Raw genomic sequence first — 115,343 nt, 5'->3', positions numbered from 1 at the left:
GCTCTGCCAGGAGGCCGCCGACGCGGCCGCCGAGGAGGGCAAGTCCCTGGAGGTCCTGGACCTGCGGTCCGTCTCCCCGCTGGACTTCGACTCGGTCCAGGCCTCGGTCGAGAAGACCCGCCGCCTGGTCGTGGTCCACGAGGCACCGGTGTTCTTCGGTTCGGGCGCGGAGATCGCCGCCCGCATCACCGAGCGCTGCTTCTACCACCTGGAGGCCCCGGTCCTCAGGGTCGGCGGCTACCACGCCCCCTACCCGCCGGCCCGCCTGGAGGAGGAGTACCTTCCGGGCCTGGACCGGGTGCTCGACGCCGTCGACCGTGCCCTGGCGTACTGAGGAGAGGGTCGTGACGACGATGACGGAAGCGTCCGTACGCGAGTTCAAGATGCCGGACGTGGGCGAGGGGCTCACCGAGGCGGAGATCCTCAAGTGGTACGTCCAGCCCGGCGACACGGTCACCGACGGCCAGGTGGTGTGCGAGGTCGAGACCGCGAAGGCGGCCGTCGAACTCCCCATCCCCTACGACGGCGTGGTCCGCGAGCTGCGCTTCGCCGAGGGCACCACGGTGGACGTGGGCACCGCGATCATCGCGGTGGACGTGTCCGGCGGAGCGCCGGCCGACGAGCCCGCCGCGGCCCCGGCCCCGGCTCCGGAGCCCGAGGAGAAGCCGGAGGGCCGCCAGCCGGTCCTCGTCGGCTACGGCGTGGCGGCCTCCTCCACCAAGCGCCGCCCGCGCAAGGGCCCGGAGACCACCGCCGCCGAGGCGGCGGTCCAGGCCGCCGTCCAGCAGGAACTGAACGGCCACGGCCCTGCTCCCGCCCCGGCCCCCGTCGAGGAACGCCCCCGTCCGCTGGCCAAGCCGCCGGTGCGCAAGCTGGCGAAGGACCTGGGCGTCGACCTGGCCACGGTGGTCCCGTCCGGCCCGGACGGCATCATCACGCGTGACGACGTGCACGCGGCGGTGGCGGCGCCGGAGCCGGTGGTGGCGACCGCCCCGGTGACCCCTGCCGCTCCCGCGGCCCCTGCCGCCTCGTACGACACGGTCCGCGAGACCCGGATCCCCATCAAGGGCGTCCGCAGGGCGACCGCGGCGGCGATGGTGGGCTCGGCGTTCACGGCCCCGCACGTCACGGAGTTCGTGACGGTGGACGTGACCCGCACGATGAGGCTGGTGGAGGAGCTGAAGCAGGACAAGGACCTGCAGGGCCTCCGGGTCAACCCCCTCCTCCTCATCGCGAAGGCGCTGCTGGTCGCCATCAGGCGCAACCCGGACATCAACGCGTCCTGGGACGAGGCGAACCAGGAGATCGTGCTCAAGCACTACGTCAACCTGGGCATCGCCGCGGCCACCCCGCGCGGCCTGATCGTGCCGAACATCAAGGACGCCCAGGACAAGACGCTCCCGCAACTGGCGGAGGCGCTCGGTGAGCTGGTCGGGACGGCCAGGGACGGCAAGACGTCACCCGCCGCGATGCAGGGCGGCACGGTGACCATCACCAACGTCGGCGTCTTCGGCATCGACACGGGCACGCCGATCCTGAATCCGGGCGAGGCGGCGATCCTCGCCGTCGGCGCGATCAAGCTCCAGCCGTGGGTCCACAAGGGCAAGGTGAAGCCGCGCCAGGTCACCACGCTGGCACTGAGCTTCGACCACCGCCTGGTCGACGGCGAGCTGGGCTCCAAGGTCCTGGCGGACATCGCGGCGATCCTGGAGCAGCCGAAGCGGTTGATCACCTGGGGCTGAGAGCCGACGAGAAGCGGGAGAAGGGCGTGACCGTGACTTCCAGTCATGGTCTCGCCCTTCTTTGACCTGCGTAAACGCTGAGAGCGTAAGTTCTGCTCACGGTCTCGGCACACTCTCAACCTGAGCGGCATAAGCTGAGAGCGGGCGGCCGCAAGTTCGGATTGCAACCGCCCACTCTCGTTCCTTCACCTCTCTCAGGGCTGGTTGAGCACGTAGACCGGTGCCCCGTCCTCCGTCCCACCCCGCGAGTGGATACAGGTGTGCTTGCGCAGCAGACGGAGACACTCCCCCAGTTCCTTGCACACGTCCACCGCCGGAAACCAGTGCCTCCCGTCCGGCATGGTCAGCCGTCGTACTCGCGCTCCGGTCGCCGCGTACACGAAGTCGCTGATGTCGATGGCCTCGTGGCGGCCGGCGGGCTTCGCCTTCTTGTCGGGTTCGTTCATGTGAACCACCTCCGCTGCGGAACCCAGGGCAGAGAAAATCAAATATGCCAGGCAAATACCTCGATGTTCATGAATGCGAGGGAAGAGCGCGAGTTCTGCTGCGCGAGGTCGTCCGGGTATGGCAAAAGGCCCGCCGCACGGGGTGCGGCGGGCCTTCGTCGGCTTGGTGCCAGGTGGGTCAGATCTTCGTGAAGCCGTAGTTCAGGAGCTTCGTGGCGTCCGTCGCGCGCTGGGTGATCGAGGAGGAGGCGAGGACGGTGCCGATGACCGTCTTGCCGTTCCGGGTCGCGGCGAAGACCAGGCAGTACTTGGCCTCGGGGCCGGAGCCGGTCTTGATGCCGATGGCGCCGCTGTAGCTGCTGAGCAGCGTGTTGGTGTTGGTCCAGGCACCCATGGTGCGGGTGGAATTGGTCTTGGTGATCGTCTTCGCGGTGTAGGACTTCGTCTTGACGACCGTGCGGAACGTGGAGTTCTTCATCGCGCTGCTGGCGATCTTCGTCAGGTCGCGCGGTGTCGAGTAGTTGTTGCCGTTGCCGATGCCGTCGAAGGAGTCGAAGTGGGTGTGGGTCAGCCCCAGGTTCTTCGCGGCGGTGTTCATCTTGGAGATGAAGTTGGCGACGCGCTTGGCGCGGGTGGTGCCCGATCCGTACGTGTCGGCGAGCGCGTAGGCGGCGTCGCAGCCGGAGGGCAGCATCAGCCCGTAGAGCAGCTGGCGGACGGTGACCTTGTCGCCGACGATCAGGTGCGCCTGGGAGGCGTTGTTGGCGACGACGTAGTCGCTGTACGCCTTCTGGATCGTGACCTTCTTGTCGAGGTTCAGGTTCGACTGCGCGAGCACGACCTTGGCGGTCATGACCTTCGTGGTCGAACCGGTCGACAGCTTGGTGTCCGCCGCCTTGGTGTACAGCGTCTTGGCGTTCGCGTTGTTCATGATGAAGCCGCCCTTGGCCACGATCGAGGGCGTGGTGACGGCCTGCGCGGGCGCCGCGGTGAGGGCCCCGGTCGCAAGCATCGCGCCGGAGGTGACGGCGATGGCGACGGCCTTGCGGAGGCGAGTGCCCTTAATACCGGTAATCAACTGAAATACCCCGAGTCGAGTCGAGTCGTAATGCCCCTGGCGTGCGGCCGAGTTGGGGGTGCCGAAGCGAATGGGGCCGCACGTGTGTGACACGTAAGTAGCACAGATGGTTGTGCAGCCGCTGAGAGCGATTTAGATCACGTCCGGATGGTGGACGACCGTGCCGCTTGCGTACGTGTTGTATCTAAGCTGTAGGCATGAGCCTGGCCGTCAAGCAGCCCCCCGCCGCCGACCGCGTGTACTCCCATGTCAAGCAAGGCGTCCTGGACCGCCACTACGAAGGCGGCACGCTCCTCACCGAGGGCGAGCTCGCCGAGGCCGTCGGAGTCTCCCGCACCCCGGTACGGGAGGCGCTGCTGCGGCTGGAGGTAGAGGGTCTGATCAAGCTCTACCCGAAGAAGGGCGCCATGGTGCTGCCGGTCTCCGCGCAGGAGATCGCGGACGTGGTGGAGACCCGGATGCTGGTCGAGGAGCACGCCGTGCGCAAGGCCGTACCGGCGTCGGCGGGGCTGGTGGCCCGGCTCGAGGAACTGCTCGACCGGCAGAAGACCGAAGCCGCCGCGGGCGACCTGGCCGCCGCGGCCGTCACCGACCGCTGCTTCCACGCGGCGATCGTCCGTGACGGGGGCAACGAGATCCTCTCCCGCCTCTACGACCAGCTGCGCGACCGCCAGCTGCGGATGGGCGTCGCGATCATGCACGCGCACCCCGACCGCGTCGCCAAGTCGCTGACCGAGCACGAGGAGATCCTGGACGCGCTGCGCGCCGGGGACGCCGAGCATGCGGTCGGTCTCGTGCACCGGCACGTCGACTGGTTCGCGCACCTGGCGCGGGGTGAGGTCCGATGAGCCGCGACAGCGTGTCGCTGCCCGGTGATCCGCCGGGCGGCCGGCGGGCCGTGGTGATCTGGAGCATAGGCGTCTCGGTCTACTTCGTCGCCGTCATCTTCCGTACGTCCCTCGGGGTCGCCGGCCTCGACGCGGCGGACCGCTTCCACGTGGGCGCCTCGGCGCTGTCCACGTTCTCCATACTTCAGCTGCTGGTCTACGCCGGCATGCAGATACCCGTCGGCCTGCTGGTCGACCGCCTCGGCACGAAGAAGGTCCTGTCCATCGGCGCCGTGCTGTTCACCGCCGGGCAGCTGGGCTTCGCCTTCTCCCCGTCGTACGGCACCGCGCTCGCCTCGCGCGCGCTGCTCGGCTGCGGTGACGCGATGACGTTCATCAGCGTGCTGCGGCTCGGCACCCGCTGGTTCCCGGCCCGCCGCGGGCCGCTCGTCGCCCAGCTGGCCGGTCTCATCGGCATGGCGGGCAACCTCGTCTCCACGCTGGTCCTGGCCCGGCTGCTGCACGGCGTCGGCTGGACCCCCGCGTTCGCGGGCAGCTCGCTCGCCGGTGTGGTCGTGCTGGTCCTCGTCCTGTGCCTCCTGAAGGACCACCCCGAGGGGTACGAGCCGGCGCCCTTCCCGCACCAGGGGGCCGGGTACGTCCGCAAGCAGATCGCCGCGTCCTGGCGGGAGCCGGGGACCCGGCTGGGGCTGTGGGTGCACTTCACCACCCAGTTCCCGGCGATGGTGTTCCTGCTGCTGTGGGGGCTGCCGTTCCTGGTCCAGGCGCAGGGCCTGTCCCGCGCCACCGCCGGTGAACTGCTGACCCTGGTCGTCCTCTCCAACATGGTGATCGGCCTCGTCTACGGCCAGATCATCGCCCGCCACCACGCGGCGCGGCTGCCGCTGGTGCTGGGCACGGTCGGGGCGACGGCCGTGGTGTGGGCGGCGACGCTGGTGTACCCGGCCGACCGTGCGCCGATGTGGCTGCTGGTGGTGCTGTGTGCGGTGCTGGGCGCGTGCGGGCCGGCCTCGATGATCGGCTTCGACTTCGCGCGGCCCGCCAACCCGCCCGAGCGACAGGGGACCGCGTCCGGGATCACCAACATGGGTGGTTTCACGGCCTCGATGACGACGCTGTTCGCGGTGGGGGTGCTGCTGGATGCCACCGGTGACGACTACGCGGTGGCCTTCTCGTGCGTGTTCGTGCTGCAGGCGCTGGGGGTGAGCCAGATCCTGCGATTGCGGGGACGAGCGGTCCGGCGGGAGCGGGAACGGCTGGTGGCGAGCCGGGTGGAGACGGTGCACGTGCCCGCCTGACGTCGCCGTCGGCGGAGAGGCTCGGCGACCTGTGGGGCCGTCGCGCATGCCGCTTTTCTCGTACGGTCTTCCCCGTGCGGCCGGCCCGTGCGGGATCAAGCCGTCGTCGGTACCAGGGTCAGGTAGGCCAGTCCCAGGACGCCTCGGTAGGTCAGCCAGGCCGCGCGGTGGGTGTCCAGGCGGGCCTGGGTCTCCGTCGCCAGGGGGTGGGCGGGGTTGGCCGCGAGCCACACCTCCGTGTCCGCCTGGTAGGCCGACTCGAACTCCTCCCACTCGTCGAGGCTCGCCGTCTCGATCCACTCAGGGCGGAAGCCGGCGGCCACCGCGAGGTCGGCCAGGGTGGCCAGGTCGTGGTGGTCGCCGGCCGAGGCGCCGGGCCACATTCCGGCCAGCTCCGCCTCGGTCGGCGGGCGCTGCCAGAAACCCTCGCCGAGCAGGACCCGCCCGCCGTCGGCCACCAGTCGCCGCAGCTCCCGCAGGGCCGGCCCGGGACCGTCGCCCAGCGCCTGGCTCGCCCCGAGGCAGAGCACCACGTCGGCCGGGCCGCGCCGGGTCTCCACGGCGGACTCCCGGACGAACCGCACCCGCTCCGTGAGCCCCCGCGCCCTGGCGTTGCGCCGCCCGCGCCGGAGGTCCTCCTCCCGCAGATCCACCCCGAGCCCCTGTGCCTGTGGCAGCGCGTCCAGCAGGCGCAGCATCAACTCACCCCAGCCGCAGCCGACGTCCAGCACGGTGGAGGGTCGGGTCGCGGCGAGGCGCCGGACCATCCCGGTCGCACGAGCCTCGGAGAGCGGGCCGTGGAAGGTGAGCCGGGTGAGCCGGGGCGGGAGGTCGTCATGCGGTGCGGAGGCGACTGTCATGCCGGGCACGGTAGGTCCCGGTGACCGGCCCGGAACACCGATTTACCGCGGCCCCCCGCTACTGCGTGACCGCGAAGTTGCGCAGGATCGCCGCCGTCAGCTCCGGTTCGCCCTCCGCCTTCACCCGGTCCGCGACCGCCTCCGGGGTGGTGCGGCCGCAGGCCAGGCGGACGTAGGTCTCCCAGTCGAGGGTGAAGGTGGCGGCGGGGCCGAGGGCGGGGGCGGTTTCGAGGGTGCCGCGGCCCTGGATGTCGACGCGGATGGTGCGCATGAACTCGACGGGGCCGTGCACGTCCAGCACGACCGCCGAACTGCGCGGCGCGTTCGCCTTCTCGGCGACCACGGCGGGCAGCTCGCCGAGCAGCACGTCACGGGCGATGTGCGCGCCGGGGGAGTCGAGGTTGCCGGGGCGTCCGAGAGCGGCCCGCAGATCCTGCTCGTGCACCCACACGTTGAACGCGTGGCCGCGCATCGACTCCTCGAGGGTGAGCTCGCTGCCGAGCGGGCCACGGACCTTGGCGCCCGGGTCCCGCGACTCGTTCCGCAGCTGGCGGTTGCGGCGGATGATCACGTACTCCAGCTCGGAGGTCATCTCCGGCGCGGTGTGGTGACGGCGGACGTCGACCTGCATCTCCATGTAGCGCTGCTGGTCGTTGGTGACGTGGAAGAGGTCGCGCGGCAGGGTGTGGATGGGGCGCGGGTCGCCGAGCATCTCGCAGTCCAGGCCGATGACGTGGGAGACCACGTCCCGCACCGACCAGCCCGGGCACGGGGTCCGCCGGTTCCACTCGCCCTCGACAAGCGGCGTCACCAGCTCGGATATCGCTTCGATGGAGTGGGTCCAGGCGTCGGCGTAGGGCTGGAGGGTGGGATGGAGACTCACGGAACGGGACCCCTCGGCGGTCGGTACTCGGGCAGGTGATGGCGGCGCTGCCAGCGGGAGGTGGCTGCTGTCGGCGGGTGTCTTGAAACGCTAAGTTACGCTGCTGTGAGGCACCCCGGCAGTGCTTTCGTGTGACGATCGTAGGCCCGTGTGGACGGCTCGAATGCCAGGACGGTGGTAGTGTGCGCGCCTCGCTCATCCAGATCGATGTAAACGAGGGCGAATCGGTCGAATCTCGTCGGCAGCGCGTGACCGCACTGGTGCGCGAGCAGGCGGGCGCCGATCTCGTCGTACTGCCCGAGCTGTGGACGACGGGCGCGTTCGCCTACGAGGAGTTCGCCACGGAGGCCGAGCCGCTCGAAGGCCCGACGTACGAGGCGATGGCGAAGGCGGCGAGCGACGCGGGCGTCTGGCTGCACGCCGGCTCGATTCCCGAGCGGGACCCCGACGGCCCCCTCTACAACACGGCTCTCGTCTTCTCCCCCTCCGGTGAGCTGGCCGCGGCCTACCGCAAGATCCACCGCTTCGGCTTCGACAAGGGCGAGGCAGTGCTGATGGGCGCGGGACGGGAGCTGGTGACGGTCCGGCTGCCCGGGACCACAGTCGGCGTGGCCACCTGCTATGACCTCCGTTTCCCCGAACTCTTCCGCGGACTCGTCGACGCCGGCGCCGAGACACTGGTGGTCTCGGCGGGCTGGCCCGAGCGGCGACGCGCGCACTGGACGCTGCTGGCCCAGGCGCGGGCGGTCGAGAACCAGGCGTTCGTGCTCGCGTGTGGAACGGCCGGGACGCACGCCGGGGTTCCGCAGGCCGGTCACTCGATCGTGGTCGATCCGTGGGGCGAGGTGCTGGCCGAGGCGGGCGCCGGCGAGGAGATCCTCACCGTCGACCTCGACCCGGCCCGGGTCGCCGCGACCCGCGAACAGTTCCCGGCCCTCAAGGACCGCATCCTCGGCCTGGACCCCCCGCGCCACCGTTAGCCCCTAGTGCCGCAACAGGCAACGTTCGCCCCGTCCACGACGCCCGGCACGCACTCTCGCCGCACCGGCCGAAAGCCCAAGTACATCCAGTACGAGGACTTCCGGCCGGGACGCCGAGAGCACGCACCGGACGCCGCTCCTTGACGGGCAAACGTTGCCTGCCGCGGCACTAGTCCCCGTCCCGCTCCTTGTCCGCCAGGTGGATCACGCACACCGCCACCGCGATCAGCAGCGCCGGGTCCGCGTCGTCCCGTACGACGTCGACGCCGTAGGTCTCCCGTACGTGCAGCCAGCGCCGGGAGATCACGGCGAGCAGTTCACCGTCGTACTCGACGGCGAACTCGCGGTCGAGGATCTTGCCGCTGACGTCGAGTTCGGTGCCGTCGACCAGGTGGACCCGGTAGTGGTTGCGCAGCAGCGACAGCCGCTTGCGCCGGATGGTGGCCAGGGGCTCACCCTCGCGTTCGATCACCATGGTGTCGCGCAGGGCGAACATCTTCTGGTGGAAGTCGACGAGTACGCGCCCGTGCCGGTCCTTCAGCTCGAACGTGTCGCGCACCCGCATGGCCTTGCCGTCGACGAGGAAGACCTTGTCGCCGCGCTCGTCCTCGATCCAGTAGTCCTCACCGAAGCCGAGGAGCCGGTCGCGTACCAGGAATCTCATACCCGTACCCCTTCCCGCCCCACCGGCCCGAAACGCCGACGGTAGTCCGACGGGCTGAGTCCCGTCCCGCGCCGCAAGCGCGCCCGCAGGTTGGCCGCGGTGCCGAGCCCGCTGCGCGCCGCCACCACGTCCAGCCGTTCCTCCCCACGCTCGATCAGCCGGCAGGCGAGGGCCACCCGCTCCCCCGTCAGCCAGGCCAGCGGGGTGGTGCCCAGCTGGGCGCGGAACCGGCGGTACAGGGTGGCGGGGGAGACGGCGGCCCGCGCGGCGAGGTCCGTCACGGTCAGCGGCTGTCCGAGCCGCTCCTGCGCCCAGGCCAGCAGCGGGCCGAGCGATTCGTCCGGCACCTCGGGCACCGGCCGTTCCACGAACTGCCGCTGTCCGCCGTCCCGGTGCGAGGCGAACACCAGCCGTCGGGACACCGCGTTGGCGATCTCGGCGCCGTGGTCCTGCCGCCAGACGTGCAGCCCCAGGTCGAGCGCGGCCGCGCTGCCCGAGGCGGTGAGCAGGTCGCCGTCGTCGACGAAGAGCACGTCCGGCCGGAGCAGCACCCGGGGATGCAGTTCCCGGAAGGCGTCCGCCCAGCGCCAGTGCGTGGTGGCCGGCCGTCCGTCCAGCAGCCCGGCCTCGGCGAGCGCGAAGGTCCCGGTGCAGAAACTCACGATCCGTACCCCACGCGCGTGTGCGCGCCGGACGGCGTCGAGAACGTCGGCACCGCGCGGTACGACGTTGTCGGGCCGTCCCGGTACGACGAGCGTGTCCGCCTCGTCCACGGCCTCCAGCCCCGCCACCCCGCTGAGCGTGAAGAAGCCGTGGTTCATGCGCACCTCGGGGCTGGGCGCGCAGAGCGTCACCTCGTACGGCGGGACGGACATCCCCAGCTCGGGCCGCGGCAGCCCGAACAACTCGGTGGCGACCCCGACCTCGAACGGATTGGTGCCCGCATCGACGATCACGGCCACCCGGTGAGTCGACCGGGTCGGCTGAGAGGATCCTTGCGCCATATGCCATTTCTAGCACTCACGCAGACGTCGGCCGAAGCCTCAGGATGACTGCCATGACCAGCGAACCCGTCTCCCTCGGCCAGGCCCTCGCCTCCTTCGACGAGCTGTGGAGCCCCCGCATCGTCACCGCCGTCAACGACTACGACGTCCGCGTCGCCAAGGTCGGGGGCGAGCACCTCTGGCACGTGCACGACCACACCGACGAGTTCTTCCTGGTCCTGGAGGGCGAACTGCACATCGCCCTGCGGGAGCCGGCCGGCGAGCGCACGGTCGTCCTCCCGAAGGGCTCGGTCTTCACCGTCCCCAGGGGCACCGAGCACAAGCCGTACGCGCGTGTGCCCACCGAGATCCTGCTCTTCGAGCCCACCGGAACCCTCACGGTGGGCGATCGGCACGACGAGGTTCCCGGCCACGTGGACGCGACGACCGGACACGTCCTCACCTGACCGGGCCGTGGACTCCGGCCGTGGAGCGAGGCCGGGTCACCAGGGCGCCCGACCGCGGGCGTCGGTTCGTTCCCGCGAGGCGGCTCCTGCTCGTCCGGCTGGTCGACATCGGTGGGGAATAGCGCCACGCGCGCGTGTGGTTGGTTTGAACCATGGCAAAACGCGTACGCGTCCGCGCCCCCGAGCTGGTCGGCAAGGGCGGCTGGCTGAACACAGGCGACAAGCAGTACACCCTCGCTGACCTGCGAGGACGCATCGTCGTCCTGGACTTCTGGACCTTCTGCTGCATCAACTGCCTGCACGTCCTCGACGAGCTGCGGGAGCTGGAGGAGCGGCACCGGGACACCGTGGTGATCATCGGGGTGCACTCGCCCAAGTTCGTGCACGAGGCCGAGCACCAGGCGGTCGCCGACGCCGTGGAGCGGTACGGCGTGGAGCACCCGGTGCTGGACGACCCGGAGCTCGCCACCTGGAAGCAGTACGCGGTCCGGGCCTGGCCGACGCTGGTCGTGATCGACCCGGAGGGGTACGTCGTCGCCCAGCACGCCGGCGAGGGGCACGCGCACGCCATCGCGCGGCTGGTCGAGGAGCTGGAGGCGGAGCACGAGGCGAAGGGCACCCTGCGTCGCGGCGACGGCCCCTACGTGGCGCCGGAGCCCGAGCCGACCGCCCTGCGCTTCCCCGGCAAGGCCCTGCTGCTGCCCTCGGGGACCTTCCTGGTCAGCGACACCACCCGGCACCAGCTGGTGGAGCTGGCCGAGGACGCGGAGACCGTCCTGCGGCGGATCGGCTCGGGCACGCGCGGTTTCTCCGACGGCACGGCGGCCGACGCCTCCTTCAGCGAGCCGCAGGGCCTCGCACTCCTCGACGACGGCTCGGTGGTCGTCGCCGACACCGTCAACCACGCCCTGCGCCGCCTCGACCCGGTCACCGGTGAGGTGAGCACCCTCGCGGGCACCGGCCGCCAGTGGTGGCAGGGCTCCCCGACCTCCGGCCCGGCCCGCGAGATCGACCTGTCCTCCCCGTGGGACGTGGCGGTCTTCGGCGGCAAGGTGTGGATCGCCATGGCCGGCGTCCACCAGCTGTGGACGTACGATCCGGAGACCGGGACGGTCGCGGTCGCCGCCGGCACCACCAACGAGGGGCTGGTCGACGGGCCGGCCGCCGAGGCGTGGTTCGCGCAGCCGTCCGGCCTCGCGGCCACCGCCGACCGCCTCTGGCTCGCCGACTCCGAGACCAGCGCCCTGCGCTGGATCGACCCGGACGGGCACGTCCACACGGCCGTCGGCACCGGCCTCTTCGACTTCGGCCACCGGGACGGCGCCGCCGGGCAGGCACTCCTCCAGCACCCGCTGGGCGTCACGGCCCTGCCCGACGGCTCGGTCGCGGTCTCCGACACCTACAACCACGCGCTGCGCCGCTACGACCCGGCGACCGGCGAGGTCACCACTCTGGCGACGGACCTGCGGGAGCCGAGCGACGCGGTGCTGGCCGGCGACGAGATCGTGGTGGTCGAGTCGGCCCGCCACCGGCTGACCCGGCTGCGGCTCCCCGAGGAGGCGGTCCGGGTGGAGTCGGTCGCCCACCGCACCCGGCGCGCGGCGACCGAGGTGGCTCCGGGCAGGCTCCGGCTGGACGTGGTCTTCCAGGCCCCGGCGGGCCAGAAGCTGGACACGCGGTACGGCCCGTCGACCCGGCTGCTGGTCTCCTCGACCCCGCCGGAGCTGCTGCTCAAGGGCGAGGGCGCCGACACCGACCTGTCGAGAGAGCTGGACCTGAACCCGGCCGTACCGGAAGGCGTCCTGCATGTCTCGGCGATGGCCGCGTCCTGCGACGACGACGAGGCCAACGAATACCCGGCCTGCCATGTGCACCAGCAGGACTGGGGCGTGCCGGTGCGCGTCACGGAGGGCGGGGTGGACCGGCTTCCGCTGGTTCTCGCCGGGATGGATCAGCGCCCCTGAAGGAGCGCGGGGAACTGGGAACCGGCGTCGTCGGTGCAGTCGTCCGTGACGACGACGATCAGGCCGGGGCGCCGGGTCCGCTCCCCGAGGCCGTCGATCGCGGCGGAGATACGTTCCTGCCCGGTGGGGGCCGGGATCAGGACGGCGCGTCCTGGTCGGTACCCGCTGCCGTGAAGACCTCGGCGGGTCCGGAAGCCGCTCTTCCGGACCCGTCAGTGATCGAAAGTCTCCACGAGATCTGCACAATTCCGGTAGTCGAACGCGGTAACGGATTGCTCATGTCTGCCTGGAATGCCCCTCTGGGTGGCGCGGCGTCCGTTACACGCCATACCCGTCGCCATATCCGTCACGGTGGTGATGGTGCCGTTCCTCCTCGACCACGGTCGTCGTCGGCGGCACCATGACGCGCCGGCGGTTTGCGATGCTGCTGAACGTGGCGACGCCGATGATGCCGACGGCCATCAGGATCAGGCCGACGACGTCGAGGTTGACGCCGTTCATGTGCCAGTCGGTCGCGAACGTGAGGATGGCCCCCACGGCGATGAGGATGATGCACCCGCCGAGCCCCATGAGCGTTGCCTTCCCTTCAGGTTCGGTGGTGGTTCCGGTCCACTCCGAGTACCCAGGGACGGGCGGGCCATGTCCAACTAGCCCTCCAGGAACGCCACCAGCGCGTTCGCCAGCAGGAACGGGTCGTCGGCGCCGCACAGTTCGCGGGCGCTGTGCATGGAGAGGATCGCCGCGCCGATGTCGACGGTCCGGATGCCGTGCCGGGCCGCGGTGATCGGGCCGATCGTGGTGCCGCAGGGCATCGAGTTGTTCGAGACGAAGGTCTGGAACGGAACCCCGGCCTTCTCGCAGGCGGCGGCGAACACCGCCCGGCCCGAACCGTCCGTGGCATAGCGGTTGTTGACGTTGACCTTGAGGATCGGGCCGCCGTTGAGACGGGGGTGGTGGGTCGGGTCGTGCCGCTCCGCGTAGTTGGGGTGGACGGCGTGACCGGTGTCGGAGGAGAGGCAGACGCTGCCCGCGAAGGCTCTCGCCCGGTCCTCGAACGACCCGCCGCGCGCCAGCACCGAGCGCTCCATCACGCTCCCGAGCAGCGGGCCGTCCGCGCCGGTGTCGGACTGGGAGCCGGTCTCCTCGTGGTCGAAGGCGGCGAGGACGGGAATGCAGGGCAGGTCGGCGCCGCCCGTCGCCACGGCCGCCAGCGCCGCCGTACCGGCGTGCACGGAGAGCAGGTTGTCCATCCGGGGGCCGGCCATCAGGTCCTGGTCGCGGCCCAGGTAGGCGGGCGGTTCGACGGTGTAGGTCATCAGGTCCCAGCCGGTGACCGAGCCGGCCGGCAGGCCCGACTCCTGCTCCAGGAAGGCGATCAGGTCGCCGTCACGGACGTCGTCGCCGAGGCCCCAGATCGGCTGGAGGTGGCGCTGCTTGTCGAGCTTGAGACCCTCGCTGCTGACCGAACGGTCGAGGTGGATGGCGAGTTGGGGCACCCGCAGCAGCGGCCGGTTCACGTCGACGAGGCGGGTGGAGCCGTCGCGCAGGCTGAGCCGGCCGGCCAGGCCCAGGTCCCGGTCGAGCCAGGAGTTCATGAGCGGCCCGCCGTAGATCTCCACGGCGACCTGGCGGAAGCCGTGCGCCCCGGTGTCCGGGCGGGGCTTCACGCGCAGGTTGGGGGAGTCGGTGTGGGCGCCGACGATCCGGAACGGCGTGTGGGGCGCGGCGCCCTCCGGGACGTACCAGGCGATGATCGCGCCGCCGCGCAGCACGAACTTGCCACCGGCAGTGCCGTCCCAGGCGTCCGTCTCGGCGACCTGCCGGAAACCGGCCTTCTCCAGCCGTGCGGCGGCGCTCGCCACGGCGTGGTACGGCGTGGGGCCGGCCGCGAGGAAGGACATCAGGTCGTCGGTGTGGCCGCGATCGAAGCGGGAGGGTTCGCTCATGTGCTTCACCTTAACGACGTACGGTGGCCCGCTCCCCCGGAGAGGGAGCGGGCCACCGCGGCGGACCGGGTCGGCCGGGAGGGTCAGAAAGCGGCCTCGTCCAGCTCCATCAGGTCGAGGTCGACGTCGGCCGCGACCTTGCGGGCCAGGGTGACGCCGGGCAGCACGTTGGCCGCGAAGAACTTCGCCGCCGCGATCTTGCCGGTGTAGAAGGGCTTGTCCTTGCCGGACGCCGTCTCCAGCTTCTCGGCGGCCACGGCCGCGCCCTTGAGCAGCAGGTAGCCGACGATCACGTCGCCCGAGGCGAGCAGCAGGCGGGTGGCGTTGAGGCCCACCTTGTAGATGTTCCTGACGTCCTGCTCGGTGGCCGCGAGGTCGGTCAGCATCAGGCCGACGATCGCCTCCAGCTCGACGGCGGCCTTCGCGAGGTGCTCGCGGGCGCTCGCCAGCTCCTCGCCGCCGGTGCCCAGCGCCAGGAACTTCTTGATGTCCTCGGCGAGGGAGTTCAGCGCCGCGCCCTGGTTGCGGACGATCTTCCGGAAGAAGAAGTCCTGGCCCTGGATGGCGGTGGTGCCCTCGTACAGGGTGTCGATCTTGGCGTCGCGGATGTACTGCTCGATCGGGTACTCCTGCAGGAAGCCGGAGCCGCCGAAGGTCTGCAGCGACTGGGCGAGCTGCTCGTAGCCCTTCTCGGAGCCGTAGCCCTTGACGATCGGCAGCAGCAGGTCGTTGAGCGCGTGCTCGGCCTGCGGGTCCTCGCCGTTCGCCTCCTTGACCATGATCGCGTCCTGGATCGACGCGGTGTAGAGGACCAGGGCGCGCATGCCCTCGGCGTACGCCTTCTGCGTCATCAGCGAGCGTCGGACGTCGGGGTGGTGGGTGATGGTGACCTTGGGCGCGGTCTTGTCCATGAAGTTCGCGAGGTCCGGGCCCTGGACGCGCTCCTTGGCGTACTCCAGCGCGTTCAGGTAACCGGTCGACAGCGTCGAGATGGCCTTCGTGCCGACCATCATGCGGGCGAACTCGATGATCCGGAACATCTGGCGGATGCCCTCGTGCTTGTCGCCGATCAGCCAGCCCTTGGCCGGGTGGCGGTCGCCGAAGGTCATCTCACAGGTGTTGGAGGCCTTCAGGCCCATCTTGTGCTCGACGTTCGTCGCGTAGACGCCGTTGCGCTCGCCCAGCTCGCCGGTCTCGAAGTCGAACAGGTACTTCGGGACGAGGAAGAGGGACAGGCCCTTGGTGCCGGGGCCGGCGCCCTCGGGACGGGCGAGGACGTAGTGGAGGATGTTCTCCTCCATGTCGTGCTCACCCGAGGTGATGAAGCGCTTCACGCCCTCGATGTGCCAGGAGCCGTCCTCCTGCTGGACCGCCTTGGTACGGCCGGCGCCGACGTCCGAACCCGCGTCGGGCTCGGTGAGCACCATGGTCGAACCCCAGGTGCGGTCCACGGCGATCTGCGCCCACTTCTTCTGCTCCTCGGTGCCCTCCTCGAAGAGGATGCGGGCGAACGCCGGGCCGGAGGAGTACATCCACACGGCCGGGTTGGCGCCGAGGACCAGCTCCGCGTACGACCAGATCAGCGACGGGGGAGCGGTCGTGCCGCCGATCTCCTCCGGCAGGCCGAGGCGCCAGTACTCGGAGTCCATGAAGGCCTTGTAGCTCTTCTTGAAGGAGGCCGGGACCGGGGCGGTGTTCGTCTCCGGGTCGAAGACCGGGGGGTTGCGGTCGGCGTCGGCGAAAGACTCCGCCAGCTCGTTCTCGGCGAGCCGGGTCAGCTCCTCCAGGACGCTCTTCGCGGTGTCGGTGTCCATCTCGGCGAACGGGCCGGTGCCGTACAGCTTGTCGCGCCCGAGCACTTCGAACAGGTTGAATTCGATGTCGCGGAGGTTGGACTTGTAGTGCCCCATGGTGACGGCTCCGTATCCGGATCGGCGAGGCACTGAATCCTCGCGCAAGCTTTCACATACCAACGAGTAGCTCCGATGATGCTACCCGTCGGTAATAAGACGCAACCCCGTCGGGTGAAGTGTGAGAAGGGTCTACCTTCCCGCGGATGCCGCGTGTCTCGGTAGGCTTGCGCGCATGTATGGATACGGCCAGCCCATGGACGGTGGGGCCGCGCAGCAGCAGTACGCCCAGCCGCAGCAGCAGATGCCGGGCGGACTCGGCGGCTACGGCCAGCAGGCGCCGCTCTATCCGGAGCCGTCCCCGCCGTCCCTCGCGGACGCGGTCCGTGCCTTCACCACCGGTCAGGTGACCGCGGAGGACTTCCAGCAGGTCTTCGCCACGTCCAAGGTGTACTGCCCGCGCGGCGACAACCCCGGGTTCCTGGCCCTGCACAACACCCAGCAGCCGGTGATCCCGATGTTCACCTCGCTGAAGGAACTGCGCCGGTACGCGGGCAAGGAGTCCAAGTACTTCGTGATCACCGGCGCGGAGGTGATCGACCTCCTTCCGACCGGCTACGGCTTCGTCCTGGACATGGAGGGCGAGCACCGGATGGTCTTCGACGCCAAGGCGGTCGAGCAGATGGTGGAGTTCGCGATGCGGCGGATGTACGGCTGACTCCGTCGGGGGCGCCGAGATGCGCAGCCGGGTCGTGTGCTGACCGCGGCGCCGGCGTGGCTGGTCGCGCAGTTCCTCCCCCGGCCTTCGGCCGGGGTCACCCCAGCGCCCCTTGCGAGGCGCTTTCCTTCTGCCCTGTGAAAACTCGGCCCCTGTTTGTCACAGCCATGCCATAGGCTGCCTCCAGGCAGCCGCGCCCCGTGTGCAACCGCTCTTGTGCGGTCGTGTCCGGGCGCCGCGCGGCGCTCTCATCCGCCCGGCGAACCCGGGTTCTCACTGGGGGTTTCATCACTGTGCGCATGCGCAGCACTTCGGCCGCGACGGCGCTCGCGGTCGTCTTCAGCTCGGCGGCGCTGAGCGTCGTGGCGGCGGGGACCGCCTCGGCGGCCGGCACCACCGTCACCAACATCGGCGGGTTCGTCGTGGACGGCCCGCTCCAGCGGGTGTTCGTCGGCGACGCGGCCAACGGCCGGATCCTCGCCTCCGACTACAACGGCACCCTCGTCGACTCGAACGCCGGCCTGGGCAGCGTCAGCGACCTGGTCCTGTCGGACGACGGCAGCACCCTGTACGCGGCCCTGCCCAACACCCACCAGATCCTCGCCCTCGACCCGGCCACGCTGGACGTCAGGACGACGTACAGCATCCCGACCGACACCGGCCCCCGCCACCTGGCCTTCACCGGCGGCAAGGCGTGGTTCTCGTACGGCGACCAGTGGGACGGCGACATCGGCTCCATCGACCCGTCGGTGGACCCGGCGGGCGGGACCGACCCGGTGGCGATGACGCAGTTCCCGACCGAGGGCACCTCCGTCGGCCTCTGGGGCCCGGCACTGCTGGACACCGACCCGAACCGGCCGGGCGTCCTGGCCGTCGGTCAGACCGGCGGCGACTCCACCGACTCCATGGCCATCCTCGACGTGTCGGACGGCGCCCCCAAGGCCACCGCCTGGTACTTCGGCGACTACACCCTGAACAGCGGCATCGGGGACATCGACCTCGTCCCCGGCGCCGACCAGGTGCTCGTCAACGGCACCGACCGGGACGCGTGGGTGGACGGCACGTTCAGCAAGGCCGGCTCGTACCCCGGAGCGTGGGGCGCCGACATCGCGCCGAACGGACTGGTCGCCCAGTTCAACGCCGGCAAGGTCGCGGTCTACCGGCCCGACGCCACCAAGCCACTGCGCACCTACTCCGCCGGCACCACCGACTACGCCGCCGGAAACCTGCGCTGGGCGCCGGACTCCTCGCGGATCTTCGCGCTGGTGCCGAACGGCACCAGCTTCACGCTCAAGGTCCTGACCCAGCCGACGCTCAACGTGCCGACGCTCACGGTCAACGCCCCGAGCTCGGCGCCCCGCGCCAAGAAGCTCACCGTCACCGGGAAGCTCTCGGCGACGGTCCCGCTGCCCGCCGGCGTCAAGCTCTCCGTGACCCGTACCGACATCGAGAGCCCCAGCGGGAAGGCGCTCGCCGCCGTCACCGTCAAGGCGGACGGCACGTACTCCTTCGCCGACACCCCGCCGGCCGGTGGCACGGTCACCTACAAGGTGACCTACGCGGGCGACGCCGGTCACACCGGGGCCACCGCCTCGGACAAGGTCGCGGTCTCGCGCGCGGGCACGAGCCTGAGCCTGAACAACAACGGCAAGCTGTACAACTACGGCGCCGACGTGAAGTTCACCGCGCACCTGGGGACGACGTACAAGAACCGCTCGGTCAAGATCTACGCGGACCCCTTCGGCGGTGACAAGGGCAAGAAGCTGATCAAGAGCGGCAAGGTGGACTCCCACGGGAACCTCACCGCCTTGGTGGACATGACCCGGGACACGGCCGTCTCCGCGGTCTTCGACGGCGACGCCCGCTACGCGCCCAAGACCGTGAAGTCCACGGCGTACGCGCGGGTCAAGATCTCCACCTCGCTCTCCAGGTACTACAAGACGGCGAAGATCGGTTCGACGTCGTACCGCTGGTTCCACAAGAACACCAGCCCGGTGTTCAACACGACCATGACCTACTACCCGGGCCGTGAGCACCGCGTGGACCTGGAGGTCTACTACCAGGGGAAGTGGTACCAGACGGACTCCGAGTACTTCAGGCTCGGCACGAACGGCAAGACGGCCGTGCAGCTCGACGCCCCCGGCGAGTCCGGCATCCGGGCGCGGATGCGGTCGGTGTACGTCAACGGGTCGTCCGGCGACACCGTGAACTCCACGACCTACGGTGCGTGGAACTACCTCTACTTCAGCAACTGATCCACCGATCGGGGAACGACCGGGCCCGGAGGGAATGTCCTCCGGGCCTTCTCCGTTAGGGGTGGCAGAAAGTTCAACGCTCAACTAAAGTGGGCGCACAAGGAGGAGCCAACATGCCTGCAGTGACTGTCGAGAACCCGCTCACCCTGCCTCGGGTGGCCGCACCGGCCGACGCCGTGGCCCGTCCCGTGCTCGCCGTCACGACCGCGCCGAGCGGTTTCGAGGGCGAGGGTTTCCCGGTGCGCCGGGCGTTCGCGGGGATCAACTACCGCCACCTCGACCCGTTCATCATGATGGACCAGATGGGTGAGGTGGAGTACGCGCCGGGCGAGCCCAAGGGCACCCCCTGGCACCCGCACCGCGGTTTCGAGACCGTCACCTACATCATCGACGGCATCTTCGACCACCAGGACAGCCAAGGTGGCGGCGGCACCATCACCAACGGCGACACCCAGTGGATGACGGCCGGCTCCGGCCTCCTCCACATCGAGGCCCCGCCGGAGTCCCTCGTCGTGTCCGGCGGGCTCTTCCACGGCCTCCAGCTGTGGGTGAACCTCCCCGCCAAGGACAAGATGATGGCGCCGAGGTACCAGGACATCCGCGGCGGCCAGGTGCAGCTGCTGACCACCCCCGACGGCGGTGCGCTGCTGCGCGTCATCGCGGGCGAGCTGGACGGCCACGCCGGTCCCGGCATCACCCACACCCCGATCACGATGATCCACGCGACCGTCGCCCCGGGCGCCGAGGTCACGCTGCCCTGGCGCGAGGACTTCAACGGCCTCGCGTACGTGCTGGCCGGCAAGGGCTCGGTGGGCGCCGAGCGCCGCCCGATCCACCTCGGCCAGACCGCCGTCTTCGGCGCGGGCTCCTCCCTGACCGTCCGCGCGGACGCGAAGCAGGACTCGCACACGCCGGACCTGGAGGTCGTGCTGCTCGGCGGCGAGCCGATCCGCGAGCCGATGGCCCACTACGGCCCGTTCGTCATGAACACCAAGGACGAGCTCATGCAGGCCTTCGAGGACTTCCAGAAGGGCCGCCTGGGCACGATCCCGGCGGTACACGGGATGACCGAGACGGGCCCGCAAGCGTAAGCAACGAAGCCCCCCGGGAGGCCTGCCGCCACCAGGCGCCAGGCCTCCCGCCTCTGACCCCGCCCTCTCACCACCCGAGCCACCGCGGCCCTTTCCTTTCGGCCGCGCCTCTTCATCGCCCGAGCCGCCGCGGTCCTTTGCTTTCGGCCGCGTGTCTTCGTCGCCTGAGTCGCCGCGGTGCTTTGCTTTCGGCCGCGCCTCTTCATCGCCCGAGCCACCGCGGCCCTTTCCTTTCGGCCGCGGGTCTTCGTCGCCTGAGTCGCCGCGGTGCTTTGCTTTCGGTCGCGGGTCTTCGTCGCCTGAGTCGCTGCGGTGCTTTGCTTTCGACCGCGCCTCTTCGTCGCCGGAGTCACCCGGGTCCTTTGCTTTCGGTCGTGCGTCTTCATCGCCCGAGTCGCCCCCGTCCTTCCTTCTCTTTTCGACCTCGCGTCCTCATCGACCGAGTCGGGTGGTGGGTGGGCGAAGGTCTCCGGGGGTCCAGGGGGCGGAGCCCCTTGGTACGGCGGCCCAAGGCACGTTCACCCGGCGGGGGGTGTACGGCGGGGCATCCACCGGCCCCGCATGGTCCGCTAGGACTCGTGCAGCTGTTGCCCGAGCCCGTGCGCCGTTTCGCCGCGTGGTGTGCCGTGCTGCTGCTGGCCGCAGGGGTCGGCTACGTCGGCATCCGGCTCTGCTCCGAGTTCCGCACCGCGGTGACCCCGGTCCTGCTCGCCCTGCTCGGCACCGCCCTGCTCGGCCCGCTGTACCGGCGGCTCGTGCAGGTCGGCGTGCCCCGCTCCCTCGCCGCCGGACTCACCTGCGTCGCGGTCGTCGCCGTCGCCGGCGGTGCCGTGTACATCGTCGCCGCGGCCCTCGTCGACACCGGCGACCAGATCGTCGCCTCCCTCAAACAGGCCGCGAAGTCCCTCGCCCAGCACTTCGGCGCCGCCGGGACCTCGGTCGGCGACCTGGCCGGCAGCGCCAGAAACCTGCTCGCCAAGTTCGGCGGCACCGCCGCCTCCAACGTCATCAGCGGGGTCAGCGTGGTCGGCGAGGGCATCGCCATGGCCGTCCTGGCGCTGCTCCTCGTCTTCTTCTTCCTGCGCGACTCGGACCGGGTCGTCGGCACGATCAGGGCCGTCTCACCCGGCGCCAGCGCCGACATGGTCGAGGCCATGGCCCGCAGAGCCTTCGAGGGCATCGAGGGGTTCATGCGCGGCACCACCGTCATCGCCTTTATCGACGCCGTCTGCATCACCGTCGGCCTGCTGGTCCTGCGCGTACCGGGAGCCGTCGGGCTCGGCGCCCTCGTCCTCGTCGGCGCCTACATCCCCTACCTCGGCGCCTTCATCTCCGGCGCCGTCGCCGTCCTGGTCGCCCTCGCCGACCGCGGCTTCGTCATCGCGCTGTGGGCGCTGGGCGTCGTACTCGCCGTGCAGGTACTGGAGGGGCACGTGCTGCAGCCCGTGATCCAGAGCCGGACCGTGCAGATGCATCCGGCGGTGGTGATGGTGACGATCACGGCCGGAGCCTCCGTCGCCGGGATCCTGGGCATGCTGCTGGCCGTACCGCTCACCGCGGCCGCCTTCGGGGTCGTCCACGAACTGCACGCCCGCTACGCCGCCGGCTAGGCCGCGGCCGGCCAGGGCACGCCCCCGCTACGACGTGCCGCCCTCGTACAGCTCGAACCAGATGCTCTTGCCCTGCCCGCGCGGGTCGACGCCCCAGGCGTCCGCCAGGATCTCTGTCAGGACCAGGCCACGGCCGGAGGAGGCCAGTTCGCCGGGGCGCCGCTTGTGCGGGAGGTCGTCGCCGGCGTCCGTGACCTCGACCCGCAGTCGCCGTTCGGGGGCCTGGCCGGACACCTCGGCGAGCAGCAGCGCGTCCGCGTCGGTGTGGACGAGGACGTTCGTGAGCATCTCGGAGACCAGGAGCACCGCGGAGTCGATCTGGTCGGGCGAGTCCCAGTCGTGCAGCAGCTCGCGCACGTGCTGGCGGGCCTCGGCGACCCGCTCGGGCTCGTCCTGGGCCACCGACAGCAGGGTGCGGCGGACCCGCGGCCGTAGGGCCAGCGGGTCGTCGCCGCGGCCGGTGCCCGCCCGGGACAGCAGCAGGACCGCTATGTCGTCCTCGCGGCGGTCGGCCAGCGGCCCGGTGGTGTGGTGCGAGGAGGGCCCGTGCACGGCCTGGACCAGACTGTCGGCCAGTTTCTCCAGGTCGCCGTCGCCGTGCTCCTCCATGATCGCCCGGATCCGCTGCCAGCCGCTCTCCATGTCGTGGCCGCCGGTCTCGATCAGCCCGTCGGTGCAGATCATCATGGTCTCGCCGGGTTCGAGGGCGAACCGTGTCGTCGGATAGTCGGCGTCCGGGTCGATGCCGAGCGGCAGCCCGCCCGCCGTCGGTCGCCGCAGCACCGTGCCGTCGGCCATCCGGATCGCCGGGTCGAGATGGCCCGCACGGGCGATCTCCAGCACCCCGGTCACCGGATCCGCCTCGACGTACAGGCAGGTCGCGAAGCGCAGGTCGGCGTCGTCCTCGGCGTACGTGATCCCGTGCAGAAAACGGGAGGCCCGGGAGAGCACCGCGTCCGGGCGGTGGCCCTCGGAGGCGTAGGCGCGCAGCGCGATCCGCAGCTGGCCCATCAGGCCCGCGGCCCGTACGTCGTGGCCCTGGACGTCGCCGATGACCAGGGCGTGCCGGCCGGACGGCAGCGGGATCATGTCGTACCAGTCGCCGCCTACCTGGAGCCCGCCGCCGGTCGGTATGTAGCGGGCGGCCGTGTCCATGCCGGGTATCTCGGGGCCCAGCGTCGGCAGCATGGAGCGCTGCAGGCCGTCCGTCAGCTCCCGCTCGGAGTCGGCGATGCCGGCCCGGGACAGGGCCTGCGCCAGCATCCGGGCCACCGTGGTGAGCACGGACCGCTCGTCGGGGGTGAAGGACACCTGATAGGTGAAGCCCGCCATCCAGGCGCCCATGGTCCGCCCGGCCACCGTCAGCGGCAGGAAGGCCCAGGACTGCCGGCCGAAGCGCTCGGCCAGCGGCCAGGTCACCGGGTAGCGGGACCTGTACTGCTCGGCGGAGGAGATGTAGACGGCCCGGCCGGTCCGGGCCACCTCCGCCGCCGGGTAGTCGGTGTCCAGCGGCATGCTGCTGAAGGGGCTGTCCTCGTCGATCTGCTGGCCGTGGTGGCCGATCATCATCAGCCGGTCGCCCTTGATCCCGAAGACGACCAGCCCGTCCGGGGAGAACCCGGGCATCGACAGGCCCGCGGCGACCCGCAGCACCTCCTCCGTGGACCGTGCCTCGGCCAGCGCCCGGCCCGCGTCCAGCAGGAACGCCTCCCGGGAGCGCCGCCAGTCGCCGGTGACCGGATGCTGCACGGCGGTGCCGGGGGACGGTTCGGAGACCTCCTGAATGGTGCCGGTCACCCGGTACACGCGCTCCTCGGTGTCGTACACCGGTCGGAAACGGCTGCGTACGGTCCGGATCAGCCGGCCCTGCTCGTCCATGACCCGCAGCCGGACCTCCCCGAGGGTGCCCTCGACCGCGGCCAGCCGGGTGATGCTGGTGTTCTCGTTCCAGTCGACGGGGTGGAAACGCGACCGGACCAGGGCCTCCGACAGGACGGACGGTTCGGCAGGCAGCCCGATCAACCGGGCCGCCTCCGCGTCCGCGGTGACCAGCCCGGTGGCGGTGTCCCAGTGCCACAGCCCGGTCGCGAGGGCGGCGAGGACGTCCTCCACGGCGGGCAGGGGCTCGCCAGTTCGCATTGCCCCACTTTAAGAAGATGAGATCGCGGAGTGCCACTGTTTCAGGGCCGCATTAATGGTGGGGAGCCGATCTTTGGGTGCCCGGTACCCTTGATGGGTCCGGGCCCTGTGCCCGTCCCGGTCGAGGAGAGCACCTCGAGCACCTCGGCAGACCACGAAGACGAAGAAGAGGAACACCCGACGATGCATCGGTACAGGTCCCACACCTGCGGCCAGCTCCGCGCCTCTGACGTCGGCACCGACGTCCGGCTGAGTGGCTGGCTGCACAATCGGCGCGACCTGGGCGGCATCCTCTTCATCGATCTGCGCGACCACTACGGCATCACGCAGCTCGTCGCCCGCCCGGGCACCGCCGCTTACGAGGCCCTGGACAAGCTCTCCAAGGAGTCCACGGTCCGCGTCGACGGCCGCGTTGTTTCACGTGGAACCGAGAACATCAACGCCGACCTGCCCACCGGTGAGGTCGAGGTCGAGGTCGGCGAGGTCGAGCTGCTCGGCGCGGCCGCCCCGCTGCCCTTCACGATCAACACCGAGGACGGGGTCAACGAGGAGCGGCGCCTGGAGTACCGCTTCCTGGACCTGCGCCGCGAGCGCATGCACCGCAACATCATGCTGCGCACGGCCGTGATCTCCGCCATCCGCCACAAGATGGTCGCCCTCGGCTTCAACGAGATGGCCACCCCGATCCTCACCGCGACCTCCCCCGAGGGCGCCCGTGACTTCGTGGTCCCCTCCCGCCTGCACCCGGGCAAGTTCTACGCGCTGCCGCAGGCCCCGCAGCAGTTCAAGCAGCTGCTGATGATCTCCGGCTTCGACCGCTACTTCCAGATCGCGCCCTGCTTCCGCGACGAGGACGCCCGCGCCGACCGCTCGCCCGGCGAGTTCTACCAGCTCGACGTCGAGATGAGCTTCGTCGAGCAGGAGGACGTCTTCCGGCCCATCGAGCGGCTCATGACCGAGCTCTTCGAGGAGTTCGGCAACGGCCGCCACGTCACCTCGCCCTTCCCGCGGATCCCGTTCCGCGAGGCGATGCTGAAGTACGGCTCCGACAAGCCGGACCTCCGCGCCCAGCTGGAGCTCGTCGACATCACCGACATCTTCGAGGGCTCGGAGTTCAAGGCCTTCGCCGGCAAGCACGTGCGCGCGCTGCCGGTCCCGGCGGTCCAGGACCAGCCCCGCAAGTTCTTCGACCAGCTCGGCGACTACGCGGTCTCGCAGGGCGCCAAGGGCCTGGCCTGGGTCCGCGTCGGCGAGGACGGCTCGCTGACCGGCCCGATCGCCAAGTTCCTCACCGAGGACAACGTCGCCGAGCTCACCAAGCGTCTCCAGCTGGCCGCCGGGCACGCCGTCTTCTTCGGCGCGGGCGAGTTCGACGAGGTCTCCAAGATCATGGGCGCGGTCCGGGTCGAGGCGGCCAAGCGCTCCGGGCACTTCGAGGAGAACGTCTTCCGGTTCTGCTGGATCGTCGACTTCCCGATGTTCGAGAAGGACGAGGAGACCGGGAAGATCGACTTCTCGCACAACCCGTTCTCCATGCCCCAGGGCGGCATGGAGGCCCTGGAGACCCAGGACCCGCTGGACATCCTCGCCTGGCAGTACGACATCGTCTGCAACGGCGTCGAGCTGTCCTCCGGTGCCATCCGGAACCACGAGCCCGACATCATGCTCAAGGCCTTCGGCATCGCGGGCTACGACGAGGAGACCGTCGAGCGCGAGTTCGCCGGCATGCTCCGCGCGTTCCGCTTCGGCGCCCCCCCGCACGGCGGCATCGCCCCGGGCGTCGACCGCATCGTGATGCTCCTCGCCGACGAGCCCAACATCCGCGAGACCATCGCCTTCCCGCTCAACGGCAACGCCCAGGACCTGATGATGGGCGCCCCGACCGAGCTGGAGGAGAGCCGCCTGCGCGAGCTGCACCTCTCCATCCGGAAGCCGCAGCCGAAGTAAGGCACCTCAACGAGGCGGGCCGGTGCCCCGGGGACCAGTACGGTCCCCGGGGCACCGGCCTGTCGGTGTATCACCACTGCTCGATACCGGCGACCGCCTTCGCGATGACGTCCGCCACCCAGGCCACGCCGGCCACGTCCAGCGTGACGTCGTCGACGGAGAGGTACACCTGGTAGGCGCCCTTGTTGCCGGCGTGTCGCCGAACTCCGGGAAGCCTTGCGACGATCTTGTCCAGACGGATGTTGATGGACTCGCGGGCGGAGCGTCCGGACTTCAGCGACGGCACCGGGAGCTTGTCGGTGACGGAGCACTCCAGCTCCAGGGACGCCTCTCCCTTGCTGCTGACGTTTTTGAATCGCACCACGATCTCCACCTGGCCCGACCGGCTGTTCATCCGGCACTCGCCCTCGGTGGCGGAGTAGTTGTTGAGCCCCGCGTACAGCTGGCCGACCCGGCGGCAGAAATCCTCCTCCATGATCTTGTCGGTGCCGCTGGCGACCTGGATGACGGACTCCGCGTGGCGCAGCTCGCTCACGAAGTCCACCACGGTCTGCGGCCGCTCGCTCGGCTGCTTCGAGGTGGAGGACCGGTACAGCTCGATGAGGGTCTTGGCGGCCCGGTCGTCCACCCAACTGCCGAGGTCGTGCGTCAGGATCTCCAGATTCTTGGCGAAGTTCTCACCGCTGGGGTCCCGTCCCGTGATGACGAAGAACATCAGCTGAGCGAGACTGAAGACGTCCACCGTCTCGCTCCGGGCCGTCCTTGCGTTGGGCTCGAACAACTGCTCAGGAGCGGCATAGTTGATCACGCCGCCGACGCCGATGTTCGTCGTGACCGTCCGGTTCGTCTCGTGGTAGGCGAGATCGAAGTCGGTCAGGTAAGGGACGAGCCGGCCCCGGTCGCTGTAGGCGGCGATGATGTTCTCGGGTTTTATGTCCCGGTGCCTGACCTGTTGTGAATGTGCATGCTGCACGGTCTCACAGATGTCGATCATCAACTGGAGGACGGATTCCGGATCGTTGCGGTCGATGTACGCCTTTCTCAGATTGTCCCCGGCGATGGAATCCATGAGGAACCCGTAAGGAGCGGCCAGCATTTCATGGACGCGCACGATGTACGGATGCTCCAGCTTCCGCATGTTGTTGTAGCCGTTCGCGAAGCGACGGACCTTGACCTCGTCGTCCAGCTCATTGCCGTGAAAGATCTTCATGGCATAGCGCGCTCCGCCGTCGTCCTCCAGCTCCCATACGTGGCCGTACCCACCGTGCCCGAGGTGACGGACGACCCGGCCGAAGCGAGTCAGCTCACCGACGCTGATGTCGGCGAGGTTCTTCCGGAACTCCCGCACCCGGGCGACCAGGTTCGTCCAGTCAGCGTGCCGCTTTAGGTCCGGGAGCGCCTTCTCGGTCTCCTCGAACCAGTGCACGACCGGCTCCAGCTTGATGGAGCACTTCCTGGCGCCCTGCTGCAGCCGGACGTTGCGCTCGGACAGCTCGGTGAGCTGGAGGTAGTGGTACTGGTCGACAAGGTGGTGCGCCTTGGCGAGGTTCTGGGCCAGCTCGCTCTTGTCGATGGGCGGCCCTTCGCGCCTGTCGAAGCCCGAGCCGAGTACCACTGTGCCGGCGATGTCGCCCTTGAAGACGGGGGTCTGCAACTCCGTCGAGAGACTGGCGCTGATGTGCTCGAAGACACCGAGCAACGTGACCTCGCCGTTCCAGTTCACGGCGTCGCCGAGCAGCGCGCTCGTCAGGGCGTCGGTGAAGACACCGTGCCCGCGCCGCTCCTCCGCCGACTCCTCGGGGCGGCAGGCGGCAAGGATGCAGCGGCTCTCGTTCACCGTGGGGACCTCGCGCTCGATGTCCCCCGCCTGGAGCGGCCTGCTGTTCGACCAGCTGTAGGCGGAGCCCGAGTGGCAGCAGTCGAGAATGGTGACCACGTGGTCGAAGTTACGGCTGGCCGATTCCATGATCTGTGCCAGTTGGCTCAGCGATATGCCGGGATCGAACCTCTCGGCGTCGTGAGTGACCAGATGTCCCGCCTGGCCCAGCACCTGCCCGTGGCCGGCGAAGTAGAAGACGAGCGTGCCGCCTTCCTCTTCCCCGTAGGCCAGTTCGTGCAGGTTCCGCAGGATGCTGCTGCGGGTGGCCTGACCGTTCAACAACAACTTGCTGTCGAAGTCGTACTGTTCAAGAGACAGGCAATCTGCCACGTCCTTGGCGTCGTTCACGCACCCGAATAACGGCGCGCCCGGGTAACTGTCAATGCCTACGATCACTGCCCTGTTCAAAGGCCCCCCACGCATATGAGCATCTGACAACATTGTCATTGCTCAACTGATCAGATGGCGCGACATCCTAGCCCGGATATGACCGCGGGGCGGCTTGAAAGCAGCGTTTGTTGCCAGACTTTCGCTCGCGCCTCCTGATTCACAGCTCTCTCCGATGTTCGCACCGGGCCGGACTTGTCTACGGTCTCTGACCATGACAGACACCCCCACCCCCACAGACGCTCAATCCCCGGAAAAGAGCGGAAAGTCGGCCCGCCGGACGGACCTGGCGGCGGGCAGCGTGGCCGTCACCGCGGTGGTGCCGGCACCGAGGCCTCGCCCTCAGTCTCGGAAGACGCCTGCTACACGCTGACCTCCGAGCTTGTCGAGGGCCGGCCCTCCGCCCGGCGGTGGCGGCGGCCACCAGGAGCCGACCGACGACACGCGCTACCTGCGCGGCACCTGGCACACGGACCGGAACGGGCAGGTCGCCTTCAGGACCGTCCTCCCCGGCTGGTACCAGGGCCGGTGCGTCCACATCCACGTCAAGTCGCAAGTGGACGGCGAGTGGACGGACGCCGGCTACGAAGGCGGCCACACCTGCCACACCGGTCAGCTCTTCTTCGACGAGAAGCCGGTCCTGCTGTCGGCCGCCGTGGAACCGTACGCGAGCAACACCACCACCCGCACCACCCTCGACGAGGACACCATCTATCCGGGCAACGGCCACGCGGGCGGCCTGCTCCACCTCGGCTACGACCGCCACCACATCGCCCGCGGTGTCCGCGCCCACCTGACCCTGGGCGTCGAACCGGACGAGACGAACAACGGCTGACACCGGCGGGGCACGAGTGAGACCGCCCTCGCCGGCGTCGGAGCGGGGCGGTCCCAGGGGCGGCCGGCAGCAGGACCTGCCCGCACGGTGTCAGGTGTCGTACCGGCCGTCCCAGGGCTCGCCGAAGCCCAGGTGGTCCGGGTAGAGCTCGGCCCATCCGCCGTCCTCGTCGTCCTTCGCTACCAGGCCGAAGAACACGCCGTCCATCCTGAGCTGGAACGGGCGTATCGCGATGTCCGTGTACGTCCGCCTCGGCAGGCTGCGCAGCATGCCCGCCAGGTGGGCGCGGGCCCGCGTCAGCACGGAGTCGGCGCCGTCCGGATCGAGCTGCTGCTCGGCCCAGCTGCCCGCGCACCAGATCTGCGAGTCGCGGTAGGTGCCCTCGGCGTCGAAGAGATGCAGCACCGAGTAGAGCCGTTTCCGCTCCTCCCAGCCCTCGTCGAGCCGGAACCCCTCGGGGAACGCGTAGGTGACCGACGCCAGGAACTGCCCGCCGGTGTAATGACCGATGGCCTCGGTACGGCCATGGGGCTCGTAGGCGATCGGGATGAGATCTGGGATTGCCATGGCGAAACCATACGGATGCGTGGTGGACATGCGGCTGTCGGGGCGTCCGGGAACGGCTGCCCCGGTCAACTTTCGCCGCTCACTTCCGGGATGGGCACCACACCGCAGAAAAATTCACGGCAACCGTTTCGATCTCCACAACCACGGAGGACTGAAGCCCGCCCCGGCGGGCCGCCCCAGCACTTCGGACGTACGGCGCGGCCCCGGGCCGGCGGGAGGGGTGCTCCTGCCGGCCCTTCGGGGTGGGGCGGGGCGTGGGGTTACGCGGTGGGCTCGCCGCCGAAGCGGGTCTTGTACGTCTCCAGGTCCTCGTCCGTGAGCTTCGCGAACAGGACCGGGGGGACGGTGAAGGGGGTGCCGGCCGAGACGGCGGTCAGTGCCTTCGCCTCGTCGGCGGTGACCCAGGTCGCGGTGTCGTCGGCGAGGGCGAACGCCTCGCGCATCGTCTTCGCCGTCGCCGGGATGAAGGGCTCCGAGACCACCGCGTAGAGGTGGATCAGGTTCATCGCGGTGCGCAGGGTCAGGGCCGCGCCGTCCTTGTCGGTCTTGATCTCCAGCCAGGGGGCCTTCTCCTCCAGGTAGGAGTTGCCGGCCGACCACAGGGCGCGCAGGGCCGCGGCGGCCTTGCGGAACTGGAGGGACTCCATGTGGGACTCGTACTCGGCGAGCAGCGCGGCGATCTCATCGCCGAGCTTCGCCTCCGCCTCGCCCGGGGTGCCGCCGGCCGGGACGTCGTCGCCGAAGCGCTTCCTCGAGAACGACAGGACGCGGTTGACGAAGTTGCCGAGGGTGTCGGCCAGGTCCTTGTTCACCGTCGCCGTGAAGTGCTCCCAGGTGAAGGACGAGTCGTCCGACTCGGGGGCGTTGGCGATGAGGAAGTAGCGCCAGTAGTCGGCGGGGAGGATGTCCAGGGCCTGGTCGGTGAAGACGCCGCGCTTCTGCGAGGTGGAGAACTTGCCGCCGTAGTACGTCAGCCAGTTGAAGGCCTTGACGTAGTCGACCTTCTTCCACGGCTCGCGGACGCCGAGCTCGGTGGCCGGGAACATCACCGTGTGGAAGGGGACGTTGTCCTTCGCCATGAACTCCGTGTAGCGGACGTCGGTGTCGACGTCGTACCACCAGGACTTCCAGTCGCGGTTCTCCGGGTCCTGGTCGGCCCACTCCTTCGTCGCGCCGATGTACTCGATCGGGGCGTCGAACCAGACGTAGAAGACCTTGCCCTCGGCCGCCAGCTCCGGCCAGGTGTCGGCCGGGACCGGCACGCCCCAGTCCAGGTCGCGGGTGATCGCGCGGTCGTGCAGGCCCTCGGTCAGCCACTTGTGGGCGATCGAGGAGGCCAGCTGCGGCCAGTCCTTGTCGTGCTTCGAGACCCACTCGCGGACCTCGTTCTCCAGCTTGGACTGGAGGAGGAAGAGGTGCTTGGTCTCGCGGATCTCCAGGTCGGTGGAGCCGGAGATGGCCGAGCGCGGGTTGATCAGGTCGGTCGGGTCCAGGACGCGGGTGCAGTTCTCGCACTGGTCGCCGCGGGCCTTGTCGTAGCCGCAGTGCGGGCAGGTGCCCTCGACGTAGCGGTCCGGGAGGAAACGGCCGTCGACCGGGGAGTACACCTGGCGGATCGACCGCTCCTCGATGAAGCCGTTCTCGTTCAGGCGGCGGGCGAAGTGCTGGGTGATCTCGCGGTTCTCGGGGGAGGAACTCCGGCCGAAGTAGTCGAACGCGAGTGCGAAGCCGTCGTAGACCGCCTTCTGCGCGTCGTGCGCCTGGGCGCAGAACTCGTCCACCGGGAGGCCCTGCTCCTTCGCGGCGAGCTCGGCGGGGGTGCCGTGCTCGTCCGTGGCGCAGATGTACAGGACGTCGTGGCCGCGCTGGCGGAGGTACCGGGAGTACACGTCCGCCGGGAGCATGGACCCCACCATGTTGCCCAGGTGCTTGATCCCGTTGATGTACGGAAGGGCGCTGGTGATGAGGTGTCGAGCCATCGGGGGCTGCTCCCAGGTCGGTCTGTTGCTGCTATTGCGAACCTTGAAATCGTAGCCGACATGTGTATGCCGCCCGCTTCCCGTTTTATTGGGTGAGAAGCGGGCGGCACAGGGGTGGGCGCTGCGGGCGGTGCTTACGGGCGCCAGTCGATCAGGATGCCGTCGTAGAGCTCCGCGTCCGTGAGCTCCAGAGGGGTCGGGCCCGCGTGGAAGAAGGCCGTGTTGTCGGTCTTCAGCTTGCGGAGGTAGTCGAAGGCCTTGTTCTCGTGCTCGCCGAACGCGACGAAGGAGAAGAAGACCGAGGGGTGGGACTTCGCGGCGTCCGTGAGGGCCTGGGTGGCGGGGGTCTTCGCGTCCGGGGCGCCGTCGGTCTGGAAGACGACGAGGGCGGGGGCGCCGTCCTTGCCGGCGTCCTTGCCGTGGTGCTTGTCGTAGTGCGCGAGTACGGCTTCGACGGCCGCGTGGTAGCTGGTACGGCCCATGCGGCCGAGGCCGGCGTGCGCCTCGTCGATCGCGTTCTCGGGGGAGGCGGGGGTGAGGTCGGTGGTGCCGTCGACCTCGGTGGAGAAGAAGACGACGTGGACGGAGGGGGTCTCGCCGTCCGGGGTGAGGCGGGTGGCGAGGGCGAGGGTCTGGTCGGCGAGGGCCGCGGCGGAGCCGTCCTTGTAGTAGCCGCGCATGCTCGCGGAGCGGTCGAGGACGAGGTAGGTGGCGGCGTGGGTGCCGGTGAGGTTGGCCTTGGCGAGGGAGGTCGTTGCGGCGTCGCCGGGGGCTGTGGCGGCGTCGCCGGGGGCTGTGGCGGCGTCGCCGGGGGCCGTGGCCTCGGCTTCGCCTTCGGCCGTCGTGTTCCCGCCCGCACCACCCGTGACGGTTTCGTCGTCGGGTGCGGGTGGCCCCTGCGGGGCGGACTCGCCGTCGGCGGCTGCGGCGGGCTCCGGGGTGGCCGTCTCGGCCGGTGCCTCGACCGGTTCGGCGGTGGGGGACGGGGTGGCTTCGGCCACCGGTTCGGAAGCGGGTTCCGGGACGGTCTCGGCGAGCGGCTCGGCGAGCGGTTCCGGCTCGGATTCGGTGTCGTCCGGCTTCGCGACCGGCTCGGCCTCCGGCTCGGCCACCGGCTCCGGCTCGGCCACCGCCTCGGCCACCGGCTCCGGCTCGGCCACCGGCTCCGGCTCGGCCTCGGCCTCCGGTTCCGGGGTCGTGTCGGCCACCGGCTCGGTCGTGGGCTCCGGGGCCGGGGCTGCCTCCTTGGTCGCCTCCGGGGCGGTCTCCGTGGGCGGCTCCGTCGGCTCCGCCTGTTCCTCCGGTGCCGCCGGTTCCACCACGACCTCGGCCTCGATCTTGATCACCGGGTCCGCGGCGGGCGTCGCCTCGGCCGTGGGCTCGGGCTTGAGGTCCACCTCTGGTTCGATCAGGCGGGTTGCCTGCTTCGGGACCGTGACGTTGTCGAAGGCGGCCGAGACCAGATCGTGTTCGTCTGTCGTCGCCGGGCGGGGCTCCGGGACCGCCGCCGGTGCTTCCGGCGCCTGCGTCGGCGCTTGCTGCTTCGACTGCGAAGGGAGCTGGTCCGCACCCTCTGCCTCGGCAGGGCGCGGCTTTCGCGACCTGCCGAATGCGTTCCGCAGGAGAGTGAGAATGCCCATGTGCGCAACCCTTCGCGTGAGTTGATACCCGTCAATCGCTGGCCAGGACGGACACGTAAGGTTAGCGGCCCCAGGTTGCGATCTTGGGGAGGGTCGATGACTCCTGTCGGGCGTACGGCGTTGAGTCCCAGCCCGGCACCCGGCCCCCCTCGGGTGTGGTCGGTTCATCTCCCGTTCGTGCGGCGGCTGTTCGTGCGCACGGCCGCCCCCCTTGCGTCAATCCTGCGCCAAGAATTCGTAGGCGAAATGTAAAGTTCGCAAGCTGCTGCCGGTCGTCGGAACTAGTGCGGTGAGGCGATGGCTCTCGCCGCGGCCACCTCCTGGCGCAGTGGTTCCAGGACGCTGTCCGGCGGGCCCGTGAGGTCCGTGCGGACCGCGACCAGGATCTCCGAGCGGCGGACGCCCTCCGCCAGTTCGCGCAGTTGCCGGGTCACCTGGTCGACCTCGGCCGGGTCCGGGGGCGCTGCTCCGTGCCGTACCCGCACCCGGGCCGCCGTCGTCGCGTCGACGATGCGTTCCACGGCGACGACCAGGGGCCACCAGGCCGCCGCCCGGCGGCCGGTGGGCGGCGGCTCGGTCAGGGCGCGCTGGAACTCGGTGCGGACCACCGACAGGTCGCGGTAGAGGCGGCGCCGCAGCCGGGCGCGGGCGGCGGGCTCCGCCTCCGCCCTGAAGGCCAGTTCGACATAGGCCGCCGTGTCCGCGACGGCGTCGGCCAGCCGGTCGCCGACCCGGGTGCGCCAGCTCTCCGGCCACAGCAGGTAGCCGGCGACCAGCGCGATCGCGCAGCCCATCAGGGAGTCCAGGAGGCGGGGCAGGAGCAGGCCGGTGCCCTGGTGGTTCAGGATGTCGGAGAGGAGCAGGATGACCGGGGTGACGGCGGCGGTCTGGAAGCCGTAGCCCCGGGGGGTCAGGGCCGGGACCAGGGGCGCCAGGACCACCATCACCGGTACGTCCCACCAGCCGCGCGGTACGACGGCGAGGACCGTCGCGGCCACCACCAGGCCCACCACCGTGCCGAGCGCGCGCAGCAGCGCCCGGGAGAAGACCGAGCCGAAGTCGGGCTTGAGGACGAAGGTGATGGTGAGGGCGACCCAGTAGGAGCGTGGGACGGGCACGAGGGAGACCAGGGCCTGCGCGATGCCGATGCACAGGGCGAGGCGGATGCCGTAGCGCCAGGAGTTGGCGGAGAGGACGACGGTGCGGGCGGCCCGTGCGGTGCGGATGCCGAGGGCGGCGGGGCGGCCGAGGCGGTCGTCGATGCCGCGCGGGTCGACGTCGGGGCTGGTGGCGACCTCGGCGAGGTGCCGCAGGGCGTGGTCGACGGCGCGGCCGGTCTCGTTGCGGGGCTCGGGCAGGGCCAGCCCTATCGGGCCGGTGTAGCCGGTCTCGACGGCGTCGGCGATGTGCAGGACCGCCGCGGGGATCTCCGGCGGCAGCGGCTTCCCCGCACGACGGGCGACGCGGACGGCGGGGGCGACCTCGACCACCGGGGTGATCGCGTTCAACTGGGCCAGCAGGCGGGTGAGTTCGCTGCTGCGGCCGCGGTGCCGGGCGCGCCGGGCCAGGATCAGGTCGTACGCCTGGTTCAGTGACTGGGTGACGGTGTGCCGGGCGCGGTCGTACGCCTCGCCGTCCTCGCCGTCGTTGGCGGACAGCAGGTCGGCGACCGTGCGGTAGGCGGCGGCGACCGCCGCCCGCTCGGGTACGCCCGAGCGCAGCGGCCAGGCCAGCAGGGCGAGCAGCAGGACGAGCAGGCCGCCGCCGGTCATCAGCACCGGGGTGAGCCACCAGGTGCCGGGCAGCGGCAGGCCCGCACCGATCACGGCGTTGAGCAGGAGCAGCAGGCCGGAGACGGAGGACACCGCGCCGATCGTCGAGATCATCCCGGAGACCAGCGCGATGCAGGTGATCACGGCGACCGTGCGCCAGCCCTGGCCGTAGACCAGTGAGCCGGCGGTGACGCCGACGGCGCCGAAGAGCTGCGGGACCGCGATGTTGAGGATGCGCATCCGGTAGGCGTCGGCGGTGTCGCCGATGACCCCGGACAGGGCGCCCATCGAGGCCAGCGCCCCGTACGCGGGCAGTCCGGCCGCGAGCCCGACGGCGAGCGGGAGGCTCATGGCGAGCGCGGCGCGGGCGAGGGCGGCCCAGTTGAGGGGGGCGGTCTGCTGGGGCCGGAGGTTCCTTACCAGCCAGTCGGGAGGGGTGAGGCCGATCGGGAACTCGCGGGACATGCGGCCATTATCCGTGCTTGTGCCGGTGGGGCGTGATGTCCACGACGAGGGCGCGGTGGCCGGTACGCACCGGGTGCGGGAACGGGGGGAGTCGGGTGTCGTGCGGTCTTCGGACCGGCTCCGAGGCATGTCGTGCGGTGTCGGGGATCACGATTCCTCGTCCACCCGGGCCAGGAAGTCCCCCAGTGCCCGGTTGAACTCCGCCGGCCGTTCCAGGTTGGGCATGTGGGACGCCCCGTCGATGATCCGGAGGGTGGAGTCGGGGAGGAGGGCGTGCATCGCCTCGGCGTCGGAGACGGGGGTGTACTCGTCGTCCGCGCCGACCACGACCAGGGCGGGGACCGTCGCCTTCGCCAGCAGGGGGCGGTAGTCGGGGCGTTCGGCGCGGCCGCGTAGGGCCGCCGCGGCGCCCTCGGGGTGGGTGGCCGTCATCATGCGGTGGACGTGGCCCTTCACGTCGGGGCGGGCGTCCGGGGCGACCATCTTCGCCAGGACCTCGTCGGCGTAGCCGCGCATGCCCTCGCGCAGGAGCCGGTCCGCCATGGCGTTCCTCGCCCGTCTGCCCTCCGGGGTCTCCGGGTCGGCGAAGGTGTCGGCCAGGACCAGGCCCCGGACGCGTTCGGGACCGAGGCGGTCGTAGCACTCCATCGCGATCTGGCCGCCCATCGACAGGCCGGCGACCACGCAGGTCCGCACGCTCAGCGCGTCGAGGAGTTCCCCGAGGTCCGCCGCGAAGCGGGAGAGCGGGGTGCGGCCGGGGGTGACCGGGGAGGTGCCGTAGCCGCGCAGGTCGGGGGCGACGACCCGGCGGGTGGCGGCGAAGGTGGTCTGCTGGGGGTGCCACATCGTGCGGTCGAAGGGGTGGCCGTGGACGAGGAGGAGTGGGATTCGCGCGGTATGCGGGTCGTTGTCGTCGTATGCGAGGAAGGGGGGCATGTGCACGACCCTAGGGACCCGCAACTCCTCGGTGCAATAAAATCTTTGCACTCGGTGCAATGGGAGCGAGGGGGGACCGTGGACGACTTCCGGGGGATCGCCGACCGGATCGCGCTGGACATCGCGCGGGGGCGGCTGCGGGCCGGGCAACGGCTGCCTCCGCAGCGGGCGTTCGCGCGGCGGCACGGGATCGCCGCCTCGACCGCCGGGCGGGTGTACGCCGAACTCGTGCGGCGCGGGCTGGTGGTGGGCGAGGTCGGGCGGGGCACGTTCGTGCGGTCCGCGCGGGCCGTGCCGCAGGGGCGGGCGCTGGTCGAGGACGGCGCCGCCCGCGTCAACCTGGAGCTCAACTACCCCTCCGTGCCCGGGCAGGCGGAGCTGCTGGCGCCGGCCCTCGCGCCGCTGCTGCGGCCCGACGCGCTCACCGACGCCCTCCGGCCGGCCGCCGCCGACGGCACCCCGCACGCCCGGGAGGCCGCCGCCGCGCTGCTCGCCACCGGCGACTGGCGGCCCGACCCCGGCCGCGTCCTCTTCACCGGCAACGCCCGGCAGGCGATCGCCGCCACCCTGGGGTCCCTGGTGCGGCCGGGCGGCCGGGTCGGGGTGGAACCGTTGACGTATCCGCTGGTCAAGGAGATCGCCGGGCGGCTCGGCATCACGCTCGTCCCGGTGCGGGCGGACGAGGACGGGCCCGTCGCCGAGTCCGTGCTCGCCGCGCACCGGTCCGCGCCGCTCTCCGCGCTCTATCTCCAGCCGACCCTGCACAACCCGACGTCGGTGACCGTGCCGGCCGAGCGCCGACTGCAACTGGCGCGAGTGGTGGAGGACTTGGGGCTGCCGGTCGTGGAGGACCGGATCTGGTCGTTCCTGCACCGCGACCCCGGGCCGCCGCCGTTCGCCGCCCTCGCACCACGGCTCGTCCATCTCGTCGACGGCCTCTCCAAGCGGGTCGCGCCCGGTCTCACCGCAGGGTTCGCCGTCGTACCGGAGGACCGGGTGGCCGCGGTTGCGGCGGCCGTGCGGTCCGGGGGATGGAGCGCGGGGGCGTTCGCCCTGGAGGCGGCGGTGCGCTGGATCGGGGACGGGACCGTGGCGCGGCTCGTGGCGGCCAAGCGGGAGCAGGCCGTACGGCGGCAGCGGCTCCTCCGCGAGGCGCTGGCCGGGTTCGCCGTACGGGCCGATCCGCACGGGTACTTCGCCTGGTGGGAGCTGCCCGAGCCGTGGCGGGCCGACGGTTTCGCGGCGGCCGCGGCCGCCCACGGGATCGCGGTCACGCCGGGTACCGCCTTCCGCGTCGACCCGAAGCGGACGCCGGACGCGGTACGGCTCGGGCTCGCGTCGGCCGCGGAGCCCGAGCTGGCGGGGGCGCTGCGGACGCTGGCCGCCCTCGCGGCGCGCGGTCCGCGGGGGTCCTCGCCGGACGGTGCGCGGGGGTCCTCGGCGGACGGTCGGTCCGGCAGGCCGTGGTAGTCCGGCAGCTTGCAGGTGGTGTGGGCGCTGACGAAGAACACGCCGACGCCCGTGGCGTGCGCGTCCTGGGCGCGGGCGAGCACCGGCGGGGCGACGGGGACGGTGATGCCGCCCTCGAAGCAGGTGTCCAGCGGGGTGTTGCCGATGTCGAGGACGATCGCCTCTTCGCGCCGGAGGCGTTGGCGGCGGCCCGGCTGTCGACGTGGGCCGGAGCAGCCGGTCACATGACGGGCATGTTCTGGTCAGGAGACTGTGAATCGGCCCTGAGGGCGGCGGAATCGGCCGTGCCGGCGGCCTGCTGCCGGGTCTGCCCGGCCCCGGACCGGCGCAGGCGCCCGCTGATCCAGGCCAGGGCGGCCACGGTCAGGCCGAGGGCCACGAGCAGCCAGGAGACCGTGCGCAGGGTGGACGTCAGGGCGTCGTAGACGGCGGCCGCGGCCGGGTGCGAGACGTCCGGCGGCAGGTCGGCGAGGGTGAGCCGGCGCCCGATGACAAGGGCGAGGCCGAGCAGGGCGCCCCCCAGTGCCGTGCCCAGCGCCGCCGCCGTGACGGCACGGCGGCGGCGGACGGCGAGGGCGATGCCGCCGACCGCGAAGACGACGGCCGCGACGGGCAGCCAGAAGCCGGCGACCTCGAGCACGTGAAACCCCTTCCGGAGCCGGTCCAGTTCCGCCGCCGGGAGTACCGCGACGGCCGTGTGCTGGATCGGGATACGGGCCGCGAGCGGCACATGGTCCTGGGTGAGCCGGTCCTTGACCTGGGCGGTGACCGGCGCGAGATCGACGGTGACGGGTTCCTCGCGCTCGTCCTGGAGCGCGCGGAGCACGGCGTCGTGGGTGGCCCGGTTGCCCGCGTCCCAGGCCAGCCGGAACGCCTCCGTCTGGGTGAAGGACCGGACCGCCTCGCGCACGAACGGCGCCACCGTGCCCCGCATCGGCCGGCCGACGTCCACCTCGCGCATGATGCCGTCACCGACGGTGTCCGCGACCGCGTCCCGGACATCCGGGTCGTCGGCCAGCGGTGCCATCGTGCTGACGTACTGTCCGGTGTCCGCCAGCCCGTACGCCGCCCAGGCCGCGAGCGCGCCGAACGGCAGCAGCAGGCAGCCCAGCACGATCAGCAGGGCCGACAGGGCGCGCCGGAGACCTGAGGTCGGCACGGTCCGTAGGGACCCCGGGGGCACTGCGGGCGCTGAGGGCACGCTTACAGGCAAGCCCCTGAGGACCGGTCAGGCGAGCGGGGCGACTGCATTCGGGGGCATCACGGGACGCGGGTCGGGCCGAACGGGTGTACGGCGGCGCCGGCCGCCCGGAAACCCGCGGGGTGCCGCGCTCCGGTGGAGGGTTGACCCGAACGGGTGTTTCCTGGATGAGGAGCGTCGCCGGGCGCCCGCAGCGCCTCGGCGACCGGTGAGGGGAAACAGGGGAAACACGTGGGCCCCGGCCGTGGGGGCCGGGGCCCACGCGCGCACCGCGCGGCTAACGGATGCGGTGTCCGGTCGCGTCCTCGTGCGTGTAGAACCGGTAGAACATCACGATGAACGTCACCGCCGCGACCGCGAGCGACATCGCGACGCACCGGAGGATCGATTCGCCGCTCTGGCTGTACAGGAAGCCGAAGGCGGTGCCCATGAACGCCGTCCACAGCACCGCGTGCATCTCCCGCCGCAGCCGGGGGGCGACGGTGAGCACGCCGAACAGCACCACCGCGAAGACCAGCGCGGTCAGGAAGCCGAACAGCAGGTTCCCGCCGGTGATGGGCCCGCCCATGCGCCGGTTGGCGGCGGCCCAGTAGCCGTAGATCAGCCCGGTCACGACCGGTATGGCCACCCGGGCCCTGGCGTGCATCTGCGTACTGAACACGTCGGGCGTCCGGCCGCTCCGGGGCATACCGCCGGACGTGGGTGCCGCTTGAGCCATGAGCGTGCTCCTCTCTCCTCGCCCCCCACCTTCCAGAGCACACCTGCGGGTACCCCCTGGCAAGTCGGTCAGCGCATCCCGTACGACGTGCGTGGCGTGCCCGCCCGTGTTTCGCTGACTGTCGTGACCGACCACCAGGCCGTGCGGCGGTGCAGGGAGCTGCTGTGGGTCAGGGGCCGGAGCGTCGCCTGGGTGGCGCCGCTTCTGCTGCTCGCCGGGATCACGGCGGTCGACCTCAACACCACCGAACGGTTCCGGATCGTCTCCTGGATCGTGCTGGTCCCCGGTATCGCGGCGGCGATCTGCGGGGTCTGGACGACGGCGGTCTTCGCGGTGCTGTCGGTCCTCGACTACGTCGCCGTGGACAGCGCCTGGCCCCGGGAGTACCAGGCCGGGCTGCCCGACTTCATCCTGGTCGCCTTCGCGGGGCTGCTGGCCATCCTCGCCTGCGTGGTCCGCAGGAACGGCGAGCGGCGGATGCTGCACATGCGGGACATCGCCGAGACCACCCTGCGTACCGTGCTGCGGCCGCTGCCGCAGGGGTGGGCCGGTCTTGAGCACGCGGCGGTGTACCTCGCCGCGGACAGCCAGGCCCGGGTGGGCGGCGACTTCTACGACATCCAGCCGGGGCTGTACGGCACGCGGGTGCTGGTCGGGGACGTCCAGGGCAAGGGGCTGAGGGCGGTGGAGACGGCGGCGGCGCTGCTGGGCACGTTCCGTGAGGCGGGGTACCACGAACGGGACCTGGCGACGGTGGCCGACCGGCTGGAGACCCGGATGATCCGGCACCGGCGCCATACGGTGGCGCTGGGCCGCGACGACGGCGACCGCTTCGCCACGGCGGTGCTGCTGGGCTTCCCGCCGGACGCCCCGGACGTCGTGGAACTCGTCAACTTCGGCCACGAGCCGCCGCTGGCGGTGGGACCGACGGGGACACGCCCGCTGCCCCCGGGCAACGGACTCCCCCTCGGCATGGCCGACCTCACGACGGCGGCCGGACCGCCCCCCACCCTCACCGTCACCCTCGCCCCGGACGAGACCCTCCTCATCACCACGGACGGCGTCACCGAGGCCAGAGACGGAGACGGCACCTTCTACTCCCTCCCCGCCGCCGCCGCTCGCGCCCCCGCCCCCGACCCCACCCGCCTCGTCGCCCACATCCGCGACGGCGTCCTCCAGCACAGCCACGGCCGCCTCTCCGACGACACCACCATCTTCGCGGTACGCCGCACCCCACCCCCGTAGAGTTACGGCCCTGCAGCGCCCCGGCGGGGGCCCGGAGGCGGGGGGCGGGCTCGGGGGGACCCTCAGGGGGCGTACCGGGTGTTACCCGGGTCAAAGGGCTTCCGCGGTCCCCGCTTTGCAAGCGCAGCGGTTACCGTGCTGGCGTAAGTGAGACAGGGGAACAAAGGGGGAGGGCCCGATGCCCGGAACCGTGCTGCTGATCGCGGCCTCGCCGACAGGCAAAGCACGCATGGTGGACGCGGCCTCCGTGCTTCCCGTGCTCGCGGCCGTACCCCCGGCGATACTCTCCGGCACCGAGACCGCGAACGTCGTCGAACTCGCCGACCCCCTGGAACCGCAGGCCGTGCTGACCCGGCTGCGGGCCGCCGCGGCCGCCCCCGGCCCGCTCACCGTGTTCGTCACGGGCCAGCTCCACCTGGACCGCAGGCAGCGGCTGCCGCATCTCGCGCTGGCCCGGACCACGCCCGCCACCGTCCGTTACACCGGCCTGCCCTGGCACTGGGTCCGGGAGGAGCTGCGGCTGCGGCCGGCCGGGGCGACGACGCTCGTGCTCGATCTGCACGCGGACCACGAGGTCTGGGAGCAGTTGCGCACGGTGCCGCTCGACTGCGGGCGCAACAACGCCGTGCACGGGCGGATCGCGCCGCCGCCCGCCCGGCGGGAGGTCGCCGTACCGTCGTACATGAAGGCCGTGGCTACCGTGCTGAGGAGCGGGTACCGGCCGGCGATGGCGGAGCTGCACCGGCAGGTGCTCGCGCGGCTCGGGCCGGAGCTCGCCGCCGGCATCCTGCTCAGCACGCACACCCCGGACAGCGGGGATCCGCACGACGCCATCAGCGCGGCCGTCCGGGACGGGCGGTACGCCGAGGCGGACGAACTCGCCTCCCGCTGGGAGCAGGCGGCCGCGCGGGCGCACGGGCCGGCCTCCGAGGACGCCCTGCACTGGTCCGAGGTACGGGCCGACCTGGCGATGTTCGCGGGGGACGCGGCGCGGAGCTGCCGTACCTGGCTGACCGTCGCCGGCGCCCGCCTGGGCGCCGGGCAGCCGGCCGACGCACCGGCCGTCGAGGCGGCCGTGGACCGGGCCCACCATCAGTGGGGCGCCATCAAGGACACGGCGCGGGCCCGTGAACTCGGGCCCGCGCTTGCGGAGTTGAGACTCAGGGTGCCGGGCCGCCGGGAGGGTGCCCTGGACCACGTCCAGCAGCACCTGCGGCAGTTGCAGACCCAGTGACGGGGTTCAGTTCGTGAACGTGAAGTACTTCCAGGCGCCGTACGTCGTGGAGTTGACCGTGTCACCGGACGCCCCGTCGCCGTCCTCGTGGTACACGACCTGGACGCGCCGACTGCTCATCGGCACGTCGGGAGGGGCGTCGAGGACTGCGGTCGGTGGGTCCGGGGGCCGTTGGTACCAGGTCGTTGGTACGGTCTCTTCGTCCGGGACATGACATCCGGGCGCAGGCCCAGGACTGCCAAGCGGAGCGTGCGATGGAAGTGCTTTCTGTCCGGCGGGGACGGCATTTCGCGGAACTGGTCACGGTGTGCCCGCGGCCGGCAGACCCCCGGCGGGACAGGGGGAGGGTCCCGCCGGGGGCGATGGTGGGGTGGGGCGCGACGGCGCCCCGGCCGGCGGCACGGCCGGTGGAGGGCTCAGTGCCGGGCGGTCGCCGCGGTCGGGGCGGCGGGGGCGTCGTCCGTCGCCCGGGCCGGGCCGGCGTTGGCCGCGGTGATGAGTGCGGCCACGGCGATCACGGCGGCGACGAGACCGCGGGCGTAGCGTGCGCTGGGGCTCGTGGTAGCGCTTGCGGTGGGGCGTGCGGATGTGCGTCCGAGCACGGCGACCTCGCAACAACAAGGGGCGGGTTAAGCACGTTTAATTCGCGGTTTAACCTAGGGGTAGTCGGAGCTCAACGGCAAGAGGTCCAGGGGGAGTTGGGGGGAATGGCAGGATGCAGGAGCGGGACGATCCGGAGACCATAGGGCGACGGGTGCAGCATCTGCGCACCGAACGGGGACTGACCCAGCGGCAGTTGGCCGAACCGGCCTACACGCCCGCCTACATCTCCACGCTGGAGGCCGGGCGGGTGCGGGCCTCCGACGAGGCGCTGCGGCACATCGCCGGCCGGCTCGGCGTCGGCTTCGAGGAGCTGGCCAGCGGGCGCCCCGCCCACCTCGCCACCGACCTGAGGCTGCGGCTCACCGAGGCCCAGCGCACCCTGGCCACCGGCGCGGCCGAGGCGGCCGCCGCCCAGTACACCGACCTCTTCGCGGAGGCCGAGGCGCACGGACTCGCGGTCGAACAGGCCACCGCGCTGCTCGGGTTGGGCGAGTGCGCCCTGGACACCGGTGACCTCGTGCAGGCCAGGGAGTTCTTCGAGCGGGCCGAGCTGTGGACGGCCGACGAACCCCTCCCGGTGCGCGTCCCGGCGATCCGCGGCCGGGCGGTCAGCCACTACCTCGCGGGTGAGCTTCGCTATGCCGTCTACCTCCTGGAGTCCACGCTCGACGAGCTCAACCGCAGCGGCCTGCACGACCCGGACGCGCTCCTGCTCCTCTACGCCTCCGCCATCGGCCCGTACATGGACATGGGCGCCCACGCCCGCGCCGCCCAGGCCGCCGAACTCGCCCTCGCCCTCGCCCCGCAGGCCGGCGACCCGGCGCTGATCGCCCGCATGCACCGCTCCGTCGCCCGCACCCTGCTCGCCGAGGGCCGGGTCGCCGAGGCCGACGCCTCCCTGGGCAAGGCCGCCGAGCTGTACCGCCAGCTCCAGCTCCGCACCGAGCTCGCCAACTGCCACTGGATGCGCGGCTACGTCTGTGCCCAGAACGGCGAACTGGAGCGCGCGGAGGACGAGTTGCGGCAGGCACTCGCCATGCTGTCGGAGACCCGCGCGGCCCTGTACCGCAGTCAGGCGGCGGTCGAACTGGCCGACGTCCTGCACCGCCGGGGCAAGTCGGACGAGGCCGCCGAACTCCTCCACGACGTGCTCGGCGACTTCTCCTCCGAGCGCGGCGCGGTCCACTCGGCCGCCGCGCACCGGCTGCTCGGCATCATCGCCGAGGACGCCCGGGACACGGAGGCGGCGGAGGAGCACTACGTACGGGCGCTGAGCCTGCTGGAGCGGGCGGGCGCGGCCGGCGACCTGGCGGACCTGTGCCGCCTCCTCGGCGACCTGCTGCGCCGCACCGGCCGGGTGGAGGCGGCCCTGGACGCCTACCGCACCGGCCTCGGCCACCGTACGGCCCCGGGCACCACGACCCTGGGACCGGCACCGGCACAGCCGCCGCTGTAGGAACCGTTCCGTCGCGCGCGGCGCAGCCGTCACGTCCGGCTGCGCCGCCGACGCGACCACCCGCGCCGCTGCTGGACGCGGCGTCGGCGGAGACGGTGAGCCGGCCGTCGGACCCGTACGAGACCGGAGTCGGCCCAGGCCTAGGCCTGGGCCCGCCCCTTCTCGCGTACCTGGGCGAGGCGCTGGACGCCGATGTCGAGGGCCTGCTGGGTGGTGTCGTCGGGGAGGGTGCCCAGGGCCCCGGCGGTGAGGACGATCGCGTCGTCGCCGACGCGGACGACGGCGACGTCGAGGGTGAGGGTGGTGGGCTCGCCGGCGGAGTCGGGCTGCGCGGTGAGGGTCATCCGGAGCCCCTGGCGTGCGTCGCCGAGGTCGTGCGGAAGCCCGGCGTCGGTGATCCGGACGGCCTCGGTCCCAGCCGCGGTGGTCTGCGCGGTGAACTGCCCGCAGGCGCGGGGCAGGGTCCGCAGCCAGGCCAGGGTCCGCTCGACGTCCGCGACGCGGCTCGCGTCGACCTGGTAGCGGAGCTGGGCCGCGTCGTCGCCGTCGTCGAGGGCGGTGGCCGCCCGCGGGCCGGCCGGGGCGCCGAGCAGTTCGTCGGTGTACAGGGCCTCCAGGAGGCGCTGGCAGTCGGCCTGGCCGGTGGCCGCCTTGAGCAGCCCGTCGTGCCAGGTGGCGGTGCCGTCGGTCGCGGTCCACGGCACGCCGAGGTCGCCCTCGTCGATCAGCGCGGCCTGCGCCTGCTCGACGGTGAGCGGCGGGATGCCGGACGTGCCGGGCGAGGCGGCGGGGTCGGCCGGGGCGGCCCGTTCGGCGGTGGTCGCGGCGGCGGCCGGGGCGGATGCCTCCGGCGGTTCGGCGGCGGTGCAGGCGGAGGCGGCGAGGAGGCCGACCACGGCGAGACCGGAGGCGATGGCTTTCATGGGGGGCCTCTCCAGGACCAGGACTCGGGTGCAGCGGAACGCGTGCTCCCACGCCACCACCTCCCGCCCCCGCCCGCCACCGCTCCGGTCCGTCCGGGTGAGTCCCCACGCGGTGACCCGGAACCGGTGGCGGGCGGGCCGCCGGGAATCCCGTCCTCTCCTCCCCGCCCCGCAGGTGCGCCCGGTCGCCCTGGCGCACGGCAACTCCTCGTCGTCCAGGACCTGGCGCCACCTCCCGGACGGCGGGTTCGGCCGCCGCCACCGCTGCCTGGCCCTGCCCGGACACGGCAGGTCCGCGGGTGGCCGGGCGGGGACCGCGCGGTGGGAGTGACCCCGCCCGCTCCGTGCGGGCCGCTACGTGAGGGCCGCGGTCGCCTCGCGGAGTTCGGCCAGGGTGGTGCGGGCCAGGTCGGGGAGGCCGCGGTCGTTGGCCGGGGTGATCCAGCGGGCGAAGGCGGCCGAGAAGGCCTGGGCCCCCAGGTGGGCGGCGAGGGACGCGGTGGGGTCGGGCACGCCGCGGTCGTGGAGGGCCGTGGCCAGGGTCGTGGCGAGGGTGAGGCTCTTGAACGCGGCGCGTTCGCGCAGCTCGCCGTGGCTGCCGATGACCTGCATCAGCCGCGGGCCGAACGCGCGCTGCTCCGGGGTGAAGGAGCCGGCCAGGACATCCAGGGCGGCGGCCACCACCTCCAGCGGGGTCGCCGTGTCCGGCGCCGCCGCGGCTCCCTCGGCGAGCAGCCGGCCGTGCTCCTCCTGCCCCGCGAACAGCACCTCGCGCTTGTCCGGGAAGTGCCGGAAGAACGTGGTCTTGGTGAGTCCGGCCCGCTCGGCGATCTGGGCCACGGTGGTGCTGTCGTACCCCTGCTCGTCGAACAGGTCGATCGCGGCGTGCACGAGGCGCCGTCGTGCGTTCGGTTCCCATCGGGCCATGGGGACAGCCTAAGTGATGTGACTCGGTACCGTCACCGGAGTATGGTGACGGTACCGAGTCACATCACCTGTCCTTCCGTCCTGGGGAGAGTTCCGTCATGCGTGTTTTCGTCACCGGCGCGAGCGGTCATATCGCCTCCGCCGTCATTCCCGAACTGCTGGACGCCGGGCACGAGGTCGTCGGCCTCGCCCGGTCCGAGAACTCCGCGGCGGCCGTGCGGGCCCTGGGCGCCGAGGTGCGCCGCGGTGACCTGGCGGATCCGGACGGCCTGCGGGCGGCCGCGGCCGATGCCGACGCGGTCGTCCATCTCGCCTTCGACCACACGGCGATGGCCGCCGGTGACATGGCCGGGGCGGCGGACACCGACCGGGCCGTGGTGCAGGCCTTCGGCGAGGTGCTCGCCGGGACCGGAAAGGCCCTCCTGGGGGTGGGCATGGGGCACGGCGACGGCAACGAGCACCTCGGCGCGGCCTACAGCGCCAATCCGCGGGTCGCCACGGGGCGGCTGTTCGGTGAACTCGCCGAACAGGGGGTGCGTACGGTGCTCGTCGGGATTCCGCCGGTCGTGCACAGTGCGCGGGACCGGAGCGGGTTCCTGCCGATGCTGATCCGGATCGCGCGGACCACTGGTGTCTCCGGCTACGCCGGGGACGGCTCCAACCAGTGGTCCGCCGTGCACACGCTCGACCTCGCCCGGCTCTACCGGCTGGCACTGGAGAAGGCGCCGGCCGGCGCCGAACTGCACGCGGCGGCCGATGACGGGGTCGCGGTGCGCGAGATCGCCGAGGTGATCGGGCGGCGGCTGGAGGTGCCGGTGGAGAGCGTGCCGGAGGACCGGCGCGCCGAGCACTTCGGGTTCTTCGGGGCATTCGTGTCGCTGGACGTGCCGGTGCGGAGCGGGCGGACGCGGGAGCTGCTGGGGTGGGAACCGGTGGAGGCGGGGGTTCTTGCCGATCTCGAGGAGGGGCACTACTTCGAGCGCGCATGACCGGGGCGGCCGCGAGCGGGCGGTGGCCGGGGGTGCGGGTGATGCCCGGGGAGGGGTGATGCCGGTGGGGCGGTGCCGGTGCGCCGTGGCCGGTCGCGCCGTTCCTCGCGCCCCTGGGCAGGCGGTCCTGCCGTCCGCCGGGAGCGGCCCGGGCCTTCCGGGCGGCTGACGTGCCGCCTCCAGGGCCGTCACGCCCGCTGCGTAGAGTCAGGGCCGGCGGAAGGAGCCCCTCGTGACCGGTCATCAGCCCATCCCCGTGATCATCGACTGTGACACCGGTGTCGACGACGCCCTCGCCCTGCTGTTCGCCGTCCGGCACCCGGGGCTGGAGTTGCGGGCGGTGTCCTGTGTCGCCGGGAACACGGACGTGGACGGGGTGGTCCGGAACACCCTGACCGTGCTGGAGCGGGCCGGGGCCGGGAACGTGCCCGTCGCCCGGGGCGCCGAGCGGCCGCTGATCGAGGCGGCGCGGTCGGCGCGGCACGTGCACGGGACGGACGGGATGGGCGATCTCGGGCTCCCGGCGCCCACCCGCCGCCCCGCCGACGTCGACGCCGTCACCCTGCTGCGCCGCGAGATCCTCGGCTCGCCCCGCCCCGTCACCCTCATCCCCACCGCGCCGCTCACCAACATCGCCCTGCTGCTGCGCACCCACCCGGAGGTGACCCGGAACATCGAGCGGATCGTGTTCATGGGCGGCGCGGTCGCCACCGGGAACGCCACCCCGGTCGCCGAGTTCAACGTCTGGCACGACCCCGAGGCGGCCGCCGTCCTGCTCACCGCCGGTGTGCCGATCACCATGTACGGCCTGGACGTCTTCCAGCGGGTCGTGGTGCCGGGGGACGAGGTGCGACGGCTGCGGGCGAGCGCGGAGGCGGGGGCCCGGCTCGCCGGGGAACTGCTCGCGCACCGGCCCGCGGCCCCCGATCCGGACGGGGACGACGATGCCGCCGGCGGCCTCGGGGACGCGGGCGCGGTCTGCGCCGTCGCCGACCCGGCCGGCCTCACCACCCGGCTCCTCCCGGTCGAGGTCTCCCTCGCCCCCGGTCCCACCCGGGGCCAGACCGTCGTCGACCGCCGCCCCCGCCCCGGCGAGGCCGAGATCCACGGCGGCGCCCGCGAACAGGCCCTGGTGGACGTGGCGTTGGACGTGGACGTGGACCGGTACGTGCGGCTCTACCTGGAGACCGTCGCCGGCGGCCGGGACCGATCCGGCTGAGCGCACCCCTGTTCCGATCCAGCGGGCCGGTGACGTTCGTGGGGCGGCCTCGCGGCCGTCGTCCCGCCGACCCGGTGGCCGGCGTCGCCCCCCCGATGACCGGCCACGCGCAGGTGCGCCCCGGCCGTCGTGACGGCCGGGGCGCACCTGTCGTACGGAAGGGGTCAGGCGCGGGTCGCCCTGCGGCGGCGGGTCGCGACGACGATCGCGCCGCCACCGGCCAGCAGGAGGGCCGCGCCGCCGGCGATGTAGCCGGTGCTGGAGTCGGCGCCGGTGTGGGCGAGGCCGCCGCCACCGCCGGAGTTCGTGCTCGGGGCCGGGGCCGGGGTGGTCTCCGACTCCGACGGGGACGCGGAAGCGGTGCCGGTCGCCGAGGTCTCCGAGGGGGTCGCGGTGGGGGTCTCCGCGGGCGGCGGGGTGGCCGGGGTGGACTCGGAGGCGGACGAGGACGGGGACGGGGAGGACGGCGACGACGGCGACGGCGAGGACGACTGGGTCGTCGAGCAGTCCTTCGTGCCGCCGTTCCAGGACGCGATCAGCTTGTCCTTGATGACCGCGTGGTCCGGGCCGGCCGGCAGGTCGCCGTGCTCGAAGCCGTCGTTGGCGTCCTTGTTGCCGTCGAACTTGGTCGCGCCCCGGTAGAGGTCGATCTGCGCGAAGCAGCCGGCGTCCGGGACCGCGATGTCGAGGGAGTCGGTCTGGCCCTGCTTGACCGTCACCGAGTCGAAGTCGACGAAGATCTGCTGCCCCGAGGTGGCGAAGGAGGGGCCGTGGGCGATGTAGGAGGCGAGCGAGGCGGTGCAGGAGGCGGCGTCGGCGGCGGCGCGGACCTTGAGGTGGACCTTGCCGTCGTCGGTGACCTTCAGGTTCTGGTCGTCGACCCTCACCGAGTCGAAGAAGTTCGAGCCGTCGATCGAGAACTGGCACTTGTCCGTGCCGGTCTCCGTGCCGGCGCCGGTGCCGGGGCTGTAGTGGCCGCCGGACCTCCAGCCGTCACCGCCGTGGGTGCCGTGCGCCCAGGCACCGGACGCGCCGGCGACGGAGGCGGCACACAGGGCGAACGACGCGAAGCCCGTCCCCAGCAGGCGACGTGCGGTGACATGTCTGGCTATGGACATGGATATCCCATCCGTGGGGTGCTCATCTCACGCCGGACGGGCGGCGGAGGGGCAGCGGGAAGTGAGGAGACACCGGGCCCACTGGTCACATGCGCCACAGTGTGCGGCCCATGGTGGTTGGCCCTGCCGAACCCTGTCAACCTGACGTGAATCAAGGGCCGTTCGGGCACCATCACAAGTCCCTCACACAGGGAACGATCCGTTCCGGCCGGTGTGAAGTTTCGCTTTCTCGGCAATCTGGACAGACTTTCCGTCGGTGTCACCTCCGCCGGTGCTCCCTCCGCCCGAAAGGAACGCGCGTGGTCGACCTCTCCTCCAGGAACCCCGACTGGTGGCGTCAGGCCGTGATCTACCAGGTGTATCCGCGCAGCTTCGCCGACGCGGACGGCGACGGGCTCGGTGACCTCAGGGGCGTCACCGAGCGGCTCTCCCATCTGGGCACGCTCGGCGTGGACGCCCTGTGGCTCAGCCCGTTCTACCCGTCGGAACTCGCCGACGGCGGCTACGACGTGGCCGACTACCGGGACGTCGACCCGCGCCTCGGCACTCTCGACGACTTCGACGCGATGACCGCCGAGGCGCACCGGCTGGGCCTGAAGGTGATCGTCGACCTCGTCCCGAACCACACCTCGCACCTGCACCCCTGGTTCCGCGAGGCCCTGCTGGCCGGTCCCGGCTCCGCGGCCCGGGAGCGCTACGTCTTCCGGCCCGGCCGCGGCGCGCACGGCGAACTCCCGCCCTCCGACTGGCAGTCGGTGTTCGGCGGCAGCGCCTGGCGCCGGGTCCCGGACGGCGATTGGTACCTGCACCTGTTCGCCCCCGAGCAGCCCGACCTGAACTGGGCGCACGACGAGGTCCGCGCCGACTTCCGCACCACCCTGCGCTTCTGGTCCGACCGGGGCGTGGACGGATTCCGCGTCGACGTGGCCCACGCCCTGGTGAAGGACCTCGACGAACCGCTGCGGGACGTCGCCGAGTTCGGCCCGACGGGCGAGGAGGCCCTGGAGCGTGTACCGCCGGGCACCCACCCGTACTGGGACCGCGACGAGGTGCACGAGATCTACCGCGACTGGCGCAAGATCTTCGACACCTACAGCCCGCCCCGCACGGCCGTCGCCGAGGCCTGGGTGCCGGACGCCCGGCGGGCGCTGTACGCCCGGCCGGACGAGCTGGGCCAGGCCTTCAACTTCGAGTACCTGCAGACCCCCTGGGACGCCGAGGCGCTCCGCGAGGTCATCACCGGCTCGCTCGCCACCGCCCGCGCGGCCGGCGCCTCGGCCACCTGGGTGCTCTCCAACCACGACGTGGTGCGGCACGCCTCCCGGCTGGCGCTGCCGCCGGGCACGGACGAGAACGCCTGGCTGCTGTCCGGCGGCCGTACGCCGCACGTCGAGGTCTCCCATGGCCTCGGGCGCGCCCGCGCCGCCACCCTCCTCATGCTCGCGCTGCCCGGCTCGTCGTACGTCTACCAGGGCGAGGAACTCGGCCTGCCCGAGGCCGCCGACCTGCCCCTGACCGTCCTCCAGGACCCGATCTGGGAACAGACCGGCCACACCCGCAAGGGCCGCGACGGCTGCCGGGTGCCGCTGCCCTGGACGACGGACGGCCCCTCGTACGGCTTCGGGTCCGGCGGCGCCTGGCTGCCGCAGCCGGAGTGGTTCGGGTCGTACGCCGTCGAGGCACAGGCCGGTACGGCGGGCTCCACCCTGGAGCTCTACCGCACCGCGCTGCGGCTGCGCCGCAAACTGCTCGACGGCGAGACGCTGACCTGGGCCGAGGCGCCCGCGGGCGTGCTGCACTTCGCCCGGACGGAGGGCTGGCGGTGCGTCACGAACGTGTCGGACGCGCCGGTGCCGCTGCCGCCGGGCGAAGTGCTGCTGGCGAGCGTGCCGTTGCCGCAGGACGGCACGCTGCCGCCCGACACCACGGTGTGGCTGGGCGCCTGAGGTGACTCAGCCGGCCGTGGGCGTGGCGCCCGGGGTCACGTTCACCGCGTTGCCGTCGGCGTTGCCGGTGCCGACACCGGCACCGCTGCCCGTGAAGCCCTTCTCGCCCGGGAGGGCCGGCGGGCTGGTCGTGCTGTTGACCGGCGGGGTGAGGACGACCTGCGGCTGACCCGCGTCCGGCGGGGGCGGGGTGAGGTCGACCGCGGGCAGCTTCGGCGGGGTCGTCTCCTGGAAGAGCACCGAGGGGAAGTCGACCAGGCCGGTCTGCTCCATCACCGTGATGTGGTCGAGGACCGTGGCGTTGGCCTGGTCGGCCAGGATCCGCACCAGGGTGTTCCGGGTGGTCGAGCGGATCTTCGCGATCGTGTTGAAGATCGAACCGTGCGTCACGCGCAGGATGTTGGCGAAGTCCGTGTCGAACTTCTTGCCGGTGTCCGCGGTCAGGGTGTTGACGAAGCCCTGCTGCTGTGGAGAAGGCAGGTTGGGGATGCTGATGTTGAGCATGGGCGCGATCTTGCGGCAGCTGGCGTCCAGCGCCGCGTGGCCGTCGATCAGGTGCTTGCTCGCGGTGAGGACCGCCTGGGACTGGCCCTTCTTCAGGCCCAGCTGGCCCACGGGGTACTCCCACAGCCCGGCCGCGCGCACCTTCACCACGAAGTCACGGTCGCCCTCGGTCAGCGGCCCCCACTGGGTGTTGGCGATCACCCGGGTGGTGTCGCTGGACACGGTGTTCAGGCCCAGCATGCTCGGGTAGGCGAGCGCGGCGAGGGTCAAGCTGAGGGCTCCGCCCACGAACAGCGTTCCCGTCGCGTTCCGCGAAAAGCGCACCGGTGCCTCCTGCCGGTCAGGGTTCCCGCGCAGGGGCGGGGGTCGGTCGTCGATGAATACGGATGCCCGAGCGCCGGAAACCTTTTGATTTGGCAAAGAACTTGTGCGGACCGCCTCTGCCGGGGTGCCGCCTTGCCATGTCCTGGCCATGGGAAGGTGATGGTTCCCCCAGGTGAGAGTGGTCATGACAAAGTCGCGGGCAGGCTTCGCCGCATGCCCCCACAGTCATCCCCCCGTGTCCCCCGCCTGCCCGCCGGATCGGCCGGCCGGGGCCCCGCCGCGCGCCCCGCCCTGCCCGTGCTGCCCTACCGCAAGCCCACCAAGGGCCGCGACTACTGGGTCTTCGACGACGTCCTCCCGGACGTGGACGCCGTACGGGAGCGGTGCCTGGCCAAGGACGACTGGGTCCAGGGATACCCGTACACCTCGGAGACCTGGCCCGGACTGCGCACCATGCCCGGCCTGGAACCCGCCGAACTCGCCGTCGTGGAAGGGCTGGTGCGCAAGGCCACCGGTGCCGGGAAGCTGTGGGTGCAGCAGGCGCCCGGCGGCGGCACCCTCAACCACAACTGCGTCCAGGTGGTCGGCGAGGGCGAGAGCGAACCGCGCCCGCACACCGACTCGCGGGCGCTGTGCCGGTACGCGGCCGTGCTGTACCTCAACCCCGGGGTGGCCAAGGACTGCGGCACGGCCTTCTACCGTCAGTCGCTGCCCGGCGGCCGGCTCGGCGGCAACATCGTGCAGGCCCCGCACAACAACCTCGTCGAGGCGCTCGGCACCCGGTTCGTGCCCGGCGACCACTTCGAGGAGGACGTCCGCGTCCCGCACAAGTACAACCGGCTGCTCCTCTACAACGCCAACCTCGTGCACAGCGCGACCGGTTACGCCGGGAAGACGCTGGAGGAGAAGCGGATGACGGCGGTGTTCTTCTGGATGGCGTGAGCGGGCGCGTCTGTAACAGCGTGCGTGACACGACCAGGACGGGCCCGTGACGGCGATCCCCGAACTTCCCCCCGCCGGGCCCCCATCGAAAGGGGTGTCCGGCAGAGAGCCGGGGAGGACACCGCTGTTGGGGGAGATCCCATGTCGAAGCTTCGCAACCGCCGCACGAACGCCCGCAAGACCGCCGTCGCCGTGACCGGTGCCGCCGCGCTGCTGGCCCTGCTGACCGCGTGCAACGGCACCGCGACCGGCTCCGTCAGCGCCGACGGCGGTTCGGCGGCCCCGGCGGCCGGCGACTCCGCGACGGCCACCGGCTCGGCGGGCGGCTCCGGCAGCGGCTCCTCGGGCAGTGGTTCCTCCGGCAGCGGCTCCTCCGGCACGGGTGGCAGCGGCAGCGGCACCTCGGGCTCGTCGACGTCCGGCGGCGGTACGTCGTCCTCCGGCGGTTCCTCGTCCACCGGCTCGGTGCCGGCCTGCCAGGCCTCCCAGCTCGGCTACTCCTGGGCCGACCCGGGCAGCGGCACCGGCCAGCAGAAGCACGCGGTGGTGGCGCTCACCAACAAGAGCGGCCACTCCTGCACGATGTACGGCTTCCCGGGCGTCGACCTGGTCAACAGCGGTCAGAAGTGGTCGCTCCCGCGGACGAACGCCACCCCGAAGCGGGTCACCCTGGCGAACGGCGCCTCCACCAACTTCGCGATCACCTTCCTGGTGCCGGCGCAGGGCGACTCCAGCGACTTCACGCCGACCACGGTCGTCGTCACCGCGCCGAACCAGCGCACGTCGTTCGACCTGCCCTGGCACGGCGGTGCCGTGGTGCTCCAGGACGGCGCCACCCACCCGGGCTCGTTCATCGGCCCGGTCGGCGAGTGACCACGGGGCCCTCGGCTCGTCCCGCGTCGCGGACGCGGCGGAAGCCGCTGTCGCCGGTGGAGCTGTCGGGGGTGTCACCGGGGGCGGGCACGGCCCGCACCGGCAGCCGCGCGGGGGCGGCGGGCGCAGAGCAGGCGGGCGGCGGCTGGGTGGACTCCGTGAGCGGAGTGTGCCGCAGCGACCTGTGCCGCCGGCGACGGGACCACCGGCCGGCCGAATCGGCCGACACCGGGCGCGGGGTCGGTGTGGCGCCCGCTCTGGCCAGCGATAATCGCCGCATGGCACCCTCTTCCGCCGTCGCCGCGTGAACATCACCCATCTGCATCGGCGCCTGCTGCCCGACCTGCTGTCGGTCGGTGCCGGGTACCCCCTGGCGCTGACCGGTGACTACGCGGCCCAGGCCCATGGCCTGTTCGACCGGCCCGGGCGGACGGTGGACGCGGCCACGCAGAGCCCGGCTCCCATGCCGGCGATCGCCGAAGCGGTCGTGGCCGGCATGCGCGAGCGCGGCTGGCGTGTCGACGCCCGTGAGACGGACCCCCTCTCCGCACAGCTCGTCGTCGCCGACGCGGTCGCGGAGGAGGAGGGCGAGGTCGACCTCCTCAAGGAGGCCTTCTGGCACCCGCCGGTCCGGACGGAACTCGGCCTGACCCTCGCCCTCGAGGACGTGGTCGGCATGCGGGTCTGGGCACTGACCGACCGCGGCCTGCCCCGCGACCTCCTGGTCGTGCACGCCGCCGCGGACCGCTGGACCCTCCCCGACCTGGAGGACCTCGGCCGCCGGCACGCCCGTGACACCTTCGACCTCGCCGACCTCCAGTCCCGCCTGACCGGCACGGACTGGATCGACGACCGGGAGTTCGCGAAACACGGCGCGGACGCCGAGGAGATCACCGCCCTGCGCCGGTGGGCCCAGGCCTGGGCCGACGACATCGCGGAACGCCTGATCGAGGGGCGGCCGCCGGAGGACTGACCCCCGGCACGGTCGTCCGCCCGCCTGCTGCCGCTGCCCCGCGGCCCGCGCCCGCCACAGGAGCAAGGCCCTCGACGCGGCAGCACCGTCACCGCCATCGCGACCCGCGTGCGCGCAGTGTGGGAGGGGCGGGCCGGATCCCGGCCGGCCCCTCCCCCGACCCGGGTTCCGCCGTCAGGCCGGCTGCCACAGTTCGATGCGGTTGCCCTCCGGGTCGGTGACCCAGCCGAAGCGGCCCACGCCGTCCATGTCCTGGGTCTCCGCGTCGACGTCCGCGCCCTTGGCGCGCAGCTGGGCGAGCATCGCGTCCAGGTCGCGGACCCGGAAGTTGAGCATGGTCTGCTGGGCGGGGGAGCCGAAGTAGTCGGTCCCGGCCTCGAAGGCCGCGAACACCGTCGGCCCGGCCGGCTGCTCCCACAGGCCGTGGTCGTCGATGTCCAGGCCCAGGCAGTCGCGGTACCACGCCTTCTGGGCCGCCGGATCGGCGGACCGCAGGAAGTACCCGCCGATTCCAAGCACACGTTCCATGCCGCCATCCTGCCAAGGACGGAGACGGCACGCACGTGTGAAGTCGGGGGGCGCGCGGTACGGACGTAGGTGCAAGCGTGCCGTGTCAGCCGTGTCAGCCGTGTCGCCCGTCGGGAGTCGTCGTGAGCAGTGTTGCCATCGTGGGGGCCGGGCCCGGCCTGGGGGCCGCCGTCGCCCGGCGGTTCGGGCGGGAGGGGTTCGCGGTGGCACTGCTGGCCCGGGACGGGGAGCGGCTCCGGGCGCTGGCCGACGAGCTGGCCCAGGAGGGCGTCCGCGCCCGCGGGTTCGCCGCCGACGTCAGGGACCCGCTCGCCCTCGCGGGGGCGCTGGCGCGGGCCGCCGGGGAACTCGGGACCGTCGAGGTCCTGCAGTACAGCCCGGTACCGCAGCGGGACTTCATGCTGCCGGTCCTGGAGACCACCCACGCGGACCTGACCGGCCCCGTCGAGTTCTCGGTGTACGGGCCGGTCGCCGCCGTCCAGCAGGTGCTGCCGGGCATGCGGGAGCTGGGGCGGGGGACGATCCTGCTCGTCAACGGCGGTACCGCCGTCATCCCGCACCCCGACCGGGCCGGGACCTCCATCGCCTTCGCCGCCGAGAGCGCGTACGGGCACCTGCTGCACGACCGGCTCGCGGGCGAGGGCATTTACGTGGGGCAGCTCATCATCCCGGGGGCCATCGTCGTCGGGCACCCGCGCAAGGACCCCGCCGCGCTCGCCGACGCGCTGTGGGGGATGCACCGCGACCGGCACGGGTTCCGGCACTACGCCGACGACCTCGACGGATAAGTCCGGGGAGGAACCGGTGCGGAGCGGTCCCGTCGGGCGGAGCGGGCCGATCTGCGCGAACATCATTTGTGGGTCAATATGGTGTTCGGCCCGATTGCTCCTCTCGGGGAGTCGGCGATGGCTAAAGGGGGCCAGCGATGGCTGTGGAAATACCTCCGCTCCTCAAATCCTCCCGGCTCAGAAGCCGTGGAGGCCTGCTCGGTGAGTGCCTGGCAGAGTTTCTCGGGACCTTCGTCATCATCGCGTTCGGCGCCGGTGTCGTGGCGATGGCGGTGGCCGCGCTGCCCGGGTCCGGTCGGGCGGAGACCCCCACGACGATCTTCCTCGCCGCCGGTGACTGGCTCCTGATCGCGTGGGGCTGGGGCCTGGCCGTGACCTTCGCCATCTACGTGGCAGGCGGGGTCAGCGGGGCCCATCTGAACCCGGCGGTGACGCTCGCGTTCGCCGTGCGCCGCAACTTCCCCTGGGTGAAGGTGGTGCCCTACTGGGCCTCGCAGGTACTGGGCGCCTTCGCCGGGGCCGCGCTGGTCTTCCTCGTGTACCACGACGCGATCAACGCGTTCGACGCCGCGTCGAAGCCGCCGAAGGTGGGCGGGCACACCGAGGCCACCTTCTCCATCTTCGCCACCTTCCCGGCGCCTTACTTCCACGGCGGGATCTGGGGGCCGCTGATCGACCAGATCGTCGGCACGGCCTTCCTCGTCATGTTCGTCGTCGCCGTCATCGACCTGCGCAACACGGCCGTCGGGTCCAACCTCGGGCCGTTCGTCATCGGCCTGGCCGTCGCCGCCATCGGCATGTCCTACGGCGCGAACGCCGGCTACGCCATCAACCCGGCCCGTGACTTCGGTCCGCGGGTGCTCACCTGGCTGGCCGGGTGGAAGAGCCTCGCGTTCCCGGGGAACGGGGCGACGTTCAGCGGGTACTGGTGGATCCCGATCGTCGGTCCACTGGTCGGCGGCGTGATCGGGGTGCTGGTCTACGACCTGTTCATCGGCGACGTCCTGCACGCCCGGCTGAAACTGGGCGAGTTGACGGAGCCGGGCCGGACCCGCCCGACCACCGACACGTAGGCGCTACGTCCCGGAGCCCTGCTCGCCCAGGCGCTCCACCAGCTCCTGCGCCTTGGAGACCCCGGTGTCGATCTGCTCGGTGTACTTGCCGTCGGTCCGCTCGTCGACCAGGTCGCCCGCCTTCTCCAGGCCGGCCCCGATCGCGTCACCGTGTTCCTCGGCGACGTCCTTCGCCTTGTCCGCCAGGTTCTTCAGCCCGTCGATCCCACCGATTCCCTCCAGCATGCTGACATCGTCCCCTGCGAAGGCGAGACACGACAAGCCGGCGCCCGGGGCATTCGAAGGGGGGCGGGGGGTGCCCCGGCGGAAGGCCGGGGAGGAACTGCGCGACCGGCCACGGCGCGGTCGCAGACGAACGACGCGGCGCACCGGCCGGCCCCGAGCGATCCGGGCCCAGGGGCGCGCGGCGGTCAGGAGAGTGTCGTCCGCGGGCCAGGTCCGGCTCGGGGCCGCCGGCGGACGCGGCGGCGGACGCGGTGGCGACGCCCGCGCCGGAATCCGGCAAGCCCAGGCCGGTCACGTCGTTTTCCTGCGTTTCTGCGCGAAGTCCGGTCCCGGGGTTGATCCTGATCCTGATTCGGCAGGCACGCGACGCACCCCGGGAGACGACGACATGAGTACCAGCCCCCTCCTGACCGGCCTGAGCGACCGGCTCCCCGAGCTGCGGGCGCTCTACGAGGACCTGCACGCGCACCCGGAGCTGTCGTTCGCCGAGGAACGGACCGCGGCCGCCGTCGCGGGGCGGCTGCGGGAGCAGGGCTGGGAGGTCACCGAGGGGGTTGGCGGCACCGGGGTGGTCGGGGTGCTGGCCAACGGGGACGGGCCGGTGGTGCTGCTGCGGGCCGACATGGACGCGCTGCCGGTGCAGGAGGAGACCGGACTGCCGTACGCCTCGAAGACCGCCGGGGTGATGCACGCGTGCGGGCACGACCTGCACGTCGCCTGCCTGCTGGGAGCCACCGGGCAGCTGGCCGCCGGACGGGACGGGTGGCGCGGGACGGTGGTCGCCGTCTTCCAGCCGGCCGAGGAGGTCGGCGGGGCGCCGAAGATGCTCGCGGACGGGTTCGCCGAGCGGTTCCCGCGGCCGGACGTGTGCCTCGCCCAGCACGTGGCCGCGGCCCCCGCCGGGCTCGTCGGGACCCGGGCGGGGGCCCTGATGGCGGGCGCGGACAGCATGCGGGTCACGCTGTTCGGGCGGGGCGGGCACGGGTCCACGCCGGAGGCCACCGTCGACCCGGTGGTGCTGGCCGCCGCGGTCGTGATGCGGCTGCAGACCGTCGTGTCCCGCGAGGTGGGCGCGAACCAGCAGGCCGTCGTCACGGTCGGCTCGATCCACGGCGGGACCAAGGAGAACATCATCCCCGACAGCGTCGAGCTGAAGATCAACGTACGGACCACCACGGCGGCCGTCCGGGAGCGGGTCCTGGCCGCGGTCGAGCGGATCATACGGGCCGAGGCCGCCGCCTCCGACGTGTCCAGGGAGCCGGAGATCGCCCCCATCGACTCCTTCCCGGTCACCCACAACGACCCCGCCGCGACCGCGTCCGTGCAGGCCGCGCTGGCCGGCGAGTTCCCGGGCCTCACCTTCGAGCTGACCTCACCGGTCCCCAACAGCGAGGACTTCGGGGCCTTCGGCACGGCCCTCGGGGTGCCCTCGGTCTTCTGGTTCGTCGGCGGCGCCGACCACAAGCTCTACGAGGGCGTCGACCTGGCGGCCCTGGTCCGCGACGGCATCCCCCCGCAGATCCCCTCCAACCACTCCCCGCACTTCGCTCCCGTCCCCGACCCGACGATCGAGACGGGCGTCCGTGCGCTCCTCGCGGCGGCGGCCCACTGGCTGGCCCCCTGACGCCCCGTCCGGTCCGCTAGTGCCGCAACAGGCGACGTTCGCCCCGTCACGACGCCCGGCACGCACTCTCGCCGCACCGGCCGAAAGCCCAAGTACATCCAGTACGAGGACTTCCGGCCGGCACGCCGAGAGCACGCACCGGACGCCGCTCCTTGACGGGCAAACGTTGCCTGCCGCGGCACTAGGGACGGGGCGCGGCCTGGTCCAGGGCCGGGCGCAGGTCCCCGCGGCGGCGGATGCCCAGCTTGCGGTAGGTGTGCGTGAGATGGGTCTCCACGGTGCGGCGGGCCAGATGGAGGGCGGCCGCGATCTCCACGTTCGTACGCCCCTCGGCGGCGAGTTCGGCGATCCGCCGCTCGCTGCCGGTGAGCGAGGCGGCGCCGGTACGGCGCCTCGGGGAGCGGGCGCCGCCCTTGCGCAGGATCTCCTCGGTCAGCTCCGACAGCCGTACCGCGCCCTGCCGTTCGGCGTGCTCGGCGGCCTCCCGCAGGCAGTCGCGGGCGCGGGCCCCCTCCCCGGCGGCCATGAGCTGGCGGCCCAGCGCGATCAGGGCGAGCGCCGGCTCGGTACCGGCCGGGCCGCCGTCCCGCAGCAGCCGCACCGCCTCCTCGGTGAGTTCCAGGCCGCGGCGGCCCCCGGTCGCCGTACCGAGGACGCGCAGCGCCCGGCCGACCGTGCGCGCGGTGCCCCAGATCCGGGCCAGCCGCAGCTCCTCCTCGGCCAGCGCGATGGCCTCCAGCGGGCGGTCCAGGGCCAGCCGGCACTCGGCGGCCGCGGTCCGCCACGGGGTGACCACCGGGCTGATCACGTCACGGGCCGTCTGGCGGCGCCCGCACTCCAGGAAGTCGTGCAGCGCGGCGGCCGGGTCCCCGGCCGCCGCCCGCACCACGCCCCGCGCGTACAGGAACCGGTTCAGCTCCCAGGAGTCCGGCGACTCCCGCAGGTCGATCCCGGCGACCAGGTCCGCGGCCCGTGCGCCGCGGCCGGTCTCCACGAGCGCGATCAGCGCGTGCGCGTCGGCGTTGGACGGCGTGACCGCGTCCGGGACGGTGGCCGGACGGGTGTGGTCGGCGCGGGCCGCCGCGATGTCCGTGCGGCTGTTGAGCAGCGCCTGGTGCATGGGGTGCAGCAGGTCGGGGCGCTGCCCGGCCAGGCCGCGGTCCACCAGCCGGTCGGCCTCGTCGAGTTCGTCCGCCCACTGGGCGACGGTGGCCGCGGTGCCGACCAGGAACGGCTCGGTGAGCGGGTCGGCGGGTTCGGCCAGCAGGGCGCGCAGCTGCCGCATGGCGTCCCGGGCCGACGTGAGGCCCGCGGAGGCCGCGTGCCGCACCAGCAGGGCCTGGCCGGCCGTGCCGACCAGCTCCGGGGAGCGGTCGGCGGTCTCGGACAGCCGCCGGTAGACCTCCTGGCGTACCTCCTGGTCCTGGTCGGACAGGAGGACGGAGGCGGTGTGCAGGGTGCGGACCAGGTCGGGGTGGCCGTCCAGTTCGCCGTTCACGGAGCGCAGCAGTTCGACGGCCTTGCGGGTGCGGCCCCGGCCGGTCAGCGCGGTGCCCAGGGCGACGGCCGCGCGCACCCGGTCCTGCGGGGCCGCGGGCAGCCGGACCGCCTCGGCCAGGCGGGGTATCGCGGCGGTGGAGCGGGGCGCCGCGTACTCCAGTGAGCCCAGTTCGGTCAGCAGCCGCTGCCGGTGGTCGTCGGGGAGGGGTTCCTCCAGGGCGCGGCGCAGATAGGCGACGGCGTCCTCGGCGCGGTCCTCGTAGAGGGCGACGGCCGCCGCGTCCCGGAGCAGGGCCGGTGCCCAGGGGGCGTCCACCGGCCCGGTGGCGAGCAACTGGCGGGCCACGGCCTCGACGGGCGCGTCCTGGCGCAGCATCGCCTCGGCGATCGCCCGGTGGGCGGTGCGGCGGCGGGCGGCGGGGACACCGGCGAGGACCGCGTCGCGCAGCAGTGGGTGCGGGAAGTGCGGGCGGCCGTCGGCGCCCAGGGTGAGCAGGCCGAGGTTGGTCATGGCGGTGAGCCAGCCCGCCACCCGGACGGGGTCGGCGTCGGCCAGGTCGGCGAGGAGCGGGGTGATCTCGCTCTCCGGCAGGCCGGTGCCGGGGTCCTCCTCCAGGACGGCGAGGGTCCTGGCGACCTCGGTGGTGATCGGTCCCGCGCTGTCCAGCCACCACTGGACGGCGGCCGGGTACGCGCCCGGGTAGAGGGCGGCCGTCGTCTCGGGCACGTCCCGGTGCCGGCTCTCGGCCAGGTCGTCGAGGAGGGCGCCCAGCAGCAGCGGGCTGCCGGCCGCCGCCCGGACACAGGCGTCGACCCAGAACCGGGACGCGTCGGGGAACACGGCACGCACCCGGGCGGCGGCGGTCGCCGGGGCGAGGGGCGCGAGGGTGTGGGTGCGGACCAGCGCCGGCGGCAGGGTGTGGGTGAAACCGAGGGCGGGCGGGTCCAGGTCGTACTGGCTGCGTTCGCTGACGACGAGGAGGATCGGTAAGCGGTCTATGTGCCGGGCCGACTCCACGAGCCAGCGGTGCGAGGGGGCGTCGGCGAGGTGGACGTCGTCCACGGCGACGAGGAGCGGCGAGACCTCGGCGTAGGCGCGCAGCACCCGCCACAGGCCGGCGGCGGTCGACCGTTCGTCCCCGTCCACCGCGAGGTCGGCGAACTCCGGTACCGGCCCGAGGAGTTGGAGGACGGTCGAGAAGGAGATGGGGGTGTCGCCGGGTGAGCAGCGGGCGCGGAGCACCTTCAGGCCGAGGGTGCTCGCCTGCTCGGCGGCGGCCTCCAGCACGGTGGTGCGTCCGGTTCCGGTGGCGCCCCGGAGAAGCACGAGGCGGCCGCTGCCCGCCAGCGTGCGCTCGGCTTCCTCGGCCAGCAGGTGCATGGCGGCGGCGAGTTCAGGGGACGGCTGGGTCATGCCTGGCTCCTCGCGGTGCGCTGGTGGGTTCGGGGGGTTAGAGGTGGTGGGAGCGGGAGAGGTTGTGGGGTGCCGGGGGTGGGCGGGGGGTTTGTTGCAGGGGCCGCACATTTGATACGGGGCCGTGGATCTGGGTGGGGGTGCGGGCGGTCGCGGGTGAGCCGCGGGCCGGTGGGGGCCGGCCGCGCGGTTCCTCGCGCCCCTTTTCGGGCCGGACCGGTGGACCCACCTTCCTGGGGGCGCGGGGAACTGCGCGACCAGCCAGAACACTCCCGCGGCTCACCCACGGCCGCACGCACCCCCATCCGGCCCCCCGAACATCTCGTGGTCCTTCTCGTGGTCCTCCACGATTGTCGTTGCCCCTTTGGCCACAGCAGGCTGGGTACTACCGCCCGTCACTGTTCCCTCGGCGACGACGGGCACGTGGACATAGGGGAAGCGGTTGGTCAGCAACAGCTCATTGGCGTCGGTCGGCCGCACGCCCGTGGCGGTGTACGCGCCGGACCCGATCTCCCGCGAGGGCGCGCTCAGCCAGCTGCGGCGGCACCCGGAGGTCGAGATACGTGAGGAGTCCGAGACCGGGCCCGGCACGGTGGCGCTGCTCATCAGCGACGGCCTCGACGAACCCGAACTGACCAGGCTGCGCCGGGTGGTGCGCAGTGAGGGGGCGCGGGCCGTACTCGTGGTCGGGGCGCTGCGCGAGACCGAGCTGCTCGATGTGATCGAGTGCGGGGTCGGGGCCATCGTATGGCGCCACGAGGCCACCGAACTCCGCATCGTGCAGGCCGTCCTCGCGGCCGCCCGGGGCGACGGGGACCTGCCCGCCGACCTGCTCGGCCGGCTCATCAACCAGGTCGGCACCCTGCACCGCAGCGCCGCCGGCCGTCCGGGTGCCCCGGCAGCCGGGCTGTCCGCCCGCGAGGTGGACGTCCTGCGGCTGGTCGCCGAGGGCCTCGACACCGGTGAGATCGCCAGCAAGCTGTCCTACTCCGAGCGCACCGTCAAGAACGTGATGCACGGGCTGACCACCCGACTGCACCTGCGCAACCGGGCCCACGCCGTCGCCCATGCCCTCCGGGAAGGCTACATCTGACCGATCGGGCAGCGGACACCGGTTCCGGGGCAGGCCGGTCTGCCCGGCCGCGCCTGCGGGCGCGGCGGGGACGAAGGGCAGGATGGGGTGTGTATGCCGAGCGGGCCGCGCGGGTCCATGGGGTGGTGAGTACGGCGTGATCCACGAGGTGGACCAGGTGCTGCGGAACCTGCTGACCGGCGGTGCGCTGGAGGGCTCCGGCATCGAGGTCTCCTTCGACGCCCCCACCCGCGACTGGTCGGCCCGCCGCAACGGCCCCGTGATCAACAGTTACCTGTACGACATCCGGGAGGACGTGCAGCGCCGTCAGCGCGGGCACGTCGACGTCCGCGACGAGCGGGACGTCGTGGTCAAGCGCCGCCAGCCGCCCCGGTGGTTCCGGCTGTCGTACCTGGTGACGGCGTGGACCAAGCGGCCCGAGGACGAGCACCGGCTGATCAGCGCGGTGCTCGCGACGCTGATCCCGCGGGAGCTGATCCATCCGTCGGAACTGCCGGGCTCGCTGGGCGCGCTGGGTCTGACGATCCCGCTGTCGTGCGCCGGCATCCAGTCCGAGGCGCGCTCCCTCGCCGAGATCTGGTCGGCGCTCGGCGGCGAGCTCAAGCCGTCCCTGGACGTCGTGATCACGGCGCCCTTCCCGGCCTACCCCGAGTACGACGCCGGTCCGCCGGTCACCGAGGGCGCCGCCGTGCGGGTGCGCGACGGGATGGACGACAGCGCGCCGGTCCTGGAGGAGCGGGCCCACCGGCCCGGCCAGGTCGCCGAGGCCGCGGCCGCCCGGCGGGTCCGGCCGTGACCCTGGACGTCTCCCTGGAGCCGGCCGCCGCGCTCCTGACCCGGCTCTCCGCGCTGCGCGACCGGGTCGCCGCCCTGGTCGCCCACCGCTCCGCCGACGACCCCACGGCCGACGACCCGCTGCGCGGCCTCTACCTCTCCGAGGAAGCGGTACGGCACCTCCTGCGCCCCCAGCCGGAACCGGCCGAACTCCCCTCCCTGGCCGACGGTTTCGCCGACCCGCTCGCCGCCCTCGCGACCCGCCTGCGCCTCACTCCCCTCGACACCACTCTCCTCCTCGTCGCACTCGCCCCGGACCTCGACCGCACCTTCGAGCAGCTGTACGGCTACCTCAACGACGACGTCGGCCGCCGCCGCGCCACCGTCGGCCTCGCCCTCGACCTGTGCGGCGCCCCCGCGCACCTCGCCGCGGCCCGCGCCCGCTTCCACCCCGCCGCCCCGCTCACCGCGCTCGGCCTGCTCACCGTCGAGGAGCCCGAACGCCCCTTCCTCAGCCGCTCGTTGCGCGTCCCCGACCGGGTCCTGGCCCACCTCCTCGGCGACGACACCCCGGACGCGGCGCTGACCGGGCACCTGCGGGAACTGCCGTACGGCGGCGAGCCCGCCGACCCGGAGTTCGTGAGGCGGCTGGCCGCGCGGATCGCCACCGGGCCGCTCTTCGCCTTCCTGCGGGAGCGGCAGGAGGGCGACGGCCTCGGCTGCGCGGCCGCCGCGCTGCGGCTCGCGGGGCGGGCGGCGCTGCACTGCACCGGGCCCGAGGAACGGATCCCGGAGCTGCTGCGGGAGGCCCGCCTGAGCGGGCGGGCGATCCTGGTCCACAGCGACCAACCGGGCACGGTGCTGGGGGCGTTGAGCGGCGACGCGGCCGCGGACGTCACCGTGCTGGTGACTGCTGCCCGCCCTTACGACCCCCAGTGGTGCGACCACCGCGACCCCCTCGTCCTCGACGTGCCCTCCCGGCGCTCCGCCGCACCGGACGCCTGGGCGGCCGTGCTGCCCGGCGACCCCGGTTTCGACCTCGCCGCCACCGTCGCCCCGTACCACCTCGGCGGCGAGCGCCTCACCCGGGCGGCCCGCGCCGCGCAGGACCTCGCCGCCTTCGAGGGCACCCCGCTGACCGCCGCCCACCTGCGGCTCGGTGCCCGCCAGCAGTCCGCCTCCGGCCTGGAGCAGCACGCCCGCCGGATCCGGCCCGCCGTCGACTGGCGGGACCTGGTGCTGCCCGAACGGCCGCTCACCGAACTGCGGGAACTCGCCCTGCGCGCCCGCCACCGCGACCGGGTGCTCGGCGACTGGCGGCTGAGCGCGGGCGGCGGCAGGGGACGCGGAGTGCTCGGCCTCTTCGCGGGCGAGTCGGGCACCGGCAAGACCCTGTCGGCGGAGGTGGTGGCCGCCGAACTCGGCCTCGACCTGTACGTCGTCCAGCTCTCCTCCGTGGTGGACAAGTACGTCGGGGAGACCGAGAAGAACCTCGAACGCATCTTCACCGAGGCCGACCGCACCGACGCCGTGCTGCTCTTCGACGAGGCCGACGCCGTCTTCGGCAAGCGCTCCGAGGTCAAGGACGCCCACGACCGGTACGCCAACCTGGAGTCCGCCTACCTCCTGCAGCGCCTGGAGGCCTTCCACGGCATCGCGCTGCTCACCACCAACCTGCGCGCCAACATCGACGAGGCCTTCACCCGGCGGCTGGACCTGGTGATCGACTTCCCGTTTCCGGACGAGGAGCAGCGACTGGCGCTGTGGCGGCACGGCCTGGCGCACGTGCCGAGCGAGGAGGGCGTCGAACTACGGCCGCTGGCATCGGAGTTCGAGCTCGCCGGCGGTTCCATCCGGAGCGCGGTGGTGACCGCGGCGTACCTCGCGGCGGGCCGGGGCGACTCCGTGGGTGCGGCGGACCTGCTGGAAGGGGCGCGGCGCGAGTACCGGAAGGCGGGGCGGCTGGTGCCGGGCACGTGGGCGTGAGCGTTGCGCGGGGGCGCCGCAGGGGGGTGCGCGCCGTAGGCCGGCTGCGGCGCCGTCGTGGCCGGTCGCGCAGTTCCCCCGGTCCCTCATCGGGCGCTGCAGCTCAGTGGCCCGAAGGGTGGACGATCTGCCACTCCTGGTCGTCGGTGTTGGAGCAGTGGTACAGGGTCAGGTTGGTGTCGTTGCCGCCGGTGCTGTAGCCCGCGACGTCCAGACAGAGGTTGTCGCTGGCGAAGTTGCGGATCCAGTAGGCGCCACTGGGCTGCTTGTCGATCCACCACAGCTGGTTGTCACCCTTGGTGCCGTCGCACGCGTACTCGGTGATCGGTGCGGACAGCCTGGCTGAGCCCTTGTCGGGCAGGTCCATGCACAGCTGGTCCTTGGCGTTGCGGATCTGGAAGAGCGCGGCCGAGCCGGGGCCGCCCTTCGGGTACCGCACCTCGAGGTTCCACAGCTGGTTGTCGTGGGTGGTCTCGTCGCAGGTGTACTCGCGCACCGGGCCGTCGCTGGTGCCGTTGTCGTAGCCGGGGATGTCCGCGCACTTCTTGGTGGTCGTGTTGCGCAGCAGGATGTTCGTCGCCGGCACGACGGGCTTGGGGGCCTTCTTCTTCGTCGCCCGCGGGGTCGGCTGGGACTGGCCGCCGCCCTTCGTGCCGGACGAGCCGTTGCCGTCGTTCGCCGGCTGCTGCTCCACCGGGGTCGGCGAGGGCGCCGGCGCGGCCGCCAGGGGGGCGCTGGCCGTGGGGCTGGGGGCGATGCTGCTCACCGCGGCTTCCACGGGCTGTTCCTGGGCGAGGCTCTGCACGTGGGGTTTGTAGTTGAACCAGATCAGGGCGAAGGTGACGGCGAGCGCCAGCAGGGTGCCGAAGAGGGTGGCGAGCCAGCGGGGCAGGAAACCGCGCTGGAGGTAGGTGCCGTCCACAGGCTGTGGATTGACGCCCGACCGCTGGACGGTGAGCCGGTAGGGCCGCTGCTCCTTCGGGCCGAACCAGATGATCCGCCGGGGCCTGAGGGTGGCCTTGACGAAGGCGGCGCGGCCCGGGTCGATCTGGACGTTGCTGGGGTGGAGGTCGTAGACGAGCTGGTCGCCGTTGTCGCTGCCGCTGACCGAGGCGGTCAGCTTCGTGTTGCCGAGGTTGTCGATGGCCAGCTTCGGGCGGCCCCGGAAGCGGCCCTTGACGGTCGGCGGGACCAGCTCCGCGCGCAGCTCGGTGAAGGGGGTGATGGTGAGGTTGCCCTCGGGGACGGTGACGGCCTCGGGGTGCTCGGTGGGTGTGATGCGGACCGCGTAGGGGTTCGGGCCGGCGGTGGCGTCCGGGGTGCGCGGTGGGGCGAAGGTGAGCTCGACCGAGCCGGTGGTGCCCGGGTAGAGGCGGAGCGTGGCCGGTTCGACGGTCGTCCAGGGCGCGATGGGGCCCACCGGTTCGAAGCGGTACTCGTCGACGACGTCACCGGTGTTGCGCAGCCGCAGGCGCACCCGCGTCGAGGCACCCGGGTCCACGGTCGCGGAGGCGGGTTCCAGAGAGGTCCACAGCGTCATGGGGTCACCGTCAGCTTGAAGGCTTCGAGCCACAGCGTGTTGTCGAGGGTGCCGACGAAATCGAGAGCGTTGTTGTCGCTGCGGGGGCCCTTGCACCACTGGTCGCCCCAGTCGTGGTCGCGGACCTTCGCGCTGCTGCAGCTCTGGCCGTTGCCGACGTTGAAGGCGAAGCCCTCGATGTAGGGGTCGGCCGCCTTGGTGCTGCCGATGTAGTTGTCCTTGCCGTCGGCGATGATCGCCGTCCAGTTCGGGTACCACGTGCCCTGGCCGCTGGTGGACCGGGCGTCGTAGTGGAACCAGTTGGCGGCGGAGCCCTGGACGCCGTACACCGCGAGGTTGATGGCCTTGATCGGCAGGTTCTTGCCGACGGTGCCGGACATGGTGCCGTCGCAGACGGGCTTCTGCCAGCCGGTGCCCTGGACGTAGGAGCGGTAGCAGATGTGCCGTCCGGCCGGGTCGTCGGCGGCGAGGCGGTTGACCGCGGTCGCCGCGGTGTCCTGCTTGGGCTTGGCGGTCACGGTGGCCGTCGCACCGCCGCCGCCCCCGCCTCCGCTCCCCCCGCCGTTGCCGTTCGCGGTGTTCGCCGGGGGCGCCGACGACGGCGTCTCGGTGGGCGCCGGCGGCGGCGTCGGGGTGACGGAGGGGCTGGGGGCGATGCTGCTCACCGCGGCTTCCACGGGCTGTTCCTGGGCGAGGCTCTGCACGTGGGGTTTGTAGTTGAACCAGATCAGGGCGAAGGTGACGGCGAGCGCCAGCAGGGTGCCGAAGAGGGTGGCGAGCCAGCGGGGCAGGAAACCGCGCTGGAGGTAGGTGCCGTCCACAGGCTGTGGATTGACGCCCGACCGCTGGACGGTGAGCCGGTAGGGCCGCTGCTCCTTCGGGCCGAACCAGATGATCCGCCGGGGCCTGAGGGTGGCCTTGACGAAGGCGGCGCGGCCCGGGTCGATCTGGACGTTGCTGGGGTGGAGGTCGTAGACGAGCTGGTCGCCGTTGTCGCTGCCGCTGACCGAGGCGGTCAGCTTCGTGTTGCCGAGGTTGTCGATGGCCAGCTTCGGGCGGCCCCGGAAGCGGCCTTTGACGGTGGGCGGGACCAGCTCCGCGCGCAGCTCGGTGAAGGGGGTGATGGTGAGGTTGCCCTCGGGGACGGTGACGGCCTCGGGGTGCTCGGTGGGCGTGATGCGGACCGCGTAGGGGTTGGGGCCTGCCGTGGCGTCCGGGGTGCGCGGTGGGGCGAAGGTGAGCTCGACCGAGCCGGTGGTGCCCGGGTAGAGGCGGAGCGTGGCGGGTTCGACGGTCGTCCAGGGCGCGATGGGGCCCACCGGTTCGAAGCGGTACTCGTCGACGACGTCACCGGTGTTGCGCAGCCGCAGGCGTACACGGGTCGAGGCACCCGGGTCCACGGTCGCGGACGAGGGTTCCAGAGAGGTCCACAGGCTCACCGTTCGGACGCTAGTGCCGCGGCCGGGGCGGCGCAGGAGGCGTCGGGGCAGCTCCGGTGCCCCAAGAGGCAGGGCTCGGCCGACCTCCGGCCGCCCGCACGACCTAACCGGTCGGGAACATGTGGTTCCAGTACATGTTCCCGACGCGTCGCTGGAGCTTGTCGCGCAGGGACAGGGCGAACCGGCCCTTACCGGTCCGCTCGTCGTACTTCGGGTCGCTCAGCTCGGTCTCGATCGCACGCAACAGGTCCTGCTGGGAGGCACCACCGTGCGCCGCGACGTAACGGGTCATCGACCGCCAGGGGTTGCTCAGCGGGGTGAACGGCCGCGTCTCCTCGTTGGCCTCGGCCTGCTCCCTGGCCCGGCTCGACAGGCTGTTGTCGGCGTCCGTGTACTCGAGGCGCATCTCGTCCGCGAACAGGTTCTCGTTCACCAGGATGTTGTGGTACTCCACCAGCGCCCGCTTGGCCCCGGCCATGTCGATGTCGAACCCGGCCTGGGCCTGCCGCAGATGGCCCATCTCGTGCTGGACGACCTGGTCGAACGTGAACTTGGCGGGCGGATCGGCGTTGACCAGGATGATGCCGGACTCCCGCAGGTAGCCGCCACCACCGGCCTGCTCGACCACCACGCTGGCAGGGGTGTTCCCGTCCTCGTAGTGGTTGAGCGACTGCACGCTCTCGTCCAGTTCGGCGCCGGTCAGTCCGACGACGTACCCCTCCTCGTAGTCCCGGAACCTCCGGCTGGCGGGTATGCCGTTCGGCACCTTGACCAGCTTGACGGTGCCCTCCTCGATGCCCAGTTTCTCGGACACGCCCTGCACGAACCCGGGACTCAGCACGCGCTGCACCGCGACCGGGCCGGGGCCTTCCGGCACCGGGGCGGGGACGGCGCTCGACCCGGTGCTCGCCGGCTGCCGCTGCACCTGGGGCGCCGGCCCGCTCATCACGCGCCGCGCCTTGCTCACCGCGTGCCGTTCGCCGGAGTCGTTCACGTCGGACACGCTGACCCCGGCGCCGGTGTCCGTGCCGGGGACGGGACCCTTCAACTGATCCTCGTAGTGGGTCAGTTCGTGGGCCCAGTCCTCCTTCGTCATGGAGTCGCCGACCACGATGTTGGGGCCCGTGGTGTAGGCCTTGGCGCCGAGTTCCTGCGCCGACTCCCGGGCCAGGGGTCCCGTGTGCACCCGCACGCCGCTGAAGTCCGCGCCGTCGAAACGGCTCTCCATCTCCGACTGCAGTGCCTGGTCCATGCTCTGGCCGGGGGATTCGATCACCCTGTGCACCAGGGCCCGGCGCTGCACCGCGGGTCCGTGGCCGCAGGCCGCGTCGTGTTCGTGGAGTTCCTCGCCCGCCGCCTGCCGCTGTACCGCCGGCAGGTGGCCGCAGCTCGCGTCGTGCCGGTGGCGCGAGGCCTCGACTGTGCGGGCCACCGCGGCGTTGCCCGCCGTCCGCTGGAGGGCGAGCAGCCCGGCGGCGGTCCCGGTGGCGGCCGCCCGGTCCGCGTCGGCGGACGCGTCCCGGGTCGCCGGACGGCGGGTCGCCTGCGGTTGGCCGGCCTGCTTGTGTTCCTCCTGCGTGTGCATGAACTACCTTTCGGCGACGGGCCCTTGACCACAACTACGAGTACCGGGGCCGGGTGCGCAAGGGGCGTTCGGGCAGTCTCGGGGGCAGCGTCCTCAGGACTCACCGTCCGCCGCGGCCAGCACGTGGTGCGGGTCGGCCGGCGCGTGACCGCCCGGCGCGGCGGCCGCCATACGCCGTACCGCCGGCTCGGGCATCCGGATCACCACCGGGTACGTGACGGTGCAGTCCTGTACGCCGACCCCCCGTGCCGGATCGCGCAGCGCCCCGGTGTGCCGGTGCCGGACCCGGGCCACGGCCCTGACCTGCAGGGTGAACTGCACCAGCGTCGACGCGGCCTTCGGCTTCCGCAGCGGCACCGTGCCGGAGGCGCTGCCCGCGGCGTCGGTCGGACCGCCGTCGCGGCCGTACGCGACGGGGACGTTGTTCATGCCCGAGTAGTCGGCGCGGACCGGGCCCTCGCCGCCCATGAACCGCGCGGAACGGCCGTGGTGGGCGGCGTGCTGTGTCTCGCCGGCCGCCGGCCGCCCCTCGGGACCGCTCTGCGCGACCGTCTCGAACGTCATCGTGTCGCCCTTGCCGAGGATCTCGCCGTCGCGCAGCCGCGCGTGCAGGGAACAGGCGATGTCCTGGCCCTCGACACCGGACACGTGGACCGGCGGCAGTTGCGCACCGGCCGACACCAGGAGCGGCAGCGCCGCCGTGAGCCACTCGGTGGACACCGCCTCCTGCCGGGCGTAGTGCGCCGCGTCGCCCGCCTTCCGGAAGCCGCCGCCGACGTGCGCCTGCGCCATGGCCCGGCCGATCAGCTCCCGTATCTGCGGCGCGCCCCGGAAGCCGTTGACCTGCGCCTCCAGGGGCAGTTCGGTGCCGTCGGCACGCCATGCGGCCAGGGCGTCGGGAGCGGCGTCGCGTACCGGGGCCGTGCTGCCCCGGGCGGGGCCCGCGCTCCGCTCCGGCCGGGCACGGGCGACGGCCCTCAGGTCGTTGTCCAGCACGCGGTGCAGGAGGGACCCGTCGAGGGTCACGGACGCCAGCCGTCCCTCGGCGGAGCGCAGTTCGAGTTCCGCCTGGAAGGGGACCGTCACGTTCACCGAGTCGGCCCCGGTGTCCACGATGGTGCGCAGGCCGGTCTGGGTCCGGGCGGCCGCGGCCTGCCGGGTCGACGCGGTCTTCCCGACACCGGGGCCCGCGACGGCGCCCGCGCTGCCGACGACGTCGTCGTGCGGCTTGCCCGCGCCGGTCAGCGAGGCGTCGACGCCGCTGGTGAGAGTCTCCTGGCTGCTGGTCGCGCGCTGCGAGTACGCGACGGTCGCGAACTCCATCTCCCGGTCGTTGCCGGACGGCCCGGCCACCGTGCCGGGCCCGGTGCGCCGGATGTGGAAGACGGCCCAGTACGAGGTGGCCCGGCGGCCGGGGACGGAACTGTTGCGCAGCAGCTCGACGGGGACGCCGCCGTCCATGGCCCCGGCGAGCAGGCCCACCGCGCCGTCCTGGTCCAGCACCCGCAGCAGCCGCTGCACGTTCTCGAACCGGTCGTCCAGCACCCGGGCCGGCAGCAGGTCGGCCGCCAGCGCCCGGTCCCGCACCGCCGCGCGCAGCCGTCCGAGCAGTGGCACGAAGTCGGGCATGCCCTCGACCAGACCGGCCCCCAGCGGCAGGTGCGCGGCGAGCGCCGGTACGCCGGACACGTCCCGCGGTGCCGGGGGCGGAGCGATGCGCGGTTCCCGGCTGCCGGACCCCTCCGCCGCCCGCTCGGGGAGCTTGCCCTTCGCGTCCTTCGGGTCCTTCGCGTCCTTCCCGTCCTTCGAGTCCTTCCCGTCCTTCGGCGCGGGCCCCCACGCGGCCGCGGTCTCCGCCAGCGCCCGCTCCTGCTCCCGGGCCCGTTCCTCCGGCGTGCGCAGGCCCGCCTTCCGCAACTGCGGCTCGGTGAGCCAGAGTCCGACGGCGCCCGGCACCGTCAGCCGCTGCGACATCGCGTACGGACCGCGGCCGTTCACCGCGACCTCGGCCACCATCCAGGCGGACAGGTCGCACTGGACGAGGTAGAGCGGCCTGGAGCGCGGATGGACGGAGTTGCGTTCGACCGTGCCGCCGGTCGTCGACGTGTCGGTGGTGGTCGTGGACTCACCGAAGGCGGGCGACACGCTCTCGGCCAGCGTCCAGCCCGCGCCCCGCTCCGACCCGGTGCCGTTGAAGGTCACCGCCCTGCTCTTCGTCGACGCGTGCTGCCCCGACGCCTGATGGCCGCCCAGCACCATGTTCTCGACGCCGGCCCCGCCCACCCCGTCCTGCTCCGGCCTGCGATGCAGGACCCGCGGGCTGGTGAGGGCCAGCCGGGTGCCGACGGCACCGTTGAGCGCGGCCGCGCGCCGGGCGTGGCGCAGGTCGCCGACCACCCAGCCGGTGCGGGTCGCCTGCCGCAGGGCCGCGGTGACGGACTCCGGGCCGAGCCGCTCCTCCAGCGCGAGGCGCGGGGCGAGGCCCTCCGCCTGGTACGCGGTGTCCCCCGGCCGGTCCCGGTCGCCCTTGCGCGCGGCCAGGGCGAGCAGCTGGAAGGCCAGTTGCTGCAGTTGCCTGCCGTCGCCGACGGTCTCCACGAACTCCCAGTCCCGAACCTGCCGTTCGGTGTCCTGCCCGGGCGCCCGGGTGAGCATGTCGTGGATGCCGGTGGCCTGGGAGGCGAGGTGGAACCGGGCGGCCCGGGACCGCCGGCCCGCCGTCCTGCGGTGCTCGTCGGCGCCCACGGTGAGCGCGGCCGGCGTGCTCAGCTCCACGTCCTGCCCCTCCGCGCTCCCGTCGAAGTGCTGCGGCACGGCGGCGTCGAGGTCGCCCAGCGAGGCGACGGCCCGGGCCTCGGGCTGCTCGCGGCCGGGGGCACCGGGGGTGAGGGAGCGTTTCAGCGTGCGCTCCCGGGTGGTCATGGTGACCTTGGCGTCGAGCATCAGCCGGGTGCCGAACGTACTCGTCCGCACGTCACCGCTGTTGAGCGAGTCGCCCCGGACCGCGGGACCGCCCTGGACGCGGCGCGCGCTCTCCACCGCGGCGTTGGCGGTGACGCCGAACGACAGCGCGCCCGGCAGCACGGTGGCGTTCCCGCTGCCCTGCACGCCGGCCCTGCGGGCGGTGGCGCGGCCGGTCTGCCCGCCGGAGGCGACGCCCGAACTGCTGCGCACCAGCCAGTTGTCGGTGTCGCCGAGGTAGGTGAGCGCGCCGATCCGGCCGCGTACCCGGATCTGCACGTCGTGCGAGTGCAGCGTGGACTTCCGGCGCAGCCGCACCGGAATGCCGGCACCCAGGAGCTGGTTCTTCTTCGCCCGCAGGTTGGTCTCCGAGAGCACGGTGACCAGCTCGCGGTAGTTGCGCATGCGCGCCTCGGACTCGTCCCGGTCCGGAACCCTCCCCCGCGGCCGGTCACCGGTGGCGAAGTCCGGCAGGTAGCCCGCCAGTTCCGGCCGCGACGCGAACAGCCCCTCCAGCGCCTCGACGAGGGGGCGCACGTCCAGGTGGGTGAGGGAGACGCTGTTGCCGGCGGCACCGAACGGCAGGTGGCGTTCGGTCTCGCGCTCGGTGCCGTCGGGCGCGGTCTCGGTGGGCTTGCGGTGCAGCGGCCCGGCCTGCATGCCCTCCGGCAGCAGCAGCCCGAGGTGCTGAGCCTCCTGGGCGTTCAGGCTGACCCAGCTGTCCAGCGTGTGCTCGGCCGTGCGCTGTGCGGGGTGCAGCCGCTGTGCGGGGGACGCGGGCCCCAGCCCCTGTACGGTCAGCCGGACCCGGCTGAGGTAGAGCACCTTGTCGCCGCGGATCTCGGCGCCCTTCCGGGTGGCGACCGTCTGGTCGGACGACGAGAACCGGGCGCTCTTCAGGGCGACGGAGCCCATGCCCTGGAACCGGACGACCGGTGTGCCGGGGGCGCCGAAGGCGACCGCGGGTCCGGCCCCGGCCATACCGCTGCTGCCCTTCGCGCCGGTACGGCCCGCACCGTGCGCGCTCTGCTGGTGGGTGCGCAGCTGGGTCTGCCCCGCCCCCCAGCCGGGGGTCAGGGACACGATGTCGGCGCGCATCCGGTACGAACTGGCGGCGCTGCCGTCCTTGGCCGGCAGATCCTCGCCGGCCACCCAGCCCGCGAGGAGCCGGGGCAGGTCCTGCAGCACGGCTGTGCCGGAGGTGGCCGCGAACAGCCGGGCCCGGCCGGGCGCGCCCGGCGCGGTCACCCAGGGGGCGAGCACGGACGCGACGGTGTCGAACAGGCCGCCTCCGCCGCCGTGCGGGCCGCCGGGGTCCTCCACGGCCATCGCCGCCATGGACACGGCCTGTCGTACGGCGGTGGCCTGCTCCTCGCTCAGCTCCGGTCCGGGGACGGGCCGTACGGTGCCGTGCGGCACCAGGTGCTCGTGCGGGACGCGCATGACGAGGCCGCCGTCGCCGCTCGCGAGGTGCCGGCCCCGCCCGCCGTGCTGTCTGATCCGCACGACGAAGCGCACCCGGCGCCGCGCCGTCACCGTGCCGCCGCCGCTGCGGAAGGTCCGGGGCTCGGACACGGTGCGCGTGGAGTGCATGTCGTGGCTGGAGGTCAGGGCGGCTCCGGCGGCGAGCTGCGCCCCGCCCAGGACACCGGGCGCGGGTGTCGGGGCCAGGACGGTGCCGGAGGCGGCGGCGCCCCACTGGCGGGCGCGGACCGTGTCGGCGGCCACCGTGGCCGCCGAGTTGTGCAGGTGGTCGACCTTGGTGTCGGCGTCCTCGCCCTGGGCGCTGTCCGCGAACGACAGCCCGGCCGCGTCCTCCTCGTCCCGCGGCGTGATGGAGACCGTGACGTCGTACGTCGCCCCGTTCGCCCCGCGCACGGCGAAGGCCCGCCCGCGGCCGTAGAAGGTCTCGGGCCGCCCCGCCAGCTCCTGCCCGATCGCCTCCACGTCGGCGCCGTCCTGCCCGGTGACCCGGGTGACCTCGGCGGTGACGAACGGGTGGCCGGTCAGCCCGGAGGCGGTGGACAGGCCCGCCGAGGTCATCGCGGTCAGGTACGGGGGAAGTGTGAGCGGCCTCTGCTGCCGGGCCGCGGCGGGGACGGGCGGCGGAGTGCGGGTCGGGGCGGGCGGCCTGCCGCCGTCGAGCAGGCCGGCCACGGCGGCGTTCCCCGCGGTGCTCTGCAGGTTCCGCATCTCGACGGCGGCCGGGGGTCGTCCGCCCCGCGCGCCCGGCGGCAACGGCTGCCGGGCGCCGACGGTGTCGTCCCGGCCCTGGCCGGTGTGCTTCGCCACGGCTGCGCCCGGCCCGCCGTCGCCCGACGCCGGCTTGCCTGTCCGCCGCATCCCGCGCACTCCCGTTCCGGCGGGACCCGGGGCCCCGTCCGCGTCGTCCTGGTGGCGCGTGCGGGCGCCCGTGACGGGACGCGTCCCGTCTGGCCGTGCAGGGTAGCGCGTGAACGGGACGGGTCCACAAGAGGTCGGACGCGGAACCCACCGGTGAACAACGGGGAGTCGAGGCGCTCCCGGCCCGTGGCCGGTGACCTGCGGCGGGTGGCTGCCCCCAGGGGTTGCCCTTGGGGGCAACAGGTGTGCCCGGGTCCGGGCACCGGAGGACGTTTCACCGAACGCGCTTCGCGCGTGAGGGTGGGAAGCGTTCCTGTCTCGTACCCCGAGGAGAGCAGAGCATGCCGTCCTACCTGTCGCCCGGCGTCTACGTCGAGGAGGTGGCCAGCGGCTCGCGCCCGATCGAGGGGGTGGGCACGTCGGTGGCGGCCTTCGTCGGCCTGGCCCCGACCGGTCCGCTGAACGAGCCGACGCTGGTGACCAACTGGACGCAGTACGTCGCGTCCTTCGGTGAGTTCACCGACGGGTACTACCTCGCGCACTCCGTCTACGGCTTCTTCAACAACGGCGGCACGGCGGCCTACGTGGTCCGTGTCGGCGGCAGCCGGGAAGACGCCGAGGGCACCGTGGGCGCGCCCGCCGCCGTCGGGACCTCGGCCGCCCCGGCCGCCCTGCCGCCCGGCGAGGCCAAGCAGCTCGGCACCTTCACCGTCAGCGCCATCGCCTCCGGAGACCTGAGCGTCGAGGTCGCCGACCCGGAGGGCGAGGGCCCCGCCGAACGCTTCAGGCTGGTCGTCAAGGACGGCGGCAAGGCCGTCGAGACCTTCGACGTGACCGCGAAGAAGGGCGGCCGCAACTACGTGGTCACCCAGGTCAAGGAGCGCTCCAAGCTCATCACCGTGACCGAGGCCGCGCCCGCCGCGCAGCTGGCCCGTCCGGACAACCAGACGGTGGCCCTGGTGGCCCCGACCCAGACGCCGGCGTCCGCGTCCCCCGTCGCGGGCGCCGGCTCCCACCCCGGCCCCGCCGAGTACCTCGGCGACTCGGCCGACCGCACCGGCTTCGGCGGCCTGGAGGCCGTTGACGAGGTGTCCATGGTGGCCGTGCCCGACCTGATGGCCGCCTACCAGCGCGGCGCGATCGACCTGGAGGCCGTCAAGGCCGTCCAGCTCGGCCTGATCGCGCACTGCGAGCTGATGGGCGACCGGGTCGCCGTCATCGACCCGCCGCCCGGCCTCAACGCCCGCCAGATCCGGGTCTGGCGCCAGGAGACGGCCGGTTACGACTCCAAGTACGCGGCCCTGTACTACCCCTGGATCAAGACCTTCGACCCGTCCTCCGGCCAGTCCCGGCTGATCCCGCCGTCCGGCCACGTGGCCGGCGTCTGGGCCCGCAACGACGCCGAGCGCGGCGTCCACAAGGCCCCGGCGAACGAGGTGATCCGCGGCGCGGTCGACCTGGAGCTCCAGATCACCCGCGGCGAGCAGGACCTCCTGAACCCCATCGGCGTGAACTGCATCCGCGCCTTCCCCGGCCGCGGCATCCGCATCTGGGGCGCGCGCACGCTGTCCTCGGACCCGGCCTGGCGCTACCTGAACATCCGCCGGTACTTCAACTACCTGGAGGAGTCGATCCTGATCGGCACCCAGTGGGTGGTCTTCGAACCCAACGACCACAACCTCTGGGCCCGCATCCGGCGCAACATCTCCGCGTTCCTGGTCAACGAGTGGCGCAGCGGCGCCCTGTTCGGGCAGCGGCCCGAGGAGGCGTACTACGTCAAGTGCGACGAGGAGACCAACCCGCCGGAGTCGGTCGACGTCGGCCGCGTGATCTGCGAGATCGGCATCGCGCCGGTCAAGCCCGCCGAGTTCGTGATCTTCCGGCTGGCCCAGTTCAGCAGCGGCAGCGGCGAACTGCAGGAGTAGCGGGCCTCCGGCCCCTCAACCCCCCCGATGTCACGGCACCTTGAGAAGAACGGGCAGTAACACATGAGTCTCCAGCCGGGTGACGCCCTCACATCACACAATTTCGGCCTGCAGATCGACGGCGTGATGGTCGAGTACCTCGCCGAGGTCAGCGGCATGACGATGGAGCAGGACGTCATCACCTACCAGCAGAACACGCCGGACGGGAAGAACCACGTCCGCAACCTGCCGGGCGTGAAGAAGAACGGCACCTGCACGGTCGTCCGCGGTATGACCCAGTCCTCGTCGTTCACCCAGTGGATCAACGAGTCGATCAACGGCCAGATGACCACGGCCCGCAAGAACGCCTCCATCATCATGATGGACTTCGAGAACAACCCGGTGAAGCGCTACAACCTGCGCAACGCCTGGTGCAGCAAGATCGACACCAGCACGGTGAAGGCGGGCGAGGCGTCCGCGCTGACCGAGACGGTGACCATCACGTTCGAAGAACTGGTCATCGAGTAATGAGGCGTTCGGCTGTCAGGGCCGGGGGTGTGGGGGCGCCGCTCGCACCGGAGGCGGTGGCGCCTCAGGCCCCCCAGGCGCCCGCGCAACCGGAGGCGCCCGTCGAGGTGCTGCGCACGGAGTTCCCGTTCCAGCTCCCGCGCGGGTACGTCGACGAGCAGGGCACCGTCCACCGCGACGGCGTGATGCGCCTGTCGACGGCGCGCGACGAGCTGATCCCGCTGCGGGACGTCCGCGTCCAGGAGAACCCCGCGTTCCTGTCGGTGGTGCTCCTCGGCCGGGTCATCACCCGCCTCGGCACGCTCCCGCTCGTCCACGACGGGATCGTGGAGAACATGTTCGCCTCCGACCTGGCGTTCCTCCAGGACTTCTACCGCCAGATCAACGCCGAGGGGCACACCCGGGCCGCGGTCAACTGCCCGCACTGCTCGGAGCCCTTCGAGGTGGAACTCGGCGGGAGCCGCCTGGGGGAATCGTGACGTACGCGACCGACCGGCTGCACGAGGAGATCGCGTACGTCGCCTACCACTTCCACTGGAACCTGGAGGACATCCTGGACCTGGAGCACGCCGACCGCCGCCGCTACACGGCGGAGATCGCGTCTCTGGTGACCAGGGCGGCGGCCTCCGCAGGAGCGGAGGGCTGACAGGTGGGGCTGTGGGATCGGGTACGGGGGCGCGACCGCGGGTCCGACGCCGGCGGGGCCGGGAACGGGAACGGGAGCGCGCCTGAGGCTCCCGCGGAGGTGCCGCGTCCCGTGGTGGCGGCGGCCTGGTCCGGGCTGCCGCCGATCCAGCGTGCGCTGGGGGCGGGCGGCCCGGTCGCCGACACCGGGTTCGGCGGCCGGCTGCCGACCTGGCAGAACCCGTCGTTCATGGGCACGCGCTCGCACGCCGTCCTGGACGGCGAGTCGAGCGCGCGGCTCGCCGGTGGCGGCCGTACCGGAACCACGGGCGCGGGGGCCGTGTCCGGCCTCGAACGCCCGGTGCAGTCACTGCCGTTGGCGGGGCCGGCGGGAGCCGCCGGGCAGCCGGGTCCGACGGCCGGCCGCCGTGCGTCGGTTCCGGTGGTGCCGTTGCGGGCGGTCGGGAGCGCAAGCGCCCCGTCAGGAGCGCGGGGAACTACGCGGCCGGCCACGACGGACCCGCGGCGGGCCACGCTCCGGGAGTCCGCGGGGCCCGCCGGATCCATCGGGTCTGCCGGGGCCGTGGGATCGGCCGGACCGGTGGCGCCGGCGGTACAGCGGGTGGGGTCGGCGGGCCGGCACGGTGGTGGTGCGGCCGCGCGGCGAACCGGGGTGACACCCGGAGCCGCACGGGACGGGAACAGCGCGCCGGGCCCCGTGGCCCCGTCGACCGTCCAGGACAAGGGATCCGCCCCCAGCGCGCCGGGGTCCGGGCAGCGGGCGGTGCCCGCTGTCCAGCGGTCGGTCACGTCGGCCGCCGCTTCGAGCGCGGTGCCGGTGGCGTGGGCGCCGCAGCCGACTCCGGTCGCCCCGGCTCCGGCCACCGGTCCGCGCGTCGCGCCCGCACCTCCCGTCCCGCCGCGCCGCAGCGCGCTGACGACGGCACCGGCCGGCCCGTCGGTGACGGCCGTGCAGCGGCGTACGTTGCCGTCGGCGCCGCGGGTGACGGCCACCGAGGCCGCGGTGCCGGCGTCGGGCGAGGGTGACCGAGCGGGCGCCGAAACGGGGGCGGACGGGGTCGAACAGCGGGCGGTCGAGGGCGGCGGCGGGGATCCGGTGCGGGTGACCGGCGGCTGGTCGCGTCCGCGCGGTGATGGCCGTACCTCCTCCGGCAGCGCCCCGCGCGCCGCTGCTCCCAGGCGGGCGCCGGCCCCTGCCGCCGTACAGCGGTCCGCGTCCGGTGCCGCACCGGCGACCGCCCGGCCGAGCACAACGGCACCGGCGTCGGGGGCGAGCCCGACCAGGGTGTCCACCGGAGGTGGCGGTGGTACGACGGCCTCGGCACCGGTGTCGCCCGGGGCTACGGCCCGTACGGCCCCCGCGTCGCCCTCACCGACGCCCCCTTCTGCCCCTGCGGCCCGCTCGGCGTCCGCAACGTCCCCGGGCGACGGCAGGCCTTCCGGCATGCCCGGCGCCGGAGCGCGGACCCCTGTGCAGCGGCAGGCGGTGAGCGACGGCGGCCGCACCCCGGTCCCTCCGGCCCTGCCCTCGCCCGGCAGTCCCCAGACGGCTCCGGCACCGGGCGGTACCGGCACCGGCCCGGCCACCCGGCACACGCCGCCGTCTCCGGAAAGCGGTCGCGCGGAGGCGACTTCGGCACCGAGGCCCGGGTCCTCCGGTACGGCGGCCACCGGCGCCACCAGCACCGAATCCGCCACGGCCGCCTCGCCCACGGTGGGCGCCTTGCCCCCCGCCTCACGTGCCACGGCCGCCCCGCGGAGCGCGCCGCCCTCGGGGTCCCCGGCCCCGGGCGGTGGCCGCGAGGCGCCCGTGCAGCGGACGGTGAGGGAGAGCGCGGGGGCAACCGACGGCGTACGGGAGGCGCCTCGCCCGGCAGGCGGGGGAGCCGTACCGGCTGCCGTGCCGATGCCACCGGGCGAGGTCGGCAGGGACACCGCGGCCACCACCGCGACGACGAGGACGACGGCGGCCGCACCCGCCTCCGCGCCCGCTCCCGTGCAGCGTGCCGCGACGACCCCGGGCGCCCCTCGCCCCGGCCTCGGCGCTCCGCTTCCGACCGCCGCGGGGAGCGGTGCCCACGAGGTGTCCGTACAGCGGCGGACGGCGGAGGCCGCGCAGCCCTCGTCCGCCGCCGTCCCGGCCGCGCAGACCCCGACCGGCCCGCGCGAGCAGGGACACGCACCGTCGTCCGCCGGCCCGGCCCCGGCGGCCCGGCCCGCGCCGGCGCCGGGTCCCGTTGCCGCCTCCGGACAGCGTGCCGGTACGACCCCTCCGCGCGCCCCGCGCCTCGGCCTCGGCGCCCCCGTCGCGGGCCCCGTCGCCGCGGGTGCGGCCGCCGCGAGGTCCGCCGGCCGCCAGTCGGCCGTGCCGTCCGTGCAGCGGAAACCGGCATCGAGCGGTCCGGTGCGCGGTCCATCGAGCGGTCCGGTTGCTGGCACGTCGAGCGGTCCGGTTGCTGGCACGTCGAGCGGTCCGGCGGCCGGCACGTCGAGCGGTCCGGCGAGCGGTTCGGCGGCGGGCACGTCGAGTCCTCCGTCCGGTGACCAGCCGGCCGCTTCTTCCCCGCCGGTGCCCGGAGCGCCCCGCCCGGTGCAGCGCGCCTCGGCACCGGGCCTGCCACCGTCGACGGCCGAGGGACCCCGGCCGGCTCAGTCGTTCCTGCCGGTCTCCGCCGGTCCCGTGCCGCCGCCGCTCCCGTCCTTTCCCGGCCCCGCCCCGGCGGCCACTGCGGCGACGGCCGCACCGCCTTCCCCCTGGCCCCCCTTCGTCCAGCGCACCACCGCCCCGGCCCCTCCCGCCCCCGGAAGCAGCCGGCCGGCCGTGCAGCGGCAGGCGGGGTCGCCGTTCCCCATGACCACCGCCCCGGCCCCCCTGCCCCTCTTCGTGCAGCGGGCCGCGACCGCGCACGCGACTCCGCCCCCCGCCCTGCCGGTCAAGCCGGCTGCCACCACCTCCGCGCCCGCTCAGCCCGTCCCCCTGCGCCCGACCACCCCGATCTCCGCCACCGCACCGCTCCCCGTCGCACCCCTCGGCCGCGTCACCGTCCAGCGCGACGCCCTCCCCACCGCGTCCCCCGGCGGCCACCACCCCACGGACTCCCTGAAGAAGGAACCGGCCGCCCACACCACCCGCCCGTCGGCTCCCCGGACCCAGACGTCCAGGCAGCCCCCTCCCCCCGACGGCCCGCCGCCGCCCGGGTACTCCGCCTCGGCCTCGGCCGCCGACGATCCACCGCCCGGCTACACGGCCGTCGAGGCCGGCGGATTCGATCCGCGGGCCCTCACCGAGTTCCAGGTGGACGCCCTCGTGCACCGGATCATCGACCGGATCACCCGGCAGGTCCGCACCGAACTCCGCCGCGACCGCGAACGCGTCGGGAAGCTCCGCGACTTCCGCCCCTGACCACCCCCGACGGCCTCTGACCGCCCCTGATCACGACGACCGCGCACCACCCACAGAAAGGCCTGCCGATGGATCGCCAGGACCCGGGAACCACAGTCTGGTTCAGCCTCTCCATCGACGGTGAGGACCTCGGTTACTTCAACGGGTGCGAGGGGCTGTCGTCGCAGGTGGAGATCGAGCAGCGGCAGGAGGGCGGGAACAACGGGTTCGTGTGGCAGCTGCCGACCCGGGTCACCTTCTCGCACATCCGGCTGACCCGCCCGCTCACTCCTGACACCTCGAAGGTCGCGAAGTGGATCTCGTCCGTGCAGACGGGGATCGAGCGGCCCACCGGGCAGATCACGGCGCTGCGCGCGGACGGCTCGGAGGTGGCCCGGTGGGGGCTGCTCGACGTGCTGCCGGTGAGCTGGCAGGGGCCCTCCCTGGACGCGGGCAACCCGTCCGTGGCCACGGAGGTCCTGGAGATCGCCCACCACGGATTCACGGACTGAGAGGCAGAGCAGATCATGGCCAGGAGCAGCCGGGGCGCCGGCAAGAGCCTCGTGCGGGCCACCCTCGCGATTCACGAGCCGCCCGTGGGCACCAGCACCAGTCCGGGCGGCATCATCAAGACGTTCGGGTTCGAGTTCAACCCGGCGCAGCTGTCGATCGCCCGCCGGGCGGACTGGAAGTCCTCGGCGGCGCCGATCGAACGGGACGGCGCGCTGCCGGAGTTCCTCGGCACCCACCCGCGTGAGATGAGCGTGGAGATCTTCCTGGACCGGTCCGACGACCCGGACAGCAACGACGTGATGAAGAAGGTGGAGTCGCTGCTGGCCTGCTGCGAGGTCACCAGCAAGAGCATCGCCGCCAAGCAGCCGTCGCCGCCGTGGGTGGTCTTCCAGTGGGGTTCGTTCTCGACGGCGAACTTCACGGCGTACGTGGCCTCCGCCGACGTCTCCTACTCGCTCTTCGGGACGAGCGGGATGCCGATCCGGGCCAGCTGCCGGCTCCAGCTGCACGAGATCCCGAGCAAGACCGCGGGGCAGAACCCGACGTCCGGCGCGCTCACCGCGCAGCGCGTGCACCGGGTCGTCGCCGGGGACTCGCTGCAGTCGCTGGCCTGGCGGGAGTACGGCAACGCGGCCGCCTGGCGGGCGATCGCGGACGCGAACGACATCGACGACCCGGGGTGGCTGCCCGCGGGGACGGAACTGGTGCTGCCGGCCGCCGAGGAGGTGCGGTCCTGATGGTGAAGCATGCCTTCTCGAACGTCATCAAGGTCGTCATCGGCGGCAAGGAGCTGACCGCGACCTCGGAGTACGGGCGGTATCTCGTCGACGCCCACGTGGACCAGGGCGTCGGAGTGCCGGCCGCCTTCCAGCTGACCTTCCGCGACCCGTCCCGCAAGCTGCTGGGCAAGCTGGGCGTGCAGTTCGGCACCCCGGTGGTGATCACGCCGGTCTCCGACGGGCAGGGCACCGGCGACCCGCTGCTCACCGGCGAGGTCACCGCGATGGAGGCCGAGTACGACGGCACCGGCAGCTACGCGGTGGTCCGTGGCTACGACTACGGGTTCCGGCTGATGCGGCAGCGCCGCGTGGTCGCCTACCGCAACCAGACCGCCTCCGACATCGCCCGCAAGCTGGCCGCGCAGGACGGCGTGCCGATCGGGCGGATCCAGGCCACCAAGACCGTCTACGAGTTCATCAGCCAGTCGAACGTCACCGACTGGGACTTCCTGGCCCGCCTCGCCGACGAGAACGAGATGGTCATGTCGGTGGACGCCGACGGCAAGTTCCAGTTCGTGAAGCAGAAGAGCGCCTCCGGGGCGCCCTCGCCGCAGACCGACGGCGACAAGAGCCCGTTCGTGCTGGAGGCCCGGCACGACATCCTGCGGCTGCGCACCGCGGTCACCGCCTCCGACCAGGTGAACAAGGTCGAGTCGCGCGGCTGGGACGTACGGACGAAGAAGACGCTCACGGCGACCGCGACCCCCGCCTCCAACACCGGCTACAGCATCGGCACCACCCCGGCCGCGGCGGCCGGCGAGTTCAAGACGTCGAAGCTGGTCGAGACGCGTACGCCGTACGACAAGCAGACCGAGGTGAAGTACGCGGCCGATGCGCTCTCCGACGACGTGACGTCGACGTTCGCCGAGGTGGAGGTGGTCGTGCGGGGCAATCCCAAACTGCGGCCCGGGGTTCCGGTGGCGCTCGCGGACGTCGGGGACCCCTTCGAGGGGAAGTACACGGTCACCTCGGTACGGCACGTCTTCGGCGACGCCAAGCACTACGAGACCTGGATCACCGTCAGCGGCCGCCAGTGGCGCTCGCTCTACGGTGTCGCCTCCGGCGGCGCCGGGGACGCCGGCGGCGACCGGCAGCTCAGCGTGGCGCAGGCCCTCGTCACCGACGTGCAGGACCCGCTGCAGCAGGGGCGGGTGAAGCTCAAGTTCCCGTGGCTGGACGACACCTACGTCAGCGACTGGACCCGGACCATGCAGTGGGGCGGGGTGCGCGGCGGCGGGGTCTTCCCGATGGACGTGGGCGACGAGGTGCTCGTCGCCTTCGACCGGGGCGCCCTGGACCACGCGTACGTCATCGGCGGCCTCTACAACGGCAAGGACAAGCCGACCAGGGTCAAGGACGTGCCGCTGCACGACGGCATGCGCGGCCGGGCCACCCGGCACACCGTCTCCGACCGGGTCGGCAACCGCATGGACCTGCTCGACCAGCGGGGCCGCAAACAGGGCGTCCGGCTGGCCAGCGGCGACGACAAGCTCACCGTCTTCCTGGACCGGCAGAAGACCGAGATCACCGTGGACAGCAAGGGCAGCGTCTCCATCAAGGGCAGCAGGTCGGTGTCGGTCGAGGCGGGCGCCAACCTGTCGCTGAAGGCGGGCGGCGCGCTCAGCATCAGGAGCGGGGGACCGCTGTCCCTGCAGAGCGCGGAACTCGTCGACATCAAGGCCCCCGCGGGCGCGGTCTCCGTGAACGCCGCCGCCGTGAACGTGATGGCGAACGCGGCCCTGTCGCTGCGCGGCAACGCCGCCGTCGCGATCAGCTCCCTGGCCACGGTGGCGATCCAGGCCCCCGAGGTGCCGGTGCTGGGCAACCTGATGATGGGCGGACTGACGGTGATGGTGATCCCGGCATGAGCGGGCGCGGTGATTCCGGCGCGAGCGGCCGGCAGGTCCTCCCGGAGGGGCGGGTGCGGGGCTGATGGCAGAGCAGTTCGTCGGCTCCGGCTGGTCGTTCCCGTTGCGGATCGGGCCCACCGGCGGCATCGCGCTGGTCAGCGGCGAGAAGGAGGTGGAGGAGGCCATCCGGCTCATCCTCTCCACGGCCCCGGGCGAACGCCCGATGCGGCCTGAGTTCGGCTGCGCCATCCACGATCTCGTCTTCGCCCCCGTCAACGAGCAGACCGCCGGCCGCATCCAGCACGAGGTGCACGTCAGCCTCGACCGCTGGGAGCCGCGGATCGAGGTCGAGGACGTCGAGGTCACCACCGGCGCCGACCCGAGCGTGCTGATGATCGACGTCCGTTACTCGATCCGCGGCACCAACAACCCGCGCAGCCTGGTCTTCCCCTTCTACGTCATCCCCTCCCACGACGAGCCGGACCTGCCTCCCGCCTCCCCGGACTCCTCCGAAAGCGACCGCTGATCCCGATGGCCCTGCCCTCCCCGAACCTCGACGACCGCCGCTTCCAGCAGTTCGTCGACGACGCCAAGCGCTACATCCAGCAGCGCGCCCCGGAGTGGACCGACCACAACGTCTCCGACCCCGGCATCACCCTGGTGGAGACGGTCGCGCACATGGCCGACCAGATCGTGTACCGCCTCAACCGGGTTCCGGAGAAGAACCACCTGGCCTTCCTCGACCTGGTCGGCATCACGCTGTTCCCGCCCTCCGCCGCCCGCACGGACGTGACGTTCTGGCTGTCGGCCGCCCAGGAGGAGGCGGTTCCGGTGCCGGTCGGCACCGAGGTGGCGACCCGCCGCACCGAGACGCAGGAGGCGGTGGTCTTCGCGACCGAGCGGGAACTGACCATCGTGCCGAGCGAGTTGCGGCACCTGCTGCGTCAGCAGGAGGGGTCGGCGGTCGTCGACCTCACCCACGACCTCGCCGAGGGCAAGGACCTGTTGTGCTTCAACGAGTCCCCCAATCCCGGCGACTGCATGCTCCTCGGCCTGTCCGCCGCCGTCCCGCACTGCGCGGTCGCCCTGGACCTGGACAGCCGGGTCGACGGTGTCGGCGTGGACCCGCGGCAGCCCCCGCTGGTGTGGGAGGCGTGGACGGAGGACGGCTGGAAGGAGTGCGAGGTCGACCGGGACGGCACCGGCGGCCTGAACCGCCCCGGCGAGGTCGTCCTGCACGTTCCCGGCGGTCATGTGCTGTCCCGCAACGGCGGCCTGGAGGCCAGCTGGCTGCGCTGCCGGGTCACCGAGCCGCACTCCGACCAGCCGTTCTACACCACCTCTCCGACGGTCCGGTTCGTCGAGGCCTGCACGGTGGGCGGCACCACGGCCGCCGTGCACGCGGAGACCGTCGAGGACGAGGCGCTCGGCGAGTCCACCGGCCTGCCCGGCCAGCGCCTGCGGCTCGCCCACGCCCCCGTCGTCGGGGACGACCCGCCGCTCCTCCTGCAGACCGCCGAGCACGACGGCGAGGGCGGCTGGGTGGACTGGCAGGTCGTCCCGCACTTCGCGGCCTCGGGACCGGACGACCGGCACCTCACCCTCGACGCGACGACCGGCGAGATCGCCTTCGGCCCCGCGGTCCGCGAACCGGACGGCTCGCTGCGCCAGTACGGCGCGGTGGCCCCGAAGGGCGCGGTCATCCGGGCCCGCCGCTACCGCACCGGCGGCGGCCGGGACGGCAACGTGGCCCGGGGGGCCGTGCAGATCCTGCGCTCCTCCATCCCGTACGTCGCGGAGGTCGTCAACCGGGAGGCCGCGCGCGGCGGAGTGGACGGCGAGACGGTCGCCGAGGCGAAGGTCCGCGCGCCGATCACACTGCGCGCCCAGGAGCGGGCGGTGACGCTGCGCGACTACGAGGAACTGGCCCGCCGCGCCGCGCCCGAGACGGCCCGGATCACCTGCCTGGAGGGCGAGGAGAGCGAGCACGGCTCGTACGCGGTACGGGTCCTGGTGGTGCCCCAGGCGGTCTCCGACCCGGGCGGCCGGCTCCGCTTCGAGCAGCTCGTGCCCGGCGACGCCCTGCTGGACCGCATCACCCGCTACCTGGACGAACGCCGGCTGATCGGCACCCGGCTCGCGGTCGGCCCGCCCTTCTACCAGGGCGTCACGGTCGCCGCCACCGTGCACGCCTTCCGCGGTGTGGACGTCGACCGGGTCCGCCGCCAGGCCCACGACGCCCTCTACCGCCACCTGGACCCGCTCACCGGCGGTGCGGACGGCAAGGGCTGGCCGTTCGGGCGCCCGGTGCAGTCCGGTGAGATCTTCGCGGTGCTGCAGCGCGTCCCCGGCATCGAACTCGTCGACGAGGTCGTCCTGCACCCCGCCGACCCGCTGACCGGCAAGCGCGGCGATCCGACCGACCGCATCGACCTGGACGCCCCGTCCCTGGTCTTCTCCTACGACCACCGGGTGAGGGTGATCGGCGAATGACCGGCAACAACCCGACCGGAGGCCCCCGTTGAGAGGCTCGATCGACGGCCTGGGCTCCTCCGTCCCCATCGGCCCGATGCTCCCTGCGGTCTTCGCCGACGACGACCTCGCCCTGCGCTTCGTCGCCGGCCTGGACGACGTGATCGCCCCGATCCCGAACGTCCTGGACTGCCTGCCCAGCTACTTCGACCCGGCGCTGGCCCCGCTGGACTTCGCGGCGTGGCTCGGCACCTGGGTCGGCGCCGAGACCGACGGCACGGAATCGGCGCCCCTGCTCCGCGCGGCCGTGGCCGCGGCCGCCTACCTGCACCGCATCCGGGGCACCCGCTGGGGCCTGTCCGAGACGGTCCGGCTGGCCTTCGGCGTGCCACCGGAGATCACGGAGAGCGGCGGCGCCGACTGGAGCGCCCGCCCGCTGGGCGCCTTCCCCGGCACTCCCCGCCCCGGTCTCCACGTCCACCTCACGCTGCCGTCCCCCACCCCGGCCGACGAGGTCCGCCTGGAGCACCTCGTGGCCGCCGCCCGTCCCGCTCACATGCCCTACACGGTCCAGGTGACCGCGTCCGCCGAAAGGACCCCGCAGCGATGACGACCAACCGGAACTGCACGGAGTGCGGCACGGTCGCGGAACCGGGCCGGTCCTTCTGCGACGCGTGCGGCGCCGTCCTGAGCTGGGCGGCCACCGACGAGGAGCCCCCACAGCAGCCGTCCGCCGGCCCCGGCTGGGAGGCCCTCACCCGCGGAGACGGCGCCACCGGCCTCCCCCCACAAGACAGCCGCACAACCGCCGCCACAGCCCAGCCCCCCACCAACGCGCCAACTCCGCCCACGACAGCCCCCCTCCAGCCCCCCGCCAAGGCGCCAACTCCGCCCACGACAGCGCCCCTCCAGCCCCCCGCCAAGGCGCCAACTCCGCCCACGACAGCGCCCCTCCAGCCCCCCGCCAAGGCGCCAACTCCGCCCACGACAGCCCCCCTCCAGCCCCCCGCCAAGGCGCCAACTCCGCCCACGACAGCCCCCCTCCAGCCCCCCGCCAAGGCGCCAACTCCGCCCACGACAGCGCCCCTTCAGCCCCACGGCAACCTGTCAACACCGTCCGCACCAGCGCCCCTTCAGCCCCACGGCAACCTCTCAACACCGTCCACGACAGCGCCCCTTCAGGGGCGCGGGGAACTGCGCGACCAGCCCCCACCCACCGTCACCTCACCCACGGCCGAAACCACCCCCCTCCCCACCCCCTACCCACCCGCGGACCAAGGCCAAGGCCAAGGCCACGACCACGACCGAGCCCGCCGCCTCCTCATCCCGGTGAGCGAGCCCACCCCCACCCCGGCCCCCCAACCCATCGCTCCGGTCCTCCCCGGCCGCCCCACCCCCCAGCGCCCCGCCGCAGTCCGCGCCCCCGGCGAGGACCTCGGCGCCCACGGCGGCACCCCCTGCCCCTGGTGCGCCACCCCCAACCGCCACGACCGCCACTTCTGCACCCGCTGCGCCATGCCCATGGCCGGCCACCCCGACACCGGCCCCGCGGCCCGCCGCCCCTGGTGGCGCCGCATCTTCGACTTCCGCAACAGGGAGACCCCGTGGGCGGGCGACCGCCCCCGCCTCCGCCGCACCTTCGACCGCGTCCTCACCTGGATCGTCGCCGCCGTCGTCCTCACCGGCGTCACGGTCCTGGCGATCAACACGCCGAAGGCGGTCAGCGCCACCCGCGACCACTTCGCCAAGCGCGCCCCGGTCTCCCCGGACAGCTACCGCGCCTCCCGCGCCTACGCCGGCCACAAGCCGGAGCTGCTCTTCGACAAGCTGAACAACACGTGGTGGGGACCGGGCATCGCCGGGGCCGGCCAGGGCGAGTGGGTCGAGGCGCACTTCGACGAGCCGACCCGGCTCCTGAACGTCGTCATCACCTCCGGCGAGTCGACCCACAACGAGCAGCTGAACAAGTCGGCCCTGCCGCACCGCCTGACGGCGACCATCAAGACCGCGGACGGCAAGACCCTGACCCGTGAACTGACCCTCGACCAGGCGGCCGGCGGCCAGACCCGTGACCTGCGGGCCGCGGACGTCGTCTCCGTCCGTTTCACGATCGACTCGTCATACCAGGCGTCGGGCCGCACCCAGGTGGCCATCGCCGAGATCGAGTTCTTCGGCCCGTCCAGCGCGAACTCCTAGCACCCGGGCCGCGGTTGGTCAGCCCCGCAGCCGGGACCGGTACACCGCCGTGGACCTGGGGTTGCCGCGGCACTGCCAGACGCCGTGCGGGCAGTAGTCGGTGATCGTCTGGTACAGCGGGCGGTTGCTCGCGAACCAGTCCAGCATGGATCGCAGGTACGCCGGATCGTCGCCGTTCTCGTACAGACCCCACTCGGGGTACGAGACCGGTTTGCCGTGGGCCTGGGCGAAGTCGACCTGGGCCCGCAGCCCGTACGGCTCGGCCACCTGCTCCTGGAAGGACATCCCCCGCGGGGCGTCGTACGCGTCCATCCCCAGCACGTCCACGTATGCGTCCCCCGGGTAGCAGGTGGTCCAGGGGACGGCGTCCCGGCCCCGGTTGGGCGCGAAGTCGAACCGGAACCGGGCGCCCGGCACCGACCGCATGGCCGTCACGATCCGCCGCCAGTACGCCCGCCAGGCGGCGGGGTCGGGGCCGCAGCGATGGGTGTAGGTGTCCCCGTTCATCTCCCAGCCGAGCACGACGACGGTGTCCGGCGCGCCGGCCGCGACCAGCCGGCGGGCCAGGGCGCGGAAGTGGACGTCGTACGAACCGCTCGCCCCGAGCCGCAGTTGGCGGCGCACCTCGGCGTCGGGGACGTGCGCCTCGGTGTGTTCCAGCATCGGCACGTTGAGGACGAGCAGCCGGTCGGGTTCGGCCTGCCGCCAACGGGCCCACAGCCGCACGAAGTCCGGGGCGCCCTCGATGTTCCGCCACACGTCGCCCGGCAGGTAGGTGTGCCCGACCCGGGGCCGGTCCCGCAGCCAGCCGCCGAGCGCCGCCACCCGCCGTACGCCGTCGGCGCCGTACCCGACGTACGCCCCGAAGGGCCCGGGTGCGGCGGGCCGCGGGATCTCCGGCCGGGACACGGGCAGCAGCAGGAGGGCGACCAGCACGGCGACCCACAGGAACCTCAGACGTGCCATGGGAGGCAGTCTGGCCGCTCCCCGCACAGGGGTCACGTTAAGTGGTCATACCGTGACCCTGTGCGCCGTCGGCATGCTACGGCTGTGTCCCCGGCATCCGCCGTGCCGTCAGGTCCCACAGCGTCGCCGGATCCCACACCGATGCCGGGATCCAGTGCTTCAGCGGGGTCGCCTGAGGTGCCGGGGGCACCTGCGGCCTCGTGGTCCTGTGCGGCCTCGCCGGGCGGCGGTGCCCCGGCGGGACGGTCGTCCCCCGTGCGGACGGCTTGGCGGTCGCCGGCGACGACGCCGGACTCGCGACCGCGGTGGTCGTGACCGATGCGGTGGCCGAGGCGCCCGGTGTCGGGCGGAGGTGTGCCGGGGACGGCTTCGCGGGCACGCTCACGCCGTGCTGCCGCAGCCACGGGAGCGGCGGGACCTCGGAGCCCAGGTGCCGGGTGGTGCGGACCTCGAAGTGGAGGTGAGGGCCCTCCGCGTTGCCGGTGGAGCCGGCCGCGCCGATCCGCTGGCCCGTCGAGACGTGCTGGCCGCGGCGGACGTTGATGACGGACAGGTGGGCGTACTGGGTGTAGTAGCCGTCGGGATGGTGTAACACGACCTGGTTGCCGAAGGCGTCGCCGCAGGTCGCGGCCACGACGCTGCCGGGGCCGACGGCGTACACGGGCGTACCGGTGTCGACCGCGAAGTCCTGGCCGGTGTGCCGGTGTTTCCAGAGGCGGCCCTTGGCCGCGTAGCGGGCGGACAGCCGGTAGCCGACGGTGGGCGCGGTCCAGCGGGCGGTGCGGCCGGTGTGAACGGTACGGTGACCGCCGCCTGTGGCGCGGTCCGGGCCGTCTTTGTGCGCAGCGGGCGGCGGGGCGCTGCGCCGGCCGAAGGCACAGTGCGTCGGGCGCTCGTCGGCCTTGGCGGGTGTGGTGAGGAACGCGCCGGTCAGGAGGAGCACCAGCGCGGCGGTGAGCAGCCGTAGATCATCCCTTCGCATCTTCGGATCCTCTGACGGCCGGCTCGCCGGGTGGCGGCCCCACGCGCCCGGCGCCGCGACTTTCGCCTGTTCGGATGATCGGCCCGGCTCGGATTTCGGTCTGCCGGTTCACCACCGCGCTCGCCGCGGCTGAACGCCCGGCCGCCGTCCACCCGTACCTCCGGGCACAGCAGGCGTCCGCAGAACGGAGTCCCCCCGTGAACGCATCCGCAGCCATCGGCGTGACCGGCCTCGGCGTGATGGGCCGCAACCTGGCCCGGAACTTCGCCCGGCACGGCTACCCGGTCGCCGTCCACAACCGCACCCCGGCGCGCACCCGCGCGCTGCTCCAGGAGTACGGCGGCGAGGGCGACTTCGTCGGCGCCGAGACCGCCGCCGAGTTCGTCGCCGCCCTGGAACGGCCCCGCCGCCTCATGATCATGGTCCAGGCGGGCGCCGCCACCGACGCCGTCATCGACGAGTTCGTGCCGCTCCTCGAACCCGGTGACATCGTCATCGACGGCGGCAACGCCCACTTCGCCGACACCCGCCGCCGCGAGGCCGCGCTGCGCGAGAAGGGCCTGCACTTCGTGGGTGTGGGCGTCTCCGGGGGCGAGGAGGGCGCACTGCACGGGCCGTCGATCATGCCGGGAGGCTCGGCGGAGTCGTACGCCGTGCTCGGGCCGATGTTCGAGGACATCAGCGCCAAGGTGGGCGGCGAGCCGTGCGCCACGCACGTCGGCGCGGACGGCGCCGGGCACTTCGTGAAGATGGTCCACAACGGCATCGAGTACGCCGACATGCAGCTCATCGCCGAGGCCTACGACCTGCTGCGCCAGGTCGGCGGGTACGCGCCGGCCGAGATCGCCGACATCTTCCGCGAGTGGAACGGCGGCCGGCTCGGCTCCTACCTCATCGAGATCACCGCCGACGTCCTCGCGCACGTCGACGCCGCCACCGGCGCGCCCTTCGTCGACGTCGTCGCCGACGCGGCCGGGCAGAAGGGCACCGGGCGCTGGACCGTGCAGACCGCGCTGGACCTGGCCTCCCCGGTCACCGCGATCGCCCAGGCGACCTTCGCCCGCGCCGCGTCCGGCCGCGCCGCGCTGCGCGCCGCCTACGCCGGACTCCCCGGCGGCACGACCCCACCGCTCAGCGCCACCGAGGCCGACCGCTTCGCCTCCCGCGTCGAACACGCCCTGTACGCCTCGAAGGTCATCGCCTACGACCAGGGCTGGACGATGATCCAGGACGCGGCCGCCGAGTACGGCTGGAAGATCGACCTCGGGGCGGTGGCCAGGATCTGGCGGGGCGGCTGCATCATCCGCGCGTCCTTCCTGGACCGGATCCGCGCGGCCTACCGGGCCGACCCGGACCTCGTCAGCCTGCTGGCCGAGGAGGAGTTCGCGAAGGAGATCGCGGACGCGCAGGTGCCGTGGCGGGAGACGGTCGCGTCCGCGGCCCGCCGGGGCATCCCGGTCCCCGCCTTCTCGGCGGCCCTCTCCCACTACGACACGCTCCGCGCCGACCGGCTCCCCGCGGCCCTCCTCCAGGGCCAGCGCGACTACTTCGGCGCGCACACCTACGGCCGCGTCGACAGGGAGGGCGCCTTCCACACCCACTGGGCGACCGAGGGCCGCCCGGAGACAGAGGGCTGAGGGAAGCGCCCCGTCAGGGGCTCAGACGCGGACGCCGAACATGAACGGGCCGCCGATGGTGGACATGGACTCGTAGCGGACGACCGTGCCCGTGCGCGGGGCGTGCAGGATCTGTCCGTTGCCCGCGTACAGGCCCACGTGGTGCAGGTCGTTGAAGAAGAAGACCAGGTCGCCGACCTGGAGGCCGGACGCCGAGTAGATCCTGGTGCCGATCGTCGACTGGGACTCGGACGTGCGCGGGATGGAGACCCCGGCCTGCGCGTAGGCCCAGGAGGTGAGGCCCGAGCAGTCGAAGGAGGACGGGCCGGTGGCGCCGTAGACGTACGGGGAGCCGAGCCTGGTCTTCGCGGCGGCGAAGGCGGCGGCGGCCCTGCCGGTGGCGGAGGTGTCGTTGCCGAGGTCGACCCGCGCACTGGAGGACCGGCTGGCCCGGTCCTGCTCGGCGGCGAGGGCGGCCTTCTCGGCGGCGGTGAGGCTGTTGAGCAGCTTCTGTGCCTTGGCGAGCTTGGCCTGGACTTCCTTCTTCTTCTTGCCCAGTTCGGTGCGGGTGGCGGCCAGGTCCCGGAGCTTGCCGGTGGCCTCCGCCCGCTCCTGCGCCAACTCGCGCTGCTTGGCCTGGATCTTCTTCAGCGTCTCGACCTGCTGGCCGCTCAGCTGGTCGAGGGTGGACGCCTTGTCCAGATAGCTGTCCGGGTCGGAGGAGAGGAACAGCTGGAGGGACGGGTCGATCCCACCGCTGCGGTACTGGGCGGTGGCCATGGAGCCGATGCCGTCGCGGAGTTCGTTCAGCTCCTCCTGCCCGCGGGCGACCGAGTCCTGGAGCGCGGATATCTGTTTCTGGAGCTTCTCCTGCTTCTCCTTGGCCCCGTTGAACTTCTCGGTGGCCTGCTCGGCCTCCTCGTAGAGCTTGTCGACCCGGGACTTGACCTCGTTCTTGCTCGGCTTCTCGACGGGCGCGGCGTTGGCCGCCTGTGCGCTCAGGGCCACGGCGGCAGCGGCGGCGGAGGTGAGCACGGTGACACGGGCACGGCCCGGCTGCTTGGCACGACGGTGGGACGCCACGGAGGCGAGCTCCTTCCGAGCAGAGGTTCGGGCAACAGACCCTAATGACTCTCTTATGGTCAGTTCAAATCTTCGCATGAAAATCCTTGGCCGGAACTGATCGGAGGTGACCGCCTCCTGACGCCTCATCGAACGAAAGGGTCTGTTGGTCGTAAAGAACCTTGACAGTCAATTGGTCTAGTCCAACTATGGGCATCCATGAGACGCACTCGTGCCCTGCACGCCCTGCCCGCAACTGCCCTTTCCGCCGCGCTCGTTGCCCTCGGGGCAGGCGCCGCGCACGCCGATTCGCACGCCGCCTCGCACCACGTGAAGCCCATGCCCGCGCACGTAGCGGCCCCCTACTTCGAGGCCTGGACCGGCGAGAGCCCCGCCGCGCTCGCCGCCGAGTCCGGCAACAAGTACCTCACCCTCGCCTTCCTCCAGACGCCCGCCGCGGGTTCCTGCACCGCCGACTGGAACGGCGACGCCACCCAGCCCATCGCCCCGGCCGCCTTCGGCGCCGACATCGCCGCCCTCCAGGCCCGCGGCGGCAACGCCATCCCCTCCTTCGGCGGCTACGGCGCCGACACCACCGGCACCGAACTCGCCGACAGCTGCACCGACGTGGACGCGATCGCCGGGGTCTACGAGAAGCTCGTCACGACGTACGGCATCAGCCGCATCGACCTCGACATCGAGGCGGACTCGCTCGCCAACGCGGCCGGAATCGACCGCCGCAACAAGGCGATCGCCAAGGCCGAACACTGGGCCGAACGCACCGGTCGGCCGCTCCAGTTCTCCTACACCCTGCCGACGACCACCAAGGGCCTCGCGGACAGCGGCCTGGCCGTCCTCCAGAACGCCGTCGCCAACCACGCGCGCGTGGACGTCGTCAACATCATGACCTTCGACTACTACGACGGCGCCGCCCATGACATGGCCGCCGACACGCGGACCGCCGCCGACGGCCTGCACGCCCAGCTCCACGCCCTCTTCCCGCACAAGAGCGCCAAGGACCTGTGGGGCATGACCGGCGTCACCGAGATGCCCGGCATCGACGACTTCGGTCCCGCGGAGACCTTCACCACCCAGAACGCCGCGACCGTCGAACGCTGGGCGGCCGCCCAGGGCATCGACACCCTCTCCTTCTGGGCCCTCCAGCGCGACAACGGCACCTGCGTCGGCACCGGCGGCGCCAACGCCTGCTCCGGCATAGCCCAGGACCCCTGGTACTTCAGCCACACCTTCGGCAGGTTCGGCGGCCCGCGCCGGTAGCGGACACCGCCGGCGCTCACCGCGCCGGCGGCCCCGGCCGGACGGGAGGCCGGAGTCTTTGCCGGAACATGGTGAAGATCAGGTTGTCGGACAACTGCCCGTCCATCGGGACCGGTTATCGTCCGCACAGCCATCTCACCTCGTGATCATCCTTTTCCCCGGAGCTCCATGCGCCTCAAGCAGGTCTCGCTCTCGGCGGCGACATCCGTCGTCGCCGGGCTGACCACCGCCGTTGTCGGCCTCACCGGCCCCGCCGCCCTGGCCGACAGCACGGCGTCGCTGCCACTCGCGCACTACGCGCACATGGTGGCCGACCCGGCCCACCAGCACCTCTTCTTCAGCCAGGGGGCCGGTTCGGCAGGCATCCTGGTGACCGACCTGTCCGGCACCCCGGTCACCACCATCACGGACGAGCAGGGCGCCACGGGCCTCGCGCTCTCCGCCGACGGCTCGACCCTCTACGCGGCCCTCGCCGACGGCGACGCGGTCGCCGCCGTCGACACCGCGACGCTCACCGAGGCCACCCGCTACCCGACCGGCACCGGCAGCGCGCCCGTCTCCGTCGCGGTGGCGGGCGGCAAGGTCTGGTACGGCTACCGGACGGCCGACGGCACGGGCGCGATCGGCTCCGTCGACGCGTCCGGGACGGTGTCGACGCCCTCGCTCTCGCACTGGTCGGTCCCGCCGCTGCTGGCGGCCGGCGGCGGAGTGCTCGCCGCCGAGGAGCCGCTGAACAGCCTCAGCCACGTGGCGACCTTCGACGTCTCCTCGGGCACGGCCACCGCCAAGGCCGACACCGACGTCTACGGCGGCACCGCGACCGGGTTCCAGGTCACCGGGGACGGCGCCACCGTGCTGCTCGGCGCCACCCAGCAGCCGCACTGGAGACCTATCGCACCTCGGACCTGTCGCGCGCCAATCCCGCCCCCTACTACACCGGTGGCGTGGGCCCGGGCTCGCTCGCGATCGACACCGACGGCACGACCGCCGCGGCCAGTACCGCGGGCCTCTACGTCTACGTCGACGGCAGACTGGCGGAGAACCACGTCCCCTTCCCCGCCGGCACCACCGTCGCCCCGGACGGCCTGACCTGGGGCGGCGACGGCACCACCCTGTACGCCGTCACCCGGGACTCCTCCGGCGCCTACGGCCTCGACGTGCTCGGCTCCACCAAGCTCACCGACACCACCCTCACCCTGGACCCGCCCCAGTACGCGGTCCCCACCCAGCAGTTCACCTTCACCGGCACCCTCGCCACCAGGGGCATCCTCCCGGCCGGCGCCGCCCTCCAGGTCACCCGCGACGGCGAGCCGCTGCCCGACACCACGGTGGGCACCGACGGCACCTTCGCCGTCAGCGACACCCGGCAGGACGAGGGCACGTACACGTACCAGGTGTCGTACGCCGGAGACACCACTCACCGGCCCGCGACGGCGGACCTCAAGGTGTACGTGGCACGGCTGTCCACGACGATCGCCGGCTCGGAGATCGACTCGGCGAGCCCGCACTCGGTCGTCATCAAGGGCACGCTCACCTCCGAACTGAACCTCGGCAGCTTCCCGCAGGGCACCACGGTCGACGTGTCCCGCATCGACGAGGACACCCAGGAGACGGTCCGGCTCCCCTCGGTGACCGTCGATCCGGCCACCGAGGAGTTCACTGTGACCGACGCGCCGGAGGCGGCCGGCTGGTTCACGTACCACCTCTCCTACGCGGGTGACGCCACCCACGAGCCGAGCGGCGACGAACCGAGCCTGACGGTCTCCGCCTACGCCCCGGCCCTCACCCTGAAGGCCCCCGCGACCGCCGGCCGCGCGGCCCTCTCCTTCACCGGCGAGCTCGGCGACGCGCCCTACCCCGCCGGTGAGACGGTCACCGTCACCCGCACCGACGCCGCCCACACCACGACCCCGGCGACCTGGACCGCGCCCGTCGCGGCCGACGGCACCGTCACGGTCAAGGACACCCCGACCGTCGGCGGCGCGAACACCTACACCGTGAGCTACCCGGGCGACGCGGCCCACCAGGCGGCCACCGCCTCGGCGATCGTCCAGGTGTCCCGCGCCAAGTCGACGGTCACGGTCACCACGGACAAGGCGACGTACGCCTACGGCGCGACGGCCACCGTCACCGCCCACCTGGGCACCACGTACAACGGCCGCACGGTCTCGGTCTACGCGACCCCCGCGGGTGGCAGGAAGACGCTGCTGAAGACCGGCACCGTGGACAGCAAGGGCAACCTGAAGGCGACGTACAAGCCCACCCGCTCCACCGTCTACACGGCGTCCTTCGGGGGTGGCTACCACTACGCCCCCGCCACGGCCACCCACTCCGCCGCCACCCAGGTGAAGATCGCGGAGCGGCTGGGCGGTTACTACACCAGCACCACCTACAGCGGGGTCACCTACCGCGTCTACCACCACACCGTGCAGCCGCAGGTGGTCGGCGTGGTGACCCCGGACAAGTCCGGGCAGTGCATGAAGTTCCAGGCCCAGGAGTACTACAGCGGCGCCTGGCACACCATCGGCACGTCCTCCTGCTTCTCGATGACGCCGGGCAGCACCGGCGTGACCCACCTGGCCCTCACCCACGCGGTGAACCAGCGGTTCCGGGTGCGGACGGAGTACGTCCACAGCTCCAAGGACACGAGCAACGCGGACACCTGGGGCGGCTGGCTGTACCTGACGGTACGGAACTGAGCCCCACGCACCGCCGGTCCGGCTCGGGTGTCCACACCCTGTGGACACCCGAGCCGGACCGTTTCGCCCGCGCCACGGATCGACCACCGTCCCGCCGAAGCTGACGTTCAGCCTGCCGACGAGGCCAAGGAGCGGCCGGGGGCGCCGGGCAGTGCGACGAGCGTGCCGGCGAGCGACGGCGGGCCGACGGCCGCGACCACGTGCGGCCATTCGGGGCATCTTTCGACGCTGATCGGAATACGGTTCTCGGCCCCCTCGGTTGTCCGGGGCATGGACGAGACCCCGCGCAAGATCGACCTCGGCGCCTTCGGTGTGTGGCGCCACGACAGGACCGAACCCGAACTGGCCGTCGCGCTGGAGGGCCTGGGCTACGGCACCCTCTGGCTCGGCAACGTGACCGACCCGGACCTGGCCGAAGCCGAACGCCTGCTGGACGCCACGGACCGCCTGGTGCTGGCCACCGGCATCGTGAACATCTGGTCCAACCCGGCCGACCGCGTCGCCCGCGCCTACCGGCGCATCGCCGAACGTCACCCGGACCGCTTCCTGCTGGGCGTCGGCGCCGGCCACCCGGAGGCCACGAAGGAGTTCGTGCGGCCGTACGAAGCCCTCAACGCCTACCTGGACGTCCTCGACGCGGGCGGTGTCCCGGTCGCCCGGCGGGCGCTGGCGGCCCTCGGCCCCCGCGTCCTGCGGCTGGCCGGCGACCGCACCGCGGGCGCGCACCCCTATCTGGTTCCCCCCGAGCACACCCGCCGGGCCCGCGAACTCCTCGGCGCCGGCCCGATCCTCGCCCCCGAACAGAAGGTGGTCCTGGAGACCGACCCGGCCGAGGCCCGCGCGATCGGCGACGCCACGCTCGGCTTCTACCTGGGCCTGACCAACTACGTCGGCAACCTGCGCCGACTCGGCTTCGACGACACCGACTTCGCGGACGGCGGCAGCGACCGCCTCTTCGACGCCCTCATCGTGCACGGCGGCCCTGACCGGGTGGCCGAGGGCGTCCGGGCCCATCTGGACGCGGGCGCCGACCACGTGGCGGTGCAGTTGCTGCACCCCGAAGGCGCCGACCCGTTGCCGGGGTACCGGGCGGTGGCGGGAGCGTTGGGGCTGGGAGGCGTGTAGGCCGCGGGCTCCGGTGGTCACCGCGGGCCCTGGTGGTCACAGAGCCGTGAGCAGGCCGGCGAGCGGCGCGGGTACCCGGTCGGGGTCCAGGGCCTCGACGAGGACCCGGCCGTAACGGATCTTGCGGCCCGAGGTCGTGCCGAGGAAGCGGCGGTACTGCTGCTGCGCGGTGCGGCCCTGCTGGGCGGGCTGGTTGAGGAAGGTGCGCAGGGCGCGGTGATCGCCCTCCGCGCGGGCGAGTTCGGCGACGCGCGGCGGGCCGAGGGCGCGGACCAGTTCGTCCTCCAGGTCGGCCGCGCAGACGAAGAGGCCGTCCGCTGCGGCACCGGCCCGTGCCAGACCGCGTGAGTAGTAGGGGAGTTCGCGTTCGTCGCAGAGCCCGGTCAGGCGCAGGCCGAGGCCGGGCGGTCCGAGGAGGCGGGCGAACCGGCCGGCGTTCATCGCCCCGCCCATCGGCAGCGCGCAGACCCCTTCGGCCGCGAGGTCCCGGCCGCGCCGGACGGCCAGCGCCTCGACGGCCGCGAGGTCGCTGGGCCCTTCGAGCAGTACGGCGACACGGATGCCGAGCCGCTCGGCGAGTTCCCGCGCGGGCTCCGCGGGGCCACCGCGGTCCCACGCGCCGACGGCCTCCCGGAAGTCCGCCATGCCGGGCGGGCGGGGCGTATGCGCCGGGTCCGCTCCGTGTGCCGCGTCCGCCGTATCCGTCCTGGGATCCGACGCGCCTGCCGCGTCCGACACGTCCGCTGCGTCCGCCGTATCCGTCCTGGGATCCGTCATGGGACGAGTCTCCGCCCGGGTCCGGCGGTGGTGCCACGGAATATCCGGGGCGCCGCCGGTCCGGGGGAGCGCAGGCTCAGACGATGCGGGTCCCGGTGCCGCCGACGTGCACGCGAGGGTCGCCCGCGCGCAGGGTGACCGTGAGTTCGCCGGGGCGGCCCAGGTCCTCGCCCTGGTGGAGGGTGAGGACGGCGTCCTCGGGGACCAGGCCGAGCTCACGGGCGTAGGCACCGAACGCGGCGGCCGCGGCGCCGGTCGCCGGATCCTCGACGACCCCGCCGACGGGGAACGGGTCGCGGACGTGGAAGACGGTGGCCGACTCCCGCCACACCAACTGAACGGTGGTCAGGTCCAGGCGGTGCATCAGCGCTTCGAGGCGCGCGAAGTCGTAGGCGAGGTCCGCGAGCCGGGCGCGGGTCGCCGCCGCGAGCACGAGATGGCGGGCGCCGGCGAACGCGATGCGGGGCGGGAAGGCCGGGTCGAGATCGGCGGCCGGCCAGTCGAGCGCGGCGAGCGCCTCCGCGAGGTCGGTGCCGGCGATCTCCTCGGTGTGCGGCTCGACGCTGGTGAGTGTGGCCAGGACCGCCCCGCCCTCCTCGGTCACCGCCACCGGAACGATGCCCGCCGGGGTGGCGAACACCAGCTCCCCGGGGCCGGTCCGCTCGGCGAGCGCCACGGCGGTCGCGATGGTGGCGTGCCCGCAGAACGGCACCTCGGCCTTGGGGCTGAAGTAACGGATGGTGTACGCCCGTCCGTCCCCGTCCCCGTCCCCGTTTCCGCCCCCGCCCTCGCCGCCGAGGTCCGCCGGGGGTGCGGTCAGGAACGCCGACTCCGAGTAGCCGAGTTCGGCGGCGATGGCGAGCATTGCGGCGTCGTCCAGACCGGTGGCGTCCAGCACGACCCCGGCGGGGTTGCCGCCCTCGGGGGAGCTGGAGAAGGCGGTGTAGCGCAGGATCTCGGGCCGGGGCGCGTTCGTCGTCATGGTCGCGGCAACACGGGCCGGAGCGGCGGCTATTCCGGACCGCGCGCGGGGTCCGGGCCGTCCGGGTGTTCCTGCCGGTGGTGGTGGGTGGCGGTGATGCCGGCGAGGACGAGGTCGATGCCGTCGAGGAACTGCTGGCGGTCGTCGTGCGCCGCGGAGGCCGCCGACGCGGCCGACCTCCACGAGCGCATGTTCCGCGAGGGCTCCCCGCACGGGCTGATCGCCATGTTCGCCGGTGCCGGTGCCGGTGCCGGTGCCGCTGCTGAAGCCGCAGCCGGAGCCGGGCAGACCGCGTGAGCGGTGCGGGGCGTCACGCCGTGTGGCGCAGTCCCGTGACGAGAAGGGCGACCAGGCGGCGGGCGTCGTAGCCGGGGTCGCTCTCCGCGCCGATGCAGAGGTTGCCGACGCCGCGCATCAGCTCGACGGCGGCCAGGTCGGTGTGGATCTCGCCGGACTCGGATGCCGCGTCGAGAAGCCGGGTGCAGACGGGGACCAGGCTGTCCAGGAAGTACGCGTGGAGGGCGTCGAAGCCCGTCTGGTCGGCACGCAGGGCCGCGGCGAGCCCGTGCTTGGTGACCAGGAAGTCCACGAAGAGATCGATCCAGCGGCGCAGCGCCTCGTACGGGCTCGGGGAGTCGGCCAGCAGTGCCGGGCCGGCCTCCGCGCAGGCCTCCACCTGGTGCCGGTAGACGGCGATGATCAGGTCGGCGCGGGTCGGGAAGTGCCGGTAGATCGTCGCCGTGCCGACGCCCGCACGGGCCGCGATGTCGCGGACCGGCGCCTCCACGCCGGACGCGACGAACGCCGCCGCGGCCGCCTCCAGCAGGGTCGTCTCGTTGCGCCGGGCGTCCGCCCGCCGGGGCCGGACCGCCTGCTCCTCGTCCTTCATCGCGCGTCCTTCGTCGGCCGTCGGGCGTCCTTCGGCGGTGTTCCGCCGGGCGTCACTCTATCGGGGCGTTGCGAAACGGGACGGTGTTCCGTATCGTCGAAAACGTGAAACGGGACGGCGTTCCGTTTATTGCAAGCGTGTCGAATATGTCGGGTGAGGAGAACAGCCATGCAGTACCGCACTTTGGGCCGTACCGGTGTGCAGGTCAGCACGCTCGGGCTCGGCGCGATGAACTTCGGGGCGATCGGGCGGACCACCCAGGAGGAGGCGACCGCGATCGTCGACGCCGCACTGGAGGCCGGGATCAATCTGATCGACACCGCCGACATGTACGGGCAGGGCGAGTCGGAGGAGATGGTCGGCAAGGCGATCGCGGGCCGCCGTGACGACATCGTGCTGGCCACGAAGGCCGGCCTGCCGATGGGGGACGAGCGCAATCACCGGGGCGGGTCACGGCGGTGGCTGGTCACCGCGCTGGAGAACAGCCTGCGGCGGCTCGGCGTCGACCACGTCGACCTCTACCAGATACACCGCTGGGACCCGGCCACGAGTGACGAGGAGACCCTGTCGGCGCTGACCGATCTGCAACGCGCCGGGAAGATCCGCCACTTCGGCTCCTCGACCTACCCGGCGTACCGGATCGTGCAGGGCCAGTGGGCCGCCCGTGTTCACGGCCTGAGCCGGTACGTCACCGAACAGCCCAGCTACTCCCTCCTCCAGCGGGGCGTCGAGTCCCATGTCCTGCCCGTGACCGAGGAGTACGGGATGGGCGTGCTGGCGTGGAGCCCGCTGGCCTCCGGCTGGCTGTCCGGCGCCGTGCGCAGGGGCCGGCCCGTCACCACCAGCCGCGCCACGCTGGCGCCCGACCGCTTCGACCTGGCCCTGCCCGCCAACCAGGCCCGGCTCGACGCGGTGGAGCGGCTGGCCGCCGTCGCCGACGGGGCCGGGCTGACCCTGATCCAGCTCGCCCTCGGCTTCGTGACCGCCCACCCCGCCGTCACCAGCGCCCTCATAGGCCCGCGTACTCGCGACCACCTCCACTCCCAGCTCGCCGCCGCCGACACCGTGCTCTCCGCGGACGTTCTGGACGCGGTCGACGCGATCGTCGCCCCCGGCACCGACCTGGCCGCACACGAGAAGCACGACACCCCGCCCGCCCTCCTCGACCCGGCCCTGCGCCGCCGCCGCGTGACGGAGGGGCGAGGAGCAGAGGGCCGGGAGGCAGAGGGGGAGGGGAACTGACAAGCAGGCCTGCCTAGCGGCCATCGCCGAACCGCGCGATCGCCGTCAGGACAGCCCGGTGCATCGCGGGACTGCCGGTGTGCCCCGCGTCGTCGATCACTTGCAGCTCCGCGTCCGGCCAGGCCCTCGCCAGTTCCCACGCGGTCTTCAGCGGGCTGCCGATGTCCAGCCGGCCGTGGATCAGCACTCCGGGAATGCCGGCCAACCGGCGGGCGTCCCGCAACAGCCGACCGTCCTCCAGCCAGGCGTCGTGGGCGAAGTAGTGCGCACAGATGCGGACGAAGGCCATCAGAGCATCGTCGGGGCGGTCGCTGTAGGCACCTGGACTGCCCAGCACCTCATGGGCGATGACGGCGTCCTCCCAAGTGACCCAGGCACGGGCCGCGCGGGCCCGGACCCCGGCGTCCGGACCGTTCAGCAGCCTGTCGTAGGCGGCGACGAGACTGCCGTCGCGGTCGGCGGGCGGCAAGTGGTCGCGGAAGGCCTCCCAGGGGCCCGGGAGCAGGCGGCCCACACCGCGGTAGAGCCAGTCGGTCTCCTCGGGGCGGGTCATGGTGACACCGGCGATGACGATCTCGGAGACCCGCTCGGGGTGGCGTTCGGCGTAGGCGAGGATCAGTGTCGAGCCCCAGGAGCCGCCGTACAGGAGCCAGCGTTCGACGCCGAGGTGCTCGCGCAGCCGTTCCATGTCGGCGATCAGGTGGTCGGTGGTGTTGTCGGCGAGGCCGACGGTCGGGTCGGAGGCGTGCGGCCGGCTCTCGCCGGAGCCGCGCTGGTCGAAGAGGACGATCCGGTACATGCCGGGATCGAACAGTCTGCGGGCGTGCCGCCGCCCGCCGCTGCCCGGGCCGCCGTGCACGCACAGGGCGGCCTTCCCCGCGGGGTTGCCGCTGGTCTCCCAGTAGACCTGCTGCCCGTCCCCGACATCGAGGAGACCGCGAGCGTAGGGCTCGATGGGCGGGAAGTCCTCGGGCTCCTCGGGCATGGTGCTCTCCTTCCGGAAGGGGGCGGGAACAGCCTTTCATCCCTCCTGAGTTGGGTGGAGAGCAGATCGCGCAGGCCATCAGGGCATCGCGAAGGCGGCGAAGGCTCCGGAACGTCCGCGCGGGCGGCCCCGCACCGGCGTACGTACTCGGGTCGGTCTGAGTATCCGCACTCTGTCCGGTGCCGGTGCCCGGCCGGAACGCTAAGGGCATGGGACTTCACAGGCCCGATCTGCGGGCGGGGGCGCCGGCACTCGTGCTGGCCGGGGTGTCGGTGGTGGCCTGGGCCGCCTGGCTGGGCTGGGACCAGCACCGGGAGGTGCGGGCCGACGGGTCGGTCAGCGGGCCGTACGAGGCGTGGCAGGTCGCCGGGCTGGCCGCGACCCTGCTGGCGGCGGTGTGCTGCACGGCCGCCCGGGGGCACAGCGCCGCTGCCGTGGCCGGTACGACCGCAGGGCTGACCCTCGCCGCCTACGTCGACTGGTCGGGCGAAGCCAGTGGGCTGTTCATGGTCGGGGTGGTGCTGGTCATGGCGGGGAGTTTCGTCGCCTCCGCCGTCGCCACGGCCGTCGTGTCAGCACTGACCGACACGCTCGGCCGCGACCGGCCGCTCACCCGGTAGGTCGCGACCCGCCCGGTGGGGCACGAGGGTCGCCCGCTGGGTCACGGGTCTGGCCGGGCACGTGGTTCACGCCGGCAGGGGCTGTTCCGCCCAGATCGTCTTGCCGGTCGGGGTCTGGCGGCTGCCCCAGCGTTCCGAGATCTGGGCGACCAGGAGCAGGCCCCGGCCGCCCTCGTCGTAGACGCGGGCCCGGCGCAGGTGCGGGGCGGTGCTGCTGCCGTCGGAGACCTCGCAGATGAGGGAGGCGTCGCGGATCAGGCGGAGGGCGATCGGGCCGTCGCCGTAGCGGACCGCGTTCGTGACCAGTTCGCTGACGATCAGTTCGGTGGCGAAGGCCGCGTCCGTCAGTCCCCAGGCCGCCAGCTGTTCGCAGGCCACCTTGCGGGCCCCGGCGACGGCGGCCGGGTGCTGGGGGAACTGCCAGGTGCGGACCTTCGTGGTGTCCAGGGCGGAGGTGCGGGCGAGCAGGAGAACGATGTCATCGGCCGGGCGGTCGGTCAGGACCGTGCGCAGGACGTGGTCGCAGGTCTCCTCCAGGGGCGCGGCCGGGCCGGCGAGGGCCCGGCGGAGCAGGCCGAGACCCACCTCGATGTCGTGGTCGGCGGTCTCCACCAGGCCGTCGGTGTAGAGGGCGAGCAGGCTGCCCTCCGCGAGTTCCACCTCGACGGACTCGAAGGGCAGGCCGCCCAGGCCGAGCGGCGGTCCGGCCGGCAGGTCGAGAAAGCGGACGTCACCGTCGGGGGTGGCCAGGGCCGGCGGCGGATGACCGGCGCGGGCCACGGTGCAGCGGCAGGTCACCGGGTCGTACACGGCGTACAGGCAGGTCGCGCCGATGTCGCCGGCCGACGCGGCCTCCGCCCGGCCGGGCACCTCCGGACCCTCCTCGCGGTCGAGGCGGATGACCAGGTCGTCCAGTTGGGTGAGGAGTTCGTCGGGGGCGAGGTCGACGTCCGCCAGGGTCCGTACCGCCGTGCGCAGGCGGCCCATGGTGGCCGAGGCGCGGATGCCGTGGCCGACGACGTCGCCGACGACCAGGGCGACCCGGGCCCCGGAGAGCGGGATCACGTCGAACCAGTCGCCGCCGACGTCCGCACCGGCCCCGGTGGGCAGGTAGCGGTAGGCCACCTCCGTCGCCGCGAGGCCCGGCGGCCGTCCCGGCAGCAGGCTGCGCTGCAGGGCCAGCGCGGTGCGGCGCTCGCGGGTGTAGCGGCGGGCGTTGTCCACGCTCACCGCGGCCCTGGCGACGATCTCCTCCGCGAGCCGCTGGTCGTACTCGGTGAACGACTCGGGCGTGCGGTGCCGCAGGAAGTGCACGAGGCCGAGGGTGACGCCGCGGGCCCGCAGCGGAACCATCAGCACCGAGTGGATCAGGTGCCGGGCGACGGCCTCGGCGTGGGCCTGGGAGCTCCTGAGCCAGTCCCGCATGCCGGGGTCGCCGGGCCGGTGGCGGGTGCCGTGGCCGCTGAGCAGCGTCCGCATCGGAGGCGTGTCCACCGGGTAGCGGAACGCGTCGCCGAGGGCGAACGCCGCCTCAGGGCAGCCCGCCAGCACCGACCGCTGGGCCGCTCGGCGTACGGCGACCGGTTCGCCCGGTGTCAGGGGTTCCGGCTCGTCGCCGAGGGCGACGGACTCCAGCAGGTCGACGGTGACGAAGTCCGCGAACCCGGACACGGCCACCTCGGCCAGTTCCTCGACGGTGCGGGTCACGTCCAGGGTGGTGCCGACGCGCAGGCCGGCGTCGTCGAGGACGGCCAGGTGACGGCGGGCCCAGTACTGCTCGGTGGTGTCGAAGACCACCGCCGACACGCCCTGCACGGTGCCGATGTCGTCCTTCAGCGGGGAGAAGTACATCGACCAGGAGTGCTCCCGGGTCTCGCCGGGCGCCTGGGCGTGCTGCTCGTGGAAGATCGTTTGCCCGGTGCGCAGGACCTGTCGCTGGAGGCGGTCGTACTCGTCGAAGGGGAAGCTGGGCTCGATCTCCGACAGGGTCAGGCTCCGCATCTCCGCCGCGGGCAGGCCCATGATCCGGGACATGGCGTCGTTGGCGGCGACGAACCGGGCGTCGCGGTCGTAGATCGCCACCGGTGTGGGCAGCTGGGCGAGCGTGAGGTCCCACAGGGCCGCCGCGCCGGGCTGCTCGCGTCCGGCCACGGTCGTCGGCGGGGCGGCGGTCACCAGCCAGAGCGGCCTGTCACCCGTGTCCGCGAGCGGGATGCCCTGCAGACGTACGACGATACGGTCGCCGTTGCGGTGCAGCAGCGCCACCTCGGTGGACCAGCGCTGCCCGTCGGCGAGGTGCCGGCGCGCGGAGACGGGCAGGTCGGCGGCGAGCAGCGTCAGCGCGGAACGGCCGACGACCTCGGCGGGCTCGTACCCGAGGAGCCGCCGGGCCCCCGCACTCCACACCAGGACCGCCCCGCCGGCCTCGACGACGACCGCCAGGTCGTCCGGTACGCGACCCTCCATGGTGCCTCCGGCTGTCCGGGTATCCCTCCCATGATCCCGCCGCCCCGGAACCCCTACAACCGGCGGCGCGACGGGCGCCTCGACCGGCGGCTCCGGACATCGTCACCTGCTTCTCGTCCACCGGCCCGGCCGCCCTCGCCGCGATCGACGCCGCCTCCGCCCGCGCCCTGGCCGACGGCATGGCCGCCCCCGGCCCGGTCTTCCTCAGCGCCGAGGACGTCCTGCACGAGGTCGTCACGGCCGACCCCCGCTGACGCGTCCGGTCAGGCTTCGGACGCCACCTGCTCGGTGAACCCGAGCTCGCGCAGTGCGGTGCGCAGCCGGGTCGCGGCGTCGTCGAGGGCGGCTTCGTCCGTCTCCGCCTTCGCCCGGGAGAAGTCGAGTTCCGCCATGCCCCAGGCGGGCGCGACATGGATGTGCAGATGCGGCACCTCGAAGCCCGCGATGACCAGACCGGCCCGGGGCGCGTCCCAGGCGCGCCGCACCGCGCGGCCGACCGCCTGGGCCACCGTGACGCAGCGGGCCAGCACCTCGCCGTCCGCGTCGGTCCACTGGTCCACCTCCCGCCGGGGCACCACCAGGGTGTGCCCCGGGGTCAGCGGGGCGATGCTGAGGAACGCGGCGACCTCCGGGTCCTGCCAGACGAACCGGGCAGGCAGTTCTCCGGCGAGGATCCGGGAAAAGAGCGTAGGCATGCGGCGAGTATCCCCCGCGTCCCGAGCCGCCGGCAGGGGCCCCGGTTCACGGGTGCGGGACCCCGGTCCGCAGCAGCAGCACGGCGAGGTCGTCGGTGTGGCCACCGGCCGGCCAGGCCTGCTGGACGAGGTCGTCGATGAGGCGCTCCAGGTCGCCGACGTCGGCACGGGCGAGGTGCTCGGCGAGGCCCGCGATGGCGTGGCCGACGTCGGTGCCGGGGTGTTCGACGAGGCCGTCGGTGTAGAGGGCGAGGACGGAGCCCGCCGGGAGCGGGCCCCGGGTGAGGGGGTAGCGGGCGCAGGCGTCGACGCCCAACGGCGGCCCGGGGTCGAGGTGGAGCGGGTGGGCCCGGCCGGCCCCCGGCCGCAGCAGCGGCGGCACGTGGCCGGCGCCGGCCAGGGTCAGCTCGCGCCGGGCCAGGTCGAGGTGGAGGTAGAGGCAGGTCACCAGGAGGTCGGGGGCCAGGTCGGCGAGGAGCCGGTTGGTGCGGTCGATGACCTGGTCCGGGGCGGCGCCGGCGGTGGCGTGCGCGTGGATGGCGGTACGGACCTGGCCCATCAGGGCCGCCGCGGCCATGCTGTGGCCCTCCACGTCGCCGATGACGGCGGCCGCGCAGGTGTCGTCCAGGCGCAGCAGGTCGTAGAAGTCGCCGCCGACGTCGATGCCGTGCCCGGCCGGCAGGTAGCGGGCGGCGACCGTGAGGCCGGGCACGGTGGGCAGGCTGCGCGGCAGGAGCGCCTGCTGGAGCTGGTGGACGAGGTGGTGCTGGGTGTCGTAGAGGCGGGCCCGGTCCAGGGCTTGGGCGAGCAGGCCGGACAGCGGGGTGAGGACGGCGCGTTCGTCGGCGGTGAAGACGTGCGGGCGTTCGTAGGAGAGGACGCAGCAGCCGACCGGGCGTCCGGAGATGATCAGGGGCAGGTAGGCCCAGGCCTGTTTCCCGCTGATCCGCGGTAGGCGGGGGTAGTTCCGGGCCAGCTCGGCCGGACTGGCGAAGAAGGCGGGGACGCCGCTCGCCAGGACCTGCCCGGCCGGGGTGACGCCGGTGTCGAGGGGGAGGGCGTCGAGGCGTTCGACGGCTTCGGCGGAGTAGCCGTGCTGTCCGGCGACGCGCAGGCGGCCCGCCTCGGAGATGCTGAGCAGCAGTCCCTGGGCGCCGAACGCCGGCAGGATCTGGTCCGCGATCAGCGCGACGAGGTCGCGGGTGGTCACCGTCTCGGTGAGCGCGGCCGCCAGGTGGACCAGCTGGTAGAGGCGGCCGGGCGTGGTCGGGGCAGGCTCCGCGCGCCCGCTTCCGGCGTCCGTCCCCGCCTCCTCCCCGGCGGTGACGCGCACGCTGATGCCGCTGGCGTCCGGGTGGAGGTGGAAGGTCAGCCACTGGTCCGGCGGGCGGAGCGCGCTGAAGGACACCGGCGCCCGGCTGGCGACCGCCAGCCGGTACCGCTCCTCGTACCGCAGGTCGTCCAGCCACGGCAGGGACTGCCAGGGCCGGGTGCCCAGCAGCCGGTCGGCGTCCCGGCCGAGCAGCCGCGCGGCCGGGGCGGACATGAACGTGACCCTGCCCTCCAGGTCCAGGGCCACGGCACCCTCCGGGATCCGGTCGAGGAAATCGGCGGCGGCCAGTGCGGTCTGGGCCGGATGCCGCCGCGAGTCCACGGCCACGACACGCGGCCGGTCCGGGAGGGCGGGCGGCACCGGCGAGTCATCCAGGAGCCGGGCCAGCGCGCGGGCGCTGGCCGCGATGTGGTGCCGTTCGCGGGCGGTGGGCCGGGGCGGGTGGTCGGCGGGCCACATCAGCACGACCCCGCCCCACCTGCGGCGCACCCCGCGCAACGGGACCGCGGCGAGGGCGAAGGGGTAGGGCAGGACGGTCGCGGCCCGCGGGTAGCGGCGGGCCATCTCGTCCTGGGAGCCGACCCAGACCAGGTGGTCCTCCTCGATCGCGTCGGCCACCGGGACGGGCGCGGTCAGCGGCAGCCGCTGCCAGGGTGCGGTGAAGTCGGCGGGCAGCCCGCACAGCGCCACCAGCCGCAGCAGGGCGGCCGGCTCCTCGACGAGGTACAGGCCGCCGATCGCCGCCCCCGTCCGGCGCACCATGTCGGCCAGTGCCGCGCCCAGGGCGTCGTCGACCGCGAGGTCGCCCCTGGGCCGGGCACGGAGCCGCATGACGTTCGTCCTCCGGTCGTGTGCGGTGGACAGCGGACGCCGCACGGAACCTCTCCCGGGCCCGCTACGGCGCCGCATACCACGCATTCGCGACACTATGCACATGCCTTGGCGCGGCCACGGCGGTCTGCCGGCGCCTGTGACCGTCCCCGCCCGCTCCGGCAGTGCCTCACCGGGGCGCGGGGCCGTCTTCATGTGCGGTTCCGCCGCGTGGGCGCGACCGGCCACGACGCTGCCGCACCTGGCCGACGGCACCTGTCCGCACCCGGCCGACGGCACCTGTCCGATCGACGGTCTCCCACGGCACTTCCGGCGGACCGCCTAGGATCCACGGCATGGCAGCGACCGTTACCGACGTGGACCGGTTCGAGGCGGCCCGGCCGCGCCTCGCGGCCATCGCCTACCGCCTCCTCGGCTCCGCGAGCGAGGCCGAGGACGCAGTGCAGGACACCTACCTGCGCTGGCAGGCAGCCGACACCGCCCGCATCGAGGTCCCCGAGGCCTGGCTGACCAAGGTGCTCACCAACCTCTGCCTCAACCAGCTCACCTCGGCCCGCGCCCGCCGCGAGACCTACGTGGGCCAGTGGCTGCCCGAGCCGCTGCTCGCCGGCGACCCGATGCTCGGCCCCGCCGACACCGCGGAACGGCGGGAGTCGGTGTCGTACGCCGTCCTGGTCCTGCTGGAGCGCCTCGCCCCGGCCGAGCGCGCGGTGTACGTGCTGCGCGAGGCCTTCGACTACCCGCACCGGGAGATCGCCCGGATCCTCGACCTCACCGAGGCCGCCAGCCAGCAGATCCTGCACCGGGCCAGGAAGCACGTCGCGCAGGGCAGGACCCGCACCGCGGTCGACGAGGCGGCCGCCCGGCGGATCATCGAGGAGTTCCTCGCGGCCGCGGCCAGCGGCCGGACCGAGCCGCTCGTCCGGCTGCTCACCGAGGACGCCGTCGCGGTCGGCGACGGCGGCGGGAAGGTCCCGGCGGCGGCCAGGGCGTTCGAGGGTGCCCTCGCGGTCGCGAAGTTCATGCGGGGCCTGTTCAAACAGGGCCCGGCCCAGCGGGCGCTGGTCGGCGGTTCCGTCGAGCTGTATGCCGCGACCGCCAACGGCGGCCCCGCGCTGGTGGCGACCGTGGACGGCCGGGTCTTCGGCGTGATGTGCCTGGAGATCACCACCGAGGGCATCGCCGCGTTCCGCACCCAGGTCAACCCCGACAAGCTGGAGCGCGCGACCAGCCGGTGGGCGGCGACGGCCCACGGCGAACCCCTGGCCCGTCTCTTCTGAACCCTTCCGATCTCCTGAGCCCTTCCGGTCTTCTGAGCCCCTCCGAGTTCTCCCGGGCGATGTGAGCCGCTTCACACCGCCCTCCTGTCAGGAAACGGCGGCCCGCCCGGTTCAGGGGGCGACCCGCTGAACAGCTGGATGACAGGAGTACGGACATGCAGCACCGCATCGTCGTCCTCGGCGCCGGATACGCCGGAGCCGTCGCCGCCGGCCGCCTCGCCCGGCGGCTGCGCCGCGAGGACGTCGCGATCACCCTCGTCAACGCCGAACCCGACTTCGTCGAGCGCGTCCGGATGCACCAGCTCGCGACCGGCCAGGAGCTGCGGCCCCGGCCCTTCGCCGAGATGTTCGCCGGAACCGGCGTGCGGCTGAGGTTCGCGAAGGTCACGGCCGTGGACGTCGACCGCAGGACGGTCACCACGCTCCCGACCGCCGGGGAAACCCGGGAGCCGGAGGAACTGGAGTACGACACCCTCGTGTACGCCCTCGGCAGCACCTGGAACGACCAGGGCGTCCCCGGCGCCGCCGAGCACGCCGACGAGATCGCGAGCCGCCCCGGAGCGCTCCGGCTGCGCCGGCGCCTCGCCGCGCTCCCGGCCGGAGCGCCGGTGCTCGTGGTCGGCGGCGGACTGACCGGCCTGGAGGCCGTGACCGAGATCGCCGAGGCCCGCCCGGACCTCGACGTCGCGCTCGCCGCCCGCGGGGCCCTCGGCGACTGGCTCTCCCCGAAGGGCCGCCGCCACCTGCGGAAGGTCGTCGACGGGCTCGGCGTCACGGTGCACGAGCACACCGACGTCACCGCCGTGGCACCCGGCCACGTGACCACGGCCGAGGGCGGGCCGGTCCCGGCCGCGGTCACCCTGTGGACCACCGGCTTCGCCGTCCACCCGATCCCGCGGGCCACCGCCCTGGAGGTCACCGGCGCGGGCCGGATCGTCGTCGACCGGACCATGCGCTCGGTCTCGCACCCCGACGTGTACGCCGTCGGCGACGCGGCCCAGGCGACGGGCCCGGCCGGCAACCCGCTGCGCATGTCCTGCGCCTCGGGCCTCCCGATGGCCTGGCAGGCCGCCGACGCCATCGCGGCCCGCCTGACCGGCGGAAAGCTCCCCAACATGCCGCTGCGCTACTACAACCAGTGCATCTCGCTGGGCCGCAGGCAGGGCCTGGTCCAGTACGTCACGGCCGACGACCGCGCCGTACCGGCGGCGCTGACGGGCCGCACCGCCGCCCGCTACAAGGAACTCATCTGCAAGGGCGCGGCCTGGGCCGTCTCCCACCCGATGCTCGGCCTCCCGTCCCGCCGCCGCCCCCTCGTACCGGCCCAGCCCCGTTCGGCCGCACCTCTCACGACCACCCCCGAAAAGGCCGCCTGACCACTCACCGCGCCGGTGCCCACGGGGGGCACCGGCCCCCGGCCTCGTCAGCCCTTCGGTCCCGCGGACTGCACCACCTCGAACGACCACAGCGTCGCCCCGGAAGCCGCCGGCTTCGACCGCTCACCCTCCGCACCGCCCTGGTGCGCGGCCTTCATCGGCCCCTCCATCCACGCCTGAAAGGACTCCTCGTCCTTCCACCGCGTGTACACCAGATACTGCTCGGTCCCCTCGACCGGACGGAGAAGCTCGAACCACTCGAACCCGTCCGAGCCCTCCACGGCATGCGCCCGCGACGCGAACCGCTTCTCCAGCGTCTCCCGCTGCTCATCCGGCACGGTCAGTACGTTGATCTTGACTACGCTCATGCTCCCATCCTGTCGCAAGGGTGATCAGGAGAGAGCGACCAGGAGCCGTGTCCGGGCGTATCTGGCGGCCGGTGACCGTGTTCCGTGGTGCAGCCTTAGCGTCCGTGGTCATGTTCGAGTGGTGGCATGTGCCGGCGGACGACGAACGGCAGGGGGCTCGGAACGGTCGGGCTCTGGCTGAAGGACCGGGGAGAGGGACGGGCATCCCATCCACGGCTCCAGAACAGAGGGGACCCGGCCCACCAAGGCCACACCCTCCGCCGAGGGGTCGGCCCTCCGACCTATACCGCACCAAGGAATCCCGGATCGGCCGGGCCCATCTGCCGGGCGAAGTCAGCGGCGACGCCAAGGACTTCACGGATCGGCACGGCACGGCGACTGGTGCCGGCGAGATCCGCTTGAGCCTCCTGCGACCACAGGAACGGAATCACCGAGATGCCCTGCGAGAAGGGCAAGGCGGCCGCCTCCGCACGCCAGCCCGGCCAGCGGAGCCCTTCGTAGAACTTCTCCAGCCGCCCGGACAGCATCCAGGACATCCACATCGAGTGACCCATCTCCATCGCTTCCCACTCCAACGTGTCGGGGGCGAAGTAGGTCATCTGTCCCGGGACACCGGGCCGACCCGCCGCTTCCGGGTCGTGGCCGTTCAGCGCGAACACTCCGCCCAGCACGTCGTGGCCGACGACCAAGCCCTGCGCCGGATGCCAGGCAGGATCGAAATCGGAAGGGAACGCGTTGACCTGGGCAAGGCTTGGCAGACTGCCGTCGTCTTCGCCCGACCCGCCGCCGAACACACGCACCCATCCGTCATCGAGGACCAGGCCGCCGCTGTTCAACGCGACGGCGCCGAGCGCCGATCGTGCCGTGACCTGCATCTGCAGCAGGCTCCGACGGCTCTCGCCCCGTTCAACGGGCAGTACCCTCACCGGAACAGCGCCGGCCGCGAACAGCTCCTGCAGCGCGGGCCAGGCCGGATCGCCCACGTTGATCAGCTCGTCAGTTCCACGCACCCGATGATGATCCCAGTGCTGCCCGGTGTCTCCGACGCCCGGTCCAAGGGGCCGGGTTCCGGTGGACGGAGGGGGCCCGGCGGATGCTCGGGCGGTCATGTGCGACGACCGCCTCCGGCACGTGAGCGAAGGTGAGGCAGAGCAGCTAGCCGATGCCCAGGACGGGCAGGCACTCCCTGATGCCGGTCAGCTCGATGTCGTCCCGGCGGACCCGTTCCCACGCGTCCCGGGTGAGCCGCCACCGCTGGATCCGCGCCGGCTCCCCGCGGCGGGTGTCCCAGTCCGTGCCGTTCTCTTCATAGCCCAGGGCACGGGAGACGCGGTTGGACGCCTCGTTGTCGACGAAGGCGTCGCTGCCGGCCTCGCGTGCGCCCAGTCCGGCGAAGGCCAGGTGCAGGACCGCCGCCCGCATCTCCCTGCCGAGTCCCTGTCCGCGGCTGCCGGGGGCCAGCCACGAGAAGCTGGACACCGTGCCGAACCGCGTGAAGTCGCCGGCGACGAGGTCCTGCATGCCGACCGGTTCGCCGTCGACGAGGACGGCGAAGTACAGCCGCCAGGAGTCCGGACTGACGCGGGCGCGGCCGGCCCAGACGGCGCGCAGCCATCGCCATTCCCGCTCGGGGCTGTCGGCGTAGAACGAGCTCGGGTCGTCGAACGGCCACGGCTCGGCGTCGGCGATCCCGGACCGCACGAGCGGCACGAGACGTTCCAGCAGTTCGTCGGAG

Annotated in this window: 93 protein-coding genes and 1 pseudogene (2 of these 94 only partly in view); 50 read left to right on the top strand and 44 right to left on the bottom strand. The window is 72.7% G+C overall.

Annotated features, from left to right (window positions below):
* Both BLW82_RS21110 and BLW82_RS21105 read left to right on the top strand, forming a co-directional pair.
* On the top strand, window positions 1-334 hold the 3' portion of the coding sequence (locus BLW82_RS21110; RefSeq protein ID WP_093500713.1) for an alpha-ketoacid dehydrogenase subunit beta. Its footprint begins 647 nt before the window's first position; only the last 334 of its 981 coding nucleotides appear in the window; its start codon lies beyond the left edge, outside the window; it ends in the stop codon at window positions 332-334.
* Between the two features lie 10 nt (window positions 335-344).
* Window positions 345-1,742, top strand: coding sequence for a dihydrolipoamide acetyltransferase family protein (locus BLW82_RS21105; protein WP_093500711.1), 1,398 nt, complete (start codon window positions 345-347; stop codon window positions 1,740-1,742).
* A 287-nt stretch (window positions 1,743-2,029) separates the two neighbouring features.
* On the opposite strand, the pseudogene BLW82_RS44535 reads toward BLW82_RS21105, so the two are convergent.
* Window positions 2,030-2,188: pseudogene (locus BLW82_RS44535) on the bottom strand (DNA-binding protein); the annotation flags it as partial.
* Between the two features lie 178 nt (window positions 2,189-2,366).
* Window positions 2,367-3,266 (bottom strand): D-alanyl-D-alanine carboxypeptidase family protein, encoded by a 900-nt coding sequence (locus BLW82_RS21100; protein WP_093500709.1) that lies wholly within the window; start codon window positions 3,264-3,266, stop codon window positions 2,367-2,369.
* Window positions 3,267-3,463: 197 nt separating this feature from the next.
* Between BLW82_RS21100 and BLW82_RS21095 the strand changes: the two genes are divergently transcribed.
* On the top strand, window positions 3,464-4,114 hold the full coding sequence (locus BLW82_RS21095; protein WP_093500707.1) for a GntR family transcriptional regulator: 651 nt from the start codon (window positions 3,464-3,466) through the stop codon (window positions 4,112-4,114).
* Entirely contained in the window at window positions 4,111-5,412 is a 1,302-nt protein-coding gene (locus BLW82_RS21090) for an MFS transporter (RefSeq protein WP_093500705.1), read from the top strand. Before BLW82_RS21095 ends, BLW82_RS21090 begins: the two co-directional genes overlap by 4 nt.
* A gap of 95 nt (window positions 5,413-5,507) precedes the next feature.
* Here BLW82_RS21090 and BLW82_RS21085 read toward each other — a convergent pair whose 3' ends face one another.
* Window positions 5,508-6,272, bottom strand: coding sequence for an SAM-dependent methyltransferase (locus tag BLW82_RS21085; RefSeq protein WP_093500703.1), 765 nt, complete (start codon window positions 6,270-6,272; stop codon window positions 5,508-5,510).
* A gap of 58 nt (window positions 6,273-6,330) precedes the next feature.
* Window positions 6,331-7,155 carry a maleylpyruvate isomerase family mycothiol-dependent enzyme gene (locus tag BLW82_RS21080; protein ID WP_093500701.1) on the bottom strand — a complete coding sequence of 275 codons (825 nt, stop codon included), beginning with the start codon at window positions 7,153-7,155 and terminating at the stop codon, window positions 6,331-6,333.
* A gap of 182 nt (window positions 7,156-7,337) precedes the next feature.
* Here BLW82_RS21080 and BLW82_RS21075 point away from each other — a divergent pair, with 182 nt between their 5' ends.
* Entirely contained in the window at window positions 7,338-8,135 is a 798-nt protein-coding gene (locus tag BLW82_RS21075; RefSeq protein ID WP_093500699.1) for a carbon-nitrogen family hydrolase, read from the top strand.
* Window positions 8,136-8,304: 169 nt separating this feature from the next.
* Here the strand turns inward: BLW82_RS21075 and BLW82_RS21070 are convergent, their stop codons facing one another.
* Complete coding sequence (locus tag BLW82_RS21070; RefSeq protein ID WP_093500697.1) at window positions 8,305-8,799, bottom strand: LURP-one-related/scramblase family protein; 495 nt, start codon at window positions 8,797-8,799, stop codon at window positions 8,305-8,307.
* Window positions 8,796-9,803, bottom strand: coding sequence for a GlxA family transcriptional regulator (locus tag BLW82_RS21065; RefSeq protein WP_093500695.1), 1,008 nt, complete (start codon window positions 9,801-9,803; stop codon window positions 8,796-8,798). The genes BLW82_RS21070 and BLW82_RS21065 overlap by 4 nt, the downstream gene beginning before the upstream one ends.
* 53 nt (window positions 9,804-9,856) lie before the next feature.
* Between BLW82_RS21065 and BLW82_RS21060 the strand changes: the two genes are divergently transcribed.
* The gene (locus tag BLW82_RS21060; protein ID WP_093500693.1) at window positions 9,857-10,249 is read left to right on the top strand and encodes a cupin domain-containing protein; all 393 of its coding nucleotides are present in this window, start codon (window positions 9,857-9,859) and stop codon (window positions 10,247-10,249) included.
* 152 nt (window positions 10,250-10,401) lie between these two features.
* Window positions 10,402-12,213: a thioredoxin-like domain-containing protein gene (locus BLW82_RS21055; protein ID WP_093500691.1), complete on the top strand. Its 1,812-nt coding sequence runs from the start codon at window positions 10,402-10,404 to the stop codon at window positions 12,211-12,213.
* Between the two features lie 318 nt (window positions 12,214-12,531).
* Here BLW82_RS21055 and BLW82_RS21050 read toward each other — a convergent pair whose 3' ends face one another.
* From BLW82_RS21050 to BLW82_RS21040, 3 genes are all read right to left on the bottom strand, one after another.
* Window positions 12,532-12,783, bottom strand: coding sequence for a DUF6458 family protein (locus BLW82_RS21050; RefSeq protein ID WP_093500689.1), 252 nt, complete (start codon window positions 12,781-12,783; stop codon window positions 12,532-12,534).
* Window positions 12,784-12,860: 77 nt separating this feature from the next.
* Window positions 12,861-14,159, bottom strand: coding sequence for a M18 family aminopeptidase (locus BLW82_RS21045; protein WP_093500687.1), 1,299 nt, complete (start codon window positions 14,157-14,159; stop codon window positions 12,861-12,863).
* A gap of 83 nt (window positions 14,160-14,242) precedes the next feature.
* Window positions 14,243-16,069 (bottom strand): acyl-CoA dehydrogenase, encoded by a 1,827-nt coding sequence (locus BLW82_RS21040; RefSeq protein WP_093500685.1) that lies wholly within the window; start codon window positions 16,067-16,069, stop codon window positions 14,243-14,245.
* 175 nt (window positions 16,070-16,244) lie between these two features.
* Here BLW82_RS21040 and BLW82_RS21035 point away from each other — a divergent pair, with 175 nt between their 5' ends.
* The 4 genes from BLW82_RS21035 to BLW82_RS21020 all read left to right on the top strand — a co-directional run bounded on the left by BLW82_RS21035 (window position 16,245) and on the right by BLW82_RS21020 (window position 21,683).
* Window positions 16,245-16,727 (top strand): SseB family protein, encoded by a 483-nt coding sequence (locus BLW82_RS21035; protein WP_093500683.1) that lies wholly within the window; start codon window positions 16,245-16,247, stop codon window positions 16,725-16,727.
* A gap of 299 nt (window positions 16,728-17,026) precedes the next feature.
* Window positions 17,027-18,982: a YncE family protein gene (locus tag BLW82_RS21030; protein WP_093500681.1), complete on the top strand. Its 1,956-nt coding sequence runs from the start codon at window positions 17,027-17,029 to the stop codon at window positions 18,980-18,982.
* Window positions 18,983-19,095: 113 nt separating this feature from the next.
* On the top strand, window positions 19,096-20,073 hold the full coding sequence (locus tag BLW82_RS21025; protein ID WP_093500679.1) for a pirin family protein: 978 nt from the start codon (window positions 19,096-19,098) through the stop codon (window positions 20,071-20,073).
* 578 nt (window positions 20,074-20,651) lie between these two features.
* Entirely contained in the window at window positions 20,652-21,683 is a 1,032-nt protein-coding gene (locus BLW82_RS21020) for an AI-2E family transporter (protein WP_093500677.1), read from the top strand.
* 27 nt (window positions 21,684-21,710) lie between these two features.
* Here the strand turns inward: BLW82_RS21020 and BLW82_RS21015 are convergent, their stop codons facing one another.
* Window positions 21,711-23,822, bottom strand: coding sequence for a SpoIIE family protein phosphatase (locus BLW82_RS21015; RefSeq protein WP_093500675.1), 2,112 nt, complete (start codon window positions 23,820-23,822; stop codon window positions 21,711-21,713).
* Window positions 23,823-24,005: 183 nt separating this feature from the next.
* Here BLW82_RS21015 and aspS point away from each other — a divergent pair, with 183 nt between their 5' ends.
* The gene (gene aspS / locus BLW82_RS21010) at window positions 24,006-25,769 is read left to right on the top strand and encodes an aspartate--tRNA ligase (RefSeq protein WP_093508178.1); all 1,764 of its coding nucleotides are present in this window, start codon (window positions 24,006-24,008) and stop codon (window positions 25,767-25,769) included.
* A gap of 70 nt (window positions 25,770-25,839) precedes the next feature.
* On the opposite strand, the gene BLW82_RS21005 is transcribed toward aspS, so the two are convergent.
* On the bottom strand, window positions 25,840-28,071 hold the full coding sequence (locus BLW82_RS21005; RefSeq protein ID WP_256215900.1) for a protein kinase domain-containing protein: 2,232 nt from the start codon (window positions 28,069-28,071) through the stop codon (window positions 25,840-25,842).
* Window positions 28,072-28,417: 346 nt separating this feature from the next.
* On the opposite strand from BLW82_RS21005, the gene BLW82_RS21000 reads away from it, so the two are divergent.
* The gene (locus BLW82_RS21000; RefSeq protein ID WP_371131368.1) at window positions 28,418-28,870 is read left to right on the top strand and encodes a peptidase associated/transthyretin-like domain-containing protein; all 453 of its coding nucleotides are present in this window, start codon (window positions 28,418-28,420) and stop codon (window positions 28,868-28,870) included.
* A gap of 90 nt (window positions 28,871-28,960) precedes the next feature.
* Here the strand turns inward: BLW82_RS21000 and BLW82_RS20995 are convergent, their stop codons facing one another.
* The 5 genes from BLW82_RS20995 to BLW82_RS20975 all read right to left on the bottom strand — a co-directional run bounded on the left by BLW82_RS20995 (window position 28,961) and on the right by BLW82_RS20975 (window position 36,229).
* Window positions 28,961-29,437: a hypothetical protein gene (locus tag BLW82_RS20995; protein ID WP_093508177.1), complete on the bottom strand. Its 477-nt coding sequence runs from the start codon at window positions 29,435-29,437 to the stop codon at window positions 28,961-28,963.
* A gap of 260 nt (window positions 29,438-29,697) precedes the next feature.
* Window positions 29,698-31,416 carry a methionine--tRNA ligase gene (gene metG, locus BLW82_RS20990; RefSeq protein WP_093500672.1) on the bottom strand — a complete coding sequence of 573 codons (1,719 nt, stop codon included), beginning with the start codon at window positions 31,414-31,416 and terminating at the stop codon, window positions 29,698-29,700.
* A gap of 134 nt (window positions 31,417-31,550) precedes the next feature.
* Window positions 31,551-33,056 (bottom strand): VWA domain-containing protein, encoded by a 1,506-nt coding sequence (locus tag BLW82_RS20985; protein ID WP_093500670.1) that lies wholly within the window; start codon window positions 33,054-33,056, stop codon window positions 31,551-31,553.
* Between the two features lie 281 nt (window positions 33,057-33,337).
* Window positions 33,338-35,293 carry an FUSC family protein gene (locus BLW82_RS20980; RefSeq protein WP_093500668.1) on the bottom strand — a complete coding sequence of 652 codons (1,956 nt, stop codon included), beginning with the start codon at window positions 35,291-35,293 and terminating at the stop codon, window positions 33,338-33,340.
* 147 nt (window positions 35,294-35,440) lie between these two features.
* Window positions 35,441-36,229, bottom strand: a complete 789-nt coding sequence (locus tag BLW82_RS20975) for an alpha/beta fold hydrolase (protein WP_093500666.1) — start codon at window positions 36,227-36,229, stop codon at window positions 35,441-35,443.
* Between the two features lie 78 nt (window positions 36,230-36,307).
* On the opposite strand from BLW82_RS20975, the gene BLW82_RS20970 reads away from it, so the two are divergent.
* Window positions 36,308-37,699, top strand: coding sequence for an aminotransferase-like domain-containing protein (locus tag BLW82_RS20970; RefSeq protein ID WP_093500664.1), 1,392 nt, complete (start codon window positions 36,308-36,310; stop codon window positions 37,697-37,699).
* 220 nt (window positions 37,700-37,919) lie between these two features.
* On the opposite strand, the gene BLW82_RS20960 is transcribed toward BLW82_RS20970, so the two are convergent.
* Complete coding sequence (locus tag BLW82_RS20960; RefSeq protein WP_256215899.1) at window positions 37,920-38,858, bottom strand: hypothetical protein; 939 nt, start codon at window positions 38,856-38,858, stop codon at window positions 37,920-37,922.
* Between the two features lie 319 nt (window positions 38,859-39,177).
* Complete coding sequence (locus tag BLW82_RS20955; protein WP_093500662.1) at window positions 39,178-39,618, bottom strand: hypothetical protein; 441 nt, start codon at window positions 39,616-39,618, stop codon at window positions 39,178-39,180.
* A 123-nt stretch (window positions 39,619-39,741) separates the two neighbouring features.
* On the opposite strand from BLW82_RS20955, the gene BLW82_RS20950 reads away from it, so the two are divergent.
* The 3 genes from BLW82_RS20950 (at window position 39,742) to BLW82_RS20935 (ending at window position 44,156) form a co-directional block, all read left to right on the top strand.
* Window positions 39,742-40,863, top strand: coding sequence for a PP2C family protein-serine/threonine phosphatase (locus BLW82_RS20950; RefSeq protein ID WP_093500660.1), 1,122 nt, complete (start codon window positions 39,742-39,744; stop codon window positions 40,861-40,863).
* Window positions 40,864-41,041: 178 nt separating this feature from the next.
* Window positions 41,042-42,097: a hypothetical protein gene (locus BLW82_RS20945; RefSeq protein WP_093500658.1), complete on the top strand. Its 1,056-nt coding sequence runs from the start codon at window positions 41,042-41,044 to the stop codon at window positions 42,095-42,097.
* A 715-nt stretch (window positions 42,098-42,812) separates the two neighbouring features.
* A complete protein-coding gene (locus BLW82_RS20935) occupies window positions 42,813-44,156 on the top strand; it encodes a helix-turn-helix domain-containing protein (protein ID WP_093500654.1) in 1,344 nt (447 codons plus the stop codon).
* A gap of 140 nt (window positions 44,157-44,296) precedes the next feature.
* On the opposite strand, the gene BLW82_RS44530 is transcribed toward BLW82_RS20935, so the two are convergent.
* Window positions 44,297-45,079, bottom strand: coding sequence for a hypothetical protein (locus BLW82_RS44530; RefSeq protein WP_093500652.1), 783 nt, complete (start codon window positions 45,077-45,079; stop codon window positions 44,297-44,299).
* Between the two features lie 112 nt (window positions 45,080-45,191).
* Between BLW82_RS44530 and BLW82_RS43980 the strand changes: the two genes are divergently transcribed.
* Window positions 45,192-45,410, top strand: a complete 219-nt coding sequence (locus tag BLW82_RS43980; protein ID WP_143063702.1) for an alpha/beta fold hydrolase — start codon at window positions 45,192-45,194, stop codon at window positions 45,408-45,410.
* Between the two features lie 23 nt (window positions 45,411-45,433).
* On the opposite strand, the gene BLW82_RS20925 is transcribed toward BLW82_RS43980, so the two are convergent.
* Window positions 45,434-46,006 carry a TetR/AcrR family transcriptional regulator gene (locus BLW82_RS20925; RefSeq protein ID WP_093500650.1) on the bottom strand — a complete coding sequence of 191 codons (573 nt, stop codon included), beginning with the start codon at window positions 46,004-46,006 and terminating at the stop codon, window positions 45,434-45,436.
* Between the two features lie 98 nt (window positions 46,007-46,104).
* On the opposite strand from BLW82_RS20925, the gene BLW82_RS20920 reads away from it, so the two are divergent.
* Together BLW82_RS20920 and BLW82_RS20915 are read left to right on the top strand one after the other, a co-directional pair.
* A complete protein-coding gene (locus tag BLW82_RS20920) occupies window positions 46,105-46,995 on the top strand; it encodes an SDR family oxidoreductase (RefSeq protein ID WP_093500648.1) in 891 nt (296 codons plus the stop codon).
* Between the two features lie 232 nt (window positions 46,996-47,227).
* Complete coding sequence (locus BLW82_RS20915) at window positions 47,228-48,214, top strand: nucleoside hydrolase (protein WP_093500646.1); 987 nt, start codon at window positions 47,228-47,230, stop codon at window positions 48,212-48,214.
* 164 nt (window positions 48,215-48,378) lie between these two features.
* Here BLW82_RS20915 and BLW82_RS20910 read toward each other — a convergent pair whose 3' ends face one another.
* Window positions 48,379-49,332: an LAETG motif-containing sortase-dependent surface protein gene (locus BLW82_RS20910; RefSeq protein ID WP_093500644.1), complete on the bottom strand. Its 954-nt coding sequence runs from the start codon at window positions 49,330-49,332 to the stop codon at window positions 48,379-48,381.
* A gap of 299 nt (window positions 49,333-49,631) precedes the next feature.
* Between BLW82_RS20910 and BLW82_RS20905 the strand changes: the two genes are divergently transcribed.
* The gene (locus BLW82_RS20905; RefSeq protein WP_093500642.1) at window positions 49,632-51,278 is read left to right on the top strand and encodes a glycoside hydrolase family 13 protein; all 1,647 of its coding nucleotides are present in this window, start codon (window positions 49,632-49,634) and stop codon (window positions 51,276-51,278) included.
* A 6-nt stretch (window positions 51,279-51,284) separates the two neighbouring features.
* On the opposite strand, the gene BLW82_RS20900 is transcribed toward BLW82_RS20905, so the two are convergent.
* On the bottom strand, window positions 51,285-52,070 hold the full coding sequence (locus tag BLW82_RS20900; protein ID WP_093508176.1) for a DUF4142 domain-containing protein: 786 nt from the start codon (window positions 52,068-52,070) through the stop codon (window positions 51,285-51,287).
* A gap of 249 nt (window positions 52,071-52,319) precedes the next feature.
* On the opposite strand from BLW82_RS20900, the gene BLW82_RS20895 reads away from it, so the two are divergent.
* The 3 genes from BLW82_RS20895 (at window position 52,320) to BLW82_RS20885 (ending at window position 54,894) form a co-directional block, all read left to right on the top strand.
* Window positions 52,320-53,048, top strand: coding sequence for a DUF6445 family protein (locus BLW82_RS20895; protein ID WP_371131367.1), 729 nt, complete (start codon window positions 52,320-52,322; stop codon window positions 53,046-53,048).
* Window positions 53,049-53,189: 141 nt separating this feature from the next.
* Complete coding sequence (locus BLW82_RS20890) at window positions 53,190-53,921, top strand: DUF4232 domain-containing protein (protein ID WP_093500640.1); 732 nt, start codon at window positions 53,190-53,192, stop codon at window positions 53,919-53,921.
* A 304-nt stretch (window positions 53,922-54,225) separates the two neighbouring features.
* Window positions 54,226-54,894 carry a hypothetical protein gene (locus BLW82_RS20885; RefSeq protein ID WP_093500638.1) on the top strand — a complete coding sequence of 223 codons (669 nt, stop codon included), beginning with the start codon at window positions 54,226-54,228 and terminating at the stop codon, window positions 54,892-54,894.
* Window positions 54,895-55,068: 174 nt separating this feature from the next.
* Here BLW82_RS20885 and BLW82_RS20880 read toward each other — a convergent pair whose 3' ends face one another.
* Window positions 55,069-55,422: a VOC family protein gene (locus BLW82_RS20880; protein ID WP_093500636.1), complete on the bottom strand. Its 354-nt coding sequence runs from the start codon at window positions 55,420-55,422 to the stop codon at window positions 55,069-55,071.
* A gap of 122 nt (window positions 55,423-55,544) precedes the next feature.
* Between BLW82_RS20880 and BLW82_RS20875 the strand changes: the two genes are divergently transcribed.
* Entirely contained in the window at window positions 55,545-56,210 is a 666-nt protein-coding gene (locus tag BLW82_RS20875) for an SDR family NAD(P)-dependent oxidoreductase (RefSeq protein WP_093500634.1), read from the top strand.
* A 137-nt stretch (window positions 56,211-56,347) separates the two neighbouring features.
* Window positions 56,348-57,283, top strand: a complete 936-nt coding sequence (locus BLW82_RS20870) for an MIP/aquaporin family protein (RefSeq protein ID WP_093500632.1) — start codon at window positions 56,348-56,350, stop codon at window positions 57,281-57,283.
* 3 nt (window positions 57,284-57,286) lie between these two features.
* Here the strand turns inward: BLW82_RS20870 and BLW82_RS20865 are convergent, their stop codons facing one another.
* Entirely contained in the window at window positions 57,287-57,508 is a 222-nt protein-coding gene (locus BLW82_RS20865) for an antitoxin (protein WP_093500630.1), read from the bottom strand.
* Between the two features lie 388 nt (window positions 57,509-57,896).
* On the opposite strand from BLW82_RS20865, the gene BLW82_RS20860 reads away from it, so the two are divergent.
* Window positions 57,897-59,132, top strand: a complete 1,236-nt coding sequence (locus BLW82_RS20860) for an amidohydrolase (protein WP_093500628.1) — start codon at window positions 57,897-57,899, stop codon at window positions 59,130-59,132.
* Window positions 59,133-59,313: 181 nt separating this feature from the next.
* Here the strand turns inward: BLW82_RS20860 and BLW82_RS20855 are convergent, their stop codons facing one another.
* A complete protein-coding gene (locus BLW82_RS20855; protein ID WP_256215898.1) occupies window positions 59,314-62,046 on the bottom strand; it encodes a helix-turn-helix transcriptional regulator in 2,733 nt (910 codons plus the stop codon).
* A gap of 442 nt (window positions 62,047-62,488) precedes the next feature.
* Between BLW82_RS20855 and BLW82_RS20850 the strand changes: the two genes are divergently transcribed.
* The 3 genes from BLW82_RS20850 (at window position 62,489) to BLW82_RS20840 (ending at window position 65,899) form a co-directional block, all read left to right on the top strand.
* Window positions 62,489-63,139: a helix-turn-helix transcriptional regulator gene (locus tag BLW82_RS20850; protein WP_093500624.1), complete on the top strand. Its 651-nt coding sequence runs from the start codon at window positions 62,489-62,491 to the stop codon at window positions 63,137-63,139.
* 136 nt (window positions 63,140-63,275) lie between these two features.
* On the top strand, window positions 63,276-63,935 hold the full coding sequence (locus BLW82_RS20845; protein ID WP_093500622.1) for a Pvc16 family protein: 660 nt from the start codon (window positions 63,276-63,278) through the stop codon (window positions 63,933-63,935).
* Window positions 63,932-65,899 (top strand): ATP-binding protein, encoded by a 1,968-nt coding sequence (locus BLW82_RS20840; RefSeq protein WP_093500620.1) that lies wholly within the window; start codon window positions 63,932-63,934, stop codon window positions 65,897-65,899. Before BLW82_RS20845 ends, BLW82_RS20840 begins: the two co-directional genes overlap by 4 nt.
* Window positions 65,900-66,002: 103 nt before the next feature.
* Here the strand turns inward: BLW82_RS20840 and BLW82_RS20835 are convergent, their stop codons facing one another.
* The 4 genes from BLW82_RS20835 to BLW82_RS20820 form a co-directional block, all read right to left on the bottom strand.
* Entirely contained in the window at window positions 66,003-67,439 is a 1,437-nt protein-coding gene (locus BLW82_RS20835; RefSeq protein WP_093500618.1) for an RICIN domain-containing protein, read from the bottom strand.
* Window positions 67,436-68,878 carry a hydrolase gene (locus BLW82_RS20830; protein WP_093500616.1) on the bottom strand — a complete coding sequence of 481 codons (1,443 nt, stop codon included), beginning with the start codon at window positions 68,876-68,878 and terminating at the stop codon, window positions 67,436-67,438. Before BLW82_RS20830 ends, BLW82_RS20835 begins: the two co-directional genes overlap by 4 nt.
* Before the next feature lie 103 nt (window positions 68,879-68,981).
* Complete coding sequence (locus BLW82_RS20825) at window positions 68,982-70,463, bottom strand: eCIS core domain-containing protein (protein ID WP_093500614.1); 1,482 nt, start codon at window positions 70,461-70,463, stop codon at window positions 68,982-68,984.
* A gap of 93 nt (window positions 70,464-70,556) precedes the next feature.
* Complete coding sequence (locus BLW82_RS20820; RefSeq protein WP_143063701.1) at window positions 70,557-75,716, bottom strand: hypothetical protein; 5,160 nt, start codon at window positions 75,714-75,716, stop codon at window positions 70,557-70,559.
* A gap of 392 nt (window positions 75,717-76,108) precedes the next feature.
* Between BLW82_RS20820 and BLW82_RS20815 the strand changes: the two genes are divergently transcribed.
* The 4 genes from BLW82_RS20815 to BLW82_RS44525 all read left to right on the top strand — a co-directional run bounded on the left by BLW82_RS20815 (window position 76,109) and on the right by BLW82_RS44525 (window position 78,845).
* Window positions 76,109-77,692, top strand: coding sequence for a phage tail sheath family protein (locus tag BLW82_RS20815; protein WP_093500611.1), 1,584 nt, complete (start codon window positions 76,109-76,111; stop codon window positions 77,690-77,692).
* A 63-nt stretch (window positions 77,693-77,755) separates the two neighbouring features.
* Window positions 77,756-78,199 (top strand): phage tail protein, encoded by a 444-nt coding sequence (locus tag BLW82_RS20810; RefSeq protein ID WP_093500609.1) that lies wholly within the window; start codon window positions 77,756-77,758, stop codon window positions 78,197-78,199.
* Complete coding sequence (locus BLW82_RS20805) at window positions 78,199-78,678, top strand: hypothetical protein (protein WP_093500607.1); 480 nt, start codon at window positions 78,199-78,201, stop codon at window positions 78,676-78,678. Before BLW82_RS20810 ends, BLW82_RS20805 begins: the two co-directional genes overlap by 1 nt.
* The gene (locus tag BLW82_RS44525; protein WP_089100305.1) at window positions 78,675-78,845 is read left to right on the top strand and encodes a DUF6760 family protein; all 171 of its coding nucleotides are present in this window, start codon (window positions 78,675-78,677) and stop codon (window positions 78,843-78,845) included. The genes BLW82_RS20805 and BLW82_RS44525 overlap by 4 nt, the downstream gene beginning before the upstream one ends.
* Here the strand turns inward: BLW82_RS44525 and BLW82_RS20795 are convergent.
* Window positions 78,782-81,367, bottom strand: coding sequence for a hypothetical protein (locus tag BLW82_RS20795; protein WP_143063700.1), 2,586 nt, complete (start codon window positions 81,365-81,367; stop codon window positions 78,782-78,784). The genes BLW82_RS44525 and BLW82_RS20795 overlap by 64 nt on opposite strands.
* Before the next feature lie 328 nt (window positions 81,368-81,695).
* Here BLW82_RS20795 and BLW82_RS20785 point away from each other — a divergent pair, with 328 nt between their 5' ends.
* The 8 genes from BLW82_RS20785 (at window position 81,696) to BLW82_RS46315 (ending at window position 90,036) form a co-directional block, all read left to right on the top strand.
* Window positions 81,696-82,247, top strand: coding sequence for an extensin (locus BLW82_RS20785; protein ID WP_143063699.1), 552 nt, complete (start codon window positions 81,696-81,698; stop codon window positions 82,245-82,247).
* 68 nt (window positions 82,248-82,315) lie between these two features.
* Window positions 82,316-82,738 carry a phage tail protein gene (locus BLW82_RS20780; RefSeq protein WP_093500599.1) on the top strand — a complete coding sequence of 141 codons (423 nt, stop codon included), beginning with the start codon at window positions 82,316-82,318 and terminating at the stop codon, window positions 82,736-82,738.
* A gap of 15 nt (window positions 82,739-82,753) precedes the next feature.
* Window positions 82,754-83,476: a CIS tube protein gene (locus tag BLW82_RS20775; RefSeq protein WP_093500597.1), complete on the top strand. Its 723-nt coding sequence runs from the start codon at window positions 82,754-82,756 to the stop codon at window positions 83,474-83,476.
* Complete coding sequence (locus tag BLW82_RS20770) at window positions 83,476-85,386, top strand: VgrG-related protein (protein WP_093500595.1); 1,911 nt, start codon at window positions 83,476-83,478, stop codon at window positions 85,384-85,386. The genes BLW82_RS20775 and BLW82_RS20770 overlap by 1 nt, the downstream gene beginning before the upstream one ends.
* 64 nt (window positions 85,387-85,450) lie before the next feature.
* Window positions 85,451-85,894 carry a GPW/gp25 family protein gene (locus BLW82_RS20765; protein WP_093500593.1) on the top strand — a complete coding sequence of 148 codons (444 nt, stop codon included), beginning with the start codon at window positions 85,451-85,453 and terminating at the stop codon, window positions 85,892-85,894.
* Window positions 85,895-85,899: 5 nt separating this feature from the next.
* Complete coding sequence (locus BLW82_RS20760) at window positions 85,900-87,861, top strand: putative baseplate assembly protein (RefSeq protein WP_093500591.1); 1,962 nt, start codon at window positions 85,900-85,902, stop codon at window positions 87,859-87,861.
* A 28-nt stretch (window positions 87,862-87,889) separates the two neighbouring features.
* Complete coding sequence (locus tag BLW82_RS20755; protein WP_177233021.1) at window positions 87,890-88,450, top strand: phage tail protein; 561 nt, start codon at window positions 87,890-87,892, stop codon at window positions 88,448-88,450.
* 719 nt (window positions 88,451-89,169) lie between these two features.
* Window positions 89,170-90,036 (top strand): NADase-type glycan-binding domain-containing protein, encoded by an 867-nt coding sequence (locus BLW82_RS46315; RefSeq protein WP_371131366.1) that lies wholly within the window; start codon window positions 89,170-89,172, stop codon window positions 90,034-90,036.
* Window positions 90,037-90,054: 18 nt separating this feature from the next.
* Here BLW82_RS46315 and BLW82_RS20735 read toward each other — a convergent pair whose 3' ends face one another.
* Window positions 90,055-91,002 (bottom strand): glycoside hydrolase family 26 protein, encoded by a 948-nt coding sequence (locus BLW82_RS20735; protein ID WP_093500585.1) that lies wholly within the window; start codon window positions 91,000-91,002, stop codon window positions 90,055-90,057.
* A gap of 76 nt (window positions 91,003-91,078) precedes the next feature.
* Window positions 91,079-91,984, bottom strand: coding sequence for a M23 family metallopeptidase (locus BLW82_RS20730; protein WP_143063698.1), 906 nt, complete (start codon window positions 91,982-91,984; stop codon window positions 91,079-91,081).
* A 197-nt stretch (window positions 91,985-92,181) separates the two neighbouring features.
* Here BLW82_RS20730 and gndA point away from each other — a divergent pair, with 197 nt between their 5' ends.
* Window positions 92,182-93,621, top strand: coding sequence for an NADP-dependent phosphogluconate dehydrogenase (gene gndA, locus BLW82_RS20725; protein ID WP_093500583.1), 1,440 nt, complete (start codon window positions 92,182-92,184; stop codon window positions 93,619-93,621).
* 21 nt (window positions 93,622-93,642) lie between these two features.
* On the opposite strand, the gene BLW82_RS20720 is transcribed toward gndA, so the two are convergent.
* Window positions 93,643-94,683, bottom strand: coding sequence for a C40 family peptidase (locus BLW82_RS20720; RefSeq protein WP_093500581.1), 1,041 nt, complete (start codon window positions 94,681-94,683; stop codon window positions 93,643-93,645).
* Between the two features lie 198 nt (window positions 94,684-94,881).
* Here BLW82_RS20720 and BLW82_RS20715 point away from each other — a divergent pair, with 198 nt between their 5' ends.
* The 3 genes from BLW82_RS20715 (at window position 94,882) to BLW82_RS20705 (ending at window position 99,764) form a co-directional block, all read left to right on the top strand.
* Window positions 94,882-95,940: a chitinase gene (locus BLW82_RS20715; protein ID WP_093500579.1), complete on the top strand. Its 1,059-nt coding sequence runs from the start codon at window positions 94,882-94,884 to the stop codon at window positions 95,938-95,940.
* 944 nt (window positions 95,941-96,884) lie between these two features.
* Window positions 96,885-98,639 (top strand): hypothetical protein, encoded by a 1,755-nt coding sequence (locus BLW82_RS20710; protein ID WP_256215897.1) that lies wholly within the window; start codon window positions 96,885-96,887, stop codon window positions 98,637-98,639.
* 270 nt (window positions 98,640-98,909) lie between these two features.
* Entirely contained in the window at window positions 98,910-99,764 is an 855-nt protein-coding gene (locus BLW82_RS20705) for an LLM class F420-dependent oxidoreductase (RefSeq protein ID WP_093500577.1), read from the top strand.
* A 36-nt stretch (window positions 99,765-99,800) separates the two neighbouring features.
* Here BLW82_RS20705 and BLW82_RS20700 read toward each other — a convergent pair whose 3' ends face one another.
* The 4 genes from BLW82_RS20700 to BLW82_RS20690 form a co-directional block, all read right to left on the bottom strand.
* Window positions 99,801-100,409, bottom strand: a complete 609-nt coding sequence (locus tag BLW82_RS20700) for a TOPRIM nucleotidyl transferase/hydrolase domain-containing protein (RefSeq protein ID WP_093500575.1) — start codon at window positions 100,407-100,409, stop codon at window positions 99,801-99,803.
* A gap of 208 nt (window positions 100,410-100,617) precedes the next feature.
* Window positions 100,618-101,523 carry a PhzF family phenazine biosynthesis protein gene (locus tag BLW82_RS20695; protein ID WP_093500573.1) on the bottom strand — a complete coding sequence of 302 codons (906 nt, stop codon included), beginning with the start codon at window positions 101,521-101,523 and terminating at the stop codon, window positions 100,618-100,620.
* Between the two features lie 29 nt (window positions 101,524-101,552).
* Window positions 101,553-101,714: a hypothetical protein gene (locus tag BLW82_RS44515; RefSeq protein ID WP_177233019.1), complete on the bottom strand. Its 162-nt coding sequence runs from the start codon at window positions 101,712-101,714 to the stop codon at window positions 101,553-101,555.
* Between the two features lie 119 nt (window positions 101,715-101,833).
* Window positions 101,834-102,412 (bottom strand): TetR/AcrR family transcriptional regulator, encoded by a 579-nt coding sequence (locus tag BLW82_RS20690; protein WP_093500571.1) that lies wholly within the window; start codon window positions 102,410-102,412, stop codon window positions 101,834-101,836.
* 168 nt (window positions 102,413-102,580) lie between these two features.
* On the opposite strand from BLW82_RS20690, the gene BLW82_RS20685 reads away from it, so the two are divergent.
* Window positions 102,581-103,654 carry an aldo/keto reductase gene (locus BLW82_RS20685; protein WP_093500569.1) on the top strand — a complete coding sequence of 358 codons (1,074 nt, stop codon included), beginning with the start codon at window positions 102,581-102,583 and terminating at the stop codon, window positions 103,652-103,654.
* Between the two features lie 13 nt (window positions 103,655-103,667).
* Here the strand turns inward: BLW82_RS20685 and pip are convergent, their stop codons facing one another.
* Complete coding sequence (gene pip / locus BLW82_RS20680; protein WP_093500567.1) at window positions 103,668-104,639, bottom strand: prolyl aminopeptidase; 972 nt, start codon at window positions 104,637-104,639, stop codon at window positions 103,668-103,670.
* Between the two features lie 209 nt (window positions 104,640-104,848).
* Here pip and BLW82_RS20675 point away from each other — a divergent pair, with 209 nt between their 5' ends.
* A complete protein-coding gene (locus tag BLW82_RS20675; protein ID WP_093500565.1) occupies window positions 104,849-105,259 on the top strand; it encodes a hypothetical protein in 411 nt (136 codons plus the stop codon).
* A gap of 66 nt (window positions 105,260-105,325) precedes the next feature.
* Here the strand turns inward: BLW82_RS20675 and BLW82_RS20670 are convergent, their stop codons facing one another.
* The 3 genes from BLW82_RS20670 to BLW82_RS20660 all read right to left on the bottom strand — a co-directional run bounded on the left by BLW82_RS20670 (window position 105,326) and on the right by BLW82_RS20660 (window position 110,584).
* Window positions 105,326-107,725, bottom strand: a complete 2,400-nt coding sequence (locus tag BLW82_RS20670; protein ID WP_093500563.1) for a SpoIIE family protein phosphatase — start codon at window positions 107,723-107,725, stop codon at window positions 105,326-105,328.
* 263 nt (window positions 107,726-107,988) lie between these two features.
* Window positions 107,989-108,420, bottom strand: coding sequence for an HIT family protein (locus BLW82_RS20665; protein ID WP_093500561.1), 432 nt, complete (start codon window positions 108,418-108,420; stop codon window positions 107,989-107,991).
* Between the two features lie 46 nt (window positions 108,421-108,466).
* Window positions 108,467-110,584 carry a SpoIIE family protein phosphatase gene (locus tag BLW82_RS20660; protein WP_093500559.1) on the bottom strand — a complete coding sequence of 706 codons (2,118 nt, stop codon included), beginning with the start codon at window positions 110,582-110,584 and terminating at the stop codon, window positions 108,467-108,469.
* A 335-nt stretch (window positions 110,585-110,919) separates the two neighbouring features.
* On the opposite strand from BLW82_RS20660, the gene BLW82_RS20650 reads away from it, so the two are divergent.
* Both BLW82_RS20650 and BLW82_RS20645 read left to right on the top strand, forming a co-directional pair.
* Window positions 110,920-111,864, top strand: a complete 945-nt coding sequence (locus BLW82_RS20650) for an RNA polymerase sigma-70 factor (RefSeq protein WP_093500555.1) — start codon at window positions 110,920-110,922, stop codon at window positions 111,862-111,864.
* A gap of 155 nt (window positions 111,865-112,019) precedes the next feature.
* Window positions 112,020-113,240, top strand: a complete 1,221-nt coding sequence (locus BLW82_RS20645; RefSeq protein WP_093500553.1) for an NAD(P)/FAD-dependent oxidoreductase — start codon at window positions 112,020-112,022, stop codon at window positions 113,238-113,240.
* 47 nt (window positions 113,241-113,287) lie between these two features.
* Here BLW82_RS20645 and BLW82_RS20640 read toward each other — a convergent pair whose 3' ends face one another.
* The 3 genes from BLW82_RS20640 to BLW82_RS20630 form a co-directional block, all read right to left on the bottom strand.
* The gene (locus BLW82_RS20640; RefSeq protein WP_093500551.1) at window positions 113,288-113,608 is read right to left on the bottom strand and encodes an antibiotic biosynthesis monooxygenase family protein; all 321 of its coding nucleotides are present in this window, start codon (window positions 113,606-113,608) and stop codon (window positions 113,288-113,290) included.
* Between the two features lie 281 nt (window positions 113,609-113,889).
* On the bottom strand, window positions 113,890-114,618 hold the full coding sequence (locus tag BLW82_RS20635; protein ID WP_093500549.1) for a DUF2625 family protein: 729 nt from the start codon (window positions 114,616-114,618) through the stop codon (window positions 113,890-113,892).
* 145 nt (window positions 114,619-114,763) lie between these two features.
* Window positions 114,764-115,343, bottom strand: the 3' portion of a protein-coding gene (locus BLW82_RS20630) for a GNAT family N-acetyltransferase (protein ID WP_093508173.1). 65 nt of this gene lie beyond the right edge of the window; the window shows 580 of its 645 coding nt (coding positions 66-645); the start codon falls outside the window, past its right edge — the gene reads right to left on this strand; the stop codon is at window positions 114,764-114,766.

Origin of the sequence: Streptomyces sp. Ag109_O5-10 (assembly GCF_900105755.1) — a bacterium.
Classification (GTDB): Bacteria; Actinomycetota; Actinomycetes; order Streptomycetales; family Streptomycetaceae; genus Streptomyces.
The sequence above is the reverse complement of the archived record's forward strand: the minus strand, read 5'-3'. Positions and strand labels throughout refer to the sequence as shown.

Coding starts and splice junctions, on each gene's coding strand:
- BLW82_RS20650 (WP_093500555.1), top strand. CDS start 110,920: ATGGCAGCGACCGTTACCGACGTGGACCGGTTCGAGGCGGCCCGGCCG.
- BLW82_RS20735 (WP_093500585.1), bottom strand. CDS start 91,002: ATGGCACGTCTGAGGTTCCTGTGGGTCGCCGTGCTGGTCGCCCTCCTG.
- BLW82_RS20780 (WP_093500599.1), top strand. CDS start 82,316: ATGGATCGCCAGGACCCGGGAACCACAGTCTGGTTCAGCCTCTCCATC.
- BLW82_RS21055 (WP_093500691.1), top strand. CDS start 10,402: ATGGCAAAACGCGTACGCGTCCGCGCCCCCGAGCTGGTCGGCAAGGGC.
- BLW82_RS21090 (WP_093500705.1), top strand. CDS start 4,111: ATGAGCCGCGACAGCGTGTCGCTGCCCGGTGATCCGCCGGGCGGCCGG.
- BLW82_RS20805 (WP_093500607.1), top strand. CDS start 78,199: ATGAGGCGTTCGGCTGTCAGGGCCGGGGGTGTGGGGGCGCCGCTCGCA.
- BLW82_RS21015 (WP_093500675.1), bottom strand. CDS start 23,822: ATGCGAACTGGCGAGCCCCTGCCCGCCGTGGAGGACGTCCTCGCCGCC.
- BLW82_RS20860 (WP_093500628.1), top strand. CDS start 57,897: ATGAGTACCAGCCCCCTCCTGACCGGCCTGAGCGACCGGCTCCCCGAG.
- BLW82_RS20685 (WP_093500569.1), top strand. CDS start 102,581: ATGCAGTACCGCACTTTGGGCCGTACCGGTGTGCAGGTCAGCACGCTC.
- metG (WP_093500672.1), bottom strand. CDS start 31,416: ATGGCTCGACACCTCATCACCAGCGCCCTTCCGTACATCAACGGGATC.
- BLW82_RS21045 (WP_093500687.1), bottom strand. CDS start 14,159: ATGAGCGAACCCTCCCGCTTCGATCGCGGCCACACCGACGACCTGATG.
- BLW82_RS20855 (WP_256215898.1), bottom strand. CDS start 62,046: ATGACCCAGCCGTCCCCTGAACTCGCCGCCGCCATGCACCTGCTGGCC.
- BLW82_RS20870 (WP_093500632.1), top strand. CDS start 56,348: ATGGCTGTGGAAATACCTCCGCTCCTCAAATCCTCCCGGCTCAGAAGC.
- BLW82_RS20995 (WP_093508177.1), bottom strand. CDS start 29,437: ATGGCAATCCCAGATCTCATCCCGATCGCCTACGAGCCCCATGGCCGT.
- BLW82_RS20935 (WP_093500654.1), top strand. CDS start 42,813: ATGCAGGAGCGGGACGATCCGGAGACCATAGGGCGACGGGTGCAGCAT.
- BLW82_RS20670 (WP_093500563.1), bottom strand. CDS start 107,725: ATGGAGGGTCGCGTACCGGACGACCTGGCGGTCGTCGTCGAGGCCGGC.
- BLW82_RS20810 (WP_093500609.1), top strand. CDS start 77,756: ATGAGTCTCCAGCCGGGTGACGCCCTCACATCACACAATTTCGGCCTG.
- BLW82_RS20645 (WP_093500553.1), top strand. CDS start 112,020: ATGCAGCACCGCATCGTCGTCCTCGGCGCCGGATACGCCGGAGCCGTC.
- BLW82_RS20910 (WP_093500644.1), bottom strand. CDS start 49,332: ATGTCCATAGCCAGACATGTCACCGCACGTCGCCTGCTGGGGACGGGC.
- BLW82_RS21085 (WP_093500703.1), bottom strand. CDS start 6,272: ATGACAGTCGCCTCCGCACCGCATGACGACCTCCCGCCCCGGCTCACC.
- BLW82_RS20675 (WP_093500565.1), top strand. CDS start 104,849: ATGGGACTTCACAGGCCCGATCTGCGGGCGGGGGCGCCGGCACTCGTG.
- BLW82_RS20890 (WP_093500640.1), top strand. CDS start 53,190: ATGTCGAAGCTTCGCAACCGCCGCACGAACGCCCGCAAGACCGCCGTC.
- BLW82_RS20925 (WP_093500650.1), bottom strand. CDS start 46,006: ATGGCCCGATGGGAACCGAACGCACGACGGCGCCTCGTGCACGCCGCG.
- BLW82_RS20835 (WP_093500618.1), bottom strand. CDS start 67,439: ATGACGCTGTGGACCTCTCTGGAACCCGCCTCCGCGACCGTGGACCCG.
- BLW82_RS20665 (WP_093500561.1), bottom strand. CDS start 108,420: ATGCCTACGCTCTTTTCCCGGATCCTCGCCGGAGAACTGCCTGCCCGG.
- BLW82_RS21035 (WP_093500683.1), top strand. CDS start 16,245: ATGTATGGATACGGCCAGCCCATGGACGGTGGGGCCGCGCAGCAGCAG.
- BLW82_RS21095 (WP_093500707.1), top strand. CDS start 3,464: ATGAGCCTGGCCGTCAAGCAGCCCCCCGCCGCCGACCGCGTGTACTCC.
- BLW82_RS20715 (WP_093500579.1), top strand. CDS start 94,882: ATGAGACGCACTCGTGCCCTGCACGCCCTGCCCGCAACTGCCCTTTCC.
- pip (WP_093500567.1), bottom strand. CDS start 104,639: ATGCCCGAGGAGCCCGAGGACTTCCCGCCCATCGAGCCCTACGCTCGC.
- BLW82_RS21040 (WP_093500685.1), bottom strand. CDS start 16,069: ATGGGGCACTACAAGTCCAACCTCCGCGACATCGAATTCAACCTGTTC.
- BLW82_RS20770 (WP_093500595.1), top strand. CDS start 83,476: ATGGTGAAGCATGCCTTCTCGAACGTCATCAAGGTCGTCATCGGCGGC.
- BLW82_RS20980 (WP_093500668.1), bottom strand. CDS start 35,293: ATGTCCCGCGAGTTCCCGATCGGCCTCACCCCTCCCGACTGGCTGGTA.
- BLW82_RS20955 (WP_093500662.1), bottom strand. CDS start 39,618: ATGGCTCAAGCGGCACCCACGTCCGGCGGTATGCCCCGGAGCGGCCGG.
- BLW82_RS20695 (WP_093500573.1), bottom strand. CDS start 101,523: ATGACGACGAACGCGCCCCGGCCCGAGATCCTGCGCTACACCGCCTTC.
- BLW82_RS20760 (WP_093500591.1), top strand. CDS start 85,900: ATGGCCCTGCCCTCCCCGAACCTCGACGACCGCCGCTTCCAGCAGTTC.
- BLW82_RS20785 (WP_143063699.1), top strand. CDS start 81,696: ATGACCACCGCCCCGGCCCCCCTGCCCCTCTTCGTGCAGCGGGCCGCG.
- BLW82_RS44515 (WP_177233019.1), bottom strand. CDS start 101,714: ATGCGCTCGTGGAGGTCGGCCGCGTCGGCGGCCTCCGCGGCGCACGAC.
- BLW82_RS20880 (WP_093500636.1), bottom strand. CDS start 55,422: ATGGAACGTGTGCTTGGAATCGGCGGGTACTTCCTGCGGTCCGCCGAT.
- BLW82_RS20690 (WP_093500571.1), bottom strand. CDS start 102,412: ATGAAGGACGAGGAGCAGGCGGTCCGGCCCCGGCGGGCGGACGCCCGG.
- BLW82_RS20985 (WP_093500670.1), bottom strand. CDS start 33,056: ATGGGCATTCTCACTCTCCTGCGGAACGCATTCGGCAGGTCGCGAAAG.
- BLW82_RS20765 (WP_093500593.1), top strand. CDS start 85,451: ATGGCAGAGCAGTTCGTCGGCTCCGGCTGGTCGTTCCCGTTGCGGATC.
- BLW82_RS44530 (WP_093500652.1), bottom strand. CDS start 45,079: ATGAAAGCCATCGCCTCCGGTCTCGCCGTGGTCGGCCTCCTCGCCGCC.
- BLW82_RS21025 (WP_093500679.1), top strand. CDS start 19,096: ATGCCTGCAGTGACTGTCGAGAACCCGCTCACCCTGCCTCGGGTGGCC.
- BLW82_RS20975 (WP_093500666.1), bottom strand. CDS start 36,229: ATGCCCCCCTTCCTCGCATACGACGACAACGACCCGCATACCGCGCGA.
- BLW82_RS21050 (WP_093500689.1), bottom strand. CDS start 12,783: ATGGGGCTCGGCGGGTGCATCATCCTCATCGCCGTGGGGGCCATCCTC.
- BLW82_RS20895 (WP_371131367.1), top strand. CDS start 52,320: ATGCCCCCACAGTCATCCCCCCGTGTCCCCCGCCTGCCCGCCGGATCG.
- BLW82_RS20775 (WP_093500597.1), top strand. CDS start 82,754: ATGGCCAGGAGCAGCCGGGGCGCCGGCAAGAGCCTCGTGCGGGCCACC.
- BLW82_RS20730 (WP_143063698.1), bottom strand. CDS start 91,984: ATGCGAAGGGATGATCTACGGCTGCTCACCGCCGCGCTGGTGCTCCTC.
- BLW82_RS20945 (WP_093500658.1), top strand. CDS start 41,042: ATGCCCGGAACCGTGCTGCTGATCGCGGCCTCGCCGACAGGCAAAGCA.
- BLW82_RS21005 (WP_256215900.1), bottom strand. CDS start 28,071: ATGCGTGGGGGGCCTTTGAACAGGGCAGTGATCGTAGGCATTGACAGT.
- aspS (WP_093508178.1), top strand. CDS start 24,006: ATGCATCGGTACAGGTCCCACACCTGCGGCCAGCTCCGCGCCTCTGAC.
- BLW82_RS20700 (WP_093500575.1), bottom strand. CDS start 100,409: ATGGCGGACTTCCGGGAGGCCGTCGGCGCGTGGGACCGCGGTGGCCCC.
- BLW82_RS20660 (WP_093500559.1), bottom strand. CDS start 110,584: ATGCGGCTCCGTGCCCGGCCCAGGGGCGACCTCGCGGTCGACGACGCC.
- BLW82_RS20920 (WP_093500648.1), top strand. CDS start 46,105: ATGCGTGTTTTCGTCACCGGCGCGAGCGGTCATATCGCCTCCGCCGTC.
- BLW82_RS21070 (WP_093500697.1), bottom strand. CDS start 8,799: ATGAGATTCCTGGTACGCGACCGGCTCCTCGGCTTCGGTGAGGACTAC.
- BLW82_RS21065 (WP_093500695.1), bottom strand. CDS start 9,803: ATGGCGCAAGGATCCTCTCAGCCGACCCGGTCGACTCACCGGGTGGCC.
- BLW82_RS20815 (WP_093500611.1), top strand. CDS start 76,109: ATGCCGTCCTACCTGTCGCCCGGCGTCTACGTCGAGGAGGTGGCCAGC.
- BLW82_RS20640 (WP_093500551.1), bottom strand. CDS start 113,608: ATGAGCGTAGTCAAGATCAACGTACTGACCGTGCCGGATGAGCAGCGG.
- BLW82_RS20705 (WP_093500577.1), top strand. CDS start 98,910: ATGGACGAGACCCCGCGCAAGATCGACCTCGGCGCCTTCGGTGTGTGG.
- BLW82_RS21030 (WP_093500681.1), top strand. CDS start 17,027: ATGCGCAGCACTTCGGCCGCGACGGCGCTCGCGGTCGTCTTCAGCTCG.
- BLW82_RS21060 (WP_093500693.1), top strand. CDS start 9,857: ATGACCAGCGAACCCGTCTCCCTCGGCCAGGCCCTCGCCTCCTTCGAC.
- BLW82_RS20825 (WP_093500614.1), bottom strand. CDS start 70,463: ATGCACACGCAGGAGGAACACAAGCAGGCCGGCCAACCGCAGGCGACC.
- BLW82_RS20865 (WP_093500630.1), bottom strand. CDS start 57,508: ATGCTGGAGGGAATCGGTGGGATCGACGGGCTGAAGAACCTGGCGGAC.